Annotated in this window: 115 protein-coding genes and 1 pseudogene (1 of these 116 cut by a window edge); 67 read left to right on the top strand and 49 right to left on the bottom strand. The window is 64.7% G+C overall.

Translation table 11 applies throughout. From position 1 onward, the window contains the following. Both EJP69_RS19335 and EJP69_RS19330 read left to right on the top strand, forming a co-directional pair. On the top strand, positions 1-619 hold the 3' portion of the coding sequence (locus EJP69_RS19335; RefSeq protein WP_126472129.1) for an alcohol dehydrogenase catalytic domain-containing protein. 491 nt of this gene lie to the left of the window's left edge; only the last 619 of its 1,110 coding nucleotides appear in the window; its start codon lies beyond the left edge, outside the window; its stop codon occupies positions 617-619. A 9-nt stretch (positions 620-628) separates the two neighbouring features. After that, positions 629-1,171 carry a cupin domain-containing protein gene (locus tag EJP69_RS19330; RefSeq protein ID WP_126472128.1) on the top strand — a complete coding sequence of 181 codons (543 nt, stop codon included), beginning with the start codon at positions 629-631 and terminating at the stop codon, positions 1,169-1,171. Between the two features lie 36 nt (positions 1,172-1,207). Here the strand turns inward: EJP69_RS19330 and EJP69_RS19325 are convergent, their stop codons facing one another. Next, the gene (locus EJP69_RS19325; RefSeq protein ID WP_126472127.1) at positions 1,208-1,795 is read right to left on the bottom strand and encodes an NADPH-dependent FMN reductase; all 588 of its coding nucleotides are present in this window, start codon (positions 1,793-1,795) and stop codon (positions 1,208-1,210) included. Positions 1,796-1,829: 34 nt separating this feature from the next. Between EJP69_RS19325 and EJP69_RS19320 the strand changes: the two genes are divergently transcribed. Continuing rightward, positions 1,830-2,555 (top strand): GntR family transcriptional regulator, encoded by a 726-nt coding sequence (locus tag EJP69_RS19320; protein WP_126472323.1) that lies wholly within the window; start codon positions 1,830-1,832, stop codon positions 2,553-2,555. A 62-nt stretch (positions 2,556-2,617) separates the two neighbouring features. Here the strand turns inward: EJP69_RS19320 and EJP69_RS19315 are convergent, their stop codons facing one another. Continuing rightward, positions 2,618-3,652 (bottom strand): alpha/beta hydrolase, encoded by a 1,035-nt coding sequence (locus EJP69_RS19315; protein WP_126472126.1) that lies wholly within the window; start codon positions 3,650-3,652, stop codon positions 2,618-2,620. Between the two features lie 252 nt (positions 3,653-3,904). On the opposite strand from EJP69_RS19315, the gene EJP69_RS19310 reads away from it, so the two are divergent. From EJP69_RS19310 to EJP69_RS19285, 6 genes are all read left to right on the top strand, one after another. Continuing rightward, complete coding sequence (locus EJP69_RS19310) at positions 3,905-4,765, top strand: fumarylacetoacetate hydrolase family protein (protein WP_126472125.1); 861 nt, start codon at positions 3,905-3,907, stop codon at positions 4,763-4,765. Positions 4,766-4,850: 85 nt separating this feature from the next. Beyond that, on the top strand, positions 4,851-5,822 hold the full coding sequence (locus tag EJP69_RS19305) for a tripartite tricarboxylate transporter substrate binding protein (protein ID WP_126472124.1): 972 nt from the start codon (positions 4,851-4,853) through the stop codon (positions 5,820-5,822). 44 nt (positions 5,823-5,866) lie between these two features. Beyond that, positions 5,867-6,445: an amino acid synthesis family protein gene (locus tag EJP69_RS19300; RefSeq protein ID WP_093209424.1), complete on the top strand. Its 579-nt coding sequence runs from the start codon at positions 5,867-5,869 to the stop codon at positions 6,443-6,445. Positions 6,446-6,447: 2 nt separating this feature from the next. Further along, entirely contained in the window at positions 6,448-7,452 is a 1,005-nt protein-coding gene (locus EJP69_RS19295) for a zinc-dependent alcohol dehydrogenase family protein (protein ID WP_126472123.1), read from the top strand. Between the two features lie 38 nt (positions 7,453-7,490). Then, positions 7,491-8,051: a VOC family protein gene (locus tag EJP69_RS19290; RefSeq protein ID WP_126472122.1), complete on the top strand. Its 561-nt coding sequence runs from the start codon at positions 7,491-7,493 to the stop codon at positions 8,049-8,051. A 499-nt stretch (positions 8,052-8,550) separates the two neighbouring features. Beyond that, positions 8,551-9,027, top strand: a complete 477-nt coding sequence (locus tag EJP69_RS19285; protein ID WP_240652212.1) for a phage integrase family protein — start codon at positions 8,551-8,553, stop codon at positions 9,025-9,027. Positions 9,028-9,098: 71 nt separating this feature from the next. Here EJP69_RS19285 and EJP69_RS19280 read toward each other — a convergent pair whose 3' ends face one another. The 4 genes from EJP69_RS19280 to EJP69_RS19270 all read right to left on the bottom strand — a co-directional run bounded on the left by EJP69_RS19280 (position 9,099) and on the right by EJP69_RS19270 (position 11,407). Next, a complete protein-coding gene (locus EJP69_RS19280; protein WP_206169355.1) occupies positions 9,099-9,695 on the bottom strand; it encodes a response regulator in 597 nt (198 codons plus the stop codon). 221 nt (positions 9,696-9,916) lie between these two features. Further along, positions 9,917-10,285 (bottom strand): helix-turn-helix domain-containing protein, encoded by a 369-nt coding sequence (locus tag EJP69_RS29900; RefSeq protein ID WP_240652211.1) that lies wholly within the window; start codon positions 10,283-10,285, stop codon positions 9,917-9,919. Beyond that, positions 10,258-10,719: a hypothetical protein gene (locus EJP69_RS29895; RefSeq protein WP_240652210.1), complete on the bottom strand. Its 462-nt coding sequence runs from the start codon at positions 10,717-10,719 to the stop codon at positions 10,258-10,260. The genes EJP69_RS29900 and EJP69_RS29895 overlap by 28 nt, the downstream gene beginning before the upstream one ends. A gap of 187 nt (positions 10,720-10,906) precedes the next feature. Further along, positions 10,907-11,407, bottom strand: a complete 501-nt coding sequence (locus EJP69_RS19270) for a hypothetical protein (RefSeq protein WP_103893629.1) — start codon at positions 11,405-11,407, stop codon at positions 10,907-10,909. A 404-nt stretch (positions 11,408-11,811) separates the two neighbouring features. Here EJP69_RS19270 and EJP69_RS19265 point away from each other — a divergent pair, with 404 nt between their 5' ends. From EJP69_RS19265 to EJP69_RS19255, 3 genes are all read left to right on the top strand, one after another. Beyond that, complete coding sequence (locus tag EJP69_RS19265) at positions 11,812-14,982, top strand: autotransporter outer membrane beta-barrel domain-containing protein (RefSeq protein ID WP_170217200.1); 3,171 nt, start codon at positions 11,812-11,814, stop codon at positions 14,980-14,982. A 38-nt stretch (positions 14,983-15,020) separates the two neighbouring features. After that, positions 15,021-15,617 (top strand): OmpA family protein, encoded by a 597-nt coding sequence (locus tag EJP69_RS19260; protein WP_170217173.1) that lies wholly within the window; start codon positions 15,021-15,023, stop codon positions 15,615-15,617. A 631-nt stretch (positions 15,618-16,248) separates the two neighbouring features. Then, the gene (locus EJP69_RS19255) at positions 16,249-17,523 is read left to right on the top strand and encodes a hypothetical protein (protein WP_093307235.1); all 1,275 of its coding nucleotides are present in this window, start codon (positions 16,249-16,251) and stop codon (positions 17,521-17,523) included. Positions 17,524-17,702: 179 nt separating this feature from the next. Here EJP69_RS19255 and EJP69_RS19250 read toward each other — a convergent pair whose 3' ends face one another. After that, positions 17,703-18,452, bottom strand: coding sequence for a Crp/Fnr family transcriptional regulator (locus tag EJP69_RS19250; protein ID WP_093307234.1), 750 nt, complete (start codon positions 18,450-18,452; stop codon positions 17,703-17,705). A gap of 427 nt (positions 18,453-18,879) precedes the next feature. On the opposite strand from EJP69_RS19250, the gene EJP69_RS30110 reads away from it, so the two are divergent. The 10 genes from EJP69_RS30110 (at position 18,880) to EJP69_RS19200 (ending at position 26,559) form a co-directional block, all read left to right on the top strand. Continuing rightward, the gene (locus tag EJP69_RS30110; protein WP_420824224.1) at positions 18,880-19,530 is read left to right on the top strand and encodes a HEAT repeat domain-containing protein; all 651 of its coding nucleotides are present in this window, start codon (positions 18,880-18,882) and stop codon (positions 19,528-19,530) included. 151 nt (positions 19,531-19,681) lie between these two features. After that, entirely contained in the window at positions 19,682-20,281 is a 600-nt protein-coding gene (locus EJP69_RS19240) for a TetR/AcrR family transcriptional regulator (RefSeq protein WP_126472118.1), read from the top strand. 251 nt (positions 20,282-20,532) lie between these two features. Further along, positions 20,533-20,958, top strand: a complete 426-nt coding sequence (locus EJP69_RS19235; protein WP_126472322.1) for a DUF2147 domain-containing protein — start codon at positions 20,533-20,535, stop codon at positions 20,956-20,958. 11 nt (positions 20,959-20,969) lie between these two features. Then, positions 20,970-21,971 carry an NADP-dependent oxidoreductase gene (locus tag EJP69_RS19230; protein ID WP_126472117.1) on the top strand — a complete coding sequence of 334 codons (1,002 nt, stop codon included), beginning with the start codon at positions 20,970-20,972 and terminating at the stop codon, positions 21,969-21,971. Between the two features lie 29 nt (positions 21,972-22,000). Beyond that, positions 22,001-22,705 (top strand): SDR family oxidoreductase, encoded by a 705-nt coding sequence (locus EJP69_RS19225; protein ID WP_093307272.1) that lies wholly within the window; start codon positions 22,001-22,003, stop codon positions 22,703-22,705. Positions 22,706-22,785: 80 nt separating this feature from the next. After that, entirely contained in the window at positions 22,786-23,862 is a 1,077-nt protein-coding gene (locus EJP69_RS19220; RefSeq protein ID WP_126472116.1) for an alkene reductase, read from the top strand. A gap of 86 nt (positions 23,863-23,948) precedes the next feature. Continuing rightward, on the top strand, positions 23,949-24,806 hold the full coding sequence (locus EJP69_RS19215) for an alpha/beta fold hydrolase (protein ID WP_093307228.1): 858 nt from the start codon (positions 23,949-23,951) through the stop codon (positions 24,804-24,806). A 240-nt stretch (positions 24,807-25,046) separates the two neighbouring features. Continuing rightward, positions 25,047-25,370: a hypothetical protein gene (locus EJP69_RS19210; RefSeq protein ID WP_148112195.1), complete on the top strand. Its 324-nt coding sequence runs from the start codon at positions 25,047-25,049 to the stop codon at positions 25,368-25,370. Positions 25,371-25,422: 52 nt separating this feature from the next. After that, a complete protein-coding gene (locus tag EJP69_RS19205) occupies positions 25,423-25,878 on the top strand; it encodes a hypothetical protein (protein ID WP_126472114.1) in 456 nt (151 codons plus the stop codon). 111 nt (positions 25,879-25,989) lie between these two features. Next, positions 25,990-26,559: a hypothetical protein gene (locus tag EJP69_RS19200; RefSeq protein ID WP_093307225.1), complete on the top strand. Its 570-nt coding sequence runs from the start codon at positions 25,990-25,992 to the stop codon at positions 26,557-26,559. A gap of 27 nt (positions 26,560-26,586) precedes the next feature. Here the strand turns inward: EJP69_RS19200 and EJP69_RS19195 are convergent, their stop codons facing one another. Then, positions 26,587-27,393: a winged helix-turn-helix domain-containing protein gene (locus tag EJP69_RS19195; protein ID WP_126472113.1), complete on the bottom strand. Its 807-nt coding sequence runs from the start codon at positions 27,391-27,393 to the stop codon at positions 26,587-26,589. A 417-nt stretch (positions 27,394-27,810) separates the two neighbouring features. Here EJP69_RS19195 and EJP69_RS19190 point away from each other — a divergent pair, with 417 nt between their 5' ends. Beyond that, positions 27,811-28,263, top strand: a complete 453-nt coding sequence (locus EJP69_RS19190; protein ID WP_126472112.1) for a hypothetical protein — start codon at positions 27,811-27,813, stop codon at positions 28,261-28,263. A 132-nt stretch (positions 28,264-28,395) separates the two neighbouring features. Then, a complete protein-coding gene (locus tag EJP69_RS19185) occupies positions 28,396-29,139 on the top strand; it encodes a hypothetical protein (protein ID WP_126472111.1) in 744 nt (247 codons plus the stop codon). Between the two features lie 73 nt (positions 29,140-29,212). On the opposite strand, the gene EJP69_RS19180 is transcribed toward EJP69_RS19185, so the two are convergent. Both EJP69_RS19180 and EJP69_RS19175 read right to left on the bottom strand, forming a co-directional pair. After that, positions 29,213-29,686, bottom strand: a complete 474-nt coding sequence (locus EJP69_RS19180) for a DUF4275 family protein (RefSeq protein ID WP_170217172.1) — start codon at positions 29,684-29,686, stop codon at positions 29,213-29,215. Positions 29,687-29,834: 148 nt separating this feature from the next. Continuing rightward, a complete protein-coding gene (locus EJP69_RS19175) occupies positions 29,835-30,590 on the bottom strand; it encodes a hypothetical protein (protein ID WP_126472109.1) in 756 nt (251 codons plus the stop codon). 155 nt (positions 30,591-30,745) lie between these two features. On the opposite strand from EJP69_RS19175, the gene EJP69_RS19170 reads away from it, so the two are divergent. Then, on the top strand, positions 30,746-31,078 hold the full coding sequence (locus EJP69_RS19170; protein WP_126472108.1) for a hypothetical protein: 333 nt from the start codon (positions 30,746-30,748) through the stop codon (positions 31,076-31,078). Positions 31,079-31,316: 238 nt separating this feature from the next. On the opposite strand, the gene EJP69_RS19165 is transcribed toward EJP69_RS19170, so the two are convergent. After that, a complete protein-coding gene (locus EJP69_RS19165) occupies positions 31,317-31,715 on the bottom strand; it encodes a hypothetical protein (protein ID WP_126472107.1) in 399 nt (132 codons plus the stop codon). A gap of 314 nt (positions 31,716-32,029) precedes the next feature. Between EJP69_RS19165 and EJP69_RS19160 the strand changes: the two genes are divergently transcribed. The 9 genes from EJP69_RS19160 (at position 32,030) to EJP69_RS19115 (ending at position 41,109) form a co-directional block, all read left to right on the top strand. Continuing rightward, on the top strand, positions 32,030-32,743 hold the full coding sequence (locus EJP69_RS19160) for an SH3 domain-containing protein (RefSeq protein WP_126472106.1): 714 nt from the start codon (positions 32,030-32,032) through the stop codon (positions 32,741-32,743). A 713-nt stretch (positions 32,744-33,456) separates the two neighbouring features. Then, positions 33,457-34,518 carry a ThuA domain-containing protein gene (locus tag EJP69_RS19150; protein WP_093178838.1) on the top strand — a complete coding sequence of 354 codons (1,062 nt, stop codon included), beginning with the start codon at positions 33,457-33,459 and terminating at the stop codon, positions 34,516-34,518. A gap of 107 nt (positions 34,519-34,625) precedes the next feature. Further along, positions 34,626-36,848: an outer membrane protein assembly factor BamB family protein gene (locus tag EJP69_RS19145; protein ID WP_126472104.1), complete on the top strand. Its 2,223-nt coding sequence runs from the start codon at positions 34,626-34,628 to the stop codon at positions 36,846-36,848. A 39-nt stretch (positions 36,849-36,887) separates the two neighbouring features. Next, positions 36,888-36,962: a pyrroloquinoline quinone precursor peptide PqqA gene (gene pqqA / locus EJP69_RS30105; RefSeq protein WP_080898329.1), complete on the top strand. Its 75-nt coding sequence runs from the start codon at positions 36,888-36,890 to the stop codon at positions 36,960-36,962. A 55-nt stretch (positions 36,963-37,017) separates the two neighbouring features. Then, a complete protein-coding gene (gene pqqB, locus EJP69_RS19135; RefSeq protein ID WP_126472103.1) occupies positions 37,018-37,938 on the top strand; it encodes a pyrroloquinoline quinone biosynthesis protein PqqB in 921 nt (306 codons plus the stop codon). Between the two features lie 24 nt (positions 37,939-37,962). Then, positions 37,963-38,691, top strand: a complete 729-nt coding sequence (gene pqqC, locus EJP69_RS19130) for a pyrroloquinoline-quinone synthase PqqC (protein ID WP_126472321.1) — start codon at positions 37,963-37,965, stop codon at positions 38,689-38,691. After that, a complete protein-coding gene (pqqD, locus tag EJP69_RS19125; RefSeq protein ID WP_240652208.1) occupies positions 38,688-38,957 on the top strand; it encodes a pyrroloquinoline quinone biosynthesis peptide chaperone PqqD in 270 nt (89 codons plus the stop codon). Before pqqC ends, pqqD begins: the two co-directional genes overlap by 4 nt. Continuing rightward, entirely contained in the window at positions 38,935-40,113 is a 1,179-nt protein-coding gene (gene pqqE / locus EJP69_RS19120; protein WP_240652207.1) for a pyrroloquinoline quinone biosynthesis protein PqqE, read from the top strand. Before pqqD ends, pqqE begins: the two co-directional genes overlap by 23 nt. A gap of 12 nt (positions 40,114-40,125) precedes the next feature. Then, complete coding sequence (locus EJP69_RS19115; RefSeq protein ID WP_240652206.1) at positions 40,126-41,109, top strand: alpha/beta fold hydrolase; 984 nt, start codon at positions 40,126-40,128, stop codon at positions 41,107-41,109. Here the strand turns inward: EJP69_RS19115 and EJP69_RS19110 are convergent. From EJP69_RS19110 to EJP69_RS19090, 5 genes are read right to left on the bottom strand one after another with little or no spacing between them, the layout of a single operon-like run. Beyond that, the gene (locus EJP69_RS19110; protein WP_126472102.1) at positions 41,090-42,520 is read right to left on the bottom strand and encodes an ELWxxDGT repeat protein; all 1,431 of its coding nucleotides are present in this window, start codon (positions 42,518-42,520) and stop codon (positions 41,090-41,092) included. The two genes, EJP69_RS19115 and EJP69_RS19110, sit on opposite strands and share 20 nt — an antisense overlap. Positions 42,521-42,530: 10 nt before the next feature. Next, a complete protein-coding gene (locus tag EJP69_RS19105; protein ID WP_093178834.1) occupies positions 42,531-43,811 on the bottom strand; it encodes a TRAP transporter large permease in 1,281 nt (426 codons plus the stop codon). Beyond that, positions 43,808-44,371 (bottom strand): TRAP transporter small permease, encoded by a 564-nt coding sequence (locus tag EJP69_RS19100; RefSeq protein WP_126472101.1) that lies wholly within the window; start codon positions 44,369-44,371, stop codon positions 43,808-43,810. Before EJP69_RS19100 ends, EJP69_RS19105 begins: the two co-directional genes overlap by 4 nt. Next, positions 44,368-44,823: a type II 3-dehydroquinate dehydratase gene (locus tag EJP69_RS19095; protein ID WP_093209363.1), complete on the bottom strand. Its 456-nt coding sequence runs from the start codon at positions 44,821-44,823 to the stop codon at positions 44,368-44,370. The genes EJP69_RS19100 and EJP69_RS19095 overlap by 4 nt, the downstream gene beginning before the upstream one ends. Before the next feature lie 29 nt (positions 44,824-44,852). After that, positions 44,853-45,854, bottom strand: a complete 1,002-nt coding sequence (locus EJP69_RS19090) for a TRAP transporter substrate-binding protein (protein ID WP_126472100.1) — start codon at positions 45,852-45,854, stop codon at positions 44,853-44,855. A 151-nt stretch (positions 45,855-46,005) separates the two neighbouring features. Here EJP69_RS19090 and EJP69_RS19085 point away from each other — a divergent pair, with 151 nt between their 5' ends. Together EJP69_RS19085 and EJP69_RS19080 are read left to right on the top strand one after the other, a co-directional pair. Continuing rightward, complete coding sequence (locus tag EJP69_RS19085; RefSeq protein WP_093209360.1) at positions 46,006-46,788, top strand: IclR family transcriptional regulator; 783 nt, start codon at positions 46,006-46,008, stop codon at positions 46,786-46,788. Positions 46,789-46,813: 25 nt separating this feature from the next. Next, positions 46,814-47,830 (top strand): TRAP transporter substrate-binding protein, encoded by a 1,017-nt coding sequence (locus tag EJP69_RS19080; protein ID WP_126472099.1) that lies wholly within the window; start codon positions 46,814-46,816, stop codon positions 47,828-47,830. Positions 47,831-48,138: 308 nt separating this feature from the next. Here the strand turns inward: EJP69_RS19080 and EJP69_RS19075 are convergent, their stop codons facing one another. After that, a complete protein-coding gene (locus EJP69_RS19075; RefSeq protein ID WP_177227991.1) occupies positions 48,139-48,891 on the bottom strand; it encodes a winged helix-turn-helix domain-containing protein in 753 nt (250 codons plus the stop codon). Positions 48,892-49,229: 338 nt separating this feature from the next. Next, complete coding sequence (locus EJP69_RS19070) at positions 49,230-49,631, bottom strand: hypothetical protein (RefSeq protein WP_126472098.1); 402 nt, start codon at positions 49,629-49,631, stop codon at positions 49,230-49,232. Between the two features lie 452 nt (positions 49,632-50,083). Between EJP69_RS19070 and EJP69_RS19065 the strand changes: the two genes are divergently transcribed. Continuing rightward, positions 50,084-51,616 (top strand): sensor domain-containing diguanylate cyclase, encoded by a 1,533-nt coding sequence (locus EJP69_RS19065; protein ID WP_126472097.1) that lies wholly within the window; start codon positions 50,084-50,086, stop codon positions 51,614-51,616. 301 nt (positions 51,617-51,917) lie between these two features. Then, on the top strand, positions 51,918-55,247 hold the full coding sequence (locus EJP69_RS19060; protein WP_126472096.1) for a bifunctional diguanylate cyclase/phosphodiesterase: 3,330 nt from the start codon (positions 51,918-51,920) through the stop codon (positions 55,245-55,247). A gap of 163 nt (positions 55,248-55,410) precedes the next feature. Here the strand turns inward: EJP69_RS19060 and EJP69_RS19055 are convergent, their stop codons facing one another. Further along, positions 55,411-55,719, bottom strand: a complete 309-nt coding sequence (locus EJP69_RS19055; RefSeq protein WP_126472095.1) for a hypothetical protein — start codon at positions 55,717-55,719, stop codon at positions 55,411-55,413. Then, on the bottom strand, positions 55,712-56,224 hold the full coding sequence (locus EJP69_RS19050; RefSeq protein ID WP_126472094.1) for a type IV toxin-antitoxin system AbiEi family antitoxin domain-containing protein: 513 nt from the start codon (positions 56,222-56,224) through the stop codon (positions 55,712-55,714). The genes EJP69_RS19055 and EJP69_RS19050 overlap by 8 nt, the downstream gene beginning before the upstream one ends. A 609-nt stretch (positions 56,225-56,833) precedes the next feature. Between EJP69_RS19050 and EJP69_RS30000 the strand changes: the two genes are divergently transcribed. Next, positions 56,834-57,130 carry a hypothetical protein gene (locus EJP69_RS30000; RefSeq protein ID WP_206169354.1) on the top strand — a complete coding sequence of 99 codons (297 nt, stop codon included), beginning with the start codon at positions 56,834-56,836 and terminating at the stop codon, positions 57,128-57,130. 36 nt (positions 57,131-57,166) lie between these two features. Next, the gene (locus EJP69_RS19040; RefSeq protein WP_093307212.1) at positions 57,167-58,330 is read left to right on the top strand and encodes a PDDEXK nuclease domain-containing protein; all 1,164 of its coding nucleotides are present in this window, start codon (positions 57,167-57,169) and stop codon (positions 58,328-58,330) included. A gap of 73 nt (positions 58,331-58,403) precedes the next feature. On the opposite strand, the gene EJP69_RS19035 is transcribed toward EJP69_RS19040, so the two are convergent. The 12 genes from EJP69_RS19035 to EJP69_RS18975 all read right to left on the bottom strand — a co-directional run bounded on the left by EJP69_RS19035 (position 58,404) and on the right by EJP69_RS18975 (position 72,706). Beyond that, the gene (locus EJP69_RS19035) at positions 58,404-58,862 is read right to left on the bottom strand and encodes a tripartite tricarboxylate transporter substrate-binding protein (RefSeq protein ID WP_170217170.1); all 459 of its coding nucleotides are present in this window, start codon (positions 58,860-58,862) and stop codon (positions 58,404-58,406) included. Between the two features lie 222 nt (positions 58,863-59,084). After that, positions 59,085-59,588 (bottom strand): hypothetical protein, encoded by a 504-nt coding sequence (locus EJP69_RS19030; RefSeq protein ID WP_093307210.1) that lies wholly within the window; start codon positions 59,586-59,588, stop codon positions 59,085-59,087. Next, complete coding sequence (locus EJP69_RS19025; protein ID WP_126472093.1) at positions 59,585-59,869, bottom strand: hypothetical protein; 285 nt, start codon at positions 59,867-59,869, stop codon at positions 59,585-59,587. The genes EJP69_RS19030 and EJP69_RS19025 overlap by 4 nt, the downstream gene beginning before the upstream one ends. Positions 59,870-59,960: 91 nt before the next feature. Continuing rightward, on the bottom strand, positions 59,961-64,097 hold the full coding sequence (locus EJP69_RS19020; protein WP_126472092.1) for an RHS repeat-associated core domain-containing protein: 4,137 nt from the start codon (positions 64,095-64,097) through the stop codon (positions 59,961-59,963). Between the two features lie 13 nt (positions 64,098-64,110). Continuing rightward, positions 64,111-66,267 carry a type VI secretion system Vgr family protein gene (locus EJP69_RS19015; protein WP_126472091.1) on the bottom strand — a complete coding sequence of 719 codons (2,157 nt, stop codon included), beginning with the start codon at positions 66,265-66,267 and terminating at the stop codon, positions 64,111-64,113. Between the two features lie 469 nt (positions 66,268-66,736). After that, positions 66,737-67,252 carry a hypothetical protein gene (locus EJP69_RS19010; protein WP_093307207.1) on the bottom strand — a complete coding sequence of 172 codons (516 nt, stop codon included), beginning with the start codon at positions 67,250-67,252 and terminating at the stop codon, positions 66,737-66,739. 467 nt (positions 67,253-67,719) lie between these two features. Next, the gene (locus EJP69_RS19005) at positions 67,720-68,136 is read right to left on the bottom strand and encodes a hypothetical protein (protein ID WP_126472090.1); all 417 of its coding nucleotides are present in this window, start codon (positions 68,134-68,136) and stop codon (positions 67,720-67,722) included. Between the two features lie 166 nt (positions 68,137-68,302). Beyond that, on the bottom strand, positions 68,303-69,052 hold the full coding sequence (locus tag EJP69_RS19000; protein ID WP_240652205.1) for a DUF4303 domain-containing protein: 750 nt from the start codon (positions 69,050-69,052) through the stop codon (positions 68,303-68,305). 687 nt (positions 69,053-69,739) lie between these two features. Next, entirely contained in the window at positions 69,740-70,441 is a 702-nt protein-coding gene (locus EJP69_RS18990; protein WP_176947684.1) for a helix-turn-helix transcriptional regulator, read from the bottom strand. 1 nt (position 70,442) lies between these two features. After that, positions 70,443-71,375 carry an NAD(P)-dependent alcohol dehydrogenase gene (locus EJP69_RS18985; RefSeq protein ID WP_126472089.1) on the bottom strand — a complete coding sequence of 311 codons (933 nt, stop codon included), beginning with the start codon at positions 71,373-71,375 and terminating at the stop codon, positions 70,443-70,445. Positions 71,376-71,408: 33 nt separating this feature from the next. After that, entirely contained in the window at positions 71,409-71,762 is a 354-nt protein-coding gene (locus EJP69_RS18980; protein WP_126472088.1) for a nuclear transport factor 2 family protein, read from the bottom strand. Positions 71,763-71,911: 149 nt separating this feature from the next. Next, the gene (locus tag EJP69_RS18975; protein ID WP_170217169.1) at positions 71,912-72,706 is read right to left on the bottom strand and encodes a TetR/AcrR family transcriptional regulator; all 795 of its coding nucleotides are present in this window, start codon (positions 72,704-72,706) and stop codon (positions 71,912-71,914) included. 283 nt (positions 72,707-72,989) lie between these two features. On the opposite strand from EJP69_RS18975, the gene EJP69_RS18970 reads away from it, so the two are divergent. From EJP69_RS18970 to EJP69_RS30100, 5 genes are all read left to right on the top strand, one after another. After that, on the top strand, positions 72,990-73,955 hold the full coding sequence (locus tag EJP69_RS18970; RefSeq protein ID WP_170217168.1) for a Bug family tripartite tricarboxylate transporter substrate binding protein: 966 nt from the start codon (positions 72,990-72,992) through the stop codon (positions 73,953-73,955). A 50-nt stretch (positions 73,956-74,005) separates the two neighbouring features. After that, complete coding sequence (locus EJP69_RS18965) at positions 74,006-74,773, top strand: cyclase family protein (RefSeq protein ID WP_126472085.1); 768 nt, start codon at positions 74,006-74,008, stop codon at positions 74,771-74,773. Between the two features lie 33 nt (positions 74,774-74,806). Next, positions 74,807-75,244, top strand: a complete 438-nt coding sequence (locus EJP69_RS18960; protein ID WP_126472084.1) for a lipocalin-like domain-containing protein — start codon at positions 74,807-74,809, stop codon at positions 75,242-75,244. A 27-nt stretch (positions 75,245-75,271) separates the two neighbouring features. Continuing rightward, the gene (kce, locus tag EJP69_RS18955; protein WP_126472083.1) at positions 75,272-76,210 is read left to right on the top strand and encodes a 3,5-dioxohexanoate:acetyl-CoA acetone transferase; all 939 of its coding nucleotides are present in this window, start codon (positions 75,272-75,274) and stop codon (positions 76,208-76,210) included. 148 nt (positions 76,211-76,358) lie between these two features. Next, on the top strand, positions 76,359-76,457 hold the full coding sequence (locus EJP69_RS30100) for a transposase domain-containing protein (protein WP_126472319.1): 99 nt from the start codon (positions 76,359-76,361) through the stop codon (positions 76,455-76,457). Here the strand turns inward: EJP69_RS30100 and EJP69_RS18945 are convergent. Together EJP69_RS18945 and tnpB are read right to left on the bottom strand one after the other, a co-directional pair. Further along, a complete protein-coding gene (locus EJP69_RS18945; protein ID WP_170217167.1) occupies positions 76,414-77,127 on the bottom strand; it encodes an alpha/beta fold hydrolase in 714 nt (237 codons plus the stop codon). The two genes, EJP69_RS30100 and EJP69_RS18945, sit on opposite strands and share 44 nt — an antisense overlap. A gap of 59 nt (positions 77,128-77,186) precedes the next feature. Next, entirely contained in the window at positions 77,187-77,393 is a 207-nt protein-coding gene (gene tnpB / locus EJP69_RS30095; protein ID WP_420824223.1) for an IS66 family insertion sequence element accessory protein TnpB, read from the bottom strand. 374 nt (positions 77,394-77,767) lie between these two features. On the opposite strand from tnpB, the gene EJP69_RS18935 reads away from it, so the two are divergent. The 4 genes from EJP69_RS18935 to EJP69_RS18920 all read left to right on the top strand — a co-directional run bounded on the left by EJP69_RS18935 (position 77,768) and on the right by EJP69_RS18920 (position 81,326). Further along, the gene (locus EJP69_RS18935; RefSeq protein ID WP_126472082.1) at positions 77,768-77,983 is read left to right on the top strand and encodes a type 2 periplasmic-binding domain-containing protein; all 216 of its coding nucleotides are present in this window, start codon (positions 77,768-77,770) and stop codon (positions 77,981-77,983) included. A gap of 68 nt (positions 77,984-78,051) precedes the next feature. Beyond that, positions 78,052-79,047 carry a Bug family tripartite tricarboxylate transporter substrate binding protein gene (locus EJP69_RS18930; RefSeq protein WP_126472081.1) on the top strand — a complete coding sequence of 332 codons (996 nt, stop codon included), beginning with the start codon at positions 78,052-78,054 and terminating at the stop codon, positions 79,045-79,047. 71 nt (positions 79,048-79,118) lie between these two features. After that, complete coding sequence (locus tag EJP69_RS18925; protein ID WP_126472080.1) at positions 79,119-80,066, top strand: TauD/TfdA dioxygenase family protein; 948 nt, start codon at positions 79,119-79,121, stop codon at positions 80,064-80,066. A 570-nt stretch (positions 80,067-80,636) separates the two neighbouring features. Next, positions 80,637-81,326, top strand: a complete 690-nt coding sequence (locus EJP69_RS18920) for an alpha/beta hydrolase family protein (protein WP_126472079.1) — start codon at positions 80,637-80,639, stop codon at positions 81,324-81,326. Between the two features lie 122 nt (positions 81,327-81,448). On the opposite strand, the gene EJP69_RS18915 is transcribed toward EJP69_RS18920, so the two are convergent. After that, positions 81,449-81,787, bottom strand: coding sequence for a transposase (locus tag EJP69_RS18915; protein ID WP_126472078.1), 339 nt, complete (start codon positions 81,785-81,787; stop codon positions 81,449-81,451). Between the two features lie 75 nt (positions 81,788-81,862). Here EJP69_RS18915 and EJP69_RS18910 point away from each other — a divergent pair. Then, a pseudogene (locus EJP69_RS18910) lies at positions 81,863-82,102 on the top strand (IS3 family transposase); the annotation flags it as partial. A 31-nt stretch (positions 82,103-82,133) separates the two neighbouring features. On the opposite strand, the gene EJP69_RS18905 reads toward EJP69_RS18910, so the two are convergent. The 5 genes from EJP69_RS18905 to EJP69_RS18885 form a co-directional block, all read right to left on the bottom strand. Continuing rightward, a complete protein-coding gene (locus EJP69_RS18905) occupies positions 82,134-83,447 on the bottom strand; it encodes a CitMHS family transporter (protein ID WP_093209297.1) in 1,314 nt (437 codons plus the stop codon). Between the two features lie 171 nt (positions 83,448-83,618). Beyond that, on the bottom strand, positions 83,619-86,396 hold the full coding sequence (gene acnA / locus EJP69_RS18900; protein WP_126472077.1) for an aconitate hydratase AcnA: 2,778 nt from the start codon (positions 86,394-86,396) through the stop codon (positions 83,619-83,621). 49 nt (positions 86,397-86,445) lie between these two features. Next, complete coding sequence (locus EJP69_RS18895; RefSeq protein ID WP_126472076.1) at positions 86,446-87,408, bottom strand: tripartite tricarboxylate transporter substrate binding protein; 963 nt, start codon at positions 87,406-87,408, stop codon at positions 86,446-86,448. A gap of 232 nt (positions 87,409-87,640) precedes the next feature. Continuing rightward, positions 87,641-88,561 (bottom strand): GntR family transcriptional regulator, encoded by a 921-nt coding sequence (locus EJP69_RS18890; protein ID WP_240652204.1) that lies wholly within the window; start codon positions 88,559-88,561, stop codon positions 87,641-87,643. A gap of 33 nt (positions 88,562-88,594) precedes the next feature. Further along, entirely contained in the window at positions 88,595-89,581 is a 987-nt protein-coding gene (locus EJP69_RS18885) for a Bug family tripartite tricarboxylate transporter substrate binding protein (RefSeq protein WP_126472075.1), read from the bottom strand. Positions 89,582-89,676: 95 nt separating this feature from the next. Between EJP69_RS18885 and EJP69_RS18880 the strand changes: the two genes are divergently transcribed. Genes EJP69_RS18880 through EJP69_RS18870 form a run of 3 tightly spaced genes read left to right on the top strand, consistent with a single transcriptional unit; the run spans position 89,677 to position 92,727 of the window. Continuing rightward, positions 89,677-90,771, top strand: a complete 1,095-nt coding sequence (locus tag EJP69_RS18880; protein WP_126472074.1) for a lactonase family protein — start codon at positions 89,677-89,679, stop codon at positions 90,769-90,771. After that, positions 90,768-91,958, top strand: coding sequence for a 2-methylaconitate cis-trans isomerase PrpF (gene prpF / locus EJP69_RS18875; RefSeq protein ID WP_126472073.1), 1,191 nt, complete (start codon positions 90,768-90,770; stop codon positions 91,956-91,958). The genes EJP69_RS18880 and prpF overlap by 4 nt, the downstream gene beginning before the upstream one ends. 31 nt (positions 91,959-91,989) lie before the next feature. After that, positions 91,990-92,727, top strand: a complete 738-nt coding sequence (locus EJP69_RS18870) for an ABC transporter substrate-binding protein (RefSeq protein WP_093209280.1) — start codon at positions 91,990-91,992, stop codon at positions 92,725-92,727. Positions 92,728-93,019: 292 nt separating this feature from the next. On the opposite strand, the gene EJP69_RS18865 is transcribed toward EJP69_RS18870, so the two are convergent. Further along, complete coding sequence (locus EJP69_RS18865; RefSeq protein WP_338067643.1) at positions 93,020-93,187, bottom strand: hypothetical protein; 168 nt, start codon at positions 93,185-93,187, stop codon at positions 93,020-93,022. Between the two features lie 421 nt (positions 93,188-93,608). On the opposite strand from EJP69_RS18865, the gene EJP69_RS18860 reads away from it, so the two are divergent. Further along, positions 93,609-93,821 carry a hypothetical protein gene (locus tag EJP69_RS18860; protein ID WP_093209272.1) on the top strand — a complete coding sequence of 71 codons (213 nt, stop codon included), beginning with the start codon at positions 93,609-93,611 and terminating at the stop codon, positions 93,819-93,821. A 15-nt stretch (positions 93,822-93,836) separates the two neighbouring features. Further along, positions 93,837-94,031, top strand: a complete 195-nt coding sequence (locus EJP69_RS18855; protein WP_093209269.1) for a hypothetical protein — start codon at positions 93,837-93,839, stop codon at positions 94,029-94,031. A 79-nt stretch (positions 94,032-94,110) separates the two neighbouring features. Here the strand turns inward: EJP69_RS18855 and EJP69_RS18850 are convergent, their stop codons facing one another. Both EJP69_RS18850 and EJP69_RS18845 read right to left on the bottom strand, forming a co-directional pair. After that, positions 94,111-94,917, bottom strand: coding sequence for a transglutaminase-like domain-containing protein (locus EJP69_RS18850; protein ID WP_126472072.1), 807 nt, complete (start codon positions 94,915-94,917; stop codon positions 94,111-94,113). A gap of 217 nt (positions 94,918-95,134) precedes the next feature. Next, positions 95,135-95,359 (bottom strand): hypothetical protein, encoded by a 225-nt coding sequence (locus tag EJP69_RS18845; protein WP_126472071.1) that lies wholly within the window; start codon positions 95,357-95,359, stop codon positions 95,135-95,137. Between the two features lie 62 nt (positions 95,360-95,421). Between EJP69_RS18845 and EJP69_RS18840 the strand changes: the two genes are divergently transcribed. Further along, on the top strand, positions 95,422-95,676 hold the full coding sequence (locus EJP69_RS18840) for a hypothetical protein (protein WP_093210036.1): 255 nt from the start codon (positions 95,422-95,424) through the stop codon (positions 95,674-95,676). A gap of 95 nt (positions 95,677-95,771) precedes the next feature. Here EJP69_RS18840 and EJP69_RS18835 read toward each other — a convergent pair whose 3' ends face one another. Beyond that, the gene (locus tag EJP69_RS18835; RefSeq protein ID WP_093210038.1) at positions 95,772-96,728 is read right to left on the bottom strand and encodes a LysR family transcriptional regulator; all 957 of its coding nucleotides are present in this window, start codon (positions 96,726-96,728) and stop codon (positions 95,772-95,774) included. A 102-nt stretch (positions 96,729-96,830) separates the two neighbouring features. Between EJP69_RS18835 and EJP69_RS18830 the strand changes: the two genes are divergently transcribed. The 8 genes from EJP69_RS18830 to EJP69_RS18795 all read left to right on the top strand — a co-directional run bounded on the left by EJP69_RS18830 (position 96,831) and on the right by EJP69_RS18795 (position 105,326). Next, positions 96,831-97,760, top strand: coding sequence for a ketopantoate reductase family protein (locus tag EJP69_RS18830; protein ID WP_093210039.1), 930 nt, complete (start codon positions 96,831-96,833; stop codon positions 97,758-97,760). Beyond that, the gene (locus tag EJP69_RS18825) at positions 97,757-98,149 is read left to right on the top strand and encodes a VOC family protein (RefSeq protein WP_093307871.1); all 393 of its coding nucleotides are present in this window, start codon (positions 97,757-97,759) and stop codon (positions 98,147-98,149) included. Before EJP69_RS18830 ends, EJP69_RS18825 begins: the two co-directional genes overlap by 4 nt. A gap of 26 nt (positions 98,150-98,175) precedes the next feature. Further along, positions 98,176-98,637, top strand: a complete 462-nt coding sequence (locus EJP69_RS18820; protein ID WP_093210042.1) for a MaoC family dehydratase — start codon at positions 98,176-98,178, stop codon at positions 98,635-98,637. Continuing rightward, positions 98,634-99,863 (top strand): CaiB/BaiF CoA transferase family protein, encoded by a 1,230-nt coding sequence (locus EJP69_RS18815; RefSeq protein WP_093210044.1) that lies wholly within the window; start codon positions 98,634-98,636, stop codon positions 99,861-99,863. The genes EJP69_RS18820 and EJP69_RS18815 overlap by 4 nt, the downstream gene beginning before the upstream one ends. Before the next feature lie 13 nt (positions 99,864-99,876). Continuing rightward, positions 99,877-100,698: a shikimate dehydrogenase gene (aroE, locus tag EJP69_RS18810; RefSeq protein WP_093210045.1), complete on the top strand. Its 822-nt coding sequence runs from the start codon at positions 99,877-99,879 to the stop codon at positions 100,696-100,698. A gap of 25 nt (positions 100,699-100,723) precedes the next feature. Further along, on the top strand, positions 100,724-101,167 hold the full coding sequence (gene aroQ / locus EJP69_RS18805) for a type II 3-dehydroquinate dehydratase (RefSeq protein ID WP_093210047.1): 444 nt from the start codon (positions 100,724-100,726) through the stop codon (positions 101,165-101,167). Between the two features lie 552 nt (positions 101,168-101,719). Further along, positions 101,720-103,933: a LamG-like jellyroll fold domain-containing protein gene (locus tag EJP69_RS18800; protein WP_093210049.1), complete on the top strand. Its 2,214-nt coding sequence runs from the start codon at positions 101,720-101,722 to the stop codon at positions 103,931-103,933. Between the two features lie 109 nt (positions 103,934-104,042). Next, on the top strand, positions 104,043-105,326 hold the full coding sequence (locus tag EJP69_RS18795) for a hypothetical protein (RefSeq protein ID WP_240652203.1): 1,284 nt from the start codon (positions 104,043-104,045) through the stop codon (positions 105,324-105,326). 115 nt (positions 105,327-105,441) lie between these two features. Here EJP69_RS18795 and EJP69_RS18790 read toward each other — a convergent pair whose 3' ends face one another. After that, the gene (locus EJP69_RS18790) at positions 105,442-105,762 is read right to left on the bottom strand and encodes an antibiotic biosynthesis monooxygenase family protein (protein ID WP_093210052.1); all 321 of its coding nucleotides are present in this window, start codon (positions 105,760-105,762) and stop codon (positions 105,442-105,444) included. Between the two features lie 18 nt (positions 105,763-105,780). Beyond that, a complete protein-coding gene (locus EJP69_RS18785; RefSeq protein ID WP_093210054.1) occupies positions 105,781-106,653 on the bottom strand; it encodes an alpha/beta fold hydrolase in 873 nt (290 codons plus the stop codon). Between the two features lie 100 nt (positions 106,654-106,753). On the opposite strand from EJP69_RS18785, the gene EJP69_RS29640 reads away from it, so the two are divergent. Further along, entirely contained in the window at positions 106,754-106,909 is a 156-nt protein-coding gene (locus EJP69_RS29640; protein WP_176947679.1) for a hypothetical protein, read from the top strand. A 401-nt stretch (positions 106,910-107,310) separates the two neighbouring features. Here the strand turns inward: EJP69_RS29640 and EJP69_RS29995 are convergent, their stop codons facing one another. Together EJP69_RS29995 and EJP69_RS18780 are read right to left on the bottom strand one after the other, a co-directional pair. After that, positions 107,311-107,442, bottom strand: coding sequence for a hypothetical protein (locus EJP69_RS29995; RefSeq protein WP_256230713.1), 132 nt, complete (start codon positions 107,440-107,442; stop codon positions 107,311-107,313). 59 nt (positions 107,443-107,501) lie between these two features. Continuing rightward, positions 107,502-108,398: an oxidoreductase gene (locus EJP69_RS18780; protein ID WP_126472069.1), complete on the bottom strand. Its 897-nt coding sequence runs from the start codon at positions 108,396-108,398 to the stop codon at positions 107,502-107,504. An 83-nt stretch (positions 108,399-108,481) separates the two neighbouring features. On the opposite strand from EJP69_RS18780, the gene EJP69_RS18775 reads away from it, so the two are divergent. Further along, a complete protein-coding gene (locus EJP69_RS18775) occupies positions 108,482-109,366 on the top strand; it encodes a MurR/RpiR family transcriptional regulator (protein WP_093210057.1) in 885 nt (294 codons plus the stop codon). Then, positions 109,366-110,226 (top strand): DMT family transporter, encoded by an 861-nt coding sequence (locus EJP69_RS18770; RefSeq protein WP_093210058.1) that lies wholly within the window; start codon positions 109,366-109,368, stop codon positions 110,224-110,226. Before EJP69_RS18775 ends, EJP69_RS18770 begins: the two co-directional genes overlap by 1 nt. 309 nt (positions 110,227-110,535) lie before the next feature. Here the strand turns inward: EJP69_RS18770 and EJP69_RS18765 are convergent. Beyond that, the coding region (locus tag EJP69_RS18765) for an acyl-CoA dehydrogenase C-terminal domain-containing protein (protein ID WP_170217166.1) at positions 110,536-110,908 on the bottom strand (373 nt) is incomplete at its 5' end.

The following is a 110,908-nucleotide window of genomic DNA, read 5'->3' as shown; positions in this document are numbered from 1 at the left end:
GCGCTTCGGCTACTTGGGCACGATGTACTCGGCCATGCGCAAGGCGGGCATCGGGCCCGGCAAGAGCATGCTCGTCAACGGCATCAGCGGCACGCTGGGCATCGGTGGCGCGCTGTTCGGCCTGGCCATGGGCGCCACGCGCATCCTCGGCACCGGCCGCAACCCCGAGCTGCTCGCGCGCGTGAAGGCGCTGGCGCCCGATCGCATCGAGGTGTTCTCCAATGCCAGCGGCGAAACCATCGACGCCTGGGCCAAGGCACGCACGGGCGGCCTGGGCGTGGACACCTTCATCGATGCGCTGGGCCCGGGCGCGCCGCACGAGACGATGCAGCAGGGCATCCGCTCGCTCAAGCGCGGTGGCCGCGCCTTCAACATCGGCGCCATCGCGGGCATGGTCGGGCTGGACCTGCACACCATGATGGACGATCAGCAGAGCATCGAGGGCTCGGCCTGGTTCACCGCCGGGGAGGGCCAGGACATCGCGGACATGGCCGAGGCCGGGACGCTGGACCTTTCGGTGTTCGAGCACGTGTGCCATCCGCTGGAGCGCGTGAACGAGGCCATCTCGGGCATCGCGAGCCGCAACGGTGGTTTCAGCAACTTCGTCATCAACCCCTGAGAGGTGCCCATGCAAGTCAGAAGAGTGGTGGCAGGGATCGGGGCCGATGGCCGCTCCCGGCTGTTCGAGGATGCGACCGCGCCGCGTGCCGTCGAGTTCGAGAGCTCGCCCGGCTTCGCGGCGGCGCTTCTGTGGGCCACGGGCCCCGCGGGACAGATCGAGCGCGGTGCGCCGCGCGACCGCACGGCCACGGCCGCGTTCGTTCCGGGGCAGGGGGGGACGTTGCTCATGTTCGTGACCTTCCCGCCGGACAGCACGATGATGCGCGCCGACTGCGACGGTGCGGCGTTCGGCGAGGAGTTCGCGCAGAAGATCCCCGGACTGGCCGAGACCTTCGAGGCCGACCATCCGGGCATGCACACCACCGACAGCATCGACTACGACGTGGTGCTCGACGGAGAGATCACGCTGGAGCTGGACGATGGCGCGAAGGTCCTGCTGCGCCGGCACGACGTGGCGGTGCAGCACGGCAATCGCCATGCGTGGCGCAACCTGAGCGACAAGCCCGCCACGATGCTGTTCGTGCTCATGGGCACGAAGCGCGCGGGCTGAGCCGCGGACGGCGGCATGGCCTGCTGCCTTGGCGCCTCAGGCGCGCTGCCGGTGCGCGCCGGCCAGCATCGCGATTTCGTCGAGCAGCTCTTCGAGCGCCACGCGGATGAAGTCGAGCGTCGGCGCGTCGACCAGCCGACCGTCCTGGATGCGCGAGGCCACGTTCGCGATCGCCACGTGCTGACGCACGAGCGGACGTGCGAGCGTGGCGGCCAGCGCGTCGCGGATCTGCGCCTGCGCCCGTACGCCGCCCGCGGTGCCGGGCGACGCGGTCATGATGAGCGCGGGCTTGCCCTTCAGCGGAGAGGCGAAGCCCGGCCGCGAGGCCCAGTCGATGGCGTTCTTCAGCACGCCCGGCATGCCGTAGTTGTATTCGGGCGAGCACAGCACGAGGCCGTCGGCGGCCGCGATGGCGTTCTTGAGCCGTGCGACAGGCTCGGGCGGCGCATCGCCGTCGAGGTCGGCGTTGTAGGGCGGAATGTCGTCCAGTGGAAGGATCTGCAGGATCACGCCGGCTGGCAGCAGCGGCTGCAGGCTGCGCAGCACGGCCGTGCAGTTCGAGGCCCGGCGAATGCTGCCAGAGATGGCGACGAGCTGCACGGTGGGTTGGTCATCGTTGTTCAAGGTGTTCGGCTCCGATTTTTGGGCGGAGGAGTTTATGCATAAAATCGAAACCATGTACAAAAAAGATCCGACCCCGGAGCGGACGGTTCCGCTCGTCGAACAGGCCTTCACGAGGCTGCGCCAGGATGTGCTGTCGGGCACCTACGGCGCGGGCATGAAGCTCAAGCTCGACGAGCTCCAGACCGCCTACGGCTTTTCCAGCAGCCCGTTGAGGGAGGCGCTGAGCCGGCTGGCGCAGGAAGGGCTGATCCGTTCCGACGAGCGCCGCGGCTTCCGGGTTGCGGACATCTCCGCGGAGGATCTCGCGGACATCAGCCGCATGCGCGTCATGCTCGATGTGCCTGCGCTTCGCGAATCCATCGCGAACGGCGACGACGCATGGGAGGCGCTGGTGGTCGGCGCCTACCACCGCCTCGAGAAGATCGAGAGCCGCATCGGCGACGGGCCCGTCGTGCTCGATGACGACTGGACCCAGGTCCACTCCGCGTTCCATGCGGCGCTGCTGGCGGCCTGCCCGTCGGAGCGCATGCGCAACTGGAGCGCGAGCCTCTTCGACCAAGCCGAGCGCTACCGCCGCTATTCCGCGCGCTTTCGCAAGACGGCGCGTCGCAAGTCGAACGAACACCGCAAGATCATGGATGCCACCCTGCGCCGCGACGCGCAGACGGCCTGCGCGTTGCTCGAGGAACACATCCTGAGCACGCAGCGCAACGTCATGGCGGTGCTCGGTTCGGCCGCCGAGAAGGCCGGCAGGAGCTAGCGGCCGCAACAGCCACAACAGCGGCGGCGTCCGCTTTCGGGCGCGCGCCGATCGCGGACGCCTCAGTTCCTCAAGCCCTGCCTGGCCAGCCACTGATCGATCAGCGCGGCGATCTGGTCGGAGTTGCGATCCATCATGAGCATGTGGGAGTTGCCGCTGATGCCGATCTCCGGCAGCACGATGCGCTCACCCTTGCCGCCGGCGCGCACGAGGCTGTTGCGGAACTTCTCCTGCTGCGCCGCGATGCGCTCCCAGAACGCGAACTTGCCCAGGTTGTCGCCCCAGACCCAGAGCATGGGCACGCCCTTGACGCGCGAGAAGTCATAGGTGTCGGGGTTGGGGGAGCCCGAGGTCTCGACCGCCACCAGCGCCTTGACCTTCTGCGGGTACTTCAGCGCGGAATTGAATGCGAAGTTGCCGCCCTGGCTATGCACGACGATGACGCAGGGGCAGACCTTGTCCACGTAGGCGTCGTAGGCGGCCTGCGTGGCTGCGTCGTTGGTCCCCCAGCGCGGGATCGCCTGCGTGGCGAACTGGTCGAAGGCCGCCACCGGGAACTGCGTGCCCGGCAGGGCGCGGCGCCTGGCGGGATCGGTGGCGTAGGAGTCGGTGTCGCCGATGCGGAAGAGTTCCCAGGCCTCCTTCTTCGGGCGGAAGAAGGGCTCGCTCTTGAAGATCTCCGGGTAGCGGGCCCACGACGCGCGGCCGCGCTCGACCGCGTCGCTCACGTAGACGTCGTAGCCCGCGCGCAGGAAGAAGTTCTCCCAGCCGGGCTGCCCGTCGGGCTTGGTCTCGAAGGTGGTGCCCGCCAGCCCGCCGCCATGCCACAGCAGCAGCGGGAACTTCGCCTTGGGGTTGGAAAGCCGCGTGTAGCGCGCGTACAGCGCCTCGACCTCGAAGTCGCCGTTCGGGTCGAGCTTCAGTGGCGGCGCGCCGGGCGTGAACACGAGTTCCTTCGCGGGCAGGCCCGACAGCGTGACCGTCCGGCCACCGACATGAAAGCTGCCCATCTCGGCCACCTGCAGTGAGGGGGCTGCGCAGCCGACGAGCGTCGCGACCGTCAGGGCCGCCGCGGCGCGCAAGAGGTTTCTCGCCATGGTGTTGTCTCCGTTGTCCTTGTTGTTCCGGTTGCGCAGTGTAGGAAGCCGGGCCTGCGCGACGCATCGCGATTGGCGATGGGGGTGTTCTTCTGCGGCCATCGCACCGGGCGCGCAGGATTCCCCGTGGAAACCACTATGCATTTATATTGTTTTATGCACAAAAATATCTTCATGCATTAAGCTGTGAATCGCAACGAGGCTCGCGCAGGGCCGCCGTGCAACGAAACGTCCAACCGAAAGAAGCAACGCATGAAACTGATGTCCTATTCCCTCGCGGGCCGTGAAACCTGGGGCGCCGTCGTCGATGGCGGTGTGGCCGAGCTGGCCGGGCGCACCGGCCACGCCACGCTGGCCGACTTCATCGCCAGCGCGGACTTCGCGCGCCGTGACGCACTGGTCGCCGGACTCGCCGCCGATGTGCCGCTGTCCGACGTGCGTTACCTGCCCGTCATCACGAAGCCCGAGAAGATCGTCTGCGCGGTGCGCAACTACATGGACCACCACCAGGAGGTGCTGGCCGCGGGCATGCATCGCGAGCTCTCCGAGCAACCGCCGATCTTCCTGCGCGTGTGGCGCTCGCAGACACCGCACGAGGGACCGATCGTGCGCCCGCGCGTGTCCGAGTCGCTCGACTGGGAAGGTGAGCTGGCCGTGATCATCGGCAAGGAGGGGCGCGACATCCAGGAGGCCGATGCGTGGGATCACGTGGCGGGCTACAGCTGCTACAACGACGCCAGCGTGCGCGAGTGGCAGTTCCATGCCAAGCAGATCGCCTCGGGGAAGAATTTCGAAGCGACCGGCGGCTTCGGCCCCTGGATGGTCACGGCCGACGAGATCGCGCCCGGGCGCGAACTCAAGCTCGAGACGCGCCTCAACGGCGAGGTGGTGCAGTCGAGCCACACGGGCCACATGATCTTCTCCGTCCCGCGTCTCATTGCCTATGCCTCCACCATCTTCACGCTGGTGCCGGGCGACGTGATCGCCACCGGCACGCCGGCCGGCGTGGGCTGGAGCAAGAAGCCGCCGCGCTTCATGAAGCCGGGCGACGTGGTCGAAGTCGAGATCGAGGCCGTGGGGCTGCTGCGCAACCCCGTGGTGGCCCAGGACTGAGCGCACGCTCTCCTTCGAGCCAGCAGCACAGAAGCAGCATCGCGCGAGACGTCCGCACAAGGGCGCCGCACCAGGAGACAAGACCTTGAAACGAAGAACCCTTCTCGCCGCCTGTGCGGCGACGGCCGCCGCATGGCCGGCCTGCCAGGCCCTTGCGCAGGGCTATCCGGAGCGTGCAGTGAAGCTCTACCAGGGCTTCGCCCCGGGCGGCAACGCGGATGCGATCGCCAGGGCCGTGGGCGTCGAGATGGGCAAGGCGTTCGGCCAGCCGATCGTGGTCGAGGCCCAGCCGGGCGCGGGCGGCACCATCGCGGCGGCCACCGTGGCGCGCGCCAAACCCGACGGCTACACGCTGCTGCTGGCCACCGGCGGGCATGCGGTGGCAGGGGCGCTATACAACGCGCTGCCCTACAAGACCGTGGCCGACTTCGAGGCCGTGTCCACCGTCACCTACTTCCCCTTCCTGATCGTCGTCAATGCGGGCTCGAAGGCGCAGGGGCTCGCCGAGATCCTCGCTTCGGCCAAGGCCGCGCCGGGAACGGTCGCGTACGGCACGGCCGGCATCGGGTCGACGCACCACCTCGCGGGCGAACTGCTCACCAAGATGGCTGGCGTGTCGATGATGCATGTGCCCTACCGGGGCGACGCCGCGTCCGTCACCGCGCTGCTCGGCGGCGAGGTGCCCTTCATCATCGCACCGCCCACGGCGGTGCTCTCGAACATCCAGGCCGGCAAGCTGCGCGCCGTGGCAACGACGGGGCCGCAGCGCTGGCCGGGCCTGCCGAAGGTGCCGACGGTTGCTGAGCAGGGCGTGGCGGGGTATGACGTGCGCTCGTGGGCGGGCATCCTGGCACCGGCGGGCACGCCGCGCCCGATCGTCGATCGGCTCAATGCCGAGGCGCTGCACGCGCTGCAGGCCCCGTCGGTGCGCCAGCGCCTGGAAGACATGGGCGGCGAGGCGCGCGGCAGCACGCCCGAGGAAATGAAGGCCCTCGTGGCCCGGGAACTCGAGAAGTGGACCCAGGTGGTGGCCGACGCGAAGATTCCCAGGCAATGAGCGAATGAACGGACAAACGAAATGAAGAACGAAGGAATCAAGCCATGTCACTGATCGCGCTGCGCAAGAGAAGCCTCACCGTGGAGACTGTCTTCCACGAAGGCGGCCCGGCACCCGCGAAGCCGCTGCGCATCGCCGCCGCATGTGCGGTGATCCGCAATCCCTACGCCGGGCGCTACGAACCCGACCTGCTGCCTTTCATGGCGGAACTGCGAAGCCTCGGCACCTCGTTGGCCGAGGAACTCGTGGCCACGCTGGGCAAGGACAAGGTCGAGGCGTACAGCAAGGCGGCCATCGTCGGCGTCAACGGGGAGCTGGAGCACGGCGCGGTCTGGCACGAGGCCGGCGGCTGGGCCATGCGCCAGGTGCTGGGCGATCCCAAGGCCATCGTGCCCGCGGCCAAGGTCGTCGCGGCCACCGGCTATCGCCTCATGGTGCCGCTGCACTACATCCATGCCGCCTACGTGCGCAGCCACTTCAATACATTCGAGGTAGGTATCCAGGACGCGCCGCGGCCCGACGAGATTCTCTTCGCGCTGGTGATGGCCGACGGCGGACGCGTCCACGCGCGCCTGGGCGGCCTGGCCAAGGAGCAGGTCTCGGTGCACGACGGGCAGCGTTGAGCATGACGAAGCACACCATGCGCGCCGTGCAGTTGTCCGAAACGGGTGGTCCCGAGGTTCTGCGGCTGGTCGAACTGCCACTGCCCGAGCCGGGCCCGGGCCAGGTGCGCGTGCGGGCCGCCGCGATCGGCGCGGGCGGGCCGGACGTGCTCATCCGCAACGGCACCTACAAGTGGATGCCGCCGCTGCCGGCGATCCCGGGCAACGAGATGGCGGGGACGGTCGATGCGGTCGGGGCCGGCGTCACCCGGCTCGCCGCGGGCGATCGCGTGCTCGTGAGCGCGCGCGAGCTCGCGCAGCGCGGCGGCTGCTATGCCGAGCACATCTGCGTGGGCGAATCGGTGCCCTTCGCGCTGCCCGCCACGCTGGCCTTCGAAGACGCCGTGAGCCTGGGCAACTTCCAGCTCGCCTTGGCCCTGCTGGCGAGCAACGGCAATCTGCCGGCACGGACCATCCTCGTGCCGGGCGCCGCGGGCGGCGTCGCGACCGCGCTGGCGCAGGTCGCGCGTGCACGCGGGCTGCGCGTGATCGGCACGGCTTCCTCCGAGCAAAAGCGCGCCTTCGCGCTGGACAACGGCGTGAGCGAGGTCATCGACGGCGACCCGGCGACGCTGCCCGCGCGCGTGATGACGCTGACCGACGGACGCGGCGCCGACCTCGCGTTCGACCACGTCGGCGGGGCGCTCTTCATCGCCTGCCTGCGATCGCTCGCGCCCTTCGGCATGGCAGTGTCCTACAACATCCTCTCGGGCCCGCCCGCGAACGACGTCTTCGACGAGCTGCGCAAGCTGCTCGGCCGCAGCCTGGCGATCCGCACTTTCTCGATCCACACCGTCGACAGCGACATCGTGCAGCGCCGCGGGCTGATGGAGGACGCCATCGCGCTGATGGCGGCAGGGAAGGTGCGCGCACCGCGCGCTACCCGCATGCCGCTGGCCGAGGCGCGGCGCGCGCACGAGCTGCTGGACCGCGGCGGCTCGCTCGGCAAGCTCGTGCTGATCCCGTGAATCCACCCGCATCCCATCGAACCCAGACCGAGGCCATCGTGAACGTTCCCTACATTCCCAACCTGTCGCACTGCGGCATCTTCTGCCGCGACCTGGTGGTGATGAAGCGCTTCTACACGGGCGTGTTCGACATGCAGGAAACCGACCGGGGCATCGGCGGTACCTTCCGCTACGAGCTCGTGTTCCTGAGCGGACGCGATGACCAGCACCACCAGCTGGTGCTGGCCGGTGGTCGTGCTGCGGACGCGCCCAGCACTGTGATGCAGCTCTCGTTCAAGGTGAAGACCATCGACCACCTGCGCGAAGCGCGACGGCGCGCGCTGTCGCTGGGCGCGACGAAGATGCGTGGCCTGAACCACGGCAACGCGCTGTCCATCTACTGCATGGACCCGGAAGACAACACGGTGGAGGTCTACCTCGACACGCCTTGGTACGTGAGCCAGCCGCACGGCGATCCGCTGGATCTCGACGAGGCGGACGAGGCGATCTGGGCCCAGACCGAGCGCGTGGTGCGCTCGGACCCCAGCTTCATGCCCGCCGAGGAATGGGCGGCCCGCTTCGCCCGGCGCAGCGAGGCGTTGCGCGCTGCGAGCAATTGAATGCGGCGAGCACTCTGGAATCCTGTCCGCCTCGGTGGAGGCACACTGCGCGGCGCCCACCATTGAGTGGCAACGGCCGAAGCGGTGCGGCTCGGTCTTCGCGACCCCACGTCCCCTTGTCCCTGAAGCCCAGGGATGCCGCACTGCGCGTCGATGCGTGCTGCCGCGACTCGGCCAGGCATGACCGCCAGCACCTCATCGGCGTTCGGCAGGTCCGCCAGCGGCTGCAATGGGACGCAGCCCACCCCAACCCCTCTGTCTGGTAAATACTGATCGGCACTCAGACACATGTCCGAATATTGGACATGCAGTTTGTCTGAATGGCGTGCATCGGCTGCCCGGTGCATGAGAAACACCTTGGGGATCAACGCGCAGATGCCTGGCATGTCCCGTGCAGGGATTACTCGATCTGATCCACGGTACGCGCGGATCGTCGGGGTAGGCGCATTCGTGCGTGCTCCGCTCCGTTCGCGCACGAGAACCCTGACACAGGAGACACATGACAAGCATCCCGCGACTTGCCGCGCAGGATGAGGGGGCGGCTGCGGGCTGGCTCCATCACCCTCCGAGCGCTCGGAAAACCAGAACGTCCCGCATACGGGCGGTCGACATCGAGGCCGGCGGGCTGGGAGGGCCACACGCCGTCGCGCCGGCGTATCCCGCGCAGAACGTTCGATCGCGCGCGGAGGCGCCGCAGGCACACGACAGCGTGGCGGTCTGGTTCGCTCCCTTGTTGTCCGAAAGGCTTGCGCAGGCGGGCTTCGGCACGCTGGAGCAACTGGCGCAGCGCATCAACGACACGGGCACCACCTGGTGGTATCCGGTGCGCGGCATCGGTGTGCGGCGCGCCGAGCGCGTCGTTCAATGGCTGCATGAACAACAGGAGAGCACAGGCATCCGCATGAACCCACGAAACCTGCAAGCCCGCGGACACGGCCCATGCAGCAAGGCGGCATCGGAGCACGCGGCTGGATGAGACGGCCGGGGCGTGGTGCGCGCCGCGATCCTGCCTCTTTGAGGCCCGTCCGCGTCGCCGGGCAGGGGGCTTCAGTCCGGAAGGTCGTGGCGCGTTCCCTCTGCGGTTGCCCGAGGCCTGAGCTCGAGTTTCCGGCAGGCGCTGAAGTCGTCCTGCGCCTGGAGGTCGGCGCTCGACTGCGCAAATGTCTCGGCGAGCATGGCCAGCAGATGTCCAGCCACTCGCGGGTCCAGCGCAATGCCGGTTGCAAGCGAGCGCAGGGTGTGCGCGATCTCGGCATCATCCGCGTCCCTCACCAGATAGCCTGTCGCGCCTGAGGCGAAGGCCGATATCACCAGTCCCCTCTCGTCCGTATCCGACATTGCGATGACCTGCGTACGCGGCAGCTTCGCGCGGATGTCGGCGATCAACGCCGCTGCGTCGCCGATCGGATAGAGCTGCATGTCGACGAACACAAGATCGAAGGGCAGTGCGGCCAGCATCGCGTTGGCCTCCTCGCACGTGGGTGCGAGCACCACGCGGCGCCCCGGGGCGAGCAGGCCCAGGATGCGCTTCATGCGGTGCGCGACGGCCGGATTGCTTTCCACGGCAAGGGCGCCAAAAAACAGCTTGGGTTCGCGATACATCCTTGAGGCAGTGTAGGTGGGCATGGGATCGAACACGGGCATGCTTTCTTCGAAAGTGGAAGGCCGTTGGCCGCTTGGCCGCTTGGCCGCTTGGCTGCTTGGCTGCTTGGCTGCTTGGCTGATGGTGCCCCAAGGTTGCCGCGACGACATTGCCCGAAGATTTCGCGACTTTGCGGTTTGTTGCGCAGGCGGTGCGGGGCAGAACATGGCATCCCACATCGTGTGGACCGCGTTCTTTCATTCCCCTCCAACTGGGCTCGAACTCACCGGTCCGATGCCATCAATGACTTTATAAGATGGGCGATCGAAAAAGTGGTGGCGCTCTTACTGCCATCAGCAATCGATGGCGAAAGACGTCTTGCCGTGTAGCGATCACGGCCCCAGGCCAAGGTCTTGCGAAAGAGCGGTGAGCTCTTGAAGTTTTCTTCCGATCGCTTCATCTGCTCAGCCATATTGCGCCTCAATTCCTGAAACTCGATTCGCCGATGAGCGCCAACAAGCCTGCAGGCAAGGTTGCCAGCTTCGATCTCTTTCACGACGAAAGGGCGAGAGACGTTCAGGAAGTTCGCCGCATCTTGGGTCGTGAGTTCATGCTTCTGAGGCATCAGTAACATGGGCTCGCGCTTCGCCATTTGCCGGAGCACTTCAGCAAAGAATCGCAGCGCTCTCGGAGGGAGTTCCAAGACAGGCGCATTCTTCCCGGTTCGCTCTCTGCGGAATCAAGGATGACTTTGATGTGTTCAGCTTTTGAGCGATCCAGGGCCGCCACCAGACATTGATGAGCCGCCGCAGCCATCTCCGCTTCAGCTGCGCTGGCTGGATCCAGCACGTCGTGCTCTTTCATTTTCGTTCCCCGTGAGTTTGCAGTTGCTGGGTCGTTCGGACGGGGCCTTTTGGAAGTCCCGGCCGAGATGGTGGCGCTAAACGAATTATTCGAAACACCTCTGCAGATATGGCTTCTCCCCCTAAACGCAACAATCAAGGCGTTGAGAGCTGGCACGCTCGGTGTCGTCGCCAGCGTAGATGTCGACTTGCGGAACATGCCGTCCGTCGCGGCGATGTACATCGCGTCGCGGTCCGCGTCGAAGTTCCGACGCGAAGGGCAGACCCTGCGGACGGTCGGCCGACTCTGGAGTGCTGAAGACGAAACCACCGTGCCAGCGTAGCGTCAGCGGGCTCGAGGGGCCCCCCTCATCTCGCAGCCGATAGCGAAGCGCCGGTTGTCCGCGGGGCTCCAGGCAGGCCTGCTGGGGTCAAGATGATGTGGTCGGACGATCACCTATCCCGTGTTTGCGCATCGCTTCCTCTTCGTCCCCGGTAATCCAGCCGAAGACCCTCAGGGCACCGAGCGCGTCAAGCCGCAGCAGGTAGGTATTCGTAAAACGAATCGATTTCTCGCCGCCCTCCACGGTGTACACGGCGTTCCACGCCGCATGAGCGATCGCATGGAGCGCATCGATGCTGGAGACGGTAACGCCTTCCAGTTCCATTCGCTTCATTCCAGTATCCTGGTATCGACGAAAGCCTTCGCTCGTGGCGCGCGCAAATTCCGAGTCGTTGCGTCCGATGACCACTCCGGCCGGGGCAGAGGCGATGAAGGCTTCGGCGTACAGGTCGGACAAGGCCCGCCTGTTCAGCCTTCCAGCAAGTCCCTCATTGAACTCGCGCCCATAGCGAAGGAAGAAATCGCGGAGCGCTGCCTGCCCAAGGGGCGCATATGGCGCCGAAGCGCTCGCTTGGTCGTCTTGTTCCATCGGGCCTCCTTGGTAGAACCATTCTCGGCAGAGGTCGATGGGGAGTGTGTAGGACATTGTCCGGGCCGGATCGCATGTGCGTGATCTCAGCGCAGCACTCGCCGCCGCCTCTTAGCCAAGACGCGGTCTGGTCACGAGGAACCTGGCGACTGGGCATTGTTCACAATTTGAAAAGAAGAAATACCTCGAATGTCGGGTGCCAGACATTCGAGGCAAATCAGTCTCTCCTCCCCCTCCTTCGCACGGATAGATTCCGCGCTACTTCGAGGCCTTGCACGGTCGCACGGCCTCGAAATCGCGACCAGCTTGGTGTTCTCGATGGCGGCGAGCTTCTGCATTCGAGCCATCCACCCAACACGGCTGCGCATTCGGCGACCGATCTATATGGAGTACGAGGGAACAAGATGAACAGGACATTTCGGAGTGTCTACAACGAAGCGCTCGGCGCTTGGGTTGCGGCGAGCGAGGTCAGCGCCGCGCGCGGCAAGAGATCTTCAGGCGCGGTGCTCGGCGCGGCCTTCCTGGCCGCAGCGGCGTTCGGTGGCGCATCACCCGCCTGGGCGGCCAGCGAGTGCGGCACCATCGCAGCGGGCGGCACCGTCACCTGCAACGGCGACGGTTCGCCCGCGACCGATGCCGCACCCTATGCCAGCGGCATCTTCTACTCGACGCCTGACGCGAAGCTGGTCCTGGACGGAACCGCCGGCGCCCTGACAGTCCAGCCCGCTACACCCGTGATCGCCGTGGCCAACCGCGGCGGCGCGGGCGCCGGCACGCGCGAGGTGCAGATCAACGGCGACGTGCGCATCACGACGATGGCGGGCACGGCCGGCGGCCCCACCATCGGCGCGCAGGCGTATCAGACACAAGGCGGCAATGCGTTGGTGGTGCAGAACGGAGGCACGATCAACGCCGTGGGCGAGAACGCCTTCGGCATCGCGGTGCGCACGGACGGCGGCGGCACCGCGTCCGCGATCCAGAACGGTGGCTCGATTTCGACGACAGGTACGGGAGGAAGCGGCGTGGCGCTTTTCTCCGAGACCTACAGCACGGGTGCCGCCGTCGCTACGCAGAACGGGGGCTCGATCACGACGAACGGATCGCATGCGGTCTATGCACTGGCACGCGGCAACGGCAGCGCCACGGCGACGCAGACCGGAGGATCGATCAACGCTGCGTCCTCGACCTTCACCAACGCCGGGGTCGTCGCCCAGACCTTGGGCACCGGCGATGCCCACGCGGTACAGACGGGAGGTTCGATCGTCACCAACGGTTTCGGCGGTGCGCTGGGTACCGTGGCGAGTGGCAGCGGCAACGCCACGACGGAGCAACGCGGCGGCAGCGTGACGGCGAACGGCATCAATGCCATCGCGGTTGCCGCAGTCTCCTCGGGTGCCGGCACGGCGACGGCCGTTCAGGCTGCGGGCCTCACGGCGTCGGCGACTGGCGCCAACAGCAACGGCATCGCAGCCTATGCGAGAGGAAGCGGGCGCTATGCGGTCTCGGTGGCCGGATCGGCGATCGGTGGCTCGGGAAGCACTGCTGCGGCCGTGCACACCTCGGGGGCTGGTGGCGGCACCATCGACATCGCCTCGAGCGCAATGCTCGACGGCTCCCGCTCCGGCACTGCTGTCCTGGATGAAACCGGCGCAGTCGTGGTGACGAGTTCCGGCTCCGTGACCGGGGACATCCTCACCAATGCCGGCAACGACTCGATCAGCCTGGTCGCAGGTTCGGTCAAGGGCAAGATCGACGCCGGTGCCGATGACGACCGCTTCACCTGGTCCGGCGGTACGTTGTCGGGCGGCTTCTTCGGTCAGAACGGCTCCGACACGGCCCTCGTGTCCGCAGCGGGCTACAACGGCAGCCAGATCCTCGATGGCGGCGACGATGTGTCTGCGACCGATGGCTGGGTCGACCGGTTGACCCTGCAGGGCGTCACGGCCACCGCGGGCGGCGACACCCTGCGCAACTGGGAAAGCATCACCCTGGACAACACGCGCCTGATCCTCGCCGGCACGCCTCTGACGGTGGGCGCGGGCGTGGATGGCAGCGGCAATCCCCTGGGCCTGTTCATCCGGTCCTCCAGCAGCGTGTCGCTGGGGCAGTCCGCCTTCACCGTGAACGGCGACGTGCACAACGCGGGCCTGATCAACCTGCGCAGTGCGTCCGGCGTGCCGGGCAACGTGCTGAGCATCTTCGGCAACTACGCCGGGGCGAATGGCATCGTGCAGCTGAACACGGTGCTCGGCAATGATGCGAGCGTCACCGACAAGCTGGTCGTCAATGGCAACACCGGCGGTACCACCCGCGTACTCGTGAACAACGCGGGCGGCGCCGGTGCCGCCACGATCAACGGCATCCAGGTGGTCAAGGTCACCGGTACCTCATCGGAGGGCAACTTCACCCTGGCCGCCCCGGTGCAGGCCGGCGCGTTCGAGTACGGGCTGCACCGCGGCGGTCGCACCGACGGCGACGCCAACAGCTTCTATCTGAGCAGCGTGTACAACCCCGCACCCATCCCCGGGGTGATTCCGGGAGCTGCACCTGTACCGGCCCCGGTGCCGGCGCCCGAGGTGTTCCGTCCCGCGGCGTCGGGTTACGTGATGGGGCAGCTGGCCACGGCCGAGCTGGGCCTGGGCCTGCTGGGGAGTCTGCACAAGCGGGTGGGCGAGCAGCAGACGCTCAAGTGGGACTACTGCGGCTGTGACGCCAAGGCGCCGGAGGACCAGGTCTGGATGCGCCTGCACGCACAGCGCCTGGACGTGGATGGCAAGCGCCAGTTCGGGTTCGAACAGGAGATGCAGTACTTCCAGCTCGGCAAGGATCTGGCGATCCGCTACAGCGGCGACGCCGGTGACAAGTCACGCAGCCACACGGGCATCAGCGTGGGCTACGGGCGCACCAACGTCAACTTCAATGATCGCCGCCGCGGGGATGCGGGCATGGGCTACGACACCGGCAAGATGAAGGGCGAGATGCTGACTCTGGGCGCGTACCACACGCGCTATGCCGACAACGGCAGCTACCTCGACCTGGTGGGCCAGCTGCATTCGGTGCGCAATGACTACACCGACAGGTACGGCGGCGAGGGCAAACAGAAGGGCGCCGGCCTGGGGCTGAGCGTCGAGGTGGGGCGCCCCTGGCAGATCGGAGAAAGCCAGTGGCTGATCGAGCCGCAGGCGCAATTGACCTACCAGGTCACGCGCTACCGCGGCTTCGTAGACAACGTGTCCCCGGTGGGCGGCTTCACTAGCGAGAGCCTGCGCGGGCGCGTGGGAGCGCGCCTGAGCTGGAACGACAAGGCCGAGCGCAGCGACCAGCTCACGCGCACCAACACGTTCTACTTCACTGCCAATCTGCTGCACGAGTTCAAGGATCCAGAAGCCGTGACCATCGGCAGCACCGCGGTGAGTGAATGGGGCAAGCAGACCTGGGCAGAGGTAGGTGTCGGGGCACAGCTGCCGCTGAGCAGGACGACCTACCTCTATGGCGGATTGCAGTATCAGCGCTCGCTCAGCGGCGCTCACCGCGAAGGCGTCTCGGGGCAGCTCGGTGTGCGGGTGGCATGGTGAGCGTGGCGCAACTCTCGACAACGACAAGGAAACAACCCATGCACACGAAGAACACTCCGAAGAAGAACGCGCCGAGCTTGCTCGCTCTCGGCACTGCGGCCGTTGCCGCGCTCGTGCTCGCGGGCTGCAGCAGCCTGCACGACGAGCGCTACAACTGGTGCCAGGGACAGAACTGCGCACTCACACCCGTCATGACGCCGGCTGCCGCACCAGCGCCGGTGCCGGCGGCGCCGACGATCCAGCGCGTGACCCTCAGTGCGGATGCTCTTTTTGCCTTCGATCGTTCGAGCGCGGCCGACATGCTGCCGAAGGGGCGCAGTGAACTCGACGCGCTGGCTCGCGCGCTGCAAGGCCAGCAGATGCAGGTGCAAAGCCTGACGATCACGGGGCACACCGACCGACTCGGCGCAGAGGCCTACAACGAAGAGCTGGCGCTGCGACGTGCCAACACCGTGCGCGACTACCTCAAGGGGGCGGGCGTGAATGTGCCCATGGACGTGCGATCGATGGGGGAGCGCGAGCCTGTGACGCGCGATTGTTTAGGCACGCAGCGCACGCCACGCTTGATTGCCTGCCTGCAGCCGGACCGCCGTGTCGTGGTGGACATCCTGGCTCAGACGAAGAAGAACCAGTGAGAAGCGAGAGCGCTGCCGCCCGAGGGAACCCGGGCGGTAGCGCTCCGCTGAAGATTTCCGAAGCACAAGCGAATTCCTGGTTGTGCTGTTGCCGCAAGAACCCGGACTTCTTCGGTGCGAGCCTGAGCTTCGCGAACCCTCCGTCAGCGGGAGTCTGGTGCGCAGGAACTCCGGGATTTCGCTGCTGGAGAACATGAGCGGAAATGCCTGCAACTCCTTTTGCTGCAGATAGTAAGAAATAGGAAGTAGAGAAGTCTCGGGCCCTCCCGTATTCTGGGGATGGCGATCGTCTTGAGAGGGACGGAATGATCTTCGTGCCTGCAGCATTCGCTTTGCGTTGTGTCTTCTGATCGCGGTTTCTCAAACGGAGAGCCGGAGATACCTCCCCGAGCCTCGACAGCCAGGTCAAGTTCCACAGTCGCCGGTGCCCGCGGTCTTCAACATGTCTGGCAAACGAAACGGCCCAGGCTTGTCTTCATTGCAATCCGGGAACAGGACAGAGGGCTGTCGAGCTCTTCGTACCGCGTGAATTGGGTACCAACGCACGGCGTGATCCGAGAGTCGAATTTCGGGCGTGGATGGGTCCACTGCTGCACGAGGCTCTATCGTCAGTCAAGACAAAGGAAGGCCAATGTCCGCACCCATCGAAATCAGGATCAACCCAGACTGGGCCGATCCTGCGACGCGCCCCGCATGCAAATATGCGCCGATCGTTGTCGAGAAGATCCAGAGCGTGCCAGCAATTCAGACGATGAAGGAGGTCCTGGAAAAACGCGTCAACACGTGCCGCTTGCTCGCGACGCAAAACGACAACCCTCATCTGCAGGGCACCGGCTGGTTCTCGTTCCTGCGTGCAGGTCCCTCCCACACGCCTCATCTGCGCTCCTCGAGCGTGCCTGTCATCGTCATCAGCGGAGGGAACGCGCTGAAGCTGGCCCAGGATCTGAACGCGGACCACAGCCTTGCATGGCATCCGGCGAATCTTCGAAACGAGCCGTTGTATCTCCTCGTCCACAAACTCGATTTCAGGACCTATCAGGGTGCGCTGTCGCGCATCATGAACAGCTTCCGGAACATGCACCTGATCGGCTGGGACGGCGGAAAGATGACCGGCTTTGGTGCTGCCCGCGCCGCGGCACTGGCGTTTGCCGACTCCTTGCCGTACCGACCTCAGCAGATTCTTCTGATGGACCAGGATGTGGCTCAGACTGAAGGGACGCGGCACACGAGGCCCGACGTGCAACGCAAGGTCACGGACCTGCACAATCAGTTTGCCAAGCCGATCGTCGGGCTTGGGGTCGGCTACCCCACAAGGCAGCCTGTTCCAAAGCCGTTCGCAAACGTGCCTTATCCGCGCCTGAAGGACTTTGCGTCGCCCACTCAGCAGTTCGTGTCCATCAAGGCACCGTTCCGGCAGCGCGCGCAAAGCACCCTTCACCCCTATCTCGCCAATTCGAACTACCTGAAGACAGACGATGGGCTGTATCCGGCGTTCATGGTTGCGGGTGGTGAGGACATGCTCGCAACCTACGAGCTCGACCTGATCCAGGATGACCACAACGACACCCTGCGCCACGAGCGGATCGTCAAGAAGGCACTTCAGGGGCCCAACGATCCTCAGAATCTGTATTGGAACAATGCGCGTGTCGAGACATTGGAGCGGCTCTTCAGGGAAGAAAAACGCACGCCTCTCAGTTTGGAAGGCGTGCCGTATACGCTGGAAGGGCTGTTGCTCTTGTTTACCCATAAGGGCTGGCAGGCAGGTCATCCCACTCCGGAGTCGTACAACAACGCCGCCTGCATCATCGAGCGCATCATCCTGCGCTACTTCAAGATTTCACCGCAGGGAACATTCGGGCACAACGAAGTCTTCCAGCAAAGAAAGGGCTTCATTCCCGTTGTGTGACACCCTCGTGCATGCGTCTGCGCACGCCTTCTGTCGCTCGGGGAAGCGGGGGGCGGGCTTTGCCCCGCACTGTTCGTGCCCCACCGCCCACCTGCGTGGTCAGCGTGCCGTGCTCGTCGCAGGCGCAGGCTTAGCCCGGCTGCTGCGCCTGGGCAGTGCTCGGCGATTCCTGTGCGAGCCTACAGAACAGCACTCGAATGACTTCGCAGGACCTTCAGATCAAGCACGCTGATCGAGTTGTAGTTGAGGCCAATCGCGCCGCTTTCGGCCAGCTTGCGAAGGGCCTTGTTGACGGACTGCCTCGTGACCTGCAACAGGGCCGCGAGGTCTTCCTGGGTGATCCGCAGGCCGATCTTGATGACTGATCCTTCCTTGCTTCCGTAGAGCATCGCCAGTCTTTCGAGTGTCGATGCCAGGCGCTGGGAAAAGGAGCCCATCCAGGCACCGAGCAGGGTATCCAGTACCTGTCGATGCTGCTTCATCAGCATGACGGTCATGTCTCTCCACAGCGCAGGCTGTTCGTCGAGAAACTGCAGGATTAGCGCCGTTGGCATCTGAACGACTGTCGTATCGAGACAGGCACTGAAGTCATAGAGAACCCGCTGATCCGGCTCCGGACTTTCCATGCCTTGCGTGTTCTCAAGCAGGCGCACCAAGCCGATCAGGCTGCCAGGGCCCAGCAGCGTCACCGGAGCGCGCGGCCCCCGGGGCGGCGTGCGGCTGACGATGACATGCCCCGAGATGATCGTGAAGGTCCAGGGCTCACCTGCCTCGACCCCGACAAGCTCGTGCCGGGCGAAGCGCCTGACGCGCGACTTTGCGAGCAGTCGTTGCATCGAGCCTGCGGGCCAGGGACCAAAACCCGAGGTGAGCCTCAGTGCATGCTCCATCAACGCGACGTCTTTCTGGGCGAGTTCGAAATCTGCCATTGCTTCGTGTTGGCCCTCTCGCGAACAAGCATTCACGAGAGAAGAGGGTGATGGAGCGCCGCGGGTACGGATCGTTTTTTTGGTTATTTTTTATAGCTTAATGGATCGTGGAACGTGATGTCGTTTTTCTGCGCGCCTCAAGCTCGACTTCGAAAGGAAGACGGTTCATCGAGTGGGCTCTGGAGAGTCAAGAAAAAGGGCCTCATCCTAGGAATGGCAATGCGGCGCTAGAAGCACAATGCTTGGAACGGTTGGTTGCTGATCGGGCAATCGATGCACACCGCACTTGCGGACGGCACCTTCCTTCCCGGTGTGATGACCAGACCGCCCCACTTGAACGGAGTCGCATCGACGAACCGCTTCCGCACGACTGGCAGCACAGGTCGAAGGCGGTCTCGGGGCCGGTTGCGGACATTGCCGCTTCTCCATGGCATCCGTTCGAGGCAACGCGTACCATGCCGGTCCGTCCGCCGACCCCGCTGAGATGGAGGGTTGCCTCATGGTGATTTCCTTGTGCCGATCAGACGAAGCCGCCGACCTGATAGAGGTGCTGGCCGTGCCGTATCGGGCGACCGCCGCCTACAGGAGCTTGCTGCAGTTGGGAGCGCGAGCGCTTCCCGCGGTCCGTGCCGGGCTGCGGCATGGCAATGCCGACGTGCGTTTTCACTGCTGCCGGTTTCTCGACCGATACCTGCAGCCCGACACGCTGGCGGACCTGCTCGCAATGCTGGACGACGCCGATCAGCGCGTGCGGATCACGACACTGCACACACTGGCTTGCGATCGTTGCAAGGAGGGATCGTGCCAGCCGGAGGAGGCCGAGGTTCTTCCGCGGGCGATGGAACTGCTGGCGAAAGATCCCAGCGCGCATGTTCGGGCCATGGCGATCGAGGTCGTCGGCCGGTTCGTCCACGGCAACCGGCATGCCGCGGCTGCGATCGAAGCGGCCGTGCAGTCGGACCCGAGCTCCGCGGTCCGGAAAAAGGCCGGGTGGTATGCCCCAGGGGGTGCTATCCATGGACGCTCCGCTCCGGGACGGCCTCGAAGAGCCGTTGCTTCACCAAGCGGAGATGGCTGAGCGCAGCCCCTGCTGCAAGTCTGTGTCCCGCTGCGCCTAGCCGGGTCTGGGGCCGGTCCCGTGGGTTCTCGAAGCCAAGCTGCTTGGCGTTGCAGACTTCTTCAACGAACCGAGCTCCATCGGACCGCGACACAGACGTTTGAATTAATGTATGATGATCATCATGCGAAATGCAAAAGGCAACGCCCGAGCAGCGGCCAAGGAAGAATCCCACGAACGGATCGTGGTGGCCGCAGCGCGGGCGATCCGTCGCAGTGGCTATGACGGCACCGGGGTCGCCGACATCATGAAGGAGGCCGGTCTGACCCATGGCGCCTTCTATGCCCATTTCGAATCGCGCGAGGCCATGCTGGCGGAAGCAGCGGGCCGCGCGTGCGCCGAGTCTGCCGCGGCAGCGGCGGACGTTGTTGCCAATGTGTCCTCGGAACAAGCGCTGGAGTGCATGCTTCGCACCTATCTCTCGCAGGAGCATCTGGAGCAGATTGAGATGGGATGCCCCTTGGCCGCGCTGGGATCGGAAACGCCGCGCCAAGCGCCCGAAGTACGCCGGGTGACCACCCGGCATATCAAGGCAATGATCGATCTCGTCGCCCGCCAGTCGCCGGATTGGGGGCAGTCCGGCGCGCATGAACGCGCACTCGTGACCATTGCCACGATGGTGGGCACATTGCTGCTGGCTCGTGCAGTCGACGAGCCAGCGCTGTCGAACAGCCTGCGCGAAGCGGCACTGAAGCACCTGGCCCATTCCTGAATTCACCGATCCATACGGCTTTTTGCTCGCCTCTACATATGATGATCATCATGCGATATTTGGATTTTCCCCTTCGACGCAACGTCCCTCTCTCCACTTGGCCGGGCCTGTCGGCCTTGATGGGGCACGAGTCGCATGGGCGAGGAAAAAACGTCGGGCATCACTCCCGCCCCTCAGCATGGCGCGCACGCGCAACCGTCAAACCCGCTTCTCGCGGCCTCGCAACCCGGCTCGCGTTTTCCTTCCTGGCGATGTCGCTGACTGCAACGCTCGCGGCCGTCAATGCGCGCGCTGACCAGACATCGCCCACAGGTCTGTGGAAGAACATGGATGACGTCAGCGGCAAGCCGCGAGCCCTGATCCGCATCACGGAGTCGGGCGGAATGCTGCTGGGCAGGATCGAGAAGGTGTTTCCTGGTCCCCAGGAAGACTCGAATCCGAGGTGCACCAAGTGCGAAGGCACGAACAAGGACGCACCTGTCGTCGGTCTGGAGATCCTGAGCGGTCTGAGCAGGGAGGGGGGCGAGTACGTCGGCGGCCAGATCCTCGATCCGGACAACGGCAAGGTCTACCGCAGCAAATTGCGCCTGAGCGACAACGGCAGGAAGCTCGACGTGCGCGGTTACATCGGTGTGCCCATGCTGGGTCGTTCGCAGACCTGGTTGCGCCAGGAATAAGGAGGAGAACCATGAAAGCATTTGTTCTCGATCGATACGGCAAGAAGGCTGCCTTGCGATCGGCAGACATCCCGATGCCGGAGCTGCGTGACGACGAGGTTCTGGTCCAGGTCCACGCCGCGGGCGTCAACTTGCTGGACGCCAAGATACGGGATGGCGAATTCAAGCTCATCCTGCCCTATCGCCTGCCCCTCGTACTGGGCCACGATGTTGCCGGCGTCGTGGCCAAGGTGGGGCCGCGCGTGCAGCACTTCAGAACAGGCGATGAGGTCTATGCGCGAGTCGACGATTTCCGGATTGGCACCTTCGCCGAATTCGTGCCGGTCAAGGAGGCCTCGCTGGCACTCAAGCCCAGGGGTCTCACGATGGAGGAAGCCGCTTCCATCCCTCTGGTGGGCCTGACGGCGTGGCAGGCGCTGGTTGTGAAGGCCAATCTGAAGAGGGGACAGAAGGCCTTCATCCAGGCGGGTTCGGGCGGCGTGGGCACGTTTGCCATTCAGTTGGCCAAGCATCTGGGCGCCACGGTCGCCACCACGACGAGCACGGGCAATGTCGCGCTCGTGAAGACCCTCGGTGCGGATGTCGTTGTCGACTACAAGTCGCAAGACTTCGAGGACATCCTGTACGGCTACGACGTGGTTCTGAACAGCCAGGATGGCAAGACGCTCGAGAAGTCTCTGCGGGTGCTCAAGAGGGGCGGCAAGCTCATCTCCATCTCCGGGCCGCCCGATCCCGAATTCGGCAAGGAAATCGCGGCACCCGGTTTCGTGAAACTGGTCATGCGGCTGCTGAGCTCTGGCATTCGACGCAAGGCGAAGGGCCGGGGCATCGACTACGCGTTCCTCTTCATGAAGGCCAACGGCAGCCAGCTGCGCGAGATCACCCGCCTCATCGAAGCCGGAGCGATCCATCCCGTCGTCGATCGGATCTTTCCCTTCGCGTCAATCAACGAGGCCTTGGCTTATGTCGAAGCGGGCCGAGCGAAGGGCAAGGTCGTCATCAAGTTCAAGTGAAGCTGCTTTTTTCCACCTTGGAGATTCCCATGAAGATCGAAAACACTGTTGCCCTCGTCACCGGCGCCAACCGCGGCATCGGCCTGGCATTCGCGCGCGCGCTGCTTGCCCGCGGTGCGCGCAAGGTCTACGCAGCCGCGCGCGATCCCGCAACCGTCACACAGGACGGTGTGCAGGCCCTCCGGCTCGATGTCACCCGCCCGGAAGATGTGGCGGCCGCTGCGGCGCTGGCATCCGATGCGACGCTGGTGATCAATAACGCCGGCATTGCGCAGCCAGGAGGCTTTCTGGCGGCCGACAGCGAGGACGTCGCACGGCGGATCTTCGAAACCAACTTCTTCGCTGTGCTGCGCATGAGCAAGGCCTTCGCGCCGATTCTCAAAGGCAACGGCGGCGGGGCATTGCTCAACGTCCTGTCCGTGGCCTCGTGGGTGAACGGCGGGGAGCTCGCTGCCTATTCGGCAAGCAAGTCCGCGGCCTGGTCGCTGACCAATGCACTGCGCAGCGAACTGGCGGCGCAGAAGACGCAGGTGCTGGGGCTGCACATGGCCTATGTCGACACCGACCTCACGCGTGGCTTCGACGTTCCGAAGTCCAGTGCGCAGGAGATCGTCAGGCGCGCGCTCGATGGCCTCGAATCGGGCCTCGATGAGGTGCTGGCGGACGACCTCACCCTGCAGGTCAAGCAGGGCATGACCGCGGCGCGGCCCAGCTACCTTCCGCAGGCGTCGTGAGCCCGACACGCGCCAGATCGCTGAAGCTGCCCATTGCTTCTGACCAGGCCTCGAACGACCTCCATCTGTCCAGGATTTCCATGCTTTTCGAACCTCTCGTCACCCCTTCGATCCGGCTCGCCAACCGAACCGTCATGGCGCCGATGACGCGCAGCCGCGCGGTCAACGCCAATACGCCCAACACCCTGATGGCCGAGTACTACGGCCAGCGCGCTTCGGCGGGGCTCCTCATCACCGAAGGAACTTCGCCATCGCCCAACGGCCTGGGCTATGCGCGCATTCCCGGCCTCTTCAACGAGGCGCATGTGCGCGGATGGAAGGTTGTCACCGATGCGGTCCATGCCAAGGGCGGCAAGATCTTCGTCCAGCTCATGCACACCGGCCGCGTGAGCCACACGGCCAACCTGCCTGCGGGTGCGGAAGTGCTCGGACCGATGGCCAGCCCGTGCCCGGGCGACATGCACACCGACTCCCAGGGCATGCAACCGCACAGCGTTCCGAGGGCCATGACCGCGATCGATATCGCCCGCGCGGTCGACGAATACGCGAACGCTGCGCGGCTTGCCATCGAAGCAGGATTCGACGGCGTCGAGCTCCATGCCGCAAACGGCTATCTGATCGAGCAGTTCCTGAACGCCAATGTGAACCAGCGTACCGATGCCTATGGCGCAGGCATCGAAGGGCGCAACCGCTTCGCGCTCGAGGTCGCCAGTGCCACTGCGGCCATCATCGGTGCACGGCGTGTCGGCATCCGGCTGTCGCCGTATGGCGTGTTCAACAGCACGGGCGCGTTTCCCGAGGTCGAGGCGCAATACCTGGCGCTCACAGAGAAGCTGTCGAAGCTGGGCCTGCAGTATGTCCACTTGCTGGACCACTCGGCGATGGGCGCTCCGCCGGTGCCTGCCGAGTTGAAAGCCCGGTTGCGCACCGCGTTCCAGGGCCTGTTCATCCTCGCCGGCGGCTTCGATCGCGCCAAGGCCGAAAGCGCGCTCGAAGCGGGCCAGGCGGACCTCATCGCCTTTGCCCGTTCCTTCCTTGCCAATCCCGATCTGGTGGAGCGCATGCGAAACGACATGGCGCTGAATGTCATCGACACGGCGACGTTCTACACCCCCGGCCCCAGGGGCTACACCGACTATCCGGTCCTTGCCGCTTGAGGGACGCCAGCGGCACCAACGATCGAGTCAAGACGCCGAGCAAGGCTGATCAGCCGACCACATGAGCACCGTGAGGGTGGAGCAACATGAACGAGCCGCAAGAATTGAAGAGCACCTGGAAAAGCGTACGAACGCGAACGATCACGGCGGGCGGTGTGAAGTTCGCCTACCGGGAACTCGGGGCGGACAACCCCGGCCCACCGCTTGTGTGCCTCATCCATCTGGCCGCGGTGCTGGACAACTGGGATCCCCGGGTCATCGACGGGTTCGCGGCCAGACATCGTGTGATCGCGTTCGACAACCGCGGTGTCGGTGCTTCGAGTGGTTCTCCGTCGGCATCGATGGAGGAGATGGCGCAGGACGCGATCGCTTTCGTCGAGGCAATGGGCTTCGATCAGGTCGACCTCTTCGGATTCTCGATGGGCGGAATGATCGCCCAGGAGATCGTGTTGATGAAGCCCGCGCTCGTGCGCAAGATGATCATCACGGGGACGGGCCCCGCCGGTGGCGAAGGCATCAGCAAGGTGGCGCGGGTGACGTACCTCGACATGCTTCGGGGCTGGCTCAGCTTCCAGGACCCGAAGCAATTCCTGTTCTTTACCCGAACGCCCTCCGGGATCCGCGCGGGCAAGGAGTTCCTGCTGCGCATCCAGGAACGTACCGAAGATCGCGACAAGAAAATCACCGTGGCCGCGCTGCAGGCTCAGTTGAAGGCGCTGCGCCGGTGGGGCAACAAGGCGCCTGCGGACTTGTCGAAGGTTCATCACCCCGTCCTCGTTGCGAACGGCGACAGCGATCGCATGGTCCCGAGCAGAAACACCCGCGATCTGGCCGAGCGGCTCCCGAACAGCGAACTCATCATCTATCCCGATTCCGGACACGGCGCGGTGTTCCAGTTCCATGGCGATTTCGTACGCAGGGCGCTCGCATTCCTTGCGCGCTAGTGAATCTCGCCGCCATCTCCGACGGCGGGGCTGGCTTGAGTGGCAGTCCAAAGTGGGACTGATTGAAGATCAGCATCGAGAGCTGAGCAGGCCTCGAAATCGTCGGAGTGCCTCTTCGGTCGCGAATCGTCGCAACCATATACTCCGCCGAAGTCGCGAGGCCCGTGCCTATCCCCTATTCGACGCTGTCATATGCCATCAGCAAGTCTGCCGTTATCCGAAGCTCTGTTGCGGGCAGACATGCAGGCGCTGCATCGGAAACTTTGGGCGCGAACCATCAAGCGGCAGGCTGACGAAGCGTTTCGCAGCTACTCGCATGTCAGAGTGCTCAAGCAATCCTTCGAGACACTCGTGTCCGCCGAGTCGTCGGACTTCGACGAATTCGAGCCTCATGACTATGACGATAGGGAAAAGGCCACCTCGTTCCTGCTGAAACGGCTGCTGAGTTCACTTCAATTGTGGCAACAGGAACTGAAGTGCCACAACCTGGGCACACATGAACCGGAGGAGATCGGCGCCTGCGTGAGAGCTCTCAAGAAGCCGAAGATCCAAGTCAGCTCCTAGCTCGCTCGAACTGCGCGCCCTGTCTTTGCCACCAAACCCTGGAACGCAACCCATGCCGCCCACTATCGCCACACGCAAGCCGGTCGATGAGCTCACGGCCTCGGACCTCGAGGCGTTTCCTGTCTGGGAGTTCGCCCTGGATGAGGAGGAAGACGCCGAAGAGGAGCAGGACGAGACCTGGGTGAAGCCGGTAGTAACCGGCGAAGTGCCGGTCGACGGCAGCTCGCTCAGCGTGGCGGTCGTCCTCAGGCTGGCCAACGGGTTGATCTACCCGGGGGTGATGTTCTGCGACACCCATGCCGGCTTCGACATCGCCGCGATAGCGCTTCTCACGACCGAAGGCCGCGTCCTGTTGTCGCCCAGCGATTCGCCTTCCGAAATCCGGCGCAGCCTGAAACGGCTGGGATTGACTTATGTGCAGGTCTTTCCGCTGGACTATTGCACGCGCGCGCCGTCGGCGCGCACCGGCGCCTTGGAGCGCGGCACGTTCAATGTTCAGCAGGCCTAGTCTCTGGTCGGGAGGCCGAACAGTTCTTGCAAGCAACTGACGTGTCTTGTCTCCATGAGTGACGGGCGACTTCCGGACGTCAAGAAAACTTCGACAGGGAGCGAATCGCCGATGTCTGTACTTGCCCGCCCGTTCTTCAATCTGGCGGTCCTCAAGGTGCCGCTGCCTGCGTTGGTCGCTGCCTTTGGCACGCTGACCTGGCCGATCAGCGCCAAAGCGACTCCACTCGTTTTTCCGTCACAGCCTTACAGCAGCAACGACGCCGATCCGCCTCTGCTGCTCTGGTCGCCAGCATGCGCACCTGAGCTCACGGCCTTCATGCCACGGGTGAGTTCGGGCGACTACTTCGTTGTCGAGTACGCATGCCGCCGCTTCGGCTTCGCGGGTATTGCCCTCAGAAGCACCATGCAGGATGTCGAGTGGCCGCTCAACGAGTTCATCGTGTACGAGTCGAACGAACTCCAGCGCCACGTCCGAGCCATGAAGGACTCGCCGCGCTGGGACTTCTACACGGAAGGGGCGCTTCTGGACTTCGAGAACGAGACGGCGTACATGGCCCGACGCGTACGCGACCGCCTCCAGCGTGAGTTGCTCCTCGACTACGTGGCTTCCTGGGGCGCTCCTGTGGGCCACCCCGAGTTCTGGTCGAGCTACCAAGAAGCCATGACCCTCGTGCGCTAGTCGCGACGTGATCGAGACTGAGGCCGATCAAGAGCCAGAACGCTGTTCCAGGACATATCCTTGACTTCGCACGGTGTGCAGCAGCTTCGCTTCAAACGGTGCGTCGAGCTTGCTGCGCAGACGAAGTATGGCCACGTCGACTGCGTTGCTCGTTTCGTCGAGATCCATGTTCCATACGCGCCGAGCGAGCTTCTGGCGTGACATGACACGGCCTTGGTTGCGAAGAAGCACCAGCAGCAACGCGAACTCCCTCTTGGTCAATCCGAGTTCGATCCCGTCACGGGAACACTTCGCCGTACGCTCGTTGAGTTCCAGATCGGCCAGTTGCAGCACCGGCTGCGGGTGCAGGCTGATGTTGATGTGGCGGTGCGTGTTCGGGTGGCGGGCCAGCACCTTGACGCGTGCAAGCAGTTCGAACAGCGAGAACGGTTTGACCAGATAGTCGCTTGCACCCAGTTCCAGGCCTGCCATGCGCGCGGCGACGCTGTCGCGGTCGGTGAGAACGAGAAGGGGAGCATCGGTTCTGCGCCGGACTGATTGAACGGCGTTCAGTCCGGCCAGGCCGGGGCGCATCGAATTCAGGAGGATGAGTGCGTAGTCCCCTGCGACAGCTGAATTCGTGATGGCATCGTCGCCACTTGCGATGTCAACCAGAAAGCCATGTTGCTCCAGCCCCTCGCTGAACGACTCGTCAAGGCTCGAGCGGTGGTCAATGAGCAGGATCCGCTCGGCGTCGATGTCGTCACCGCGTTGCACAGCTCGCGATCGGCTGATGCCATGGAACGAGCCGCTCAGCGTGGTTTCAAAAGGAAGCTGGGAAGCAGACGGTCGCACGGGTTCTCCGAATCCAGTACTCCAACGGCACTGTGGTGCTCTTATATGTTTGCGGCAGGTAATGAATCAAATTCACCATTCGCCTCGCTAAACGGCTTTCCCATGCGTGTGGACATGCGAGGGGCTTCTCTCACGTCTCGTCGCGTGAGCGACGGAGGCCGGCTGAATCGCGTCAATTGCCAGAGGGCCGATTCAGGTTCCCCGCCCCTGGTGTCGCTTGGCAGTGGAGCAGTGGGGTAGGAGGCATCCGGCGCCGGCCTCAACGCAATTGCCTCTGAAGATGAGCGACTCCATCTCACTTTTCGTGCCAATCAGGCCGGGCGCAGGAGGCCTGCATTTCTTCACTTGTCGAATCACCTGGCCTGCCAATGAAAACGACTTGTTGCGTCGATAGATTGCATCGAAGATCAGAGCCCCATGAGACTCGTCGCAACTGCAACCTTCCAGGCATCTTTTCCTTCTGACTCGGAGCTTTTCGGACCTGAGGGTTCGTACTTGGCCCTGAAGATTGAAAAGCATTTGCGAACTGCATTTCCGGTTGTCGAGGCATTCGACAACTGGCGCGACTGTGGCTGGTGCATCCCATGCGGTATCGGGGGGCTTCGCCTGTGGGTCCGCTTCGCACGGTACCTTCCGGGCGAGGCATGGCAGCTCTTTGTCGAGCCCGTCGGTCTACCCGGTATTCTCGGCAAGCTCCTCGGCAGACGTTCACCACCCCATGTTGCAGCCGTTCGACAACTCGCGCTCGAAGTCGATCGCGTGCTCCAGAATGAGTCCAGGATTTCGGTCGTCGCCTGGGCATTGGATCCTCGGCGCGATGCTGTGCCGGATCCCGCTTTCCTGCCATGGCCCGAGGAGGCGACGGCCTGACAGGACGCGATGGGCTTTTGCCGGCGCAAATCTTTCGTCATGTCTTTGTCGGCTACCCAGGCACAGGGGGGAGTCTTGTGCCGGGCTCAAGTCCCTCCACCCAACGGCGCGGCCGCTTGCGTCAACAGTCCCATGCACTCGACACTCCAGAAGCCCAAGCCCCTTCGCGATATTCGGTATTTCGAGAACATCGTTGCACCGCAGCGCACTGAGCCGATGCCAGGCTATGCGTCAAAGCTCTACGACTTCCCACGCGCATGCATTGCGCTTGGCCAGCGCGTAGGGATGAAGTGCGAAGAGCTGGGCGTGTCCATCGGCCGTGCTGACCATCTCTACCTGTGCCTTACGCCATCGCGACCCGAAGGAACGGTCGAGACCACCGAATACGCCATGGAGCCCTGGCATCGTTTTGCGCTGTACGGTATGGATCTCGCATTCAACGCCCTGTCGGAGGAGAAAAAGCTGGCCAAGGTCATCGAGGCAACGTTTGCAACGCTGCGCGTCCTCGCGGCGGACCAGGAGCGAGTGCTTGAGATGCTTCGACACTCGGTCGAATCGCAAGGCGAGGCACTCAGGGTGTGCCTCAAGGTCAAGGCGACCAAGCAGTACCACGTGCGCGTCGAGCAGACCGTCCCGGTGCACCCCCAACCCGCGGAGGTGTTCGTTGAAGTCACCCACCTGAAAACGCAGCGTTCGAAAAGCGCCAAGGTCGCAGAGGTGGCGCATTACGACGATGCGCCGAGCTTGGTGGATCGCATCGCGATCATTGGGGACGAGCTGACGATTCACCCTCGCAAGTCTTTTCGAGCGAGCCTAGTTACCAAGGACTATCAAGTCCCGATTCAACTCAGCTTGGCCGGGCTGAAGGGCGTCTGAGCGGCTTGATCCTTTCCCGCCGCTGGGTCGCGGCGTTGAGCGCCATGGCGCAAAGCCGGGCGCTCGTCCTCCGTCATCGCCAACCCTTGGCCCTGGCGGCGTGTGCTTCCCGTTGCTTGCGGATCTGCGCGCGGTTTGCGACGTCCAGCCGATCAAAGTCCCGGTGCTTTGCAAAATAGGGGCCAAGCCATCCGTCTTCGTGAGTGAAGCACATGGTCCACGCAAGGTTCGGGGGAAAGACGAGGTAGTCCGATAGATCGGCTTTCACCGGACGCTGATCGGTGGAGAAAGCCGTCTTTCGGTCATTGGAAAGGACAAGGTATTCGGGTGCTTCCATGGCTTCGTACTCGGCCAGTGCCTGCTTGCCCGCCCAGCTCGCATGAGCGCCACCGCTGAATACGTGCCACAGGTAGGCTTTCAAGTTGAGCCCCTGTCGTTGTTGACCGAACGCGTGCAGCCATGCGGTGACAAGCGCTGCAGCTTCCGCTTCCGAGAGGCTGCGAAGAATGGCGCCTGGCTCGACAAGGGGCGATGTGGAACGTGTCATGCGAGAAAGTATGCTTCTTGATGAGCGTTCGGACATCCCCAGCCGACGAGAGCTGGAAGATGATCGGGGTGTCGATGGCGCTGCCTGCGATCGGCGTGCTGCGCATCGATCCGGTTGGACATCATCCCCCTGGCCGAACGTTCGTCAGCTACGCGCGAAGTTGCTCCAGCTCGATGCCCACCAGGGAGTGGGCCTGGATCGCCAGTGCGGTACGTACCCCGACGACGACTTGAAATGCCTTCAGCGGCGTCGAGCCAAACTCAAGGCAGGAGCGATACACCCCTGCCGCGATGGGCTCGGCAAGTTTTCCCAAGAACACCGGGATGGGGACGACTTCATCGGCAAACTGGCCGCACGACGCGCAATGTCTCGCGCGTTCGGCCGCAGCGTAGTCCAGTGCGATTTGCGGGCGCAGCCAGAAGTAGTCCGGATCCGCCGGTAGTGCAACAAAGTCCTCTCTCGTTGCACCATGGTCTTGGAGCACCTTGCGCAGGTGCGCGGAGACCAGGAGGTAGCCGTCATAAGTCGCAGTGATGTCTCTGCGGCGCTTCTTCACGCGGTACCCGGGATGGATGTAGTCGGGGTCGACCTTGCCGCCGCATTCCGGACAGGTGGCTGGATGCGGGTGACCCATGCTCCCGAAACGCCACTCGCTACCCTGAGGATCGGGCTTGTACGTTTCGTTCCCCAGCATGTACGTGTCGTCGTCGTGCCCGTGCAGCGCGTATGCCCAAGTCGCCTGAGTCCTCTTCATTCGCTCCTCTTGTCCGTCATTGCGCGGCTCTGGAAAAGCCATGTTGAAGGCCAGATTCTGGCCTACGGCCGAAGTCCAACCGCCGGATCGGAAGGCCAACCTGGCCAGGGGGAGAAGGTCGACGCGCTCAAGAAAAAGGTCCTGAACCATGGGCCGGCTTGCGCATGGCAAACACGGCACCCGGACTAAGATCCATGCAAGCCTTCGCGCCCGGCAGTCGACGAATGTCAGCCCGAGCGAACGGCCTGCCCAGGTCACTTCATCTCCGCCTCGAACCGTCTGTTCGTGTCACACATTGGACAACCGTGAATCATCAAGAACGAGAACGCCAGGTGGTCTTCGCGCTGGAGCGTCTGCTGACCAGCGAGGACCCATCGCCGAAGCGCTGGCGCTTGGCATCGTGGGGCCTGGGCATCGCCCTGTGGCTGACCTTGTCCGCGACGTTTTTCGTCTGTCTCATGGGGCCGCAGGTCGCCCGTGGCTTGTTGGTCGTTCCGTTCCTTGCGGGCTTTGTGGGCGCGCTCAGGATGTATGTCACCACCATCACGCGCCAGTGGTCGATCCTCAGCCAGTTCATCGATCGGGAAGCCGTCCGGCAGCGCGCCGCTGAATTGCGCCATTCCGATGTCGCCCGCTGAGGGAACTGCGAGGTTCCAGCGCACCGTGCCGGCCTTGCCGCATGCACCGATCGGTGGCGTGGTGACCTTGGCGTACAAGAAAGGAAGCGGTACGCCGTCCGCCAATGTCAGCCAGTCAGCGCCTGGCGGACAGCCTGCGGAGGGTCGCTTGATTCACCATTGATGGCACGGGCCCGCCTGCACCGTGCGCCCATGGCCATGGAAGCACCATACGGCCGATTCGCTGAATGGTCCGCCCCTATCTTTCTCTCGGTGCCGAGCCGTTTGTGGTCACGGGGACGTGGACGTCCCATTGCTGCGGTGGATCGACGGTGCGTGCGCATCGCACTGCGATCACACGACGACTTTGCGGTATCACGGCACCCCGCGCGTCGGTCGACGACCAGCGAATCGTGTCCCACCGTGCATCCAGCGCGACAGCGCAGCGTGGCACGAAGACCTTGAGATTCGGCTCGCCAGCGTGCCAGATCACGCCGCCCTTTGCGTTGTGCTGCGCAACGAATGCGCGGGCCCGTTCACGGATCTCGTACAGGCCCTGCGTGGAGCCGTGGGAGCGCATGTCCTCGATGCCTGCGGCAGGGCATGGCGCTGCCGCCAGCAGCAGCCAGAGGGGCAATGCGTTTCGAGGGTGGGCCATGGTGTTTGGAAAGTGGGCTCGCGTGCATTCTCCCGTGGTTCGCCGGCGGGCCTTGGTGCACGGGGCGGAAGGTGGCCTGCACGTGCTGCGGGATCGCAGGATGGCGCTGACCCAGATGCCCGCGAAAACCTTGTCATGTGAGCATGCGTCGGTGCGTGGAGGCTGGGCGTGTCGCCGGATGGCTGCATGAAATGTCACCCAAGGAATTCACTCCGAACGCGCGGTGCAGTTCCTGGAAAGTCACTGGAACAGCGCTGACAATGCGCCAGTCGTGAACATGTGGTCCCGAGGAACCCATCAAGGAAGCCTCGTTCTTGCTGACGGCCTGGCTTACTCCTTCCTCCTTTCTCTTTGCGAGCTCGTTGATGGCCAATGACCGAAATTTCTCCGTGGCGCCGGCCCTGCTGTTGGCGCTTGCCCTCCTTGGTGGGACAGCCCAGGCCTCGGGTGGTTCGCCGGAATCGTCGAGTTGCCAGTTCACGGCCTTCGTCGAAGAGACCGACCCCGCCGGCCTCAATGTGCGCGCGGAGCCCACCCCCACGGCGAAGGTGCTTGGCAAGCTGCCGTCGGTCTGGTCGGATGGATCCGGACTGCGAGTGCGCGTTCGCGTGGGTGTCACGGCCAGCGCCAACGGCTGGTTCAAGATCCGAGAGGCAGCGGACGACGACATGTTGACCGGGCAGGCACCCCGGCCCGTCTACAAGGGCGAAGGCTGGGTCAGCGGCCGCAAGCTGGTCGTGAAGTCGCAGGCCAAGGCAGGACGTGCGGCGCCGTCGCCAGGTGCGCCCGCGACGATCCGGTTGCAGGATGACTCGCTGTTCGATGGCGACAGCACCGTGGCCGCCGGCCGGCCCGTCGACTGCCGGGGGCGATGGGTCCAGGTCGAGTACGAGGAAGCCCGCTTCCCCGCCGACCTGCGGCCGTTGCAGATCGCTGCTGCGGCGCGTGCAGGCGTACCCAAGGGACGGTTCCGGACATGGCTCAACAAGATCTGCGGCATCCAGGAAACCTCCTGCGATGGTCTTTGAGCACTGCCGCTGCGGGCGTCGTGACAGGGTCCAGTGGCGCACGGCCGGATCTCGTGCGCTTGCAGGCAGGAAGAGTCCCAAATAACGGTCCAGCGCCTCCTGGCGCAGGCGCGCCATTGCCTTTCTTCGCGATGCGAGACAGGAGCACCGGCGCAACGCATCCGGCTTGCGCGTCGCCCAGGGATGCGAGGAAGCGGGGTCTTCGTCCCTGAACACGTTGCCGAGGTCCAGGTGCATCTCGATGAAGTGCTCCGAGCAAAGCACGGGTCCATGATTTACTCGCGCGCTCGCGCGCATTGTCCGAAAACCTGTCTTCTCGCCGAACGCTGGGATGGGCTCGGGCCGGCCATGCAGGCACCCAGCCTGTCGGACTGCCCGCACTTCTGCTTGTAGTCGTCGTGCAGTTTGTCTTGTTCGTCCGGCGAGCAGTTTCCTAGCCCAGCGCGACCACGCCAAGCGCGATCACCGTCCCGACGCCGGTGCTGATGGCGGCCGCCTAGACACCGATGCCGGCTCCCACTGCGCAATCCGCGGGGTCAGTCCGAGGGCGCCAATCTTCAGATCGATTGAAATAGGAAGGGATTTCCATGATGGAAATACTTTCCAGAAAATTCCTATGATCGCCCCCGGTCAACCCCGCCGCAGCGCAACGGTCGGCCAGCATCGGCAGAGCGCTCGCACTCTGCGCCATCGATCAGAACGAGGAGACTCCCTTGGAATTTGCCAAATCATTGACTCTCAGGCTCGCCTTGGCGGCGGCCGTGACGCTGGCCGTGACTGCATGCGGAGGAGGAAGCGGAGGTGGTGGAGGGGTGCCGCTCACGGCCCTTCCCGTGGCGCCGGCGGCACCGAGCAATCCGACCGAGCCTGCGGGCGAGACACCGGTTCAGCCAACGGACCCGGTGGCCGAAGCCCCCGACGACAGCTTCGACGCCTACTACAACGTCTGCAGGGGAACGAATCCCAAGTGCTACAACGACTGGGGGGCCTTCGCTTCGACGCCGGACCGGGTGCTGGTCTATTCGCGCACCGCGGGGCCGCGTCATGCCGTGCTGGGCACGCCGATGGCCGCGGGTTTGAACCCGGTGATGAATCCGGACAACGTGATGCAGGCGGGCCTGGTTCGCATGCTGTCGGCCGAAGGCATCACGGTCGACTGGACGGAGGACGTCGCGGTCCTCAGCAGCCGCATCAACAACTACAAGGCGATCATTTTCGCGAGCTCGAACCGCGACACGCTGTGGAACGGCGCGGTCAGCACGAGCCAGGACGCCGCGCGCACCGCGCTGCGCAACTACATGCGCCGCGGCGGCGGCTTCGTCGGCCTGCACAACGCTTTCGGCGCGGAGTACAACTGGCCCTACTACGAAGGCCTGCTCGGCAACGCGAACTTCTACAACCACGGGCCGAATCGCGCCGGTGATGTCGAGATCGTCTCGGATGACCCGTCGACGAAGGACGTGCCCAAGCGCTTTTCCTTCCAGGACGAGTGGTACAACCTCATGCCCTTCCCCACGAAGGTGAAGTTCCTGGCGAAGGTCGACACCTCGACACTGAAGCCGCTGACGGCGGCGCCGCATCCGGGCCATGCGGACTTCCATCCGGTCGCCTGGTGCCAGTACTACGACGGTGGCCGGGCATGGCTCACGACCCTCGGGCACAACGCCCACTCCTTCACCGCGGACCTCTCGGGCGTGGGGGCCATCGAGTTCCAGAAGCTCGTGGTCCAGGGCGTCAAGTCGGCCATGGGTCTCACGCCCTTCTGCACCGAATAGCGACCGAGCAATTGGCTGCCGAGGCCGGCTTCGCGCAACGCGCCCAGCCTGCGGTGCGTGCGGCCTCGCGCGCATCCGTTTCCCAACTTCACCAGGTAGAGACATCCATGAAACAGAGATCATTGGTCACGCTGCTGGTTTCCTGCGGCGTGCTCGCATCCCCCTTGTTGATCGGCGCCTGCGGCGGCTCGAGCGGCGGCAGTGCGCCGGTGCTGCCCATCAGCCCGGCCCCCGCGCCACCGCCGGCATCGAGCGCGCCGCCAGCGGCATCGCCGCCTGCGGCCGCCGCGCCCGCGGCCGACCTGTCCGACTGCTGCACGGCCGGCGACAAGGACTTCCCCAAGGTGGGCGGCAATCTGGGCAACCAGAACTACTCCAGCCTGCGCAAGATCAACAAGGGCCTGGTCGGCCAGCTGGGCGGCGCCTGGGTCAACCAGATCGAGGGCGGCATGACCACCGGGACCAACCAGAGCACGACCGTGGTCGTCGACGGCGTGCTCTACATCGAGTCCGCGCTGGGCAACGTGATCGCGGTGGACGGCAAGACCGGCCTCACGAAATGGAAGTGGACCACGCCCTACGGCGCCATCACCCGCCGCGGGGTGGCCGTCGCGAAGGACCTGGGCCTGGTCTTCACCGTCGCCACCGGCAACCGCCTGGTGGCGCTCAGGACGGACACCGGCGCCATCGCCTGGATCAAGCAGTACCCGAGCAGCACCACCGATCCCGACTACCAGGGCGCGCTGCAGAAGGTGGCGCTCGTCTATCACGACAAGCGGCTCTACCTCGGCACCAACGACGGCAACCGCGGCGCCGCGTTCTCCGCCGATGCGCTGACGGGCAAGGTGCTGACCTCTTTCTGGGGCGTGCCGCGCGCCGGCGAGATCGGCTACGACACCTGGGGCGGCGCGGCCGAATCCGAGCGCACTGGCGCGACGCCGTGGATCCACCCCGCGGTGGATCCCGAACTGGGCCTGGTCTACTGGACCTTCGGCAACGTGCGCGGCGGTTCGTCGCAGAACGGCTCCACGCGCCCCGGCCTGAATCTCTTCGCCAATTCGATCGTTGCGCTCGACCTCAAGACCGGCGAGTACAAGTGGCACTTCCAGTCCGTGCACCACGACATCTGGGACATGGACAACGTGATGTCTCCCGTGCTCGCCGACGTCAAGATCGACGGGAAGGACCGCAAGGTCGTGATCTACGGCAGCAAGACGGGCATGTACTACATCCTCGATCGCAAGGACGGCAGCGCGCCGCTGGGCATCGACGAAGTGCCCGTGAAGCAGGACGCCCGCCAGGCCAGCTGGCCCACCCAGCCCTTGCCGCGCCAGGGCGCCTGGACCGAGACCTGCATCGTGGACCAGCCGCTGGGCACGGCGATCCCCGGCGACCCCAACCGCGCGGTCCCGAACTACGTGAAGGGCTGCCTCTACGACGCGCACTGGGACGTGCCGATCCTGTCCATTCCGGGACATGGCGGCGGTGCCAACTGGAACCACCAGTCCTTCAGCCAGCGCACGGGCCTGGTCTACACGGGCATGGGCTACGTGTCGGCGGCGCACTCGCTGACCGAATCGAGCAACGGCCTGCGTCCGCCGGGCACCTACATGACCGGTGCGGTCGTGGCGGTCGATCCGAGCACCAACCTCGTGAAGTGGAAGAAGCAGATGCCGTATTCGCTGGCGCACGGCAACGGCATCCTGAGCACGGCCTCCGACCTGCTGTTCATCGGCCAGCCCGACGGCAACCTGCTGGCCCTGGATGCGCATGACGGCAGCGAACTGTGGCGCTTCCAGACCGGCGCCGCGATCAGTGCCAGCCCGGTCTCCTACGAGATCGATGGCGAGCAGTACATCGCGGTGTTCTCGGGCGGCACGGGCATCCCGTACGGCGATTCGGCACCGCGCGGCGACCGGCTGTGGGCCTTCAAGGTCGGAGGCTCCGTCGCGCCCGCGCCCACACCGGTGCCGCCCGTCGTGCGCCGGCCGGTGTCGGGTTCGGCGGTGGAGGGCGCTGCATTGCCGACGCCCAACACGGTGTTCCTGGCGCGTGTGCAGACCGCTGCGAATGAGCCGGGCGCCACCGAATCGACGGCCGTGAATGCCATGACGCCGACCTTCATGCGCGTGCCGGCGAACACCACCGTGACCTTCACCAATCCGGGGACCAATGCGAACACGCACTGCGCCACGCAGTTCTTCGAAGGCAGGTTCGACTTCAGGCTGGCTCCGGGCCAGTCCGCGACCCACACCTTTGACACGCCGGGCGAATACTTCTACAACGACTGTCATAGCCCGCGCCCGACGGGCAAGATCGTCGTGTACTGATTCCGTTTCCTAGCCCCCAACCACTGAAGGAGCAATGCGATGAAATGGTGCAAGCCTGAGTTCGAAGAGCTGCGTTTCGGCTTCGAGATCACGATGTACATCTCCGCGCGCTGAGCGCGGCCCCCGACGGCACCGGCTTCGCGCCGGTGCCGTCTTTTTCTTGTGCCCCATGAAGATTCTGGTTCTTGGTTCGGGAGCGGGCGGTGGCTTCCCTCAATGGAATTGCAACTGCCGCCTGTGCGCCGGCCAGCGAACCGGGCAGGTCCGGGCCCTGCCTCGCACGCAGAGTTCGATGGCCGTGTCGGCCGACGGCGAACGCTGGGTGCTTCTGAACGCGTCGCCCGACATCGGCGCGCAGTTGCGCGCCTCGCCGGTGCTGTGGCCTCGCCATGGCCTGCGCGATTCCGCGATCGAGGCCGTGGTGCTGATGGATTCGCAGATCGATCATGTCGCGGGGCTTCTGAGCCTGCGCGAGGGATCCCGGCTGCAGCTCTACTGCACGCCCGAGTCCCACGAAGACCTCACCGGCAGCCTGCCGTTGTTGAAGGCCCTCGAAAGCTACAGCGGCGTGAACTGGCACCCGATGCCGCTCGAGCCCGGCGGCGGTGCGTGGCACGAGATCGCCGGCCTGCGTCTGCAGGCGGTGCCGGTTCCCGGCAAGGCGCCCCCTTACTCGCCGCGCCGGCAGGCCGAGGCGCGAAGCGACAACGCGGCCGTGCTGATCGAAGACCCGGCCAGTGGCAGGCGCGTGTTCTATGCACCGGGCCTCGCACGGGTCGGCGAGGCCGAGCGCCGGTGCCTCGACGGCTGCGACACCGTGCTGGTCGACGGCACCTTCTGGAGCGAGGACGAGATGGTCGCGGCGGGCCTCGGCAAGAAGCACGCCGCCGACATGGGCCACCTGCCGCAGTGCGACGGACCGCACGGGCCGGGCATGCTGAGGGCGCTGGACGCCTGCGCCGCTCGCAGGAAAGTGCTCATCCACATCAACAACAGCAACCCGATCCTCGACGAAGACGGGCCGGAGCGCGCCGAGCTCGTGCGCCGCGGCATCGAGGTGGCCTTCGACGGCATGGAACTGGAGATCTGACGCGTGACGCACCAGCAACAACAGATGCAGCAGGAGCCCTGGCCGCCGCAGGTCTTCGAGTCGCAGCTGCGCGCGATGGAGTCGCGCTACCACAGCCACCATCCGTTCAACCGGCGGCTCAACGCCGGCGAACTGCAACCTTTCCAGGTCCGGGGCTGGGTGGCGAACCGGTTCTACTATCAGTGCCGCATTCCCGTGAAGGACGCGGCGATCCTCTCCAACTGCGACGATCGCGCGACGCGCAGGCGCTGGGTGGTGAGGATGCTCGACCACGACGGGCACGGCGACCACGAAGGCGCCCACGCCGGCGGCATCGAGATATGGACCCGCCTGGGCCTCGCGACCGGCCTGCGCCGCGATGTGCTGGAGTCGCACGCGCTCGTCCTGCCCGGCGTGCGCTTCGCCGTCGATGCCTACGTCAACTTCGCGCGCACGGCGCCCTGGCAGGAGGCCGTGATCTCCTCGCTGACCGAGATGTTCGCGCCGCGTATCCACAAGGACCGGCTCGCGGGCTGGCCCACGCACTATCCGTGGATCGACACCTCGGGCTTGGACTATTTCCGCAGCCGCATCCCGCTGGCCGACCGTGATGTCGAGCATGGCCTGGAAGTGGCGATGCAGTGGTGCACCACGCGCGAACGACAGGTCCGTGCCCTGCAGATCCTGGGCTTCAAGCTGGACATCCTCTGGGCCATGCTCGACGCGATCGAGAAGGCCTATCCCGATCATCTTCCGAAGGAGCAGCAGCCATGAGCGCATGGACCGACAGCGCACAGCCGGCACTCGGCACGATCTACAGGATGCAGTGGGAAGAGGCCCAGCAGTGCCATGTGCTGCTGTTTCCCGAGGGCATGATCAGGCTGAACCAGCCGGCGGCGGAAATCCTGAAGCGCTGCGATGGCAAGACCTCGGTCGCGGCGCTCGTGGCCGATCTGGAGAGCACCTTCGGCGAACCGGATCTGCGTGCCGACGTGCTCGAGTTCCTGGAGCAGGCCCGTGGACGCCACTGGATCCGGTGAGCGCCGCCGCGTTGCCGCTGTGAAACCGCCGCTGTGGCTGCTCGCGGAGCTGACCTATCGCTGTCCGCTGCACTGCGCCTTCTGCTCGAACCCCGTGGACTACACGCGCTACGGCAACGAACTCGGCACGCACGAATGGGTTCGCGTCTTCCGCGAGGCACGCGCCATGGGGGCCGTCCAGCTGGGGTTCTCGGGCGGCGAACCGCTGGTGCGCGAGGACCTCGAGGAGCTCGTCGCGGCAGCGCACGAACTCGGCTTCTACACCAACCTGATCACCTCGGGCGTGGGCCTCGCGCCGCAGCGCGCCCAGGCGCTGAAGAAGGCCGGTCTCGATCACATCCAGCTGTCGTTCCAGGACTCCAGCCGCGAGCTGAACGACTTCCTGAGTTCGACGCGCACCTTCGACCTCAAGCAGCGCGTGGCCCGCACGATCAAGGACCTGGGCTATCCGATGGTGCTGAACTGCGTGATGCACCGCTACAACCTGCCGCACGTCGGCCGCATCATCGAGATGGCCGAATCCATGGAGGCGGATTTTCTGGAGCTGGCCAATGTGCAGTACTACGGCTGGGCATGGCGCAACCGCGAGATGCTGATGCCCAGCCGCGCGGCGCTGGCGACCGCGGAAGCGGTGGTCGAGGCGCACCGGCCGCGTCTGGCGGGGCGCATGAAGATCCTCTGGGTGGTGCCCGACTATGCCGAGGCGAAGCCCAAGCCCTGCATGGCCGGCTGGGGCAGCGTATTTTTGGTGGTGGCGCCCGACGGCGTGGCATTGCCCTGCCACAGTGCGCGGATGCTGCCCGGGCTGGATTTCCCTAGCGTTCGCGAGCACACCATCGGCAGCATCTGGCACGACAGTCCGGCCTTCCGCGCCTACCGCGGCACCGGCTGGATGAGCAGCACCTGCGCAAGCTGCGACGACCGGGAAAAGGACCATGGTGGCTGCCGCTGTCAGGCCTTCCTGCTGACCGGCGATGCCACTGCCACGGACCCGGTCTGCCCGAAGAGTCCGCGGCACGCGGAGGTCCAGGCCATGGTCGCGGCCGCGGCGGATGTGCGCGACATCGGCGGTGCGCCGATCCGTTTCGTACCGGGCGCCCGGCGATCGGGCGACCTGGTCTTCCGCACGGACGCCAATGCCCAGGCGCAGGCCTGACGCGGCCCGCGCGTGACAGTGGGTCCTCGGCCGACCATCCACCGGCTGCCGCTGGGCGGCGGACATGTCATGCATGTCGAGGAGCATGGCGACCCGGCGGGCCTGCCGGCGCTGGTGCTCCACGGCGGACCGGGCTCGGGCAGTTCGCCTGTGCTGCGCCGCGGATTCGATCCGTCGCGCTACCGCATCATCTGCCCCGACCAGCGCGGGGCGGGGCGCAGCACGCCCGCGGGCGCGATCGCGGCCAACACGCTCGCGGACCTGCTGGACGACCTGCGGCGCCTGCGCGCTCACCTTCGGATCGACCGGTGGCTGGTGGTGGGCGGCTCCTGGGGCGCAACGCTGGCGTTGGCGCATGCGCTGGACCAGCCCGGCGCCGTCGCAGGCCTGCTGCTCAGGAATGTGTTTCTTGCGCGTGCCAGCGACATCCACGATGTCTTCGCGCAGGCCGTGCGCCACGGCGACCCGGAATGGCGCATCCTGTGGAACGAGGCGCGGCGACGGCAATGTCCGATCACGGACGTGGTCGCGGAGGTCTTCGCGCATGGAAGCCCGGAGCATCAGTGCCGGATGGCAGGGCTGTGGTCCGGGTGGGAGCAACGCATGGCCACGGGAAAGCCTGCACCGCGGCCCGACGACGCGACGCTGCAGCAACTGGTGCGGCGTTACCGCGTGCAGAGCCACTACCTGAGACACGGATGCTGGCTGCGTGCGCCCACGCTCCTTCAGCGCTGCGCTGCACTGCCCGCGGTTCCCACGCTGATCGTGCATGGCACGCAGGACCTCCTGTGCCCGCCGCAGGGCGCCCAGGCACTGGCGCTCGCATTGCAGGGGCGGGCCATCCTGCGGTGGGTGCCGGGCGCCGGCCACGACCCCACGCACCCGGCCCTCGCGGCAGCCATGCGACAGGCGTTGTACGACTACGCGGTCACGCAGGCCTTCGGCGGTGCCTGCGGGCCCGTGTCGGACATGCGGATCAGCGCAGGCGCTGGCTGAGCGGGTCGCCGATCAGGGCCACCCGGGCGTCCTTGCGACGCGCCCAGAGGCGTTCGTTGCCGTTGCCGTCGTCGGCGACGAAGAGCACCGAACTGCCCAGGCGGCGGAAGCCCTGGGGCATCGCATGGCGCGCGCCATGCGCGATATCCGCGACGGCGTGCGTGCCGGCTGGTGTGCCGTCGCTGGTCCAGGGCTCGACGCCGGTGGCGCTGCCGCCGTTGGCGGAGAACCAGAGGCGGGAGCCGGTGACCGAGAAGCGTGCGGGCGACCCGTTGTCCGCACCTGGAGCGATGTCCCTGACCAGCACGGTCCCTGCCGCGGTCCCGTCGCTGCGCCAGAGTTCCGCGCCCGAGGCGCCGTCGGTCGCGGCGAAGTAGAGCCGGCCGCCCATCGCCGCGATCGGACTCGAGATGGCGCCCGACGGCCCCGGGCGGATGTCCTTCACCAGCGTCGTTCCGCGCTCGGTGCCGTCGGTCTTCCAGAGCTCGAGGCCATGCACGCCGTCGTCGGCCGCGAAGTACAGGGTGCGGCTGACCGCGGTCAGGTGCATCGGTCGGGAGGGCTCGGAACCGGGCCGAAGATCCTTCACCATGCGCGTGCCGCGCGCGGTGCCGTCGCTTTTCCACAGCTCGATGCCGTGCACGCCGTCGTGGGCGGTGAAATAGAGTTCGCCGCCCGCCGCCGTCAGGTTCTGGATGTCTGCGTCTTCGGGGCCGGGCCGGATGTCCTTCACCATGCGCGTGCTCTCGGGTGTGCCTTCGCTGACCCAGAGTTCGTGGCCGTGCGCGCGCGAGGTCGCGGTGAAGAACAGGCGGTGGCCCACCACCGTGAGCTGGCGTGCCACCGCGCGCGGGCCGGTGTCGATCGAGGACACGCGCACCGTGGTGGGCGCGGTGCCCGAGGTCTTCCACAGCTGGAAGCCCGAATGCCCCTCATTGGCCGTGAAGTACAGCGCGTCGCGAAACACCGTCAGCTCGCTCGGCAGCGCGCCTTCCTCGCCCGGCCGCAGGTCGACCACGAGGGAGGTTCCCGCGGCGGTGCCGTCGGTGCGCCAGAGCTCGATGCCGTGCACGCCATCGGTGGCCGCGGTATAGACGTGGCCCTTGAACGTCGTCTGGCCGGCGGGGAAGGCGCCTCGGAAGCCCGGGCGGATGTCCTTCAGCATCGCTGTGCCGGCACCGGTGCCGTCCGTGACCCACAGCTCCTGGCCGGTTTCGACGTGGAAGGCGCTGAAGATCAGCTTGCCGCCCAGCGGGGTCAGGCCCGTGGGCGAGACGAAAGCCAGCGCCTGGCGCTGCTCGGGCAGCACCTCGCGCTCGGGATCCTGCGCGGCCGCCGGCAACTGTGTCAGGAGCGCGAGCACCCAGAGGCCGACGCGGCCACGCCACCGCGGGCCGGGAGAGCTGGACATCGCCACCGCCTCAGCCCCCGAACCATCGCGCGGGCGCGATGACCAGCTGCGGGAACGCGACCATCACGAACAGGATCGCGAACTCGGCGATCATGAAGGGCACCACGCCGCGCGTGACATCGTCCATCGAGATCTTCCCGACGCCGGCCACCACGTTCAGTACCGTGCCCACCGGCGGGGTGACCAGTCCGATCGAGTTGTTGATGATGAACAGCACGCCGAAGTACACGGGATCGATCCCGGCGGCCTTGACGATCGGCATCAGCACCGGCGTGAGGATCAGGATGGTCGGCGTCATGTCCATCGCCGTGCCCACGACCATGACGAGCACCATGATCGCTGCCATCAGCAGGACCGGGTTGCCCATGAAGGGCTGCAGCAGGCCGACGACCTTTGATGGCAGGTCGGCCACGGTGATGAGCCAGGCGCTCACCATGGCCGCGGCGATCAGGAACATCACGATGGCGCTGGTCTTGGCCGCGCTCACGAAGATGCCGTAGAGATCCTTCCACGTGATTTCCCGGTACACCACCGTCGACACGAACAGCGCGTAGGCGGCCGCCACCACGGCCGCTTCGGTCGGCGTGAACACGCCCATGCGCAGGCCCACGAGGATGATCACGGGCAGCATGAGCGCCCACAGTGCCTTGCGGAAGGCCGACACGATCTCGGCCGAGGACTTGCGCGGCGGCGGAACGATCTTCTCGCGCCGCACGAGCCATGCCCAGGTGATCCACAGGGCGCCGCCGATGAGCAGGCCGGGAACGATCGCCGCGAGGAACAGCTTGGAGATCGACACGTTGGCCGCCACGCCGAAGATCACGAGGCCGATGCTCGGGGGGATCACCGGGCCGATCACGCCGGTGGCCGCGATGAGGCCGCCCGCACGTGCCTTGTCGTGCCCCGCGCTCACCATCATCGGCAGCAGCAGCGCGGTGAGCGCGGCGGCGTCGGCCACGGCCGAGCCGGAGAGCGCCGACAGCAGGCAGCCGGCCATGATGGTCACGTAGCCCAGGCCGCCCTTCACGTGGCCGACCAGCGCGAGCGCGAAGTCGACGATGCGCTTGGACAGGCCGCCCACGTTCATGATCTCGCCGGCGAGCATGAAGAAGGGGACGGCCAGCAGCGGGAAGCTGTCGGCGCCGCCGATCACGTTCTGCGCCAGGATCTGTGCGTCGAACAGGTCGAGGTGCCACATCAGCGCCACGCCGCTGGCGAGCAGCGAGAACGCGATGGGAATGCCCATCGCCATGGCCAGCAGCAGGGTGCCCACGAAGACGAGGATGGTCATCGGCGTACTCCCTGTGCGTCGTCTTTCGGCCCGAGGATCTGCTGGAGCTGCACGGCTTCCTCCGACTCCTGGACCATCACGAGATCACGCTCGGCGATGCGCCCGGTCAGCAGGCGCAGCAGGTCGAGCGCCAGGATGAAGCCGGCGAGCACGGAGAAGACCACGCCCGAGGCGTAGACGATGGCCATCGATGCGCCGGTGACGGGCGCGGTCACGTCCCAGTTGATGCGCGCCTGCGCGACGCTGCCCTGGAAGAGCAGCCAGACGATGTAGAGCATGACGACGTGCCCGACGGCCAGGCAGACCTTCTTGCCCAGTGGCGGCAGCTTCTGCACCACCATGTCCACGCCCAGATGCCCGTGCTCCTTCAGGGCGACCACGGCGCCCAGAAAGGTCATCCAGATGAAGAGCCAGCGCGAGACTTCCTCAGACACGGTGATGCCGGAGTTGAAGCCGTAGCGCAGCACGACGTTGCCGAAAACGAGTACGACCATCACCGCGAGCGCGGCCGCGATCAGTGCCTCGATGCCGCGGCAGCACCGGTCGATCCAGTGGCTCATGCGGCGGCCTGCGCTTCGGTCTGCCTGTGCATCTCCACCAGCGCGCGCAGGGCGGCCAGGTACGACTGCGGGCCCAGCCCCTGGATCGTGCCCTTGACCGCCGGCGAGATGATCGAGTGGGCGCGCCAGGTTTCACGCGCGGCGATGTTGGACATGTGCACCTCGATGGTCGGAAACGGCATGGCCTTGATCGCATCGTGCAGCGGCACACCGTGCTGCGTGAGTCCTGCGGGATTGACCAGCGCGCCCTGCGCGTCGTCGATGTGCGCATGCAGGAAGTCGATCAGGTCGCCTTCATGGTTCGACTGGAGGGTCTCCAGCGTCACGTCGAGTTCGCCGGCCAGCGCCTGCAGCCGGGCATTGATCTCGGCGAGCGTGGTCCTGCCGTAGATGTGGGGTTCGCGGCGCCCGAACAGGTTCAGGTTGGGGCCGTGGAGGACGAGGATCTTCATGGAGGTGGCTTCTGGCGTGGTCGACGCGGTCATTGTTTGCGGATGCGGGCGAGTTCGTCGTTGTAGAGCTTGACGATGGCGGGGTCGTACTGGGCCGCGAACTTGTCGATCGCGGGCTTGGCGATCTCGCGCATGCGCACCTGCTCGGCTGCGCTCACCTCGTTGAACTGGGCACCCTTGGCCTGCAGTTCACCGACGGCCTTCTGGGCCGCCGCGCGGCTGACCTGGCGCTGGTAGCCGCGCGCCTCGTCGGCGGCCTCGTGCATCATCTTCTGCTCGGCGGGGGACAGCGAGTCCCAGAATTTCTTGCTGACGAGCACGATGTTGGCGGCGTACACGTGGTTCGTCGCGCTGACGAACTTCTGCACCTCGAAGAACTTGTTCGACAGGATCACCGAATACGGGTTCTCCTGGCCGTCGACCGCCCTGGATTCGAGGGCGCCGTAGAGCTCGGCGAACGGCATCGGCACCGGGTTGGCCTTGAAGGCCTTGAAGGTTTCCAGGAACACGGGGTTGGGGATGACGCGGATCTTCAGGCCCTCGAGGTCCTCGGGCTTGCCGATGGGGCGCTTGCTGTTGGTGACGTTGCGAAAGCCCAGGTCCCAGTAGCCCAGGGCCACGAGGCCTTTGTCGGGCAGCTTGGCGATGAGGGCCTGGCCCAGGGGGCCGTCGAGCAGGGCGTCGGCCTGGGCGAAGCTGCTGACGGAGAAGGGAAAGTCGACGAGGCCGAACTCCTTGACGATGCCCGCGAGCGACGTGGTGGCCGGCGCCGACATCTGCTGCACCCCGCCTTGCAGTGCGGACTGCTGCTGCATCTCGTTGCCGAGCTGGGAGGCCGGGAACTCCTGCACCTTCATCTTGCCGCTGCTCTTGGCCGCGAGCAGTTCGGCGAAGCGCTTCACGCCGAAGCTCACCGGATGGTCCGCATTGTTGAGATGGCCGAAGCGGATCACCCGTTCCTGCTGGGCCCAGGTCGGGGCGACAAGGCCGATGCACAGGCCGGCGGCGGCAAGCGTACGAAGAAGTTTCACGGAAGGTCTCCAGAGGAAGGCAGAAAGGACTGATTGCGGCGATTCTGAGTTTTTCGGAAAATCTTTCCATTATGGAAATCCCTTCCCACGATCTGATAGAGTGACAACGTCGCGGAAGACGAGCAGCCGCGGTTGAACCGGGAGACATGAAATGAGCGAGATGCTGGGACGCAGCTTCAAAGTGTTGGAATACCTGGCGGAACACCCGCAGGGCGTTGCACTGTCCACGGTGGCCAGTGAACTGAAGATCCCCCTGAGCGCATCGCACCGACTGCTGACGGAGCTGATTCGCTGTGGCTACGTGCGGCAGAACCTGGCCGACGGCCACTATGTGCTGACCATCAAGCTCGTCTCCGTCGGCCTGTCGTTCCTGAGCAATTCAGGCATCGTGGATGTGGCCCAGCCGCTGCTGGACCAGCTTGCCGCCACATCGGGCGAGCTGGTGCGCCTGGCGGTGGTCGACGGCGAAGACCTGACTTTCGTGGCCAAGGCGCAAGGGGCCACCCACGGGCTGCGCTACGACCCGGACATGGGCCTGTCGGTCATGCTGTCGTGCAGCGCCGCGGGACATGCCTGGCTCTCGACGATGAGCGAGGACGATGCGATGGCCCTGGTGGCCAAGAAGGGGCTGGGCAAGCCGGAGGACTTCGGCCCGAAGGCACCCACCACGCTCAAGGCGGTGATGGTCTACGTGAAGGCGGCTCGCCAACGTGGGTTCAGCATGATCAACGAGGTCTTTGCACCTGGAATGACCGCCATGGCCGCCCCCGTCTTCTCCGTCAACGGCGCGGTGATCGGCGTGGTCACGATCGCGGGGCCCGCGGTCAGGCTGACGCCGCAGCGCATGGAGGCACTGGGGCCGGCACTGCTCGGTGCGGCCGAGGAGGTCGCACGCGCCAGCGGCGGTTCGGCGCTGTTCAAGAAGAGAGCCTGACTTGCATCACCAGGAGACAACTGCCATGAAGAAGAATCCGATTCGCAAGCTGTTGCTGGCCGCTGTGGCCGCCACGGCTGTTCTTGCCGCGCCAGGTGCGGTCGCACAGGTCAAGGAGCGCACGCTCAAGTTCGCGTTCCAGAACCAGACCGGTCACCCCCAGGCACAGGGCGCGCAGAAGTTCGCCGATCTGGTCGCCGCCAAGTCGGGCGGCAAGATCGCCGTCAAGCTGTTCGCGGGTGGCGTGCTCGGCGGTGACCTGCAGACCGTGTCGGCGCTGCAGGGCGGCACGGTCGAGCTCACGGTGCTGAACGCGGGCATCCTCTCGGCGCAGGTGAAGGAGTTCGCGGCCTACGACTTTCCGTTCCTGTTCAACAGCGGCAAGGAGGCCGATGCGGTCACCGACGGCCCCTTCGGTCAGAAGCTGATGGCCAAGCTGGAGGACAAGGGCCTGCACGGGCTGGGCTACTGGGACCTGGGTTTTCGCAACCTCACCAACAGCAAGCGGCCGATCACCAAGGCGGACGACATCGCGGGCCTGAAGATCCGCGTGATCCAGTCGCCGATCTACATCGACATGTTCGGCGCGCTGGGCGCCAACGCCACGCCGCTGCCGTTCCCGGAGCTGTATCCAGCCCTCGAGCAGAAGGCAGTCGACGGGCAGGAGAACCCGAACACCACCATCCTGTCGTCCAAGTTCGCCGAGGTGCAAAAGCACATCACCCAGACCCGGCACATCTACAACCCGCAGGCGCTGCTGGTCAGCAAGAAGACATGGGATGGCATGAGCGCCGAGGAGAAGAAGATCCTCACCGAAGCCTCGGCCGAAGCGACGGCGTTCCAGCGCCAGGCCTCGCGTGGCGCCGCCGACAGCGCGCTTGACGCGCTGAAAAAAGCAGGCATGACCGTCTCGGAACTGCCTCCGGAAGAAATGGCCAAGCTGCGCGCCAAGGTCAGGCCGGTGATTGACAAGTACTCGGCGTCCGTGGGCGAAGCCACCGTCAAGGAGTTGATGGCGGAAATCGAGAAAGCGCGGAAGTAGACGACGTAGAGATCGCCGGGGGAGTTCAATCGACGCCATCTCTCTTGGGCGATCGAGAGACTCCCAGTTGCCGTGCACGTGGTGCTCGGGCGTCAATGCACAGGACGTGCGGTCCTTCTGCAAGGAGCGAAGCAGCAGTTGGGACCTTGCCTGCCCGTCGCCGGAACGGTTCGATGGTTCGGGCCGACAGATGTTCGTGTCGATGGCGAGGAAGGAGGACGTCATCGGCATCTTCGACTGGCTGGTGCGCCGCCGAAACCCTGCATCAGGGGACGTGCCGCGACAGCACGAGAAGGTTCGGCGCGTGATCAGGCCGAGGTCTCGCTTGCGCCTGCCGGCGCCTGGGGGAGGGCAATGAGTTGGTAGCCTTGCTTGTACACGCCATGCAGCACGAACCCATTCTCGGGGGTCAGCTCAAGTTTCCTGCGCACCTTTGTCGCGTAGACGTCGAGTGTCCTCGGATCCGGCATGCGGGGCTTGTCGGCCCACAGCCGGTGCATCAGCCAATCGCGCGTCAGGATGTGGTCGAGGCCGCGGAAAAGTTCGAGTGCGAGGGTGAATTCGAAGGACGAGAGCGCAATGGCGTGGTCGCGGTTCAGGACAGTCCGGGAGTCCAGGAGGAACTTGTAGGGCCCCCAGCTGTTTCTCTCTTTCCTTGTCTTGTTCGCGGGCTTCGGCGAGCGCGAACGGGACCACAGCTGCTGCATTCTCCAGTTCAGTTCCTGTTCGATCGAATGGGTGGGATTCCATTCGATGGCATCGACTTCAATGAAGTCCTCGGTCTCGGGCAACAGATGCGGCCACTCGCCGTCGTGCAAGACAAGCAGCGCAGGCGTGTTCAGCGAATTGCAAGCCGCACAGAGGCTCTGGTATGTTTCCCTGTCCTGAGGGCGCAGCAACAGCAGGTCAAGCGAATCCGCCGTGCCCATGGCTGCCAGCAGGTCGGCCGCAGCGGCATAGGCCGCGGACCGATGCCCCAGCAAGCCCAGGTGTCTCTGCAGAATCGCTTGGGATTCTTCGTCCATGCCCAGAATCGCGATGGAGAAGCTGCGTAGGGGCATTGTCGTCGTAGGTGTCTTGTGCCTGCGTCCAGGGTGGGGTGTTGCCGGCCGGTGCCGCTCACTCCTGCAGCGTCCTTCGTGTCGGGCGCGAGCAGGTTGTTGAGGACCGTACAGGGTTCTCGCACGAGGACCAAGTAGGTGAACTGCCCGTATCCTTTGGTACTGCTCAGCAGCTCCGCTTTCAGAAAACTTGGGAGTACCACGCATGCGGTCTTCCCCGGTTTCTGCGCTCTGCGGCATTCCGGATGGGGATGGTTCCCACGATGCCTTCGTCGGCGTTTGCGATTGGTACGAGAGCGCAACGTGCGCTGAACTGCGCCGCGCACATCGCCTGGACTTCACTCCTTGTCGCTGCTTGCCTTGGCCAGTTCAAGCGCGGCGCCACGAACGGCCGCCGGATCAAGTCGAGGGAGCAGCCTTTCACCTGCTGCAAGTCCTGAAATGATCCGCTTTCTGTGCTGATCGCCGATCTCGGCTTGTCCTCTCAATTCCAGAATCGCCCGGCCCGCATCGTGAAGGATCCGGACATCGGGATCATCGTCCGGGATACCAGCCTGCTCGCAGCCGGCGACGACCGCATAGATGACTCTGCCAGCGCGTTGGGTCAGCGCTTTGGCGTCCTCTCCGATGAACGCGTGAATGCCTGCCCTGACGTTGTCTGCCTCCCAGGCACGACGGAAGAGCGCTTTTTGATAAGGGGCCAGGCCGGTGACGGGTTTGCGATGGGTGCGCTTGCGCATGCGGGCTCGTGATCTGCTTTGCTGGGGAAACCTCGAACTTGCCGGTATGCGGCAGTCAGCCGAAAGGCTGCACAAGGGCCGCAGCAAGAAAAGGCCCGCGCGCGGCGGGCCAAGAACAGTCCTGCAGCCTTGAGTTCGCAATGGAGATCAAGGGAGGGAGGAGGAATCATCGGGACTGCTCGCGGTTTCAGTCTATCTCGCCATGCATGCCTTGCCAAACCCAGTTGCGTAACACATGCGATGCGTTCGCTTCAAGGATGGATCAGTGGAGACGGCGCGGACGGCTGATGCGTGGGTTGTGGCTCGTAAAAATAACGCTATCCACTTATGCGCTGACCATCGTGCGCCGCGGACATGGAACCCGCGAGCGCAGGACCTGTTTTCCACGGGGCTCCAAATGGCCGTGAATGTGTCAAAGTCCGTGCATGGCCTTCTCACCGCTAGGGTAAGCAGTGCTGCGACGACCCTCCATCACGACCAGGACGGTGATCTTCGTGACCATCGTGTGCCTGGGCTTGGTCGCCATCGATGGCTGGAACAGTTGGCAGTCTCGCCAGCTCCACCTGCGCCAGATGAGCGTGGCGACGTCGAACCTCGCACATGCGATGGCACAGCAGGCAGACGATCAGATCAGGCTGGCCGATACGGTGCTGGTCGGACTCGTCGAGCGGATCGAATCCGATGGGACGGGGCCCGCCGAGGTGGCGCGGCTTCGCGACTTTCTCGCGGTACGCGTTGCCCAACTCCCGCAGCTGGATGGGCTTCACATCTATGACGAGGCTGGCAACTGGGTCGCGAACTCCCGTCAGGTCTGGCCGCAGAACCTGAACAACGCCGACAGGGAGTACTTCCAATTCCATCGTGCGAGCACGAGCCGCGGGTCCCATATCGGCGTGCCGGTGAAGAGTCGGACCAATGGCAGGTTGCTCGTTCCCATTTCGCGGCGCATCAACCATGCCGATGGCAGCTTTGCCGGGGTCGCGCTTGCAACGATCAGGATCGACTTCTTCGGCAAGTTCTTCGACAGCCTCGACATCGGGCAGGCGGGCGCCCTGGGACTGATACGCGAAGACGGAACCATGATCACCCGTCGGCCCTACAGCCCCAGCGTGGTCGGGCGCGACATGCGAGGTAGCGAGCTCTTTCAAGCCTATCGTTCGCAAGGGCCTGTGGGGACTGCCTACATCCGGTCTGCGCAGGACGGCGTCCTGCGGCTCAACAGCTTTCGGCGCCTTCCCAACTATCCGCTGTTCGTTGCCGCGTCCCTTTCCAAGGAGGAGATCCTCGCCGGCTGGTGGCGCGATACGCTGTGGCATTCGGGAGGCGTCGTTCTGCTCGTGTTGGTTGTGGCGGCCGTTGGGTGGCGGCTGGTCAAGCAGTTCGAGTTGCAGATTCAAACGGAGGCGGAACTGCGGCGGGCGCGAGATGCACTCGAGACGCTGAACCAGACCCTCAATACGCTCGCGATGGAAGACGGGCTCACCGGGCTTGCAAACCGCCGAAAGTTCGACGTCACCCTGGATACCGAATTCAGCCGTGCGGTCCGGGAGGCAAGCACGCTGGCCCTGATCATGATCGATGTGGATTGCTTCAAGCAGTACAACGACATCTATGGTCATGCGGCGGGCGACGAATGCCTGCAGAAGATCGGACGCACGGTCGCCGCGCTGGCGTCCAGGCGACCGGGGGACCTGGCGGCGCGCTATGGCGGGGAGGAGTTGGCGGTGTTGCTGCCCCACACCGACGTGCAGGGGGCGGTTGGCTTGGCAGAGCGAATCCGCAGCGCAGTGCGCGACCTGAAAATTGCACATGCGGGTGCTGCCAACGGCTTTGTGACGCTCAGTGCCGGTGTGGAGGCGCTGAGGCCTTCCGTGTCGAGCGGGCAGTCGAAGGAACTGATCGAAGCCGCCGACAAGGCCCTCTACCAGGCCAAGACGCTAGGTCGTGATCGCGTCTGTGCCGCAGCGCATCCATCCGCTTCTTGAATGGCGCTGCTGGGGAGATCGCCTGCATGCGTCGGCAGGTGGCGGCTGCGGTGGATCCAGTTCCACATGCGGTGCCGTTGTGGTGCATGGTTGTCTCTCGTGTTCAAGAGGGCCGCATGCTTTCGTTGTCCAGATGCAAGGCTCGGTGCGTTTGAATTAAGCATTAAGGCTTCTGGCTTGCAGCAAGCCCTCCGGACAAGGCTTTGACATCCTCGTAACTAATTGCGTGACGCTGCGGTATTGGCCCGATATATTGCGGCAACGCTGCAATGGCCTGAGCCAGCGATGGAGGGCGAGTCCAATGTCAATGTCCATCTGGGTCAAGGTTCGCCTGCCGCTGGCGATCCTTGGGGTCGGCGCGACGCTGTCGGTCGCGCTCGGTATCTCTGCCTACCAGGAAATCGGACGCAACGCCCGGGAACGCTTCGACGCCACCGCGCTCGATCTGGCGCAGAAGGTCGAAGCCAGCTTCGACGACTACATCGCCGTGCTGATCGGCCTGCGTGCGCGATTCAACACCCTCGAGGACGTGACGCGAAGCGACTTCAGGGACTACGTCGCGGGGCTCAACCTGGCGAGTGCGTACCCCGGGTTCCAGGCTGTCACCTACGCACCCTTCATCGCGGCCCACCAGAAGAAGGCTTTCGAAGAGCAGGTCCGCCGCGATGCCAGCCTCGGTGCCGGCGTGGCCTCCAGCTTCGTCATCAAGCCACCCGGCGAGCGGGACATCTACTACCCGCTGGTCTATATCGAACCCCAGGCCGGCAACGAGATGCTGCTGGGCAATGACCTGGGTGCGATGCCCGATCGAGGCAACGCGCTCGAGCAGGGGCGTGATACGGGCGGGCTGGTCACCTCCGGGCGCAAGGTCCGCCTCCCGGGGCGCGAGGCCGACATCGGACTGGCGATGCGTCTGCCGGTCTATCGCCCGCAAATGCCGCTCGATACGCTCGAGCAGCGGCGCAGCGCTTACATCGGTTCGGTGGGCGCGGGCTTCAGCATCGCGGGAGTGCTGCGCGACGTGGTCAGCCCCGATGCCGCGCGGACGCTGCGGCTGCGCCTGGTCGACGCAGGGCCAGGCAAGGCAGCGATCGGCACGCGCATCGAGACCCGGTTCGTCCCACCCACCGCATTCAGCGAGCCGCAGTTGCTGTTCGACAGTGCCGCGTTGGCGAAGCCCGCCGTTGCGGCCACTTCGCCGGCGCACCGACTCCAGCGCTCGCTCGGTTTCGAACTGGGGGGCCATTCCTGGCTGGTCGAGGTCGAGCAGGACGAGAACCAGGTCTTCGGCCCGCTCGACAAGGCCATCCCGTGGTCCATCGTTCTCGTAGGCCTGGCGACCAGCATGCTGTTGGCCGGCATCGTCTTCTCGCTGACCACCTCGCGCAGCCGGGCCCAGGTCCTGGCGAACAAGATGACCAGCCACCTGCGCGTCAGTGAACGTCAGTGGAAGGACGCCCAGCAACTGGCCAGTCTGGGCAGCTGGACCCTCGACCCCGAAACCGGGGCCCTGCAATGCTCCGAAGAAGCCCAGCGCATCCTGGGCTTCGGGGACGATTCCCCGCCATCGGACCTGCACGCGCTGCTGTCGCGCGTGCCGGCCCTGGAGCGCCCCGCAGTCCGCCGGCAGATCGCGCGGGTCTTCCATTCCACGGAGCGCAGCGAATTCGAGCACCGCCTGAGCCTGCCCGATGGCACCGAACGCTGGCTCCACGTCATTGCACAGTCGACCGAGGAAGATGGGAGGACGCTGGTGCGCGGCACCGTGCGCGACGCCACGCAGCCGCGCAAGGATGCGCTGCGGCAGAAGCTCGAGTACAAGATCGCCCGCCTGCTGGCCGGCGACGGCAGGGCCGAGACGGTGATGGGGCTGGCGCTGGAGGCGATATGCACCGACCTGTGCTGGGACTGCGGCGCGTTGTGGAGCGTGGGCGAGGACGGCCTGGTTCGTTGTGATGCCGCTTGGCATGCCGAAGACAAGGACCCGGCGGTGACGCGGTTCGTCCGCGACAGCCGCCTGCGCGAATACCGGCCCGGCGAAGGCTCGCTCGGCCGTGCCTGGAAGACCGGCGTCGTGCGGGTCGACACGCAGGCCTCCCCGGGGCATTTCGCCCGCGACGCGATGGCCCGCGAAGCGGGGCTGACCACCGGCCTCATCGTGCCCATGGTTGCCACCAATGCGACCATGGCGCTGGAGCTCTTCAGTTCCAGACTCGCCGTCATGGAGGCCGAGACGCTGGAGTCGCTGCGCGTGATCGCCCTGCAGATCGCCCAGTACAAACAGCGCAAGCTCGCCGAGCGCAGCCTGCGCTTCATGGCCAGCCACGACGGGCTGACGGGGTTGTTCAACCGCGCGGCGCTGCAAGACGAACTCGCGCGCGCCATCAGGCGCAGCAACCGCAGCCAGAAGCAGTTCGCGGTGCTGTTCGTCGACCTGGACCGCTTCAAGCACATCAACGACACCCTGGGCCACGGCGCGGGCGACGAGATGATCAGGATCTGCGGCGAGCGCCTCACGGCGATGCTGAACGGCACCGATGTCGTGGCGCGCTTCGGCGGTGACGAGTTCGTGCTGCTGCTGGAGGACCTGGACAGCGCGAACGATGCCGCGGTGCTCGCCGAAAAGGTGCTGGCCTGTTGCGCCGAGCCCTTCGTCATCGAAGGGCGCGAGTTGCACGTCAGCGCCAGCGTCGGCGTGAGCATCTATCCGGAAAACGGGGGCGATGCCGAGGCGTTGCTGAAGAACGCCGACACCGCGATGTACCACGCCAAGGGAAAAGGCCGCAACACCTACCGCTTCTACGCGGCCAAGATGAATGCGCGGAGCACCGAGCAGTTGATGCTGGAGAGCGCGCTGCGCCGCGCCCTGGAGCGCGGCGAACTGGAGATGCACTACCAGCCGAAGCTGAACCTGCAGACCCAGCGCATCGTCGGTGTCGAAGCGCTCATGCGCTGGCATCATCCGGTTCTGGGCATGGTGCCGCCGGTGCAGTTCATCCCGATCGCCGAAGAGCTCGGCTTGATCGTGTCGATGGGCAGGTGGGCACTGGAGCAGGCCTGCGCCGACGCGCTCGCCTGGCAGAAGCACGGTCTGCCGCAGGTGCTGATCAGCGTCAACCTGTCGCCGCGGCAGTTCGAGAGCCGCACGCTCGTGGCCGACGTCAAAGCCGTCCTGGATGCCTCGGGGCTCGATCCGTCACTGCTGGAGCTGGAGATCACCGAGAGCGCGATGATGGCGAACCCGGAGCATGCGGTGGAGCTGCTGCGCGCGATCCGGGACATCGGCGTCGGCCTCGCGATCGACGATTTCGGAACGGGCTACTCCTCGCTGTCCCACCTGAAGCACTTTCCGCTGTCGACGGTCAAGATCGACCGCTCGTTCGTCAACGACCTTTCGCAGGATGCAGATGCGCGTGCACTCATCGACGGCATCGTCACGCTGGCCCACGGGCTGCGGATGAAGGTCGTGGCCGAGGGCATCGAGACCGCCGCCCAGCTCGAGTTCCTGCGCAGCCACGGATGCGACGAGGCCCAGGGCTACTGGCTGTGCAAGCCCGTGTCTGCCGGCGAAGCGCGCGATTTCATGGCGCGTCACCTGCGCAACCAGTTTGCTCCATCGGTGCTCGCCTGATGGCTTCCATGCTCAATGCCTTCCTGGGGCATTGGTCGAGTGCTGCCGCGCGGCAGCCCCACCAGGTTCGTGCAGTCAAAGGGCAGCGCTGCGCACGAGCTCGATGTCCGTCGCCATCCGCTCAAGTGGGGCGGAAAGACTGCCCAGGCACCCTCACGGTTGGTCAACAGCGTGAGCGGGGCCTGAGAGCCGTAGAGTTGAAAGTCTTCGAACCCTTCGGGACGGCCTTTTCGGGCAGAAGTTCGGCGCGGTCTGTTCCGGCCCATGGGTACAGGGCGCTGAAAAGCAGTTGGTGGACTTCCAGAAAGTCTTCATACCCGATCTGCTCGCGTCGGGAGAGGTACGCGAGCGCCTCTGGAAGCTGCGCGCGAAACAGTGCGTGCTCAGCAACCTTGACGATGTCGAGGTCCTTATCCTGATGCGAGTTGCGCAAATATCCGGCTGTCTCAAAGTCCCCGAATGGATCAAACATGTGCCTTGAGTGCACGGTGATGTGCTATGACCATCTTTGTCATGTCTACCGGTGACAGCTTGCCGGCGCGCGCGAGCGCCACGAGCAGGTCGTCGGTTGAATCGCTTGCGATGTCGTCCCCAGCAAGCTTGGTGACGCTGGCAACCCAGCGATCGCTGAAAGTCGGAACGTACGAAACGCCCACGCGCTTGGCCAGCGCCATCACGTGTCGTGAAACAGCCGTGATTCTCTGAGCCTTGAGCTTTTCCCTCGTGGATGTAGCTTGGCGCGCGTCCGCCTGCCGCTTACGGGCGGATTGAAGCAGAGCTTGTTTGCCCTGTGAAGCCAACTTCGTGGGCAGGGCGTACACGCCGCGTTCGATACGCGATATGGAGCCTTTGCGACAGAGCTCGGCCAAGGCGGCAGACACCTGACTGGCACTGCCCAGAGAGCTGAGGTCGGAGCGCAGGACCACGCCATCGCTTCGAGGGCGTAGCGCTTGAAGAATGCGAGCCTGAACATCCATCTGGTTGATTTTAGAGATGGTGTTTTTTCTTTATAAATCATGGAGTTATGAGAATCCCAAGCGCTGGTTGGATTTGGGTGGCCCCAAGGCGGTGGGCTGAATCTCGGCGAGCAGTTCCAGCAAAACTTCAAGAAGCAGCTCGAGGCCAGATGCCGATCGGCCATTGCATGTATGGGCTTCCCGTACGGCTTCTCGCTCGCGGCAACGGTGACGATGCGCTCTTCGAAATTTGCGATGGCTCGGGCCGTGTCGCGCACGTGCACCTCGCGTGGTCAAGAAGTCAGCAGCGCCTGCCCTGGCCCGGCGCAACGATCTATCAAGCCTTGATGAATGGGTCGAAAAGGTGATGCTCCCCCAGCACAGGGACTGGATCGGTGCTAGACGTCGGGGCGGTGGCGATCTACAACACGGATGCGGCTTCGAGCTCTCGGCTGCCGGTTCCGCTCGCAAGCCTTCGTGTCCTATCGCCGGATATAGCTCTTCGCCCCCGTGTCGCTCAAGCAGTACCGCCCGCCGCGCGGGCCCGTGCAGATGTTGTTCGAACGGCAAGAGCGGTCGCCGGCCGCCGATGGGCGTTGCGGGGCAGCAAGATGGAGTGCAGGCCCACCCGTGCCGCAGGGCCTGCCTTCGGAGCTGCTGCAGCGCCGCCTCGACATCCTGCAGGCCGAGCGCGACCTCAAGGCAGACAACGCCTGCATCGGCGTGGCGCGCGGCCTTCTCTCCGCGCATCAGCGTCATTGCGTCGGCGGGCACGTGGGGCAGCGAGCGCTCGGGGTTGTGCAAGGGCGGCTCGGGCCTATTGATAAGATGACCGGCTATGTCAAGGCGATGGAGACCTCCGATGAAGCATTTCAGGAGGGGCGTCGTCCCGGTGGCTACGGACGGTGCCACTTGCGGAGGTCTTGAAGGGGAGGCTGGAATCTCCTCGTCCGGGGTGCCCGCATGACGGCGACCACGCCTGAGCTTGCCGGCTACGGTGGCGTGCACGCGGACATCGTCTCGCTGCTGGAGGCGGCCCGCCAGGCGACCGCGCGCAGCGTCAACGCGCTGATGACGGCCACCTACTGGGAGATCGGCCGTCGGGTCGTCGAGTTCGAGCAGGGTGGACAAGAACGAGCCGCCTATGGCGAGGCACTCATCGAGCGCCTGTCAGCGGACCTCTCGGCACGATTTGGCCGAGGATTCAGCCGGCAGAACCTGTGGCAGATGCGGCTCTTCTATACCGCCTGGCCCTCGTCTCGGCCCCAGCGGCCGCCGTCCACTTCATCGCGCGCACGCCGGATTCCCCAGACACCGTCTGGAGAATCGGCCTTTCCCGAGAAACTCCAGACGGTGTCTGGGGCCTTGCCCGACCTGCTGTCGATCGCCCAGGCGTTCCCTCTCCCCTGGTCGGCCTATGTGCGTCTGCTGTCGGTCAAAAACTCGCAGGCCCGGGCCTTCTACGAAACCGAGGCCCTGCGGGGAGGCTGGTCCGTGCGGCAACTGGACCGCCAGATCGGCAGCCAGTTCTACGAGCGCACCGCGCTGTCTGCCGACAAGGCGGCCATGCTGACCAAGGGCGCGGTCGTCGAGTCCGCCGACGCACTCACGCCTGAACAGGCCATCAAGGACCCCTTCGTGCTGGAGTTTCTCAATCTCAAGGACGAATATTCGGAATCCGATCTGGAGGGCGCCTTGATCCAGCACTTGGCGGACTTCCTTCTGGAGCTGGGTGACGATTTCGCCTTCGTCGGGCGCCAACGGCGGCTGCGCATCGACGACAGCTGGTTTCGTGTCGACCTCCTGTTCTTCCATCGTCGACTGAAGTGCTTGCTGGTCATCGACCTGAAGGTCGGCAAGTTCAGCTATGCCGACGCTGGGCAGATGCACCTGTATCTGAACTACGCCCGAGAGCACTGGATGAAGCCCGGGGAGAACCCGCCAGTGGGGCTGATCATGTGCGCGGAAAAGGGAGCTGCGGAAGCCCGCTACGCATTGGAAGGACTGCCGAACAAGGTGCTGGCCGCTGAATACCAAACCATGCTGCCAGACGAGAAGTTGCTGGCCGAGGAACTGGCCAAGACTCGGCGCGAACTGGAGACCCGGCACATCAAGCCCGGCCAGTGACGAGGCCTGGCAGCGCGCACTGGATGTACCGGACTCTCCGGCCTTCGCATCAAGACATGTCCGTGCTGCAGTGTCACGCACGCGGTACATCAGAGTTCGCCTCCTGCCCGAGGCGGAACTCGCGCTTCAATCCAGCTGCAGCCCTGGTCTTCTGCGCGATGACGCCCCACTTAGCAAAGTCTTCTCGACCGCGGCCTTGGGCATCCTGAGGCGAGTTGGCCTCGACGCACAGATCCATCTCGGCCAGCCGGGCGCGCACGGCAGGCGCTTGCAGGGCCGTACGGACGTCGCGCTGGATCTTGTCCACAGTGGGTGCGGGAAGACCGGAGGGGGCCATCAAGGTCTCGAAGAAGGTCGCATCGAAGCCGGGATGACCGCTTTCGGCCACCGTCGGAACGGTCGGCAGCAAGCCCGATCTTTCCTTGCCGGAAACCGCGATGGCGCGCAGCCGGCCGCTCTGGATATGAGGCAGAACCACCGACGCGACAATGAAGCCGCAGTCCACGTTGCCGCCCATGATGTCCAGCGCCACCGGGCCGGGTCCGCCGGCTGCGCCACATGCACGACGCGCAGATCCATCGCCAGCGCCCGCGCGGCGTCCTCGAACTCGGCGGTGGAGGGGGATTCGAGCCGAGCGCCAGCAGCGTCCACGGCTGTTGATGCCGACTCCAAGGTGCGAGGTGCGCATGATCGGCAGTTGGGCGCAGTTCCTGAATGGAGAGGGCGAGGGTGGCCGACGGTCACCGGCCGGCGTTCATTCGCCCTCGGGCACGAACAGTCCCCAGTAGGAGTCCAGCGCATCCTGGCACAGGCGCCATTGCCTTTTCTTCTCGACGCGGGACAGGAGCACCAGTGCCACACATCCGGCTTGCGCGTCGTCCAGGGATGCGAGGAAGCCGGACTCTTCTGCTCTGAACACATTGCCGAGGTTCAGGTGCATCTCGATGAAGTGCTCTGAGAGCAAGTCCTCGCGGGGCCCCGCGATGTACGACAGCAGCGAGGGAAACACACGCCGGTAGGCTTCGATCTCGAGCTGCGCGATGCTCTGCCACGCATCGAGGTGCAGCGCGAGGATGGCCGGCCAGTCGAACTGCGTCCAGCGCCTGCCGCCCAACTGCTCGTTGAGGCGCGCGATGCCTTGGCCGTCGAAGCCCAGGGAGGCGTCTTCGGCATGGCACTGCGCCGCCAGCCGTTCCTCGGGAAAGGCTTCCAGTACCCGGCTGCACAGGGATTCCTCGTCGAGGTCTTGGCCGCTCATGGCGTGCCTGCGCAGTTCTTGTAGGCGTTCCAGACGTTGCCGGCCTGTTGCTTATGGTTGTAGTCGCCGCCCGCAAAGCACTGGTTCATGATTTCCTCGCGCGCATTGTCCGAAAGCCTGTCTTCTCGCCGAAAGCGTCGAAGCAGGCGCACCGATGCCGAGAAGTACCTGCTGCTGGCCGCCTCAACCTCGCGGAGTGCGTCGCCTTCGTCGGATGCTCGGCCGCCTCCTGATGATCGCAGGCTCCAACCCTGGTCAAGGCGGAACGGCGAGACGTTCACAGCATACCTGCCTGGTCCACAGCGACGGTCGTTTGCAGGGAGGCGTACTGCGCCCCCACGAAGTGCGTGAACGAAGCGGGCCGCGCGTTCTTCATACGCATTTCTTCGGCTCTTGTACCTGCTCCACGCGTACCGGGCGCGGCGGTGGCGCCGGGAAGTTGGTCCGGCCGCCGGTCGGCAATCCAAAAATGAGGAAGATGCCTACCAAGCAGGCTGCAGCGGTGCTCTTGGCATCCGCCACCTGCACGCAGTCTGGGCAGTTCTGCGCGCCGCCGGACAGGGGGCCCTGCACTGGTGCGCCGTCGAGCCCCGAGGTCGACGTGCCGGCGTAGGCATAGAGCCCCATTGGATCGGAGAACTGCACCGGATTCTGTTGGGCGTAGCTGAAGAGCGCGATACCGCCGGTCAATCCGATCGGATCCTGGTTGACGTAGCTGCCGATGTCCGGGTCATAGTGGCGGTGCCGGTTGTAGCAAAGCCCGGTCTCCGCGTCGTAGTGCTGGCCCGGCAAGCGGATGGGCTGGCTGATGCCGCGCGGGTTGAATTCCTGCAGAAGGTTGCCCCAGGGATCACAGCGGCCCATCCATACCAGCCGGCCTCGCTCGTCCGTCAGCGCCTGTGGCGTGCCTAGGTAGTCGCAGTGATAGTGGCGCACCGCGACTGACCGCGTGTCATTTGCGACAGGCAAGGCCTCGAGTGCTTGCGCCGATGCGGGCAGCCCGTCGCGTAGCATCTGGCGGACCTGCGTGTCCATGCGCTCGCGCATGTCCAGCGGCAAGGCATCGAAAGCCTCGTGCAGTGCCTGCTGCATGCGCGGGTCGCGCGCATGCGCCGCGAGGGCCGCCAGTCCCGTGGGCGTGGCGCCGCCTGCGGCGCTGAACTGCACCAGCGGCGTGAAGCTGCCCGGCTCATACACCGTGTGGACCACCTGTCGCTCGCTCTCCGGGCTCCAGTGCTCCACATGCACCAAGTGGTCGCCGTCCCAGCCGTAGAAGGTGCGGCTTTCTCGCGCCGCCTTGCCTGGGGTCTGTTCGCTCACCGTCTTGGTCAGTCGACGACCGTGGACGTCGTAGAGATGGCGGCTGACGATCACGCTTCCATCCGCTTCGGTCGCGTGCGACTCGACGAGCCTGTTGGCGCCGTCATAGCGCAGCACAAGCCGCCGGCCATCGCGTCGCAGCGACTGTACCCGGTTGCCGCGGCTGTCGTAGGCGAACACCGCATCGTCGCCGTGGCCCACGCGATTGTCGTGCCAGCGCACGATGCCCGCCAGCGACCGCGCCGTGGACGGTCGCGGTTCCTCGCGGTTGAGCAAGTCGAAGTCTTGATCGCGCCAGCGGCTGCGGACCTCGGCGGCCCAGCCGTTGTCGTCGTGCGCGAGCTCGAATTGCAGCCGTGTGTCGTCCAAAGACGGCAGGCGATTGCCAGCCGGATCGAAGCGCCAGCGCCGCTCGGCGCTGGTCATGCCCGCTGCACCAATCAGCCGTCCGGCCGCGTCGTGGCGAAACAGCGTATCGCCGCCCGGCGACCGGATTGCCGTGAGTTGGCCTATGTCGTCGTAGTCATAGCGCCGCTGTGTGAGTTGACCGACCAGGGACACGGGCGTGCCTTCGCCGGCCGCATCCCGGCGCTGCAGCCCGGCCATGTCGAGGCTTCGCGCACGCCCCCGCGGATCCCACTGGCGCTGTACTTCGAGCACGCTGCTGCCCGAAGGCGACAACAGCCGGCGCCGGATCTCTCGGTGCAGGCCGTCGCGTTCGATGTCCAGGACGCCGCGGCCGTTGTGCAGCAGGCCGTGCAAGTAGCCCGCGCCATACATCAGATAGTCGAGCCGACCGACATCCTGTAGCAGGCTGGCCTCGCGGTTTCCGAGCGGATCGAGCGTGTGCGAGATGATGTGTTCAAAGGCGATGGTGCTTCCAGTCGGCTTGCCGGGAGTCAACGGTGCGAGGTCGTACACGCGCTGCGTCTCGGCCACGAGATGGCCCGCGGCGTCGCGCTCAATCAGCGCCTCGGCCAGCAGCGGCCCAGCCTCGTCGCTTTCGCCATCGCGCAGGTGGCTGCGCGTTGCCATGAGCTGTCCGGCGGCGTTCCACTGCAGGCGCTCGATGCGCGCGGAACTGTGCGCGGTGGCGGGTACACGAATCTCGCTCAGCCGGCCTAGTGCGTCCCACAGGTAGCGGGTGCGCAACTCATCACGATCCCTGCCATCCGAGGCTTCGACGAGCCGGCCGGCCGCGTCGTAGAGAAAGGTTTGACGGCGACCATCGAAGCCCCTCTCCTCGACGAGCCGATCCATCGCGTCCCAGGCGAAGTGGCTCACGGCACCATTCTCATTGGTCAGTCGCACCAGTCGACCGGCCTCATCGTAGGCGAAGCGCACTTCCAGTCCGCGCTGCCAGCGCTGTGTGACGCGGCCCCAGAGGTCGTAGGCGAAGCCGATGTCCTGCTCCGCTCCCTTTTCGCGCAACAAGATGCGCACGATACGCCCCGCAGTGTCGCGACGGTAGCGCGTGGTGCTGCCGTCGGGATGGTGTACGGCGGCCAGATGCCCTGCCGCGTCGTACTCGTAGCGGGTGGTCTGCCCGAGCGCGTCGGTCTGCTGCATCGCCAGGCCGCGTGCATTGAACTGCGCCTCGCTGGTGCGACCCGAACAATCGGTACGGCGTATGAGCTGACCCGTGGCGCTCCAGGCGAGTCGGGTAGCGCCGCCCTTCGCATCGACGAGCAAAGTGGGATATTCGCAGGTCAGAGGAGCCGCCTCGGGCGAGGGGTACTCTCGGCGCTCCACATGCCCGTTCGGCCGCGTGACGTGCGTCAGACGGCCCCACTCGTCGTGCTCCATCCATGTGGCGCGTCCGGCCGCGTCAACGGTCTGCACGAGAAGGCCGGTCGCCTCGTCGTACTCGAGCAACGAATGCCCGCCATCCGGCGCCTGGCTGCCCAACGCGCGCCCTTGACCGTCGTAGCGCAGTCGGGTCACTGCGCCCAGCGGGTCCATGGCCTCGACGAGACGGCCCGCCGCATCGTAGGCATAGCCCAGGCGGCTGCCATCGGCGCGCACATGCTCCACCAGCCTCGACAGGCCTCCCTCACCCTCGAAGCGATAGACCTCGACGCGCCTCAGGCTGTCGACGACGCGCGTTTGCCTGCCAGTGGGCGTAAGCTCGTAGTCGAAGCGGTAGTTCAGGCCTTCCTCATTGAAGTGTTCGACCACGCGCGCGCCAGGCTCGAGACTTTCGTAGCGGTAGGTGTGGCGCGGACCGCCCAGGTATCGGTGACCCACCATCAGGTGCCGCTGCCAAGCGAATTCGCGCACCAGCCGACCCGCGCGGTCGTGCACGGTCAGCAGGTCGCCATCAGGCGAATAGCTGTAGCGCACCAGCATGACGGATTCCGCGGGATCGGTCACCAGCGGATCCTCGGCCAGTTCGATGCCAGTCAGCCGCCAGCCGCTGTCGGCGTGCCACAGCCCCTGTGCCGCCACTGGCGAGTGCACCTGACGCCAGCTCAGCCGGTAGCGGCGCCCCACGCCGTCGACGATGCCGGTGACACGGTCGAACTCGTCGCGCTGGAAGCTCTGGCACCGTCCGAAGCGGTCCTGCTGGTGGCACAGCAGGTAGTGCGTGCCCGCGCTGGCTTCGGAATGCGTCTGCGCAGCCTGCAGCACCCAGAAGGTCTGCGCCTGGCCGTTGGTGACCACGATGCTGTGCGGATCGGCGCCGAACTCGGCGAGCACGCGCCGGAAGCGCACCTCGCGCGTCCATGCCGCGTCGCCCGGACGATTGGCGCCACGCAGCAGCCACAGGTCCTCGCTCGGACTGTAGATTGACCCGCCCTCAGGCAAGGCATCGAAGGCAATCACGCGGCCCATGCCGGTGATCAGCCGGCAGGCCTCCTCGCCCGCTTCTATGCGAAGGATGCCCGGCAAGGTCCAGCCATGCCCCAGCGGACCGCAGGGCGCGCCGTGCTCTGGGTTGACGTAGCTGCTGTACTGGCGCTGCCACACCAGCGGCATCGCACCGTGCAGGGCGAAGTCCAGTTCGGGCTCTCCCATGAGGACCTTGGCTCCCAGCGAGGGACTCACCGGGTTGCCGACCGTGACGCCGCCCGGGCACTCCGAGCAGGCAACGCCGCCTTGGCTGCCGATCAGCACCGTGCCCGATCCGCTGACGACCTTGCCGCCGGAGACGCTGTCCGAAATGCGCGCCGCTGGTTTACCGCTCATGGGGACGTGACTCCTAGCAGTTGAGCTTGTCGAGGGGCGAGAGGATCTCGATCCGTCCCGCCGTGATGCGGATGGTGCTGGCGCCGCAGCTCAGCGTGATTTCGTCGTCGGCCGTGATCGCGACCTTGCGGCCGTGCATGCGCAGCGTGTCGCCCACCGCGAGCGAATCGTTGCGCCCCACCACGGTGTCGCGCACATCTCCGACGCGCACAGTCTGCGTCTGGCCCACGTTCAGGGACTGGTCGACGCCCACGTTGGTCATCATGGTCACGCCGATGTTCTCCATATAGCTCACGCCGATAGACATGATCTTGAAGATGCCCACGTTTTGGGTGTACCCCATGCCCACGGTCTGCATCTTGAAGCGGCCGACGGAGATGGTCTCGTTGAGGTCCACCCGCTCGATGCGGTTCTGATGGATGGTGATGGTCTCGTCTTGGTCCACCTCCTCGGTGCGCCAGCCGTGCACGTTGATCTTCTCGTTGCGGTCCACGACCTCGGTGCGATCGCGATGGATCGTGTTGAACTCGTCGCGGTCGATGGTCTTGCGCCGGTCGTTGCCGACCCACTTGTCCTCGTCGTGCTCGACCTCGGTGAGCTGGTCCTTCTGCGCATGCAGCCACAGCTGCTCTTGGCCGGCCTTGTCCTCGAAGCGCAGCGCGTTGGCCGTGCCGGGCGAGTCCTTCATCCCGTCGCCCGGCGTTCCTCCCTGGGAAGAGCGCGTGAGGATGCCCGACTGGGTCTTGTTGGCCGGCAGCTCCCAGGGCGGCATCTGCGCCGCGTTGTAGACCCGGCCGGTGACGATGGGGTAGTCCGGGTCGCCGTTGAGGAAGTCGACGATCACCTCCTGGCCGATGCGCGGCACGTGCATGGTGCCGTAGTTGCTGCCGGCCCAGGTCTGCGAGACGCGGATCCAGCACGATGAGTTCTCGTCCATCTTGCCGTAGCGGTCCCAGTGGAACTGCACCTTGATGCGGCCGTACTCGTCGGTGTGGATCTCCTCGCCTGCGGGCCCCACGACCACGGCGGTCTGCGGGCCGGTGGTGCGCGGCTTGGGTGTGATGCGCGCGGCGCGGTAACTGGCGCTGTCGGGCAGGACCTCGAAGGTCTGGCGGTAGCTCGTGCCGCTGGTGCCCTCGGCATAGGCGGCATAGGCGGCGCCGATCTGGCGCAGCGCGTTTTCCTGGAAGTCGTAGGTGACGGCTTCGATCAGGTAGTGCCGGTTCTCCTGCGACCTCGGATGGCGCGTCAACTCGAACAGGTAGCCCGGCGCCAGGTGCCGCAGGTTGCCGTGGCCGGCGATCAACTCGCGTCGCGCGCCTTGCTGCTCGATGCGCACGCGCGCGTAGTTCTCGCCGTCGCCCATCTCGGTGTAGCCGCCCGGCCAGTCGTAGAGCTCGTAGTGATCCCGTTCGTGGCCCGCCGGCTGCTGTCGCGTCGTGTCGATCTCGGCGTTGGGCTTCTTGAAGTCGTAGTCGTCCGCTGCGAAGTGGCCCGAGGCGATGTCCTCGCGATGGCTCCAGGTGTCGATGAAGTCCTGCTCGAGGACCTGGGCTGCAAGCACGCCGGCGTGGTAGGGGATCTTCGCGGGCCCGTTGGCCAGGCTGACGTGCGACGCCATGGCGTCGCATAGCACGAGCTTGTGGCCGCCCTTCGCGTGCTCGAAGAAGTAGTAGAGGCCCTCGAGCTCCATCAGGCGGCTCGCGAAGCTGAAGTCCGTCTCCGCATACTGGACGCAGTAGTCCCAGGTGCGGTAGCTGCCGCTGAACTTGTCCACGATGGTGAAGCCGTAGTGGCCCAGCACGTCGTGCAGCATCTCGGGGACCGTCTTGAACTGGAAGATCTTGAAGTCGGAGCGGCGCGTGGCGTACCACAGCCAGGGCTGCAGCACCGCCTCGTAGATGTGCATGTCGCCGTCGTCCTTGCCGACGTAGGTGAACTGCGTGACCTGTCCGCTGAGAAAGCGCTTGCCGGCCCCTCCCAGCTCGGTGGCCAGATCCACTTCGATGCTCATGTCCTTGCCCAGCAAGCGCTTGGCAGCGATGTCCGAGGTGTCGCTGATCAGGCGCACCCTGTACTCGAAGAGTGAGGAGATCCGTTCCTGTCCGGTCATGGAACGGAACTTCAGGCGCTCGCCCAGTTCGCTGTGGGCGATGAAGCTGCGGGTCATTCCTTGGGTCTCCCTCGGCTCCGTGCGAGCCACAAACCAAGCTTGTGATTGACCTTCTAAACTGCCTGCCGCCATGCCGCAAGCTTCAACCCGCGATTCGAATAGGGAATGTCGGAAGCAAGTACTACCGCATCGATGTTCCCTGCGCGCGGATCCCTTGCTGCATCTCGCAGATGGCTTTGTTCTGCTGCGAGATTTGCTGTCCAGCGAAGGATTCCATGGCAGTGGCGCAAGGGCGGATTCGGCGGGTCGATGCAGCGCACCAGCCGCCGCTCAGGCAGGGGGGAAGGTTGCAGATGAAGAAGCGGTTGATGCCTGTTCCGCCCAGACGATGATTCGAATCAGCGCTGATCGTGCCCAGCCCGCGGCAGCAGGCAGTCAATGGATGACCTTGATGGGCCGCTTGCCGACATGATGCGTCATGAAAGGCAAGGGGGAACTGCGGCATCGCGAGGCCCGGGCAACTGCTTCACTTGCGATCAGCCGCTGTTGCTGCGCTGGCATCCGGCTGGCCTGCGTCGCTCACCACCCACCAGATGTAAGGGGAGTGGTCGCTCCTGCTCAGGTAGCCATACCTCAACTGATAGTTCTTGCCGGCTTCGAAAGTGAGTTCCTGTTCGTCCAGCCAAAAGGCTGTTGTGAAGATAGACGAGGCCGTTGACCTCAGCTTCTTCGCCGCCGCGACGTGCTCCGGCGGAATCCACGGCCCATCCTGTTTGAAGATCGGCGAGGGCAGCATCACCTGCATCTCAATCTTGTGTTTGCCAGCCAAGATGCGCACAGGGCGATAGAACGAGCAGTTGGTAAAACAGTTGCCCGGCCTTTTTCTATCGATATTGATGAGCACGGACGCCGGCATCTGGGCGGGTGTGAGCGTCGCCACCTGGTTGCTCCCGAGGCCTTCGGTGGACATCTCAACCGGTCCGTTGGTCGCGCAGCCGGAAAGGGCGCAAAGGATGACCAGGCACGCGAGGTACAGCTTCATACGGAATTCAGGGTTTGTTAATGCTGCCGGCAGCGGTCTACTACGGTTGCGAACGATCCCCGAGAAATTGCCAAGGTGAAGCCGTCGCAGGCTTCTTGCGAGGGAAAGTAGGCATCACTGTCGCGTGGCGCTCCAGACATTTTCAGCACCGCGTGGAACTCTAGTCCTTCGTTCGACGCTCCACATGTTGCAGCCATACCGGCCCGAAAGCGTTCCTGCATTTGGCTTCGGAAGGCAGCGCATAGGTTGTCATCCAACATGTCAACTTGGGCGAGTAGCCGCCCTCCAGAGGTCATCTGCAAGTGCCGAGCGGTGTCCGCACGGGCTGAAACAGCACATCCGCCTATTGCGACGGCTACGGCGGCGAGGAAGGCAATTTTCATGAGGCTATGCACTGTCGGATAGCTTCTTAACCAGCGGCAACTCGAACGTCTGGTCTTGGCCGTGAGCGGCGCAATCTGTGGTGTCTAGGCAAACTGTTCAGCACGAACCATGCGCGAGTCAGGAAGGAGAACTTGAGGGGCAAGGCCTTCGGCAAGTCTTTCCTGAAAAAAGTTGGACCCGATTCCATCGCTCCATTGGCCGATGGTGTACTCGCAGAGCGCGCCGAGTTCCACAGCGTTCAGCGCGCGCGGAGTTGAGTAGATGGTGCGCGCTTCCAGCCCAGTTCCCGAAAAATGAAAGGTCAGATCGCCACCCGTAACACCCAGTGCTGCGAGCCCTCGTGTTCGATCATCGTCTGCGAGGTAATCTGAGAACTCTTCGTCGGTGTAGGCAAGGCCATCAAGAGTCTGGAGTAGTCCGAGATCCTCCACAACTTCGCCATCATCCGAGCGGCGAAAGTCAAACACAGTTGCAGGCGCTGTGAAGGCGATTGTTGGCATTTCCATTCCCTATTAGAAGATCAAATCGTATGTCCGCTTGCGGCCGCATTCTCAAGCGCGGTCGAACGACTGGTTCTGGCCGACTCTATCTTGGAAACTTCGCAAAGCGATCACTCAGGCGAAGCCTCAGGGTCATCCGGCAATCCGCCAAGCTCTTAGTCTGAGCTCATTGGCAGAGCTTGATCCAACGTTCGAGTCGCCCCACCACGCGCGAAGTGTTGAGTCTTCCGATCGAGCCTTCCATATCCTCGTTGCCCTCGCTTTGGCATAGCAGAACAACCTCTTCACGCGCGTCGCCCGTGCCGAAGAAACCTTCACGGTCAAGTTGCTCCATCGCGGCAATGCAGGCCTCGAAGAGACCCGCATGCAAGACGTCGAATTCAACATCGCAAGGCAAGTCGCTGCGGTGGCATGACAGGATCATGCGGTAAGCGATGTCGAGGAACTCACCGCCCTCCGTGTAGGGCCATTCGGCGGAGCTCCAGACCTCGCTTTCATCGTCCATGTCGCCCGGAGCGCCCAAAGAGAGATCGCTGGCAGCATGGACGATGGTCATCGCACCGTCATCGCTGCCAAGCGCGAAAAGGCGGATGGTCTTGTCAGGATGGGCCGCGCGAATGGCTTGAAAGGTGTGGCGAGCACCTTCGCGAATCTCTGTAGTGAGTAAGGGGAAGTCGATTCGAGCGGGATCGTGTATGCCGTGGCGCACTCGTTTGTAGCCCTGCGCCTCGATCTCGTTGCTTCGCTGCACGAGGGCTTCCTTTGCGGCTTCGGGACTTGCGAACTCGGCGACCAGGGAGTGCCCCATGGTGTGCACCTTGCCGTTCGCGGTCCACAGCGAGTTGCCGAATTGGCGCAGTTCGTAAAAGTTCGTGGGGACCTCATCGTCGAAGCGGTAGAACAGTGACCAAGTCATCGGTGGGGAAGTCCTTCTGCGGGCGTAGTGTTACCGTGAGCATTCTTGTTGAGGGCTTTTCAAGCGGCTTCTTTCAGCCGAATTTTGCTGGATCGGCGAATGATCGGTCGTGGCCGGGTAGAACCTATGGAGCTCGGGCGTCAAGCTCATCCCAGGTTGGTGCGAGTCCCAAGCTTCGCATATGGGTACCGAGGTCCACGAAGGGCCTCGCCCCAATCTCGGACTCGACGATCCAAGTAGCCTCGCACTCCTCGCAAACGAACAGCCCAGCGCCATTGCATCTGATTGCCGTTGCGGCAATCTCGCCTTGTTCACATCTTGGGCAAACCATCGGGGGTAGTTGTGGGGCAGATGAGCCGTTCAATGTTCGCTACCCACGCGACGTTCCGCGCCAAGTCAGCGTGCACAGAAGTCGAACCGATTTGCCAAAGGCACGCGATCAGAGTCTTGCTTATCAGGTCACCTTCGCCAGCTGCTCAGCGTCGCACATCAGCCCTGTTTCGAGATGTCGTCCGTCGAATTTCGAGCGGACGAGCGGCGCTACAGTCCACTTGCTCATCCCTCGGACTGCTAGTCCTATGTCGGTGAAGAATGTTTTTCGCCCACTCTGCTATTTCCTGGTTGGGGCTGGTGGCGTACCTGCGATGCGGCAGGGTTCTACCAGCCCACCAGATGAGCAAGCGCCGCCTAAACGCCATCACGCCGACTGCGTTCACGTTCGACCTGCGCGCGCCATTCCTTGACCATCTGGCGGCGATTTCCGGCATAGCGCTCCTGCAGGAATTCGACCTTTGTTATTCGGTCGCCGCGGAACAGGCGGAAATCCTGGCGCAGTTCGCACCATCCCGCGATGAACCGTCGCGACTCGACAAAGCCCAGCATGATCGGCCAGATGACCCGCTGCGAAGCTGCACCAGCCTGATCGGTGTAGCCGATGCGCATCTTGCACTGGTCGCGCATCGCCTGACGGATCCTTGCCAGGTCGAGACCCGACGTGTCTTCTCTCTTCCGGGCGATGTAGAGCGCGTCGTCATCCAGCATCCTTCGCATGTCGGAGGGAAGCACACCACCAATCTTGGCGAGCGCATTCTGAGCGGCAAAGGCGAGCGCATCGTCCGTCTGGCGGCTGACCCACTGTGCGCCCGCGACCAGTGCCTGGAGCTCCTCCTCGGTGAATGACAGCGGGGGCAGAAGGAATCCCGGCCTCAGGATGTAGCCGACGCCCGGGGCACCGTCGATGTCCGCTCCGAGCGACTGCAGCGTGGCGATGTCTCTTCGTATCGTGCGCAGCGACACGCCTGACTCGCTGGCAAGCACTTCGCCGGACACCGTTCCACGGTGTCGGCGCAGCACCTGCATGAGGTCGAACAACCGCTGGCTGCGGGACATGTCAATCCATCACAACGAGGCCTTTGCCGGCCAGCTTGTGCCCTTGTTGGAGCGCGGTGACGAGGCGGATGGCTTCGCTCAGCGGCACGGTCTTGGCAACCGGGAGCCGCAGTTTTCCTTCTGCGGCAGCACGCGCCAGGCCATCGAGGATGTCCGCTCTCGCCTTGCAGATGATCGGCTTCAGCCTGCGATCGAACATGGAGCGCATGAACTTGCCCAGCGTCGGATTGATGTCCAGGAACACATCTGCCTCACGAAGCATCCCGAGGCCGACGGCGCTCGTCATCGTGGCCGCGGTATCGTAAACAACGTCGAAGCGCTCGCTGATAGTTGCCAAGTCGGTTGCTCGATAGTCGTAGACGCTCGTGACACCCAGTGCATGGGCACGTGGCATCGCTTGAGCGCTGCAACTGCCCGAGACCCTGGCCCCTGTCATCCGTGCAAGCTGAACGGCTGTTTCTCCAACCGCCCCGGTGCAGCCGTTGATGAACACATGCGCCTCGGGCTTCAACCTGGCCTTGTCGAAGAGACCATTCCAGGCGGTGACGCCAGGAGTGCCGAGACAAGCTGCATCCTCGAAGGAAACGCCGTCAGGCTTCTTCGCCAGGAAATTCGCATCCGTGAGCACGGCGTGGCCGCACGCACCGCTTTCCTTGAGTCTCGCAAGGCCGAACACGGCATCTCCAGGCTTGAAGCGAGTGACGCCCGGGCCGACGGCCATCACCGTGCCGGAGAAGTCAGACCCCAACGCGCGCGGGAAGGACTTTCCCGTGACCATCTTGAGATCGCCATTGCGCACTTTCCAGTCGATGGGATTGAGGGCCGCAAACCTAACCCTGACTGCCACGTCGCTCTGGCCAGGGGATTCCAGGTCGAACTCCGCCAGGCGCATCACCTCGGGGCCGCCATACCTGTCGTATTGAACTCGCTTCATTGCAGGACCGTCCGCTCAATGAGGCTGAACCGTTTACATGAAGGCGGCGAAGGGCGTGGCGTCGTAGATCACATCGGTCGATGCAAGCTTGCCGTCCTTGATCTTGACGAGCTCCGCCACGAGCGAGCGCGGCACCGGGTGCGTCTCGGCGAGGTAAACCACGACGGCCTGTTCATCGTCGCCGTAGACGGCGAGAACGGTCAGGTTCGTGAGCATCCTGGCAAAACCTTCCTGGAAGGCGCGGAAGCGCTCGATGCCGGCGGTCTGACCGATGGGCGAGGTACAGACGACATCCTCGGCTGAGATGGAGACGATGGTCTCGACGTCCTTGTTCGCGAGCGCCTTGGCGTAAACCTGGGCGATCTCGAGTGCCTTGCTGGTATTCATGGTGCTTTCCTTCAGTTGAGTTGGGGAAAGCTCAATGTAAGAAGGCATAGTGACAGATTTTGTCACCATCCTTCCCGTGGCGGTCTCTGAATGAAGGTGCCGTGAAGGACGCCAGGCGGGATGCCCGTGGCAGCAGTCCAGGCAGGTCGTCAGCGCTTGCGTGAAGGCTTGTCTGAAGCGATGGTCAATCCAGGCGCGCGCATGGCGGCGGCGAGAAAGGGCACGATCTGGCGCAATGACTCGGCAATGTTCTTTCCGCTGCACAGCCCGTCGGAGATCACGTCGACGCGCCCGGTGTCCGCCAGGGCGTACTGGTAGCTGCCGAGCATGAACATGAAGCGCCAGGAAACGTCCTCTCGTGATAGGTCGGCAAGGCTGCGTGCGAAAGCGGCCACGAACCGGCGCGACGACACGTCGTAGAGGCGCTGGCGCAGTTCGTTGGCGAACGGCGTGCCGTCGAGCTGCAGGTGCGCCTGCATGCGCAGGAACGCACGGCCGCTGTCACCGCTCATCGCCAGCTTGAATGCGGGTGCCAGGAAGCTCTCGATGAGGCGCTCCAGCGGGACGGGCGCTCCCTTGGCCGCGGCCTCCTCTGCGTCGAGCAGTCGCATGCGCTCTTCGACCATCGGGGTGCCACGGTGCAGGTAGGTCTCCTGGAACAAGGCCTCCTTGCTGCGGAAGAAGTAATGAATCATCCCTTGGTTGACCCCGGCGCTTTCGGCAATGTTGCGCAGCGAACTGCCTGTGAAGCCGTGTTCCGCGAACAGGCCTTCGGCCGCGCGCAGGATGTTTTCCCGCGCGTCGCTCTTGCGCCGCCGATGCGGCGACGACTCCGCGGCCTCCGTGGTGGCCGCGGAGTTGTCGAGATGAATGCTCTTTCCCATGGCTTTGCTACTTTCGCGGTCCGCCCGAGGCCGGTCAGCCTCCCGAGGGCGATGGATCATGTTCCTGCTCCGTGCAGGCCGTTCCATTATTAGTTATTCGAAAGACTAACAAACAAGCGGCCCAGCTCCCGCACCGATTCGGAGGGGAGGTCATGGCCCACCCGATCCCGCCCTTCGTGAACGGCCGAGCACTCGGCGCCGCAAAGGCCCCGCGCCCCGTGTTCCACGGCTGCTCTGTCAGTGCCCACCCTGGCCTCGTCCCCGTCGCTAGGGTTTGCCCTATTTTTACTTAGTCGGTCGAATAACTAATATTCGAGCCAAGTCGTCACCAAAGGAAATGAAGATGTTGAAACCGGCACTGCAGTGCATCCTGTGGACCCTTGCCCTGGCAGCACTGCCGGCTGCGGCGCAATACCCGCAGAGGCCGATTCGCCTAGTGGTGCCCTATGCGCCGGGCGGGGGCACCGACAACATCGCCCGTCTGCTGGCCGAGAAACTCGGGACCCGCCTGGGCCAGCCCGTCATCGTCGACAACAAGGGCGGTGCGAACGGCACCATCGGCGCCGATGCCGTTGCCAAGTCGCAGCCCGATGGCTACAGCCTTCTCCTGGCGGGGCTGGGGCCGCTGGCGGTCAATCAGAGCCTCTTTCAGAAGATGCCCTACGAACCGGTCAAGGCATTCGCGCCGATCGCCAAGGTGTCGTCGGCCGCCCTGGTGCTCGTGACCGGGCCCGAGTTGTCGAACGAAGGGCTCAAGGACCTGGTGGCGAGCGCGAAAAGCAAGCCAGGCCAGATCAACATGGCCAATGCCGGGGAGGGCTCCCCGCAGCACATCTGTGCGGGCCTGTTCGCGCGCTCCGCAGGCATCGCGCTGAACCACATCCCCTACAAGGGCGCGGCACCCGCCATCACCGACCTGCTCGGCGGCAGCGTCCAGGCCTTGTGCGACAACGTCGGCACCGTTCGGCCGTTCATCCAGTCGGGCAAGGTCAAGGCCTTGGCCGTTTCGACACGCCAGAGGGCCGAGGCCCTGCCCAACGTACCCACCTTCGAGGAGCAGGGCTTCGCCGGCATCGACTTCTCTCTGTGGTTCATGTTGGTGGCCCCCGCAGGAACGCCCGCCGACGTCGTGAGCCGTCTGAACACCGAGGTCAACGCCGTCCTCAAGCAACCGGACATGGTTCAGAGGCTGCGCGAGAGCGGCAGCGAGCCGACCGGTGGTTCCGTTGCCTCGGCAACCCAGTTCCTCGCCCATGAAAACCAGTCGTGGCCCGAACTGGTGCGCGCGATCGGCCTGCGCAAGCAGTAGCACCCGGCGAATCGATTGCGCCCCACCCGACACTTCACAGCACGACCGAAATGCAGCTCATCGACCTGTCCGTCGCCATCCAGAATGGCCTGTCCGTGGACCGCCCGGGCAATGGCCCGCAGATCCGATACCAGAACCACCAGGAAACCTTTGCCGCGCTGGCCAAGCCGTTCGCCGGCCTGCGCCCGCAAGACTTGCCCGACGGTGAAGCGTGGGCCGTCGAACGCATCGACCTGTCGACGCACAACGGCACCCACATGGATGCGCCGTGGCACTACGCCTCGACGATGAACCGTGGCGAGCGGGCTGCGACCATCGACGAAGTGGCGCTGGAGTGGTGCTATCGGCCGGGGGTCAAGCTCGACTTCCGGCATCTGCCGGACGGTCACGTGGTGCGTGCCGACGAGGTCGAGGCGGAGCTCGCGCGCATCGACCACGTGCTGCAGCCACTGGACATCGTGCTCGTCAACACGGCGGCGGGCGCGCGCTACGGGCAGGACGACTACCTGGACACCGGCTGCGGCATGGGCCGCGAGGCCACGCTGTTCCTCACCGAGCGCGGCGTGCGGGTCGTCGGGACCGACGCCTGGTCCTGGGACGCTCCGTTCAGCCATACCGCGCGGCGCTATCGCGAAACCGGGGATGCGTCCCTCATCTGGGAGGGCCACAAGGCGGGCCGGGAGATCGGCTACTTCCAGATGGAGAAGGTGACCAACCTGCACCTGCTGCCCCCCACGGGTTTCCAGGTGATCTGCTTCCCCGTGAAGATCCACGCCGCTTCCGCGGGGTGGGTCCGAGCCGTGGCCGTGCTGCCCTGAACACTTTCTCTCAACCCTGGAGTTTTCTTTTCCATGAACGCGGATGCTCTGATCGGAACCTGGTTCCTGCGCGAGGCCTATGCCGTCGGTCCTCGCGGCGAACGCCTGCACGACGTCTACGGCGCGCGGCCAACTGGCGTCATTCACTACGGCGGCGACGGACGGATGATGGCGCTCATCACCCACGAGGGCCGCACACAGCTCGACGGCGACAGGCAGGCGGCGCCGGAGTCGCAGCGCGCGGAAGCCTACAGATCCTCCATCGCGTACGCAGGGCGGTTCGACGTGGAGAGCGGCTGGGTCCGGCACGCGGTGGACATGTCCACCTATCCGAACTGGGTCGGGACCGTGCTGCGTCGCGCCCTGAGCTTCGAGCAGGACGCCGCCGTCCTGACGACCGCGCCGCAGATGCAGGACGGCATCGAGACCGTCATCAAGCTGGTCTGGCAGCGCCAGCCGGTCGAACACTGAACTTCATCGCAAAGACAGCCCAGCACCATGTCCAAACCGTCGCGCAAGACCATCATCACCTGTGCCATCACCGGCGCCATCCACACGCCGACCATGTCCGACGCATTGCCGTACCGCCCCGAGGACATCGCACGCCAGGCGATCGACGCGGCCGAGGCCGGCGCAGCGGTGCTGCACCTGCATGCACGCCATCCGCTCAACGGGGCCGTCTCGATCGACCCGGAGCACTTCCTCGGGTTCCTGCCGACGATCAAGGCGTCGACCAACGCGGTGATCAACCTGTCCACCGGCGGCAGCCTGCGCAACACCGTGGCGCAGCGCATCGCGCCGGCGAAGCGCTTCTCGCCCGAGATGTGCTCGCTGAACATGGGCAGCATGAATTTCTCGATGCATCCGCTGGCACGGCGCTACAAGGACTGGAAGTTCGACTGGGAAGAGCCGTACCTGCGCGAATCCGACACCTACATCTTCAGCAACACCTTTCGCGACATCGGCATGGTGGCCGAGGAGCTGGGACAGGATCATCGCGTCAAGTTCGAACACGAGTGCTACGACGTCGGGCACCTGTACAACCTCAAGTTCTGCGTGGACTCGGGGATGTTCAAGGCGCCGATCTTCATCCAGTTCGTGCTCGGCATCCTGGGCGGCATCGGCGCGGACCTCGAGAACCTGGTCTTCATGAAGCGCACGGCCGACAAGCTCTTCGGGGATGCGTACCAGTGGTCGGTGCTCGGTGCGGGGGGCGGCCAGATTCCCCTGGCCACGGCCGCCGCGACGATGGGTGGGCACGTGCGCGTCGGACTCGAGGACTCGCTGTTGATTTCGCGCGGGCAGCTCGCCGAATCGAACGCGCAGCAGGTACGCAAGGTCCGCCAGCTGTTGGAGAGCCTCGGGCACGAGATCGCAACGCCGGACGAGGCGCGTGCGCTGCTGGGGCTGAAGGGACCCGAGCACGTCGCTTTCTGAATCGCCACGGACTTTTTTGAGAACGACGTCTTCATCGTGCGAGCTTCACGATCGACCGTCAGGCGATGCTCGCAGGCTTCGGTGCTGAGCAACTGATCGCCAAAGGGGGGGACTGGCGCCATGGTCCGCGACAAGACCGTCGTGATCGATCCGCTCGGCAAGACCCGATGGTCACGATCCTTACGCCTATCTGAAGGACGTGCTCACGCGCCTGACATGGCTGGCTGTGGCTCGACAGTGCGCATGAACTCCCGAATGGCTTGGGCCGCCGCTACAGGCGCTGCTTGCAGTAGGCAATGCGGCCCCTCGATCTCTCTGAGCTGCGTTGAGGGTTGAAGGTGCTTGATGAGGTTGCCTGCTTGCTTCGGTATCAAGCGATCTTCACTGGCGCGCAGATAGAGGATCGGGGCTGTCACCTTTGCCAGGTCTGCCGAGACATCTATGGAAAGGACGGCCTTGAGCCGAGCGCGGAAGGCGGCTCCTGAGACCATGGCGAGTGCTGCACCCAATGCGCGTCGGAGGTCCGGCGTCGCGCGCCGCCCCAGCAGAGCCGCACAGGCGAAGGCCAAGGGCAACTGCTTGATCGGCGCCAACGCTGCCACGAAGCTAAACGGCGCCAGAAAGGGGTGCGGGTTTCGCACGAATGTGCAGCAAAGCACAACACCTTTGATTCGGTTCGGATGCTTCGCTGCGAGCGAGATGGCGATGGGTCCGGAAAATGATTCGCCTAGCAAGATGATCGACTCATCCGCCGGGAGAGCAGCTTCAGCGACGCTCTGAAGGGCGGCATATCCGTTTGGCGCCGCGGGCGGGTAGGCCACCACCTTGAGTGACGCGGCACCAGACAACGCATTGACTAGCGGATCGAACAGAGTGCCTGTGCCATCCATGCCCGGGAGAAGAACCAACGTGGTCATAGTCGGACAGTATCGACGGTCATGTAGGCATCAACCGGCAGACGCCTCTTCATTGGCAGTCAGGGGCGCAGCGCGAAGCCCAAACGTGGGGCAGCAAGTCGTCGATGTCGCTGGCTCGCTGCGTTGGCAACCTCCGCGCAGTCGCCGCCGGGCCAGGTGAAGCGGCCTTGGTGCAGCCGGCGTGCGGCGAGCCAGATGCCGATGCCGTCGTGCACCAGCACCTTCAGACGGGTCGACCGTTTGTTGGCGAAGACGGGCGCTCGCAAAGGCCACCAGCGCGCGACCGTAGTCCTGAATGCGGCGTGGCACCGCTTCGGCGGCCTCGATCGTACCCATACGATTCTCGTATGTCCGCCCCAGTCAAACGGTATTGGACGAGGTCCTCACGCCAGTTCGATGATTGTTCCATGACAAGCCATTCGGGTGCGGGTGCGACTCGCCTCCATGAACTTTCCGTGGTTGCACTTCGCTCGCTGATCGCGGCACGCGAGCATGTTCAAGACCACCGGCGTGCCTATGGTTGCGGTGGCCTGCAAGGGCTGTGCGCCACTGGCCGTCGATGTCATGGCCGACCACATCCCGCTGGGCACGGACGTTCCCGGGCCGCGAACTCAAGCTGCGCCGCGGTGGACGGGTCCGCATGCTTGGCGTCATTGGCATGTCCCGCGAGCTGCTCAAGAGGCCGGGGACGGCTTTGCTGGTCGCCACGCAGGGCCAGAGCGTGCAGGTGAGGTGGGATCAGATCGGACTCGAGCCCGCGGCCGTGCCTGGCGCAACGATGACCCGCATGATGGGAGAGGAACGCAGCTATGCGGCCCCCATCGTCAAGGCCACCGGCTTCACGGTCTCGAAATGAGCGCAGACGCACGCGATCCGTGCACGTGATTCGGGCGCAATCGCTTTGAGCAACGAAGGAGACAACGGATGAAATCTCGATTCCTGTCCTTGTGGACTGCTGTGTCGATGGGCCTGCTCTCTGTCGGCATGTCCGGCCAGGCGGAGGCGCAGACTCAGGCGAGCGACGCTTCTCAGCGCTCGGTGCGGATCGTCATCGGCTATCCACCGGGTCAGTCCGTCGATACGGTGGGGCGATACCTGGCATCCGCCTTGAGCAGAAGACTGGACCGCAATTTCTTTGTCGAGAATATTCCGGGTCAGAGCGGAAGCATTGCGCTGGGCAACGTTGCCAGGTCGACCGGCGACCTGAACACCCTGACTTTCTCCGCATCTTCGGCGCTGGTGATCAATCCGATCCTCTTCAAGGCCGTGAGATACAACACACTGAAGAACTTCGAGCCGGTCGCGACGCTCTACGACACCCCGCTGCTGCTGCTCGTCAATTCCAAGCTGCCGATCGATTCGGTTGAGTCGCTGGTCAGCTATGCGAACAGTCATCCAGGGGAGATCAGTTTTTCGTCACCGGGCGTCGGAAGCGTTTCGCATCTCGCCATGACGGAGTTCATTCGGCGTACCAAGCTGAAGTTCGTGCACGTCCCCTATCAGGGGGCTGCGCCATCCCTGACGGCCCTTGCCGCAGGCCAGGTTCAGGTGACCTTCGAAGGAGTGGCTGCCGCGACACCGCTCTTGCAAGGCGGCCGCATCAAGGCCTTGGCCATCAGCAGCGCGAAGCGGCTGCCCAAGTTCGAGTCGATTCCCACGATCGCCGAATCCGGTCTTCCGGGATTCGATGTCGTGCCATGGGTCGGCCTGCTGGCGCCGAGCGGTGTCGCGCCGGACAGGATCGCGGAGCTCTGGAGCGCGGTGCAGGCCATCCTGCAAACCGACGAGTACACAGCCTTGATCGAGCAGGTTGGGGGACGGCAAGCGGTTCGATCACCCTCGGAGTTCCGCAAGTTCCTCGAGGCGGAGGTTCCGCGTTGGCAGGAATTCATCAAGGTTTCGGGAGTAACTGCGGAATAAGAGAAGACTGCGCGAACCGGGCCCGAGGTTCCGCGCGTCGAATTGCATCAATAGATTGAAAGGAGACACGAATGTCATTGAACATTGCCGATGAAACGGCTTCACGCTGGACACCTGTCGAATCGAGCCCGGCCATGAAGCGCGCGCTCGAGGGATTGCCTTCGGGATGGAAGACCCGTCGATTGGCCCCGTCGCTCGGGTTGGAGTTGCAGGATCTGTTTGTGCCGGATCTCGATGACGACGGCATTGCCAGGATTCGCGCACTGCTGCTGGCCTTCCGGGTGCTGGTCATCCGGCGTCAGCCTGTCTCCCCCGCGCAGCATGTGGCGTTCGCTCGAAAGTTCGGCGATCTCGAGACGCAGAATCCGCTGCTGGCCGCCAACGCGGAATTCCCCGAGCTTGTTCAGCTCAAGGCTTCCAAGGAAAAAAAGGGCGCCGAGAACCTCTTTCACTCGGACACCGCGTTCTACGAGAAACCCTCGATGGGTTCTATTCTTCGTTGCATCAAGTGCCCGGAAGTTGGAGGAGACACCATCTTCTGCAACATGGTCCAGGCATACGCCGGGTTGCCGGAGGAGGTCAAGCGCAAGATCGACAGCATGGTGGCAGTCAACGACATCAATGTCGCATTGTTCAAAAAGATGGATCCGAACGAACGAGCCGCATATCGGGATCGACATCGTTCCGTGGAACATCCGGTGGTCATCACCCATCCTGAAACCGGGGAGTTGATCCTGTACGTGAACGAAATCCACACCACGCACATCGCCAACTACCGGGCAGTTCTGGGCTCGGATTGGGGCATGGATACACCGACCCAGATTCGCGAGCTGTTCGACCTGCTCGTGCGTCAGGCCAAGATCCCGGAATACCAGGTGCGTGTGCACTGGGAGCCGGACACCATCGTCTTCTGGGACAACCGGGCAGTCCAGCACTACGCGGTGTCCGACTACTACCCCTCGGAGCGCCACATGATGCGCGCAACCATCATTGGCGATGTTCCGAAGCGGGTTCGATAGCCCTCAGAAAATTCGCCGAGATCGAAGGGAGGATCGAACCCTTGCGAGGTGTGCCGCGCATGTTGACTCGCGCTGAAAACTGGGCCACGGGGGGCGGACAAAAACTTGGGCTGCCAGGAGGTCGTTCATGTATTCCCACGCGGGCCGTGAACCGAAGTATTCGCAGGCGCAGAAGGTGGCGGCTGTCGAGTATCACCTTTGCCCACGCTCGATGAGCGGGACCTCTTGAACAAGGCCAATGAACTGTTGAAAAAGGCCTGGGCGTCGATCTGCAGCTCCTGACCAACCGGGAGACACTGCTGATTGGCGCCCTGAGAGAGCGCGACGGCCTGCCAGATCTCCTCGCGCGGTTGGGGATTGGGTCTTGCACGTAGCTCCTTCTTCGTAAGCGAACAGTCATTCCACCTTGATCAATTGACAGCGATGCCAACGACAGGCTAGCTCTCGCTGCCTGTCCAGACCGGCGTTCGTTGGCCCGGCAGAATGCGGGTCGAGACGGGGCAAGAACTTGATGACGATGCATCGTGCAAGACCCTATCGATTCCACATATGACAAGGAGCTGACTTTTGATGCTGACGCAGACGCTGCAAGACGGCGGTGATTCATTCAAGGTGTCGGTGCAGGAAGCAGCCACTGGTGCTCCTGTGGTTCTTTTCGCAGTGGGCACGGGCGGCCAGCCAGAACGTCACGCTACTCTCCTCAACGCATTGGCCGAGTCTGGCTGCATGATCGTGGCGCCGCATTTCGAGCGGCTTGCTTCGACTACCCCAAGCGAGGACGAACTGACTCTCCGCGCAAGACGTCTCTCCCTCGCACTCGACGCATTCATTGAGCCCTCGGCGAAGGTGATAGGTGTGGGGCATTCGATTGGTGCGGCCACCCTCGTCGCCATGGCGGGAGCTCAAATGTGGTTAGGACCAGGTCGACGCATTTTGATTGCATCGGACGGTCGATTGACTCGTCTAGCTCTCTTGGCTCCCCCAACTGGATTCTTCCGTGCGCCCGCAGCACTTGATGCGGTGCGAGTTCCAGTCCTGACGTGGGTAGGTTCGGTGGATAGCATCACTCCTCCGATCCAAACCGAATGGATGGCGAGTGCGATGCCCGACTCGGTTTCCGTGGACGTCCGCGTCACAGAAGGGGCAGGCCACTTTTCATTCATGGACACTCCCCCTCCACATACAACGGAGCCACTGCCCGACAAAAATGCGTTTCTCAGAGAGTATTCGCGCGAAATTTGCAAGTTCGTGATTGGCTAAAAGCAGCCGCTCGGCACCGGAGCGCATGTCCACTGGCTTCGTGCATAGCCACAGCGCGTCGATGCGGATCAACGCAGCACCTCGCGAAGCCATGCTGCGCAATCTGCAGCCGCCGAGACGGGTCACATCACGCTCACGCCGATCGCGCCGCGCTTGAACTCAAGACGGATCTCCTCGGCAGCGACGGCAGCAACCGCAACGATCGCTGGCGCCGAGGGCGGTGGTAGCGGGGGCAACGACAGCGCGATGAACTGCGGTGCTGACTCGGCAACCGTCGTCGACATCGCCGATGGAACTGGACTCGCCCCGCGTCCGCGACGCCATTGATGCACAAGGTTGTCGTTCAACTGGAATGACAGCGCAACCACCGCAACCGATGCTCCTGGCTCTGCGCAAGCGGCGAGAACTTGCGCCTTGAACTCTGCGCTGTGACGGCGCCGTTGCTTCGAATTGACGTCCATTGATGATGTCCAGCTAACTTAGATGGACAGCATGGTCTCCGGCTTGGCCTCGGTTCTCAAGGTGGGGCGGCTGGCCGCTTACCCTTCTTCTACCATCGGGCGCGTCTGGCGGTGGGCGGTAAACACCTCTCGGTGCGCAAATCCATCACCGACATCCTTGAATCGAACCATCGCGGTTACGGCGACCGCAGGCTGCAAGCTTCGCTCACCAGGCAGGACGTGGTGATCTCCGAGAAGGTGGTGCAGCGGTTGATGAAGCAGGAGAGCCTGGTTGTTCCGAAGCCCAGGAAGCGCAGATATGCGTCATCCCTGGGGACTCGAACTCTCCATGGAACCGCAGCGCAGCCTAGAGAAGTGGCACGATGCCGAAGAGCCCGGCAGCGACGATCATGACGACGACCAGCAGCAATGCCCATCTGAGGGTGAACTTCTGGTGCGCACCGAATTCGACGCCTGCCACACCCATCAGCACATAGTTGGCGGCCACCAAGGGGCTGAGCTGATGCACCGGTTGTCCGAGCAGTGATGCGCGTGCAATGATTTCGGGCGCAATGCCGTAGCCCTTTGCCGCTTCCGCAAGGATCGGCACGACCCCGAAATAGAAAGCGTCATTGGAAAGGAAGAACGTCATCGGCGCGCTGAGCAACGCGGTGATCAGCGGCAGGTAGTGGCCGGCCGAAGCGGGAATCGCGTTGATGACGCTGTGCGCGATCGCATCGGTCATCTTGGTGCCGGAGAGGATCCCGGTGAACACGCCCGCCGCGAAGATCACGGCCACCACCGAAAGGGCGCTTGCCGAGTGCTCGGCAATGCGTTCCTTCTGGTCCTTGATCGCGGGGAAGTTGACCGAGATCGCGATGGCGAACGCACCCATGAAGAGCAAGGGCAACGGGAGCACGGCCATCGTCAGGCAGGCCATCAACACCAGGGTCAGTGCCAGATTGAAAGCCATCTTCGCTCGGCTTTGGTGAGGTGCTTGCGCGGCGTCAAGGTTCACTTCCCCGCCAAGGGCAGAGACTTCAGCGTGCACCGGCTTCCACTCGACCGTCTTCAGACGCCGGCGCTCCCTCACTCCGAGGTACCACGCCACGGCGATCGTGGCCGCGCTTGCCATGGCCATCGGCCCGATGAGTGGAACGAAGACCTGCGAGGCGTCGACGTGCAGTGCGCTCATGACGCGTGCGGTCGGACCACCCCACGGCGCGATGTTCATGATGCTGTTGCCCATCATCGTGACGCAGGGGAGGATCAGCGGGTTGATGCCCAGTCGCCGGTGCAGCGGCAGCATGGCGGTGACGCACAGCAGGTAGGTTGTGGAACCGTCGCCGTCCAGGGAAACGACCAGCGCGAGCAACGCCGAGCCGATGATGACGCGCACCGGATCACCCTTGGACATTCGCACGATGAGCCGGATCAACGGATCGAACAGGCCGACGTCGATCATCAGGCCGAAGTAGAGGATCGCGAAAAGCAGCAGCACGCCGGTGGGCGCAATGGCCTTGATGCCGTTGATCACCATGGGGCCGACATCCGCCCCGAATCCACCGATCAGGGCGAAGATGATCGGTACGACGATCAGTGCAATGAGCGCGGTGAGGCGCCCCGTCATGAGCAGCGCCATGAAGACGATGATCATGGAATACGCGAGGATGGTCAGCATGTGTGGTCTCGATATGAGGAAGGCCCGGACGGATCGTGGCGCGCCAGGCGGGACGCGTTTGTCTGCTTGACGGGCGCTCGATGGGCAGCAGTCACCCCCGCGGCGGCTGCCTGGCCGCCGCGACGAGGGCGAACGAAGGAATGAATGGCTCGGGAGACCGGCTCCCGCCGGCTAGCTCAGGGACACGCCTTGTGCCGAGCTGGGAACGTCGCTGGCAGGCATCGCATCCGGCAGTTCATGCCGCGGCTCGGCGGCATCGCCCTGGATCGGCCGGGCCGAATGGGAGACATGCTCCTCGGGCTTTGTGCGGACGTAGTCTCGCCAGACCAGGGGCAGGATGCCGCCGTGACGCCAGTACGCCACGTCTTCCTCGGTGTCGAGCCGAATGGTCAGCGGAACTGTCGTGGTCGTGCCGTCTGCTCGATGCACGAGCGCCTCCACGCGCCCGGCCACGCCGAGGCGGCTGGCCAGTGCAGGGATATCGATCCGCTCGCTGCCGTCGAGTCCCAGCGATTGCGCCGTGGTGCCTGGGTCGAACTGCAGCGGCAGGACACCCATGCCCACGAGATTGGTTCGGTGGATGCGCTCGAAGCTCTCGGCGATGACGGCCTTCACACCCAGCAAGGCCACGCCCTTGGCGGCCCAGTCGCGCGAGGAGCCGCAACCGTAGTTCTTGCCGGCGATGACGGCCAACGGAACATCGCGGCGCAGATACGCCTCGGCCGCTTCGAAGATGCGCATCTGCGTGCCCTCGGGCATCAGCTTCGTCATGCCGCCCTCGATACCGGGCACGATCTGGTTGCGCAGCCGGATGTTCGCGAAGGTAGCCCGGACCGCCACGTCGTGATTGCCGCGTCGCGTGGTGTAGTTGTTGAAGTTGCGCTTCTCGACGCCCTTGGCCAGCAGGAAATCCGCGGCCGGTGTGCCGAGGCTGATGGCCCCCGAGGGCGAGATGTGATCGGTGGTGACGGAGTCGCCGAGGATGACCAGAGGTCGCATCCCCTCGATGTCCTGAACGGCAGCAGGCTCGAGCGACAGGTTCTCGAAGTAGGGTGGGCGGCGCACGTAGGTGCTGGCGTCTTGCCAGGCAAAGCGCTCGCTGCGCTCGCCGCTCAGGGCGTCCCAGGCTTCGCCGCCATCGAACAGGTCGGCGTACTTCTCGCGGAAGAGCCCGGGTTCGTAGGCCCCTTTGACCGCATGGGCGATCTCGACGGCCGTCGGCCATACGTCGCGCATGTAGACCGGCTGTCCGTTGGAGCCTGTGCCGATGGGCTCTTTCGTCACGTCGACAGTCAGCGAGCCCGTCAAGGCGTAGATGACCACGAGGGCCGGCGAGCCAAGGTAGGCCGCGCGCACATTGGGGTGAATGCGACCTTCGAAGTTGCGGTTGCCGGAGAGAACGGCGGTACCCACCAGCTTGTCCCGCTCAATGGCTTCGACCAGGGCGTCGGGCAGCGGCCCCGATCCCCCGTTGCACGTGGTGCAGCCGAATCCGGCCACGTTGAAGCCGAGCGTGTCGAGCGCGTCCTGCAGCCCGGCTTTCTCGAGCACCGCCGCAGTGACGTGGCTGCCAGGCACCAGAGAGGTCTTGACCCACGGTTGCGTCTTCAACCCCAGCGCGACGGCTTTCCTCGCAACCAGGCCAGCGGCCATCATGTTCACGGGGTTGGCGGTGTTGGTGCAACTCGTGATGGCTGCGATCAGCACGGCGCCATCGCGCAGGGAGAAACTCTCGCCATCGACCGGTACGGCGCGGTTTGCATCGAGCGGCCGGCCCGCGATCTCCTGATGGTGTTGAAGAAACGTGCTGGGCACGGTGTCGAGGTCGAGCCGGTCTTCCGGATTGCGAGGGCCCGCCAGGCAAGGGCGGATGTCGTCGAGATCCAGTGTCACGACCGCGTCGAACGTCGGAGATGGGGTCGCCTCGCTGCGCCAGAGCTTCTGCGCCTTGGCGAACGCCTCGACCAGTTCGAGCTGGTCCTTCTCACGGCCCGTCATCCGCAGGTAGTCCATGGTGCGTTCGTCGATCGGGAAGTACACGGCGGTCGCGCCGTATTCCGGTGCCATGTTCGCGATCATCCCGCGGTCGCCGAGCGAGAGTGCATCGAGGCCGTTGCCGAAGAACTCGACGAACTTGCCCACCACACCCATGCTGCGCATGCGTTGCGTGATGGCCAGGACCAGGTCGGTCGGCAGCACCCCTTCGCGCAGCCGGCCCCTGACCTCCATGCCGACCACCTCCGGCAGCGCCAGTGCGACCGGCTTGCCGACCATCACAGCCTCGGCTTCGATGCCGCCCACGCCCCAGCCGAGGACGCCGAGGCCGTTGATCATGGGCGTGTGGCTGTCGGTTCCCACGCAGGTGTCCGGGATCGCGAGCTCGCCCTCGGCGGTCTGCTCGGTCCACACCACCTTGCCGATGTGCTCGAGGTGGATCTGATGCATGATGCCCTTGCCTGGCGGCACGATGCGCACACCTTCGAAGCTGCTGGCGCACCAGCGCAGGAACGCAAAGCGCTCCCCATTGCGCTCGTACTCTTTCTCGAGATTGATGCGCCGCGCATCCGGCGTGGCCCAGCTGTCGACCTGCAGAGAGTGGTCGATGATCACGTCCACCGGCACCTTCGGACTGACCCGGGAGGGATCGCCGCCGGCGTCGGCCACGGCGTCTCGGATGCCGGCCATGTCCACCAGCATCACCTGGCCGAGGATGTCCTGCCCGAAGACCCGCACCGGGTAGAAGCTCAGGCCGCTGCCGAGGCGCCGCGCAAGCAGGGCATCGATCTCGGCCTGGGTGTCGGTGCCGCGGCTGGCCTGGCGCAGCAGGTTTTCCAGCAGGATGCGCAGCGAAAAAGGCAGTTCGTCGACGCCGGGAACATCGGCGATCGATACGTAGCGCACGGAACGGTTCGCCAGGGCGAGTTGCTTGATTTCGGGTTTCAGTTTCATTCGTATTCCTTCGTGGGTGCCCTGGCGGGGCAGGGGAGCAAAGAGGGCGTCAAATCAGACCGACATGGGTCATGACGGAGCGCAGGCGCGTGTGCTCGTCGTCGACGAACTTCGAGAACTCGTCACCGGTGATCACGCTGGGCGACCAGGCATTGGCTTTCACGGCGTCCTGCCATCCCTTGGTCCGGGTCGCTGCAAGGACGGCGTCCGTGAGTTCCTTGCGCTGGGCCGGGGTGAGGTTGGCCGCGCCGTAGACACCACGCCAGTTGCCGATCTGCATGTCGTAGCCGGTTTCCTTCAGCGTGGGGGCGTCCACGCCCGGCATGCGGGTGGGGGCGCCGACGGCGAGCACACGGAACTGGCCCGCCTCGATGTACTTCGACAGCTCCGCGTAGCCGCCCGTGATGGCTGTGATGTGGCCGCCCAGCGTTGCGGAGACGACCTCGCCCCCACCGCCGAACGGGATGTAGTTGACCTTCGAGACAGGGATGCCGGCCGCGCCGGCGAGCTCGGCCGTGCCGATGTGATCGACCGAACCCTTCGAGCCGCCACCCCACTTCACGCTGGAAGGGTTCTTCTTGAAGTCGGCCATCAGGTCGTTGAAGCTCCGGTAGGGCGAGTCCTTGCGCACGGCGATCACGTTGTATTCCGTGAAGAGCCGTGCGATCGGCGTGGCGTTGGCCAGCGAGATCTGCGGCTTGTTCTGCACGACCCCGGTCACCATGATCGCGCCCATCACGCACAGGGCGTTGACGTCCCCCTTGGAGCTGTTGACGAACTGGGCAAGGCCCAGGGTTCCGCCCGCGCCATTCTTGTTGTCGTACATCGCGCTCTTGGCCACGCCGGCCTCCTGCATGGCCTTGCCGAGGGTGCGGGCGGTCTGGTCGTAGCCGCCGCCTGGCGAGCCTGGCGCCATGAAGCGCACCGTCTCCAGTGCGAGCGCGGGCAAGGCCGCGACGAGTGCGCCGGCGAGCGTGCCGATGCGAAGCAGTTTGCGGATCGAAAGCTGCATGGATGTCTCCTTCTCGTGGGGTGAGTGGGGCCGCGATGCGTGCAATCCGATGCTGCACATTTCGCTATATTGTATTTTCTAATCACTTTCACCAATACAAGGCGCGGGTAAACCCTGCGCGGTGCTGTAACTTTTCTTGCTTGTCCGTCGCCGCCAGGGGCGCAGCGGTGCTCAGCCGCACGGGGGAGGGGCAGGCTGGAGGGCTTCCAGGATCAAGTCTGGGGTGGCGCTGCTAGGAGGAGGATGGGGAAAACACGCCGGTGCCGCGCAGCTTGCCGCGGCGCGCGCCGTCGAGGTGAGACCTCATGAGGCTGGCGGCCAGCACGAAGTCCTGCTTCTCGATGGCATCCAGGATCTCCAGGTGCTCGGAGGCCTGCGTGTGGCGCGCCCCGCGGCGCGAGGCCTGGCGGTACTCCACGAGACGACGCAGCTGGTTGATGCGCCGCACCGACTGGAGCACGAAGCGGTTGTTGCTCCACTCGGCCAGGGTTTCGTGGAAATGGCTGTTGGCCTCGAAGAGCTCGATGGGCGTCATCGTCTGGTAGCCGCCGTCGACGATCCGCTGCTGCTCATTGCGCAACTGCTTGAGCTCGTGGGCAACGGGCATGAACGAGGGCCCGATCAGCCCGCCCGGTTCGATGAACTGCCGGAAAAGGTAGCTCTCCTCGTAGGCGTCGGGGGAGTCGATCATCGCGAGGAAGCGCCAGCCGTGGCCCATGCTCTGCTCGATCCAGCCCTCTTCGGAGATGCGCGACAAGACCTTGCGCAGCGTGCTGCGGGCCACGCCGTACCGGCGCATCAACTCGGCCTCCGTCACCTCGTCCGGCAGCTCCTTGGACTGCCGGTCCTCGGCGATCCGCAGGTAGAGCGGGTCGTCGCTCGACAGCAGGCTCGCCACGGGCCCGTCCCAATGCTTGGCGTCGACACGCAGGAAATAGCCGCGGTTGGCGTCCTGCTGCAGCACCCCCAGGTGTGCCAGATGGCGCAGCGCCGATTGCACGGGGGAGCGAGACGTCCCGATGTGCTGCGCGATGTGCACCTCGGTCAGGTGGTCGCCGGTGACGCGGTTGTCGCGCCGCACGAGCGCGACGATCTCGCGCGCGACGCGCTGCTGCAGCGAGGTCAGTTCGGGGGCGGTCGCAGTGTCATTCACCGATGGCATCCGCGTAGTCTAGGCCAGCAAGGATCAGTCGATCTTCATGCCGAACTGCTTGATCATCTTCGACCATCGCGCCCCTTCCCGGCTGATGAGGTCGCCGAATTCCTTGGGGCCCGCGCCCACCGGTTCGGTCATGCCCGCGGACAGCCGATCCGCGACGTCCTTCTCCTTCAGGGCGGCGGCCGCTGCCGCATGGAGGGTCTGAACGATCGGATCGGGCGTTCCCCTTGGCACGGCAAGGCCCATCCAGGAAACGAACTCGTAGCCGCTGACGCCGCTTTCCGCGACAGTCGGCACGTCGGGCAATGCCTTGGCGCGCTGTTTTCCCGTGACCGCAAGCGCCTTGAGCTTGCCGCTGCGCACGTGCGGCAGCGCGGCCAATGGGAAGGCGACGGCAATGCTGATCTCCCCGCCGAGCAAGGCAATGATCGCCGGCCCCCCGCCCTTGTAGGGCACGTGCGTGATGTCGACCTTGGCCATGGACTTGAGCATCTCGCCGGCCAGGTGGTTGGCGCTTCCGTTGCCCGCGGTGCCGTAGGTGTGCCTGCCCGGCTCCTTGCGCGCGAGCTCGAGGAATTCCTTCAGGTTGCCTGCCGGCACGGACGGGTGGGCCACGATGACCAGGTCGATGGACGTCAGCCAGGTCACCGGCGCGAGGCTCTCGACCTTGTAACCGGCATTCGGATAGAGCGACGGGTTCAGCGCCATGGTGCCCTGGTTCACGAATGTGAGCGTGTACCCGTCCGGCGCGGCCTTGGCACCCAGCGCGGTGCCGATGTTTCCGCCTGCGCCTCCTCGGTTGTCGATGACCACCGGTTGCCCCAGAACGTCCTGCATCTTCTTCTGCAGGCTGCGGCAGACCACGTCCGCATCACCGCCCGCCGGCTGCGGAACGATCAGCGTGATGGGCTTGCTGGGGAACCTGTCCTGGGCGAAGGCCCATTTCCCGGCCACGGAAAGCGGCAGCGCCGCAGCGCTCGCCTGCAGGAGGCTCCTGCGTCGAATCGGATTCATCTCGTTGTCTCCTGGTGGGGTGGGACCCCGGCAATCGGTCTGATTGCCGAATGTCTAAAGTGATCATATAATTCAATCTAAAGAACGGTCAAGACATGGAGACGAATCCGTACCCCACTCGTGAAGCCTGCGCGCTGCGTGCCTACGTGGGCTGCCGCACCACGCAGGAGCGCGCAGCGCGCGGTCAAGGCATCGAGGTCTTCGAGGTGACTCCCGAGGGGCCATGGAAGCATCTGCAGACGGTGGTCGCAGGGGACAACCCGTCGTACCTTCTGGCGGACAAGCAAGGGCGCAACCTTTACTGCGTGCACGGCGACGGCACTGCCGTGAGCAGCTTCCAAGTGGGCCTCGACGGCGCGCTGTCGCTTCGGGGCACGCACTCCACGCAGGGGCGCAACCCCGTGCATCTGGCTTTCAGTCCACAAGGGCGCTGGCTGCTGGTATCGAACTACGCGAGCGCAACGGTGGTGTCGTTGCCGGTCCTGCCGGACGGCTCGCTGGGCGCCGTTGTGCACAGCCTCGCTTTGCCCGACCGACAGGGCCCCCACAGGACGCAGCAGAAAGGCGCGCATCCTCACCAGGTGGTCTTCGATCCCTCGGGCCGATGGCTCCTGGTTCCGGACAAGGGGGGCGATGCCATCCACACGCTCGCCTTCGACGAATCCACAGGTGCCCTGCGTCTTGCGGCGTCGCTGCAGGTCCCGCCCGGCAGCGGCCCGCGGCACCTGGTGTTCGATGCCGGGGGCTGTCGTGCCTGGATCGTCTTCGAACTCACGAGCCAGATCGTCTCGGCTGCCTTCGACGCGGAGAGCGGACGCCTGACGCCGGTTCAGCGCATTCCCAGCATCCCGGAGAGTTTCGTGGGCGAGAACACGGGGTCGGGCATCGTCCTGGACGCTGCCGACGCCGCGATCTGGGTGTCGAACCGTGGCCATGGCAGCGTGGTGCGGCTGGCGATCGACGAGACGCGCCACACGCTGCATGCACCCGCGTGGTTCGACGCGCAAGGACGCGTGCCGCGCTTCATCTCGGCCATGCCCCAAGGCGCCGGCATCCTCGCCGGCACCCTGATCGCCAATGAGGACGCGGACACGATCGTCGGCATCGAGCCAGGCACTTCAACCCCTCATCGCACATTGGCGCGCGCAGGCAGTCCGGTCTGCATCGTTTTCATTCAAGGAACACCATGAGCACTTCTTCTCCCCAGATCGGCATCCGTGCCACCTACATGCGTGGCGGTACCAGCAAGGGCATCTTCTTCGCCTCGCGCGATCTTCCCGAAACCGCGCAACGCCCGGGTGCGGCCCGCGATGCGTTGATGCTGCGCGTCGCCGGCAGTCCCGACCCGTACGAGAAACAGATCGACGGCATGGGCGGTGCCACCTCCAGCACCAGCAAGGTCGTGATCGTCGGCCCGAGCACGCAGGCCGGTTGCGATGTCGACTATCTCTTCGGCGCCGTCGCCATCGGGTCCCCGGTCGTGGACTGGAGCGGCAACTGCGGCAATCTCACCTCTGCGGTCGGGCCGTTCGCGATCGCGAGCGGACTGGTTGACGCGCCTGCCGACGGCGTGGCCGTCGTTCGCATCTGGCAGGCCAACATCCAGAAGAAGATCATCGCGCATGTCCCGATGCGCAATGGCGCCGTTCAGGAGACGGGCGACTTCGAGCTCGATGGCGTGACCTTCCCGGCCGCAGAGATCAAGCTCGAATTCCTGGAGCCCGGCGCCGATGACGATGGTGAGGGCGGGGCCATGTTTCCCACGGGGCGCATGCTGGACGCCGTCGACGTCCCCGGTGTCGGGGTCATCGAGGCGACGCTCATCAATGCAGGCAATCCGACGATCTTCGTGGACGCCTCGAGCCTGGGGCTGACGGGCGCGGAACTGCAGCCGGCCGTGAACGGCAACGCGGTGCTTCTCGCGCGCTGCGAGGCGATCCGGGTCCATGCGACCGTGGCCATGGGGTTGGCGAAGACCGCGGCGGAGGCGACCGAGAAGCGACCGCATACGCCAAAGCTCGCGTTCGTCGCGCCGCCTGCTGGCTATGTTGCATCCAGCGGCAAGGAGGTCGCGGCTGCGGACATTGACCTTTGCGCGCGGATCTTTTCGATGGGCAAGCTGCACCATGCGATGACGGGTACCGGCGCTGTGGCGATCGCGGTGGCCGCTGCGATCCCCGGCACGCTCGTCGCGCGCGTTCTCGGCGAGGGGCAACGCAGGGAGGTCCGCTTCGGTCATCCCTCCGGCACGCTGACCGTGGGTGCGGAGGCGGTGGAAGCCAATGGAACATGGACCGTCACCAAGGCGCTCATGAGCCGCAGTGCCCGCCGGTTGATGGACGGGCAAGTGTTCGTTCCGGGCGACCAGTCGGAATGACCGATCGTGCGCCGAGGCGTGAGGCGAAGCCGTGAGCTATTCGAGACATGACGCAGAGGCGCTCGCACCCACCGGTGTGCTGCGCGCAACCATCAACCTGGGCAATCCCATCCTGGCTCGCCAGGATGCGGGCCAGCCCGCTCGGGGTGTCTCGGTGGACCTCGCGCAACTGCTCGCCAATCGGCTGGAGGTCGACCTGGAACTGATCGTGGTGGACGGCGCAGGTAAGGCGGTGTCCATCGTGGAGCGTCAGGAGGCGGACATCGGATTCTTTGCCGTCGACCCGTTGCGTGGACAGGGCATCCATTTCACGGCGCCCTACGTCTTGATCGAGGGCTGCTACCTCGTGCGAGAGGCCTCGACCATCCTGGATGGCGCGTCGGTTGACCAACCTGGCGTTCGTGTCGCTGTCGGCAAAGGCAGTGCATACGATCTGTTCCTGACCCGTGAACTCCAGCACGCGCAGATTGTTCGTGCCCCGACATCGCCGACGGTGGTCGACGTGTTTCTGGAGATGGATCTCGACGTGGCTGCAGGAGTGCGGCAGCAATTGGAATCCGACGCGAGGCGTGTACCGGGCCTGCGCCTGTTACCGGGGCGCTTCATGCTGATACAGCAAGCCATGGGCTTGCCCAAGGCGCGAGGCCAATTGGCTGCGTACCTGCTGGGCGAATTCATCGAGGAGGCCAAGGCTGCCGGGTTCGTGTCGCAAGCATTGAAACGCCATGGCATCGAGGGTGCGACGATCGCACCGGGTTGTTCGATCTAACCAGGCTTGAGACCAGGTCGAACATTGCCAATGGTCATGAAGAGGCGCTAGCTCTCGCTAGAGCCGCGAGCGTCCATCGAGGCATCCTGCCTGTCCAGGCGGGCCCTGCCCTTGCGTCGGAAGCCGTGTAGATCCGTAGCTTGAAGGTCGTTTTCACCCGAACCCGTGCGTGCCAGTTCGGTGACAGAGAGTACCCGCGAAACTCTCACCGCGGCAGACCGCTGACAGATGTCCTCCATGACGTTGAGCGCGCGGGTTGCCCACGACGCTCCTTCAATGATTGGCGAGACGCTCAGGCCAATTGGTTGTTCAGCACGAAGTGGCGGCCCTGCGCCAATGCGTAGCGCGCCGCATGCGTGGCGTTGTCGAAGCGCGGAATGAGCCGGAAGACCCGGTCATGCATGCCTCGACGGATGGAAACCGAGGCGGCGTATTGCCCGGTCTCGGTGAGTTTGGTCATTGGGGTGACGAGGTATCTGCCCACCTCGTGGGCCTGTGGAGTCTGCATGTGATGGAGCGGGCGGTTGCTTTGGGGCGCGCGCGCAAGTGTGCGTGCCAGCACTGGACTGGTCAGGCACGCGGAGTGAATCCGTGGAGGAAACGGGAACGGTCCGCAGGATGCCCTATTGAACGGACCGACGATGAAGCTCGCCGAGGAGAATGACGCTCTGCCGAGGGCGACGGGGATTGGTCAGCTTGTCGGGGAGGTGAGGCCTGTGCGGCCAGCGACTGCCGCGAGGTGTCAATCAAGGACTGAGGCAACGAGCACGCCGCAGTCGATGCGACGAGTGTAGGTGATTTCAGGAGGCGACGGTTTTCGTGTCTCGCAGGCGGCGTTCGAGTGTTAGGCTGGCCCGCATGCATTCGCATGAAGGACCGGCATGACTCAAGCGCTTCTCTCCCTCCCCCGGCAGGAAGCGCTTCGCGCCGATCTGCCCCACGTGGCTGATCTGCTGCATCGCCGGCGTGCGGGCGAAATCGATGAGGCTGTGATCGACGATCTGGTCTCATGGTCTTGGCTCGAATGGCTGGGCGGATCGCTCCAGCTGACAACCACGGGTGCAAACATCTGTCGCCAGCAGCAGCCCAAGTAGGAAGGTGTCTGCGCCATGAACCAGACGGACGTGATGCTCAAGATCGTGGAAATGGCTCGCGTTGGCGGGGCACTTCCCGCAGACGAGGCGGTATCGCTGGTCGCGGCGAAAGTCGCCCGCTTGGACATGTCGCGCGAGGGCGTTCAACAGGAAGCGACCGACCTGATGCGCCTGGGCGCGACGATCTGGTCACTGGCGGGCCCGAGGTAGATGGCGGGTACGAGCCCGCCGCATCCGCGCTCGGAGAGCCTGGGTGAGACAGCGAAAATTCGTCGCGCACTTTTCTTGTTCACTGGATCTCGTCGCACCAGACCTTGAAGCCGTCCAACTTGTCCGGACCGAAGGTGCAGGACAACGCCACGTCGCTGGCATCCCGTCCCTGCGCAATCAGCACGCGGCCGATGCGAGGTACGTTGTTGCGCGCATCGAAGGTGTACCAACGGTCGCCCAGGAAAGCCTCGAACCAGCCTGCGAAATCCATCGGGCCGAATGGCGGCGCAGTTCCGACATCTCCCAGGTATCCGGTGCAATAACGTGCGGGAATGTTCAGGCATCGACATAAGGTGATGGCCAGGTGCGCATAGTCCCGGCACACGCCTTGCCCTTCCCTGAAGGCCTCCAAGGCAGAACGGGTACGCCGAGCGTGCTGGTAGCCGAACTCGATGTGCTGGTGCACGAAATCGCAGACCGCCTGCACGCGCCCCCATCCGGTCGGCCCGTTCCCGAAACGCTGCCAGGCAAAGTTGGACAGCAAGTCGGTCTCGCAGTAGCGGCTACCCAGCAGATAGACCAAGGTGGATTCGGGCAGGTACTCCACGGGCGTCTGCGGCGCCGAGGGCACAACGATGTCCGGCGAGCCGTTGTCATGAACCACGGTATCCGTACTCAGCACGAAGCGACCCGCTGGGGCGACCAGGCGTGTGCACCAGTTCCCGAACAGATCGCGGTAGGCCGTGGTGGGCACGGCCGGATTCGTGAGCAGGTGGTCCGGGTGCAGGAGATCCGATGCTCGCGAATAGTGGATGCTGAGGGTCAGAATCATCGGCGTCGGGCGAGGAAACTGATAGGCGATTTCGAAGCCGAGCTGAATGTTCATGGACCCATCATGCGCCTTGATCTGTGTCTTCACTAGGAATAAGTGGTTCACGAGTCTCAGCTCGCCGCCCCACGCGATGACAAACGCCCCTTACCGCTGCGCCAACGTCGCCTCCTAGAATGTTAATTTCCATCTCGAAGTGCCCCATCTTTCCGTGAGGCGTTGATCCGCATGCAGAGCTCAACCTGCCTGATGGACAATGCTTCGCAAGGGCATTTCAATGGGGCCACGCTCGATGGAGGTGTGGGTCGATCGAGCGCGGAAATCCACAGTCCAGTGCGGCTTCCTGCGTGGCGCATTGCGTCAAGACCAGCACGCATCGTGTACGGCGCCTTTGGCGCAATTCGGCCTTCCCGGAGAACGCGCCGTCGGGCAACTGCTTCAGTTCCAGCAGGCATGTCCACCCTTCAGGCAAATCGATAGCCTTCAATTCGGTGCTCATGGCATAAAAGAGTAGTTCTTCCACAACGACGATCAAGATCCGCCCTCGACAGCCCTAGGGAAATGACAACGCTCTACCTCGCGATGACCGAGAAGCTCTCCATGCACTGGAGAGCTCACGACAACGTCTATCCGCAGAAGTTCGTGCTACCGCCGGTGCTGCGCGACGAATACCTCGAATGCTTGAGCTGGATGACAAGCAACCGAGGCAGGACGGTCCAGATGCCCGAGAAGCACATGGGCGTGCGCATCGAGATCGACGAGAGTTCACCAGGTGTCATGGTGGCTGCGGACGGCACCGAAGTCTCGCTGCGCTGAGGACACGCGCCTCGGTTACTCCTGCCCTTGGGCCCATCCATCCAGCTCCATGCTGCCTCACTGTACCGAGCACCTCTGGCACAACCTTCGTGCAACTAGCTCCGTGGCTTGGCCTTCAAGGGCTTGGGCGCAAACAACTCCTCGCACACCGTGCGCAACCAGCGACTGGCTGGGTCTTGGTGGTATCGGACGTGCCAGTGCTGTTTGACGGTGAACGGCGGCACTCGCACCGGACAATCGTGAACCTTCAAGGTGCTCCCACCTGAGCTGGCGAGGGTTTCGCCGATATGACGCGGCACGGTCGCGATCAGGTCGGTTGTGGATACAACGGCCGCAAGGCCAAGAAACCCCGGCAGCTCCAACAGGACGCGCCGCTCGACTTTTTGCCGCTGCAGTGCGGCTTCCAGCAACTGAGCGCCGGTGCCCCCGACGATGCCGACATGGGCCTCGACCTTGTATTCGCGCAGGCCCAATCCCTTGAGGCCGATGCGAGGGTGGCGTGCATTGACGAGGCACACCCAGTCCTGTGGATAAAGAACCTGCTGGTAGAAGCCCGATTCGAGCTGGGGCACCAGGCCGATCGCGAGATCCGCCTCGCCGGATTCCAGCGCCTGGGCCGTTTGCTCGTCGATGCGCGCGGCCTCCAGGCGAACGCCGGGCGCGACCGCGCGCACATGCGCCAGCAAGCGCGGCAGCAGGGTGATGTGGCTGGCATCCGTCATGCAGATCCGAAAGCGCCGCGTGGCGACCGACGGGGCGAAGGCTTCGGCGGGCGCGGCCACGCGACGCAGCGCGGCCAGGGCTTCTCGCACCGGCACGATCAGCTCCTGTGCGCGCGGCGTGGGCTGCATGCCGGTGGTGGTGCGCACGAAAAGTTCGTCGCCCAGCTGCCGGCGCAGCCTTCCAAGCCAGTTGCTCACGGTCGGCTGGCTCTGGCCCATCGCCTCCCCGGCCCGCGTTACGCTGTTCGTGCTGTAGAGCAGGTCGAACAGGCGCAGCAGCTTGCTGCTGAGAAGGGACGCGTCGCCTTCGATGTCGTCGTCATTGTCCAAGCGGCATCTCCATTTCAAAATGAAATGTAGATCATTGCAGCCATGCCATGGGCAGCATGATCGCCGGAACCTATCGTCGGGTCATTCCGAACGAAGGCTCACATGAAGATCTACTTTCTCGGTGCCGGGGCATTGGGTTGCGCCATCGGCGGGACCCTTGCCGCAGCGGGGTCCGATGTCACATTGATCGACCCCTTCCAGGCCCACGTCGACGCGATCAACCGCGACGGCCTGCGCATGAGGGTTGGTGATTCGGAGCGCGTCGTCCGGGTCCGCGCCGCGCTCGACTGCGCGAAGCTGGAGCCTCCGGACCTCCTCATCGTGCTGGTCAAGTCCTTCCATACGCGAGCAGCCATCGAAGGCGCGCGAGACATCGCGGGCCCCCACACAGCCGTGATGTCGCTGCAGAACGGCATGGGCCATGAAGAAATCCTCTCGGAGGTGGTGGGCGCAGGGCATGTCCTCGCCGGCAAGACCTACGTCGGCGGCGTGATGCTCGGCCCTGGCCATGTCATTGCCGGCACGCAGGGCAAGCGCACCGTGATCGGCGAGATCGACGGCCGTATCAGCGAGCGCGCCAAGGCGATCGCCGCCGAGTTCGAGCGCGCCGAGCTGCCTTGTGAGGTCAGCGACAACATCCTCGGCGCGATGTGGGACAAGCTTCTGATCAACGTCGCAACCGGCGCGCTCAGCGGCATCACCGGCCAAGTCTACGGCAGTCTCTATACGGTACCGGAGATTGAAGTCACGGCCATCGCCGCGGTGACCGAGGCCATGACCGTTGCAGAGGCCGGCGGCGTGAAGCTGTCGATCAAGGCGCCGCGCGACGCCTGGCTGATGGCTGCGCAGGGGCTGCCCTACGCATTCAAGACCTCGATGCTGCAGAGCCTGGAAAAAGGCTCGATCACCGAGATTGACTTCATCAACGGCGCGGTCGTGCGCATCGGCCGGAAATACAACATACCGACACCGGTCAACCAGACGCTGGTCGCCGCGATCAAGGGCATCGAGCGCCGCATGGAGGCGAGATGACCTCACAGGTCACGCCTAAAGCCTATGTCGAGCATGTCGCCATCTGGGTGCGCGACATCCATTGGCACATCAAGTTCTTCCACGATGTGTGCGGCATGACGATGCGGGAAGTGCAGGGCACCGTCGAAGAGCCGATCCAGTACTGGACGCTCGGGGGCATGCAGTTCATGGCCAAGCCCGATTACGCCGGCCCCGAAGGGCGGCTGGGCCACCTGGGCGTGATGTGCGAAGACCTCGAGGCCGCACTGGCCGCCGCAAAGGCCTTCGGCGTCACGGAGATGCCGCAGGGCCGCAACTGGCTGCGCCTGCCCGATGGCCTGGCCGTCGAATTCATCCAGGCCAGCCCCGGGGCCGTTGCCAAGGCGCTGGCGATCGATCCCCGCGCCTGAGCCCTGCTCGAACCGGAGACCCACACATGAACACACTCACCATCGAAGACAAGTACTGGGACGACGCCGTCGTCGGCGAGGAATGCATCAGCCCGTCGTACGAAGTGACGGAAGCCCGCGTGATGGCCTACGCCGATCTCACGGGCGACCACACGCCCGTGCATACCGACGAGGCCTACGCCCGCACCACGCCTTTCGGCACCCGCGTGGCCCACGGCCTCTTCGGCCTTTCGATCGCCGACGGCCTGAAGACCAGGAGCGACATGCGCTTCGTGCCCGGCATGTCGCTGGGCTGGGAATGGAGCTTCGTCGTGCCCATCAAGCTCGGCGACACGGTGCGGGTGAGATTCCGCGTCGAGTCCAAGCGCGAATCGAAGAGCAAGCCCGGCTGGGGCATCCTGGTGCTGCCGTCCGAGCTGATCAACCAGCGCGACGAAGTCGTGCAGAAGGGCGAGCATCGCGTGATGGTGCCCAGGAGGCCGGCATGAACGCGGCGGCACGGCAGGCATTGCCGCTGGCGGGAATCCGCGTCATCGACTACAGCCACTTCCTCGCCGGGCCCTATGTGGGCCGGTGCCTGGCCGCGCTGGGCGCCGAAGTCATCAAGGTGGAGCGCCCCGGCTCCGGCGATGCGGGGCGTCAGCACGCCTGGTTCGTCGGCGACCACAGCGGCTACTTCCTGCAGCAGAACATGGGCAAGAAGGGCCTGTCGGTCAACACCAAGGACCCGCGCGGCCGTGCCCTGATGAAGAAGCTGGTCGACAGCGCCGATGTGTTCGTCGAGAACTATCGCCCCGGTGCGTTGGACAAGCTGGGCCTGGGCTATGCGGAGCTGGCCGAGACCAATCCAGGCCTCGTCTACTGCTCGATCTCCGCGTACGGCCATACGGGGCCGGACTCGCACCGCGCCGGCTTCGGTCTCATTGCCGAGGCCAAGAGCGGCATCATGCAGATGGTCGGCAATCCCGGCGAGGCGCCGCCGCTGCTGCGCATCTCGCTCGGCGACATGTACACCGGCATCCACGCCGTGGCGGCGATCAACGCCGCGCTGCTGGGCCGCGTGAGGTCGGGCCGCGGGCAGCACATCGACATGGCGCTGTACGACACGCTGGTGTCGATGCACGAATACGCGGTGCAGTGCTACACGCTGTCGGGCGGCAAGGAAGTGCCGGTGCAGACCGGCCACGACATGCCCAATTCGACCCTGTACGGCGTGTTCCGTGCACAGGACGGCGACCTGGTCATCGCCGCGCAGGTCGACGATGCATGGAAACGCTTCGCCGCCCTGGTCGAGCGCAACGGCGGACCCGCCGGCTTCGGAGGCGACACGCGCCTGCACGATGCGGCCGGGCGCAACGCGAGACGCCTGGAAATCCTCGAGGTGGTCCGCCCGTGGGTGGCGCAGCGCCCCGTGGCCGAGATCCTGGGGATGCTCGACGGCATCGACGTGCCCTGCGCCAAGGTGCAGCGCATCGACGAAGTGCTGGCCGACCCGCAGATCCAGGCGCGCGGCATGGTGGTGGAGCAGGAGCACCCGGTGCTGGGCAAGATCCGCCTGCCCAACCTGCCTTTCCGCATGTCGAGCTGCGACACCTCGATCACGCAGGTGGCGCCCGAGCTCGGCGAGCACAACGCCGAGATCGCCGCGAGCCTGGGCTACGACGCCGCCCAGATCGCCGAGATGCAGGCCGACGGCGTTCTCTACAGCGCATGAGGAGGAGGGCCGCATGAGCGATCGCTACGCCGTCATCGGCAATCCCATCGGCCACACCAAGTCGCCGCTGATCCACCGCAGCTTTGCGAAGGCGACTGGCCAGGACATCGAATACGGCGCCATCGAAGGCTCGCTCGAGCGCTTCTCGGACGACGTGCACGCGTTTCGCAAGGCGGGCGGGCTGGGCCTGAACGTGACGGCGCCGTTCAAGCTGCAGGCGCTGGCCCTGGCGACCGAGCGGCTGGAACGTGCCGAGTTGGCCGGTGCCACCAATGCGCTCAAGTTCGAGGGCGACCGCATCATTGCCGACAACTTTGACGGCGTGGGGTTGACCAGGGACATTCAGAGCAACCTGGGTTTCTCGCTGAAGGGCGCGCGCATGCTGGTCCTCGGCTCGGGCGGTGCGGTGCGCGGAGCCCTGTTGCCCTTTCTGGCACAGCAGCCGGCAGAACTGGTGCTCGCGAACCGCACCTTGTCGAAGGCGGACGATCTGGCTGCGCAGTTCGCGGTGCATGGCCCCCTGCGCGCCTGCGCCTACGCAGACCTGGCCGGGGAGCGATTCGACATCGTGATCAACGGCACCTCGGCCAGCCTGAAGGCCGAACTGCCGCCGGTGCCGGCGGAGGCCCTCCAGAACGCGACGCTCGCCTATGAACTGGCCTACGGCAAGGGCCTGACGCCCTTCTTGCGCCTGGCGCAGAACGCCGGCGTGCCCAAGCTTGCCGACGGCGTGGGCATGCTGGTCGAGCAGGCGGCGGAAGCCTTCCTGTGGTGGCGCGGCGTGAGGCCCGACACCCGTGCGGTCATCGAGCGCATGACCATCCCGCTGGCTTGAGGCCGCGACAAGAAGGAAAGATCCCATGAAGATCCTCATGCTCCACGGCATCAACCACAACATGTTCGGCAAGCGCGATCCGAAGCAGTACGGCACCACGACGCTCGCCGAGATCAACGCGAAGCTGCAGGCGCTGGGCATGGAACTCGACGCGGAGGTCGAGTGCTTCCAGACCAATAGCGAAAGCGCCATGTGCGAGCGCATCCATCAGGGTTTCGCGGATGGCGTCGACGCGGTCCTGATCAACGCCGGCGCATGGACGCACTACAGCTACGGCATCCGGGATGCGCTGGCGATCCTCACGGTACCAGTGATCGAACTGCACATGTCCAACATCCACGCGCGCGAGGAGTTCCGGCATCACTCGGTGTTCGCGGACCTCGTGAAGGGCCAGATCTGCGGCTTCGGGCTGGACAGCTACCTGCTCGCCTTGCGTGCTGCCGTGTCGGCAGTACGGGGTGCTGGCTAGCGAGACGTCCATGCCGCTTGCGAAACATGAGGCGGGCGGTTGCGAAGAACCGGGGTCGGCAGTGACCCGGGCGGGCAAGAAGACGCGGTGTCTCTGATCGCTGCATGCCCATCTTTCGATGTCATGGCGAGCGTCGTCGCTGCAACGCCGATCGCAAGAAGACGATGCCGTGGCCAGCGAAAGCATCGGCATCGCCGCGCCGTGGAGATGGCATCAACGAAAGCAAGTTGCAGTGCTTTCGGTCATTTGAAAAATGAAATTCAGTCGCTCATTTTTAGAGGCAATTCAACGCTCGTTGTCGCCTCAGTACAGGTCACACTCATGAGTCCTGCCCTGTCGTGCAGCCCGAATCCGTGGAGGCATGGCACAGGGCCGTGACATTCAATGTCGTGTCGCCGGCGTCTCATGTGACAACGAATGTCACTTCTTGCCACTGCGTGTCCCTCGCAACGTGCGCAATGCATCCATCGGTTTTACCGATTTCATTTCATCGAACCATCGAAGCGAATGGCACGCAGCTTGCGGAATCATTTATTTACAAATTTGCGATAAATGACACATTCATCGAACGACGACAAGAATGCAGCTCTGCTGGATCGCCGCACCTTCTTCATCGGCACCGCGAGCGCATTGGCCCTTGGCACGACGGCTTGCGGTGGTGGTAGCGGCGGAGGCTTTTCGCCGATAGGGGGATCCACCGCGCAGCAGACACCGGGTGCCACGCCTGATGCTGCCGCCGGTGTCGATACGCCCGCCACCCCGGCGCCCGAGCCGACCGCTCCCGAGCCTGAAGTACGCAAGATCACGCACCCCGGCCTGCTCGTCACCGAGGCCGACCTGCAGCGCATCCGGGACAAGTTGGCCGCCAATGCGGAGCCCTGGGTGGGCGGCTTGAACATGATGCTCAAGACGAACAACACCAACCTCGATGCGAAGCCGCGCCCCCTGGCGTTGGTAACGCGAGGCGTCGATGGCGAGAACTACTGGCAGATGGTCGGCGACATGGTGCGCGCCCTTCACCTCGCATTGCGCTGGAAGATCTCCAACGACGAGAGCTATGCGAAGAAGGCGGTGGAGTTCCTCAACGCGTGGTCGTCGACCTTGACCGAGCTGGGCGGCAACTCCAACGTCTTCCTCGCCTCGGGCCTCTACGGCAACCAGTGGGCCAACGCCGCGGAACTGATGCGGACCTACTCCGGCTGGGCGAAGGAAGACGTCGCGCGCTTCCAGACCATGCTGTTGAACGTGTTCTATCCGAAGGCCCACGACTTCCTGGTCAACCACAACGGCACGGAGACCAGAAAGGTCACCCACTACTGGGCCAACTGGGACCTGGCCAACATTTGCGCCGTCTACGCGATCGGCGTGTTCTGCGACCGGCCCGACCTGGTCGCCGAAGCGAGCAACTATTACAAGAGCGGCCGCGGCTGCGGCGCGAGTGCCAACAACGTCTACTACGTGCATCCCGGTTACCTGGGGCAGTGGCAGGAGAGCCATCGCGACCAGGGCCACTCGACCCTCGGCATCTCGCTGGCGGGGATGCTGTGCCAGATGGCCTGGAACCAGGGCGAGGACCTCTTCGGCTACTGGAACAACCGGCTGCTGGCCGGTGCAGAGTACGTGGCCAAGACGAACCTCGCGGATGCCAACGGCAACGCGCTGTACACGATGCCGTTCGCTCCTTACGAGGGTGTCCATGGAGCGGGGACCGCTGCCGCGGGCACGAACAGCCTGCGACCCAACTGGGACCTCATCTACAGCCACTATGTGAGCCGCAAGGGACTCTCGGCCCCCTGGACCAAGGCGATGCTCGACAAGATCCGGCCCGAGCGCGTCGATGGCGGCGACCAGCCCGGCATCGGCACGCTGCTCTATGCGCGCGATCCGGTTCCCGCCGCCAGGCCCAGCGGTCTGAGCGCATTCCTGAACGAGGGAAAGGTGCAGCTGTCGTGGTGGGGCACCGCAGGCGCTTCCCAGTACCTCGTGCAGCGGGCAGCTTCGCTGAACGGTCCGTTCACGACCCTCGCGCCGGTCACCGAACCGCGCACCTACACCGACGACCCCGACCAGGGCACCTGGTACTACCGGATCGATGCGGTGACCGACGCCGGGGAGATGACCGGCGCAGATACCCTGCGCGTGGCAGTCCCGGGCGAGCTGTGGCTGCACCTGCCGCTCAACGGCGATGCCAACGACGCCAGCGGCCGCGGCCTGCATGCGCAATTGACGGGCGGCACGAGTTGGGGTGAAGGACGCAATGGCGGAAGCGCCGTGCAGCTTGATGGCCGCAGCGGTCACGTCCAGTTGCCAGACGGGGCTGTGTCGGCCTTGGGCGATTTCACTATCGCTGTGTGGGTCTATTGGGATACCGCGTCGGTCATCGCGCGCGTTTTCGACTTCGGTTCCAACGACGTGGCCTACATGATCCTGATCCTTCGCGACGGCAACAAACAGCTGCGTTTCTCAGGTTCTCGCAATCAGTTCTGGAAGGAAGAGTCGGTGGCCGGCGGAGAGACACCCACCGGGCGCTGGGTGCACCTGGCGGTCACGCTCTCGGGCACCGTGGGCACGCTCTACATGGACGGCGCGCAGGTGGCCACCGCGGACGGCATTTGGATCAATCCTTTCCAGCTGGGCAACACCACCCGGACCTGGCTGGGCCGCTCCCAGTACGGCGGCGATCCGTACTTCAAGGGGCGCATGCAGGACTTCCGCATCTACAGCGGTGCGAAGGACGCGGCCTTCATCGCGGACCTCGCACGCTGAGTGCCATCGGGGCATCAGCGCTGTCCGGACCACCCTGAACCCGAACCGGCGCGCGCATGCACAGGCGCGCCGGTGTTTGTTTGACTTCGACCTCTCTCGGACCTCTCTCATGGACATTCTTTCTCGGCGATGCGTTTCCGCGCTGATGGCCTCTTTGCTGCTCTTCGGTTGTGGCGGAGGAGGTGGCGGCGGCGGAGGTACCGGCATTCCGCTGGTTGGCAACCCGACGGGCCAGGCCGGCACCGGCGGTCAATTCGATGCTGGCCAGAACAACGGCGACCAAACGGCCGGCAACACCTCCGGTAGCGGGACCCAGGGCGGAACCGGTGGCAGCGCGCCTGTGCCGGCCACCGTCGCCATGGCCAACAAGCTTGGCAAACCCTCGCGTGTGCTGGTCGGGCTGGGCGCGACCTCCATCGACGACATGAAGAGCCAGGACATCCATCCCGACATCGTCGAGCGCTATCTGGTGGGTGTCGGCCCGGGGTCCTGGCCTACGTGGAACAGCCCCGATGGGGCCTATGTCACCTTCACCGCGCAGGCTGCCGACGCCTATGGTGCAGTTCCCATGTTCACGCTCTACCAGATGACCGCGAACGGCGAGGGCAATCTCAGCGGCATCAGCGATGCGACCTTCATGAGCAAGTACTGGGGGCAGGTCCGGCTGATGTACCAGCGCATCGCGGAGCTGGACAAGCCTGCCCTGGTTAATGTGGAGCCGGACTTCTGGGGCTTCGCCGCGTCGCAGGCGCCTGGCCGCGATCTGACGAAGATGGCCGCCGCAGTGAGCGGCCAGCCCGAATGCGCCACGCTGCCCGACACCGTCGCGGGCCTTGGCCAGTGCTTCGTGCAGATGGGCCGCAAGGTCGCGCCGAAGGCGCTGATCGGGTTTCCGCCCGCCTTCTGGAACGGCACGCCCGTCGAAGTCGCCGCGATGATGCGTGCTGCCGGCGCGAACCAGGCAGACTTCATCGTCGCCCAGACCAGCGACCGCGATGCGGGCTGCCGCGAAGCTGCATCGCCCCCCCCGGAGTGCCAGAACGGAAGCGCCCCGTTCTACTGGGACGCAAGCAACAAGACCAGTCCGAACTTCCACGACAACCAGAAGCAGTATTCGGACTACCGCACGGCGCTCGGCAACGGCCTTCCGATCCTGTGGTGGCAGACGCCGATGGGCGTGCCCTCCGACACGCCCGGCGGCACCGACCAGCACTACCGCGACAACCACGTCGACTACATGCTGACCAACACCCAGGAGTACGGCGACATGCACACCATCGGGATCGTTTTCAGCGCGGGAGCGGGCAGCCAGACCTCGATCAGCACGGACGGAGGCCAGTTCGCGCGCCTCTCGGCGCAGTACCTCGCGCGAGGCGGCGCCGCGTTGAAGTAGCGGTCATGTGCCTTCGCTACCGCGCGGACGCCCCCCATCGACGGGGATGACCGCGCCGGTCATATAGCTGGAAGACGCCGCGCAAGTACGCCTGCCGATGGATCGAGTGGCCCGCTCAGTTTTTCCGATCCAGCACGATGCGATGGATCTGGATCTTCTCGGGCAGCTCGATCAAGAGCTCCTTGTCCCGCGGCAGGTGGTGAACCGCCTGCGGGTCGCCTTTCGTGAACGCGGTCATCGAATCCATGTCCGCCCAATAGGAGATTGTCGTGAACCAGGTTTCGTCTTCCCGGTCCTCCCGCAGGAGCTGGACGCCGAGCGCTGTCTTTTCCAAGGGCGGCACGCCTTCGGCCAGGTTGTAGGCTTCGTATTCGTCGGCGACCTCCGGCCGCGTGCGGCCTCGCCATATGCGTGCGATGGTGGGCTTGGTGGTCATGATGGTTTGGGTTCTCCGTCAACGCAGGGTTCGGGAAAGGAAGTCCTGCACCAGGGCAAGCGCTTCTTCGAAGTGCGTCTCCAGCAGCCAGTGGCCGGCATCCGGGAGGATGTGGAGTTCCGCACCGGGCAGGTCGCGCAGGTAGGCTTGTGCCGCCGCTCGCGGCATGTAGCCGTCCTGCGGGCCCCATACGATCAGCGTCGGGGGCCGGTGCTCGCGAAGGTAGGCCTGGTACCGGGGGAACCAGCCGAGATTGGCCTCCAGCCCCTCCATCAAGCCGACCGCAATGCGGGTCCGCGCCGGCGTGTTCATCAGCGGCCAGTGCAGCTTCCAGAGATCGGGCGGGATGCGGGCCGCCACCTCTTCGGATACCTCGCCCACGAACTCGTCCCGGAATCCTTTCTCACTCACTGCCTCGACCAGCGGCTTGTGCGTGTCAGGTGTTTTCTCGGCCCAGTAGGCCTTGATGTTCTTGTATTTTGGCCCGAGCGCATCTTCATAGATATCGCCGTTCTGGATGATGAGCGCGGAAATCGCCTCGGGTCGCTGGATCGCATGACGCAGGCCGATCTGCGAACCGTAGTCATGGAGCCATAGCGCGTAGCGCTTCAATCCGAAGCTGTCGACAACCCCCGCAAGGATCGACGCATAGGCATCGAAGTCGTAGCCGAACTCGGACGGCTCCGGGGTATCGCTCAAGCCGAAGCCCGGCCAGTCGACGGCGATGGTGCGCCAACGGTAGGCGAGCGCCGGCATCAGTCGGCGAAACTGGAACGACGAACAGGGATAGCCGTGCGGCAGAAGGAGTACGGGCGCATCTCGCGGCCCGGCTTCCCGAACGAAGAGGTCGATGCCGGCGATGGTCCGTATCCGGTGGGTCGTGGCGAGCATGGCGGTGCAGTCTCCTCGCACTGGTTGCTGCTGCTGGTTGCGCGATCCTGCGCATGAGCATCGCTATATCCATGGCACGCCCTGCGTAGGACGACTTTGCATGCCTGTGAAGGAACACCGAGTCCATGGATCGAAGCGGAATCCACTCGCGCATGGTTTTTCTGCACAGCAGTGCCGCGGCGAAGAAGCGCGTCAAGGCCAGCGGGCAGACGCGAAAGACAAGCAGCAGGTCGAACCCAAAGGCGTCATCGATTGACGACTGTCGCTCGCGGCAGGGCGCGCTCACGGAAGCGGTCTACTCATCCGAATAGAACCAGACATTGCGGATAAGCCTATCGCACACTTCATAGAGTGCGATGCCTTCAACCTCCGACTCGCGGATGCCGGTGATCCGTTCGTGATCCACCACCTTGTTACCGACGACCATGCGTTGAAGGGGGGCGGATATTCCGAAGTTGAATTTCAGGCGCTCAATTCCAGAGGCAATTCGATGAGCGTTGCCGCCTCTGTGCGTGTCATCGCGGCGATGCCGTACGCCTCATGGTCAATAGGTGATGCAGATAGATCGATCCTGGCGGCAGGACCAGCCACCAAGCTGGACACTTTCAAAGGTGTCCGGCCTTTTCTCCTTTAGAGAGGGCCATTCGCTGGCGGCCTTCAGCGTACCAGGTCCTGAAAGCGGTAGTAGGCGCCCACGATGGGAAGAAACCACGGCTCGCCGAAATGGCCGGGGATCGCCGGCCAGTCGAAGTCGCGCCATGGATTGAGGTCCGCTCGGCCGCCGCTCAAGTTCGCCCGAGCGCCTCCAGGTGCCTTCTGAGCCCATGGCGATGTCCGTCGGCCGGGAATCAACCAGGGCCGTCGCTCGCAGCCGCGAGGAGCGGCACCAGAACGTCGCTGATGGGTGTGGGAATGCCGTGAGCCCGGCCGCGACGTGAGACCACACTGTTGCGAACGTCCCATTCGAGCGGCCTGCAGGCTTCGCGATCCGTGAGGATGGATGTGCCCATGTCGGCGGGAGACGCCTGGAACTTGTCGAGGATCGCCTGTGGTACTTCGTCGCCAAGTTCGGCGCCCTCGGCACGGGCCACCGCCAGGCACTCCTGCAGATAGCCCAGGGCAAGCCTGGAGATGTCGGGGCGGCCGAACATGCCCGAGCGACGATGCGTGAGCGCCATGAGTCCGGCCGCCGCGTTCTGCAGCAGCTTGCGCCAGGCCAGGGATTCGAAATTGCCTGCCAGCTCGACGAAACAGCGGGTGCCTTGCAGCGCCTCGGCGATCGCGCGGGACTCCGGCGTGTCCGGCAGGCTGAGGCGAGCGTCGCCACGCAGGCGCACTGAGCCGTTGGGCTGCGCCTGCGCAGGAAACCACACGATGGCGGGCACGATCCGCCCCCTTCGGCAATGTGGAGCGACCTTGTCCAACTGCTCGACGCCGTTTTGCAGAACGCACACGACGGTTTCGGGGCCGGTCAACGCACCAAGCCATGCTGCGGCTGCCTCGATCTGTGTCGCCTTGACGGCGAGAAAGACGATATCGACCGGGCGATCGAACTGGGTGGGATCGGTCCGGACCGGACCGGCAATGGTGATGAGGCGATCGCCATCGTGCAGCGCCAGATGATCGCGGGACGTGCGGCCGCACAGCAACGGCGTGCGGTCGATCTCGTGCAGCAGCGCCGCGATCGTGGTGCCGATGGCACCCGGACCCACGATGGCCACGGATGGACTGCTTTCTGGACTCATGCAACGGGACTCCTGCGACTTGTTGCAGAGCACCTGCTCACGCGAGGTTGTCTGCTCTGAATGAGGTGTGTAATATATTCCAAATGAAAGATGAAATTGGTAATGGAGTTTCTTCCGATGAAGGGCGGCTCGGGCAATGGATAGGGAGCATCCAGGCCCGTTGCGGCGATCTGGCCGCCAGCGAAGCGAAGGTCGTGGCTCTGCTGCTCGCTGACCCCTTGTTCGTCGGCGCCAGCACGACCGCGCAGGTTGCCGCTCGTGCCGGCGTTTCGCCACCGAGCGTGGTCCGCGCCGCGCGTGCGATCGGGTTCACCGGGTTCACCGAACTCAAGATCGAGATCGCTCGTGCCCGAGGCACGACCCGGTTCTTCGCGCCTCCCGAAGTGCTTGCTGCGGATGCGACATCGGCCGCGGTGCTCGAAACGTCCATCCGCGCAGGCACCGACGCACTGACCGCGCTCGGCGGGGCCGTTGAACTCCCTGCGCTCGACGAAGCGGTCCGCTCGATCCAGTCGGCGCGACAGGTCATCGCATTCGGTGCCGGCCCGTCGGCGGCAGTCGCCGCCGACGCGGTCTTCCGTCTGCGCGCGGTCGGCGTGACGACCATCGGCATCCCGGACTACTTGTCGGCGATGATCGCGACGCGCCTCCTGGACACCGGCGATGTCGTGATCGCCGTCAGTTCGACCGGACGCACTTCAACCACGCTCGCCATCGCCGATGCAGCGTTGGCCGCCGGGGCCTCGCTCATTGCCATCACCAATCAGTACGGCACACCACTGGCCACCCTCGCGGATACCGCGCTGGTCGTCGGCGGTGCACCACTGCCGGCGCAGATGGCCGCAGCAGGGAGCCGGCTGGCCCAACTCGTCGTGATCGACGCGCTGGTCGCGACGCTCGCCCTGCGCGATCCGGAGCGCAGCCGACGCGCAGAGCGCGCAGGCATCGACCTGCCCGACATCTGCTGATGCACCCCGGCACCGTGGCGCTCGTCCTCGCCGCGGCGGCAGCCCATGCGCTGTGGAACATCGCCTCGAAATACAAGCGCGGAGACACCCTTCTTTTCGTCTGGGCCTATACCTGCGCCTCGGCGCTGCTGTGCGTGCCGATCGGCATGGCCTTCATGGTCACGGGGCAGCAGGCGATCGATTGGCGGCTCGCGGTGGGTTCCGCCGTTTCGGCCGCATTGCACATCGCATACTCCCTGACGTTGCAGGCCGGCTACGACCGCGCGGAGCTGGGCGTGGTCTATTCGGTCGCCCGCGGCACGGGTCCCGTGCTGACGATGCTGTTCGCGGTTCTCCTGTTGGGGGAACGGCTCACCGCGGTCGCGATGCTCGGAGCGTTGCTCATCGTCGCGGGCATCCTCGTCGTTGTCGGCAATCTGTTCAGAAGCGGCAGCGGCCGTCCCGTGCCGGGGATCCTCTGGGGGGGCGCGACAGGTGCCACCATCGCCACATACACCCTCTGGGACAGCTACTCGGTCACCTCGTGGCACTTGGCGCCCGTGAGCTACTACGCAGGCACACTCCTGTTGCAAGGCCTGATCCTGACACCCATCGCGCTGCTGCGGCGGCATCGGATCCCCGGTGTCCTTCGCGCTGACGCCGTGCCGATCCTCATCGTGGCCGTGTTGTCCCCGCTGGCCTACATCCTCGTTCTCACGGCCATGCTGAGTGCGCCGGTGGCTCTGATCGCGCCCCTGCGCGAGTCATCCATCGTCATCGGCGCTTTCCTCGCGTGCTGGCTCTTTCGTGAGGACCATCTCGCACGCCGCATTGCTGGGGGAGTGATCGTGCTGGTGGGAATCGCGGCCATCAGTCTCTGATATTTCGTCGGGCCGGCACTACCGATTCGATCTGCTACGACAAGCCATGTCCGCTCGCCTCCGGCAATGTGAAGCCAAGCGCGGGAACCTCCTGAGGAAAGTCGTGATGCAAAGCGAGCGCACGTCTTGCGTCGGTTGCCTGCGTCGGGCCAGCGGACGTGTCCGATGGCCGGGTGTTCGGTCCGATGTTGTCGTTCGATATGTCGCGCAGGCTTCGCCAGAGGGCGCCAATGCTCAGCGGCCGTTGCCAGTACGGGAGAGCCGCCGGCTTGACGTCGTCGCGCGAGGGGGAGGGCGCTGGTCCTTGCTTCAGAAGGATTCGAGCGCCAGCGCGGTCACGCTCTCCGCGCCGTCGACGATGCTGTCGCGGATGCCCGGCACCTTGTTGAGGATGTGCTCGGCATAGAAGCGCGCGGTGGCGATCTTGGCCAGCATGAAGTCGGTGTCGAAGCTGCGCGAGGCGAGGTCCTGCGCAATGATCAGCGAGCGCGCCAGCTGCCAGCCGGCCACGAGATTGCCCGCGAGCATCAGGTAGGGCACGCTGCCCGCGAACACGGCGTTGGGCGAGGCCTTGGTCTGTCCCGCCACGAAATCGACCACCTCGACGAAGGCAACGCGCGCGGCCTTCAGGCGCTTGAGCACGGCCGCGGCAGCGGGGTTGTCGCTCTTGGCCAGCTCGGCC

The sequence above is a fragment of the Variovorax gossypii genome, from assembly GCF_003965815.1.
GTDB lineage: Bacteria > Pseudomonadota > Gammaproteobacteria > Burkholderiales > Burkholderiaceae_C > Variovorax > Variovorax gossypii.
The sequence above is the reverse complement of the archived record's forward strand: the minus strand, read 5'-3'. Positions and strand labels throughout refer to the sequence as shown.

Coding starts and splice junctions, on each gene's coding strand:
- EJP69_RS19330 (WP_126472128.1), top strand. CDS start 629: ATGCAAGTCAGAAGAGTGGTGGCAGGGATCGGGGCCGATGGCCGCTCC.
- EJP69_RS19320 (WP_126472323.1), top strand. CDS start 1,830: ATGCATAAAATCGAAACCATGTACAAAAAAGATCCGACCCCGGAGCGG.
- EJP69_RS19315 (WP_126472126.1), bottom strand. CDS start 3,652: ATGGCGAGAAACCTCTTGCGCGCCGCGGCGGCCCTGACGGTCGCGACG.
- EJP69_RS19310 (WP_126472125.1), top strand. CDS start 3,905: ATGAAACTGATGTCCTATTCCCTCGCGGGCCGTGAAACCTGGGGCGCC.
- EJP69_RS19300 (WP_093209424.1), top strand. CDS start 5,867: ATGTCACTGATCGCGCTGCGCAAGAGAAGCCTCACCGTGGAGACTGTC.
- EJP69_RS19295 (WP_126472123.1), top strand. CDS start 6,448: ATGACGAAGCACACCATGCGCGCCGTGCAGTTGTCCGAAACGGGTGGT.
- EJP69_RS19285 (WP_240652212.1), top strand. CDS start 8,551: ATGACAAGCATCCCGCGACTTGCCGCGCAGGATGAGGGGGCGGCTGCG.
- EJP69_RS19280 (WP_206169355.1), bottom strand. CDS start 9,695: ATGCCCGTGTTCGATCCCATGCCCACCTACACTGCCTCAAGGATGTAT.
- EJP69_RS29900 (WP_240652211.1), bottom strand. CDS start 10,285: ATGGCGAAGCGCGAGCCCATGTTACTGATGCCTCAGAAGCATGAACTC.
- EJP69_RS29895 (WP_240652210.1), bottom strand. CDS start 10,719: ATGTACATCGCCGCGACGGACGGCATGTTCCGCAAGTCGACATCTACG.
- EJP69_RS19270 (WP_103893629.1), bottom strand. CDS start 11,407: ATGGAACAAGACGACCAAGCGAGCGCTTCGGCGCCATATGCGCCCCTT.
- EJP69_RS19265 (WP_170217200.1), top strand. CDS start 11,812: ATGAACAGGACATTTCGGAGTGTCTACAACGAAGCGCTCGGCGCTTGG.
- EJP69_RS19260 (WP_170217173.1), top strand. CDS start 15,021: ATGCACACGAAGAACACTCCGAAGAAGAACGCGCCGAGCTTGCTCGCT.
- EJP69_RS19255 (WP_093307235.1), top strand. CDS start 16,249: ATGTCCGCACCCATCGAAATCAGGATCAACCCAGACTGGGCCGATCCT.
- EJP69_RS19250 (WP_093307234.1), bottom strand. CDS start 18,452: ATGGCAGATTTCGAACTCGCCCAGAAAGACGTCGCGTTGATGGAGCAT.
- EJP69_RS30110 (WP_420824224.1), top strand. CDS start 18,880: ATGGCATCCGTTCGAGGCAACGCGTACCATGCCGGTCCGTCCGCCGAC.
- EJP69_RS19240 (WP_126472118.1), top strand. CDS start 19,682: ATGATGATCATCATGCGAAATGCAAAAGGCAACGCCCGAGCAGCGGCC.
- EJP69_RS19235 (WP_126472322.1), top strand. CDS start 20,533: ATGTCGCTGACTGCAACGCTCGCGGCCGTCAATGCGCGCGCTGACCAG.
- EJP69_RS19230 (WP_126472117.1), top strand. CDS start 20,970: ATGAAAGCATTTGTTCTCGATCGATACGGCAAGAAGGCTGCCTTGCGA.
- EJP69_RS19225 (WP_093307272.1), top strand. CDS start 22,001: ATGAAGATCGAAAACACTGTTGCCCTCGTCACCGGCGCCAACCGCGGC.
- EJP69_RS19220 (WP_126472116.1), top strand. CDS start 22,786: ATGCTTTTCGAACCTCTCGTCACCCCTTCGATCCGGCTCGCCAACCGA.
- EJP69_RS19215 (WP_093307228.1), top strand. CDS start 23,949: ATGAACGAGCCGCAAGAATTGAAGAGCACCTGGAAAAGCGTACGAACG.
- EJP69_RS19210 (WP_148112195.1), top strand. CDS start 25,047: ATGCAGGCGCTGCATCGGAAACTTTGGGCGCGAACCATCAAGCGGCAG.
- EJP69_RS19205 (WP_126472114.1), top strand. CDS start 25,423: ATGCCGCCCACTATCGCCACACGCAAGCCGGTCGATGAGCTCACGGCC.
- EJP69_RS19200 (WP_093307225.1), top strand. CDS start 25,990: ATGTCTGTACTTGCCCGCCCGTTCTTCAATCTGGCGGTCCTCAAGGTG.
- EJP69_RS19190 (WP_126472112.1), top strand. CDS start 27,811: ATGAGACTCGTCGCAACTGCAACCTTCCAGGCATCTTTTCCTTCTGAC.
- EJP69_RS19185 (WP_126472111.1), top strand. CDS start 28,396: ATGCACTCGACACTCCAGAAGCCCAAGCCCCTTCGCGATATTCGGTAT.
- EJP69_RS19180 (WP_170217172.1), bottom strand. CDS start 29,686: ATGACACGTTCCACATCGCCCCTTGTCGAGCCAGGCGCCATTCTTCGC.
- EJP69_RS19175 (WP_126472109.1), bottom strand. CDS start 30,590: ATGGTTCAGGACCTTTTTCTTGAGCGCGTCGACCTTCTCCCCCTGGCC.
- EJP69_RS19165 (WP_126472107.1), bottom strand. CDS start 31,715: ATGGCCCACCCTCGAAACGCATTGCCCCTCTGGCTGCTGCTGGCGGCA.
- EJP69_RS19145 (WP_126472104.1), top strand. CDS start 34,626: ATGAAACAGAGATCATTGGTCACGCTGCTGGTTTCCTGCGGCGTGCTC.
- pqqB (WP_126472103.1), top strand. CDS start 37,018: ATGAAGATTCTGGTTCTTGGTTCGGGAGCGGGCGGTGGCTTCCCTCAA.
- pqqC (WP_126472321.1), top strand. CDS start 37,963: ATGCAGCAGGAGCCCTGGCCGCCGCAGGTCTTCGAGTCGCAGCTGCGC.
- pqqD (WP_240652208.1), top strand. CDS start 38,688: ATGAGCGCATGGACCGACAGCGCACAGCCGGCACTCGGCACGATCTAC.
- EJP69_RS19110 (WP_126472102.1), bottom strand. CDS start 42,520: ATGTCCAGCTCTCCCGGCCCGCGGTGGCGTGGCCGCGTCGGCCTCTGG.
- EJP69_RS19105 (WP_093178834.1), bottom strand. CDS start 43,811: ATGACCATCCTCGTCTTCGTGGGCACCCTGCTGCTGGCCATGGCGATG.
- EJP69_RS19100 (WP_126472101.1), bottom strand. CDS start 44,371: ATGAGCCACTGGATCGACCGGTGCTGCCGCGGCATCGAGGCACTGATC.
- EJP69_RS19095 (WP_093209363.1), bottom strand. CDS start 44,823: ATGAAGATCCTCGTCCTCCACGGCCCCAACCTGAACCTGTTCGGGCGC.
- EJP69_RS19085 (WP_093209360.1), top strand. CDS start 46,006: ATGAGCGAGATGCTGGGACGCAGCTTCAAAGTGTTGGAATACCTGGCG.
- EJP69_RS19080 (WP_126472099.1), top strand. CDS start 46,814: ATGAAGAAGAATCCGATTCGCAAGCTGTTGCTGGCCGCTGTGGCCGCC.
- EJP69_RS19075 (WP_177227991.1), bottom strand. CDS start 48,891: ATGCCCCTACGCAGCTTCTCCATCGCGATTCTGGGCATGGACGAAGAA.
- EJP69_RS19070 (WP_126472098.1), bottom strand. CDS start 49,631: ATGCGCAAGCGCACCCATCGCAAACCCGTCACCGGCCTGGCCCCTTAT.
- EJP69_RS19060 (WP_126472096.1), top strand. CDS start 51,918: ATGTCAATGTCCATCTGGGTCAAGGTTCGCCTGCCGCTGGCGATCCTT.
- EJP69_RS19055 (WP_126472095.1), bottom strand. CDS start 55,719: ATGTTTGATCCATTCGGGGACTTTGAGACAGCCGGATATTTGCGCAAC.
- EJP69_RS19050 (WP_126472094.1), bottom strand. CDS start 56,224: ATGGATGTTCAGGCTCGCATTCTTCAAGCGCTACGCCCTCGAAGCGAT.
- EJP69_RS19040 (WP_093307212.1), top strand. CDS start 57,167: ATGACGGCGACCACGCCTGAGCTTGCCGGCTACGGTGGCGTGCACGCG.
- EJP69_RS19030 (WP_093307210.1), bottom strand. CDS start 59,588: ATGAGCGGCCAAGACCTCGACGAGGAATCCCTGTGCAGCCGGGTACTG.
- EJP69_RS19020 (WP_126472092.1), bottom strand. CDS start 64,097: ATGAGCGGTAAACCAGCGGCGCGCATTTCGGACAGCGTCTCCGGCGGC.
- EJP69_RS19015 (WP_126472091.1), bottom strand. CDS start 66,267: ATGACCCGCAGCTTCATCGCCCACAGCGAACTGGGCGAGCGCCTGAAG.
- EJP69_RS19010 (WP_093307207.1), bottom strand. CDS start 67,252: ATGAAGCTGTACCTCGCGTGCCTGGTCATCCTTTGCGCCCTTTCCGGC.
- EJP69_RS19005 (WP_126472090.1), bottom strand. CDS start 68,136: ATGCCAACAATCGCCTTCACAGCGCCTGCAACTGTGTTTGACTTTCGC.
- EJP69_RS19000 (WP_240652205.1), bottom strand. CDS start 69,052: ATGACTTGGTCACTGTTCTACCGCTTCGACGATGAGGTCCCCACGAAC.
- EJP69_RS18990 (WP_176947684.1), bottom strand. CDS start 70,441: ATGTCCCGCAGCCAGCGGTTGTTCGACCTCATGCAGGTGCTGCGCCGA.
- EJP69_RS18985 (WP_126472089.1), bottom strand. CDS start 71,375: ATGAAGCGAGTTCAATACGACAGGTATGGCGGCCCCGAGGTGATGCGC.
- EJP69_RS18980 (WP_126472088.1), bottom strand. CDS start 71,762: ATGAATACCAGCAAGGCACTCGAGATCGCCCAGGTTTACGCCAAGGCG.
- EJP69_RS18975 (WP_170217169.1), bottom strand. CDS start 72,706: ATGATCCATCGCCCTCGGGAGGCTGACCGGCCTCGGGCGGACCGCGAA.
- EJP69_RS18970 (WP_170217168.1), top strand. CDS start 72,990: ATGTTGAAACCGGCACTGCAGTGCATCCTGTGGACCCTTGCCCTGGCA.
- EJP69_RS18965 (WP_126472085.1), top strand. CDS start 74,006: ATGCAGCTCATCGACCTGTCCGTCGCCATCCAGAATGGCCTGTCCGTG.
- EJP69_RS18960 (WP_126472084.1), top strand. CDS start 74,807: ATGAACGCGGATGCTCTGATCGGAACCTGGTTCCTGCGCGAGGCCTAT.
- kce (WP_126472083.1), top strand. CDS start 75,272: ATGTCCAAACCGTCGCGCAAGACCATCATCACCTGTGCCATCACCGGC.
- EJP69_RS18945 (WP_170217167.1), bottom strand. CDS start 77,127: ATGACCACGTTGGTTCTTCTCCCGGGCATGGATGGCACAGGCACTCTG.
- EJP69_RS18935 (WP_126472082.1), top strand. CDS start 77,768: ATGCTTGGCGTCATTGGCATGTCCCGCGAGCTGCTCAAGAGGCCGGGG.
- EJP69_RS18930 (WP_126472081.1), top strand. CDS start 78,052: ATGAAATCTCGATTCCTGTCCTTGTGGACTGCTGTGTCGATGGGCCTG.
- EJP69_RS18925 (WP_126472080.1), top strand. CDS start 79,119: ATGTCATTGAACATTGCCGATGAAACGGCTTCACGCTGGACACCTGTC.
- EJP69_RS18920 (WP_126472079.1), top strand. CDS start 80,637: ATGCTGACGCAGACGCTGCAAGACGGCGGTGATTCATTCAAGGTGTCG.
- EJP69_RS18915 (WP_126472078.1), bottom strand. CDS start 81,787: ATGGACGTCAATTCGAAGCAACGGCGCCGTCACAGCGCAGAGTTCAAG.
- EJP69_RS18905 (WP_093209297.1), bottom strand. CDS start 83,447: ATGCTGACCATCCTCGCGTATTCCATGATCATCGTCTTCATGGCGCTG.
- acnA (WP_126472077.1), bottom strand. CDS start 86,396: ATGAAACTGAAACCCGAAATCAAGCAACTCGCCCTGGCGAACCGTTCC.
- EJP69_RS18895 (WP_126472076.1), bottom strand. CDS start 87,408: ATGCAGCTTTCGATCCGCAAACTGCTTCGCATCGGCACGCTCGCCGGC.
- EJP69_RS18885 (WP_126472075.1), bottom strand. CDS start 89,581: ATGAATCCGATTCGACGCAGGAGCCTCCTGCAGGCGAGCGCTGCGGCG.
- EJP69_RS18880 (WP_126472074.1), top strand. CDS start 89,677: ATGGAGACGAATCCGTACCCCACTCGTGAAGCCTGCGCGCTGCGTGCC.
- prpF (WP_126472073.1), top strand. CDS start 90,768: ATGAGCACTTCTTCTCCCCAGATCGGCATCCGTGCCACCTACATGCGT.
- EJP69_RS18865 (WP_338067643.1), bottom strand. CDS start 93,187: ATGACCAAACTCACCGAGACCGGGCAATACGCCGCCTCGGTTTCCATC.
- EJP69_RS18860 (WP_093209272.1), top strand. CDS start 93,609: ATGACTCAAGCGCTTCTCTCCCTCCCCCGGCAGGAAGCGCTTCGCGCC.
- EJP69_RS18855 (WP_093209269.1), top strand. CDS start 93,837: ATGAACCAGACGGACGTGATGCTCAAGATCGTGGAAATGGCTCGCGTT.
- EJP69_RS18850 (WP_126472072.1), bottom strand. CDS start 94,917: ATGAACATTCAGCTCGGCTTCGAAATCGCCTATCAGTTTCCTCGCCCG.
- EJP69_RS18845 (WP_126472071.1), bottom strand. CDS start 95,359: ATGAGCACCGAATTGAAGGCTATCGATTTGCCTGAAGGGTGGACATGC.
- EJP69_RS18840 (WP_093210036.1), top strand. CDS start 95,422: ATGACAACGCTCTACCTCGCGATGACCGAGAAGCTCTCCATGCACTGG.
- EJP69_RS18830 (WP_093210039.1), top strand. CDS start 96,831: ATGAAGATCTACTTTCTCGGTGCCGGGGCATTGGGTTGCGCCATCGGC.
- EJP69_RS18825 (WP_093307871.1), top strand. CDS start 97,757: ATGACCTCACAGGTCACGCCTAAAGCCTATGTCGAGCATGTCGCCATC.
- EJP69_RS18820 (WP_093210042.1), top strand. CDS start 98,176: ATGAACACACTCACCATCGAAGACAAGTACTGGGACGACGCCGTCGTC.
- EJP69_RS18815 (WP_093210044.1), top strand. CDS start 98,634: ATGAACGCGGCGGCACGGCAGGCATTGCCGCTGGCGGGAATCCGCGTC.
- aroE (WP_093210045.1), top strand. CDS start 99,877: ATGAGCGATCGCTACGCCGTCATCGGCAATCCCATCGGCCACACCAAG.
- aroQ (WP_093210047.1), top strand. CDS start 100,724: ATGAAGATCCTCATGCTCCACGGCATCAACCACAACATGTTCGGCAAG.
- EJP69_RS18800 (WP_093210049.1), top strand. CDS start 101,720: ATGACACATTCATCGAACGACGACAAGAATGCAGCTCTGCTGGATCGC.
- EJP69_RS18795 (WP_240652203.1), top strand. CDS start 104,043: ATGGACATTCTTTCTCGGCGATGCGTTTCCGCGCTGATGGCCTCTTTG.
- EJP69_RS18790 (WP_093210052.1), bottom strand. CDS start 105,762: ATGACCACCAAGCCCACCATCGCACGCATATGGCGAGGCCGCACGCGG.
- EJP69_RS18785 (WP_093210054.1), bottom strand. CDS start 106,653: ATGCTCGCCACGACCCACCGGATACGGACCATCGCCGGCATCGACCTC.
- EJP69_RS29640 (WP_176947679.1), top strand. CDS start 106,754: ATGCCTGTGAAGGAACACCGAGTCCATGGATCGAAGCGGAATCCACTC.
- EJP69_RS18780 (WP_126472069.1), bottom strand. CDS start 108,398: ATGAGTCCAGAAAGCAGTCCATCCGTGGCCATCGTGGGTCCGGGTGCC.
- EJP69_RS18775 (WP_093210057.1), top strand. CDS start 108,482: ATGAAAGATGAAATTGGTAATGGAGTTTCTTCCGATGAAGGGCGGCTC.
- EJP69_RS18770 (WP_093210058.1), top strand. CDS start 109,366: ATGCACCCCGGCACCGTGGCGCTCGTCCTCGCCGCGGCGGCAGCCCAT.